Origin of the sequence: Georgenia sp. AZ-5 (assembly GCF_043952095.1) — a bacterium.
Lineage (GTDB): Bacteria > Actinomycetota > Actinomycetes > Actinomycetales > Actinomycetaceae > Georgenia.
Window position 1 is genome coordinate 2144146 of record NZ_JBINOU010000001.1, and the last position, 110552, is coordinate 2254697.

Here is a 110552-nt window from a genome sequence, read left to right on the forward strand (position 1 = left end):
TGGCGCGGTCGATGTGCTGGTGGGCCTGTGTCACGGTCCGCGGTGCCGGGCCGGAGTCGTTCCAGGTTGGTGCGCCGACGGCGGCCACCTCCGGATCGGTGAAGGTGACGCGGGGGATGGCCGCGGTGTCGATGGTGCGCCGCAGGCCTAGGACGGCGTTGGTGGCCGCCACAGAGGCGTGCACCCCGGCGAGGTGTGTGAGCTGGGGGTGCCCGGTGAGGTCACCGGCCGCCCACACACGGCGGTTGGTGGTGCGCAGCGCCGCATCGACCCGGACGGTCCCACGTTGGTCGAGTTCGATGCCAGCGACGTCAAGGCCGAGGTCTGCGGTGCGTGGAGTGCGTCCGATCGCTATCAGGAGAATGTCGTACTCGAGCCGGTAGCGCCCGTCACCACCCACCAGGACGGCCTCCCCGGCGCCTCGTGGGCAGCCTTTCACCTCGGCGAGTCGGTGACCGGTCAGGATCGTGACGCCGTCGCCCTCCAACGCTGTGCGGACGATCCTGGAGGCGTCGGGATCTTCCGCCGGCAGGAGTCGCGGCGCGCGCTCCACGATGGTGACCTCGGATCCCAGCCGGGCGAACCCCTGTCCCAGTTCACTGCCGGTCGTACCGCCGCCGATGATGACCAGCCGACGGGGCAGCCGCGTCAGTTCCCAGATCGTCTCGCTCGTCCACGGGTCAGCCTCGGGCAGGCCGGGCGTCGGCGGGAGGGTCGGCGTGGCCCCGGTTGCCAGCAGTGCGCGGTGAAACTGCAGCGTCCGGCCCTCGGCGGCGATGGTGCGGGGCGAAGTGAACCGGGCCTCCGCGTGGACGGTTTGCACCCCGGCGGTGCGTAGGGCCTCGGGGGAGTCGGTGGGAGCGATGGCTTCGACGGCGTCGTGGATGTGCGCCATGACCCTTCGGAAGTCCACCTCGACGGCTGTGGCGGTGACGCCGAGCTCGCGGGCTCTGCGGGTGTGGGCGGCGGCCGATGCTGAGGCGAGCAGGGCCTTGCTCGGGACGCATCCGGTCCACAGGCAGTCGCCCCCTGGTCGGTCGCGCTCGATCAGGGCCACCCGGGCGCCGAGCCCGGCGGCCGTCTTGGCGCCGATGATGCCCGCCGTCCCTCCGCCGACCACCACGAGGTCCCACGTTGGTTTCGTCGGCGTCATGGGTTGTCCCCTCCGTCAGGCATGGCACGGTCATGCGCATCCTCCTGGGAAGCGCTGGGTCGCGCGAGGCTTTCGCTCACCTGACGTCGAGCAACTTGACAAGGCGGCCGGTGGAATCGGCGCGGCGGGGCCCGGGTTTCCCGCTCGAGCGGATGTCGCACGGACGTCCCCCGCACGAGGAGGCTCTGATGAGTGCGTCAACCACGGCTACGCGCGTCGCCGTCGTGGTCTACGAGGACGCCGCTCGGGACTTCCGAATGCCACCTGACGCGCTGCTGGCCGGCCCCTGAAGAAGGCTGGCGCGCCGGGGTGGGTTGCCCTGGGCCGCGTGTCCACTGCGGCCGCGATGCGCTCGCAGGACGACGGCGCAGGCGTACGAGTGTCCAGGGGCCGACCGGCGACCCTTGATGTGCAGGAAGGATGGGCCGGTCGTGGGGCCCTCCTTTGGTTCCTTGCCCCGATCCCGTCGTCTAGTCGCTCACCTTCACCCCGCGCCAGAAGGCGACGTGACCGGCGATCTCGTGGGCCGCGGGGGAGGGGTGCGGGTAGGCCCAGGCGACGTCGGCCGCGGCCTCGTCCCCGCCCTTGATCGACCAGCAGTGGGCTTGGCCCTTCCAGTGGCAGCGGGTACGGGTGTGTGAGGGCGTGAGGAGGTTCCAGCGGACTGCCTGAGGCGGGACGTAGTGGTTCCCTTCCACGACGACGGTGTGGTCGCTCTCGGCGGTCACGATGCCCTTCCAGATGGCGCGCATGGCCTGGTCCCTTTCATGGGCACGCCTCGTGGTGAGGGAACCCGGCCAGGAGCGATGGTGCTTCCAGGTGCTGGCGTGCTCAGTGGTTCTTGCGGGCGGTGAGCCGGAGCAGGGGCACCGGCAGGTGGCGGTCCGGTCCCGCCAGGGCTGTCAGGGCCTGCTCCGCCGCCGCTAGCTGGGCGGGGGTTCTCCTGGGTGTGTACAGGCTCTGGACCGCCAGGTGGGCGTCGTGGCGATCGCGCAGCGGGAACTCGAACCGGTGGGTGTCGGCGTGGACGACGGTGAGGCCTGCCTCGCGCAGCAGGCGCGTGAGGTGGCGGCGGGTGACCAGCTGCGGCATGGACCCCGGACCATGCAGGTGAAAGGTCAGCGCGAGGAGGGGGCGCACGTCGGACGGGCGGACGGGCCAGGCAGCTGGGAGAAGGAAAGCGGCGGTCCCGTGTGGCCGCAGGACGCGTGCGATCTCGCCGACCGCGGCGCTCAGGGGGTGAAGCAGCATCAGGCCCATCGACGAGACCACGGTGTCGACCGCGGCGTCCGGGAGCGGTAGCGCGCGGGCGTCCGCCTGGATCACCGGCCCGCGGCCGCGGGCGCGGGCGGCGCGCAGCTCCGACTGGGAGATGTCGACACCGAGATAGGAGGCGGCCGCCGACAGTCTTGGCTGGAGCACGGCGTTGCCGCAGGCCACGTCCAGAACGTCCCCGGCCTCAGTGGGCACGGCATCGACGAGCCAGTCGTGCGGGGAGCCCAGGCGTGCATCACGGGCGTGCTCGAACGCCCGCTCGGTGATGCCCGGGTGCTCGCGGTGGTACGTCTCGAGATACCGGGACCAGGGCGTGGTCGGCACGGTCAGGCGGGCGGCTCGGACAGGTCGTCGGCGAAGGCCCGCAACCGGTCCAGGGCGGCGGGGTCCACACCGTTGTGCCCGCCGGCGGTTGCGCCGATCGCCACCTTGATGGCCTCGTACGTGCGGGCCTCAAGCCCGCAGCGCCGGCAGTACTCGAGGTGCTCGGCGACGAGGCCTGTCGAGGCGGGGTCCAGCTCGCCGTCGAGGTAGCCCTGCAGGAGCCGGGCCACGCGGTGGCACTCGGAGCGCGACAGCATGGACGAGAACATCACATCCCACCTATCCGGGGTGCAAGACCCGCGACGTCGAGCGTCGCCCGAATCCGGGCACGGGCACGGTGCAGCCGGCTCATCACCGTTCCTCTCGGCACCCCGAGGACGTCGGCGGCCTCCTGATAGGACAGGCCTTCGATGTCGACGAGCGTGACGACGGCGCGGTGCCTGTCCGAGAGGCCCTCCAGCGCTTCGGCCACAGCGGCCTCGAACTCCTCGCTGATGGCCACCTCCTCGGCCGAAGCGACCCAATCACCGGAACTTTCCAGGTTGCGTTCCACCGACTCCCCGTCCCTGAGGAGAAGAGGGCGGCGTCCCCTGACCCGGTTCAGGTGCGCATGGCGCAGGATCGTCAGCAACCACGCCCGGGGATGGGCGCCGTCGAACCGATCGACGGCCTTGAACGCCCGGACGAGGGTGTCTTGCACGAGGTCCTCGGCGTCGGCCGGCTGACCGGTCAGGGACAGCGCCACCCGGTAGAGCACGGGGATCTCGGGAACGACATAGCGGTTGAAGGCCACGTGCTGGCCATCGCGCGCCGTGCGGGTCACCCCATAGGAACCCGCCGGGGGGACCCGTGATTCCGCACCCGCCGAGGAATCGTTGCGGCGATCACCGGGGTTTCGAGTCCATGGACTTCTGGCAGCACCTGCGGCTTCGCACCTGGGTCGAGCCGTATGTGGACGGTGAGCTCGATGCGTCCCGGTCAAGGGAAGTCGCCGAGCACCTGAACGACTGCCGGGGGTGCAGCGGCCTCGCGGAGCTGCAGCGGTTGGTCCGTGCGGCCGCTGCGCCGCCGTGGCCACGACGCCCCGGTGTCATTGTCGGTGGCACGCCTGCGGCTCTTCGCCCAGCGGTACGCCCAGCGCTGAGAGCCGGTGTGTTTGCCGGGCTGACGACGGCGGGGCAGCTCGCTGCGTCCATGCCGGTGTCCGCCGGACGAGGCAACTACCTGCCGAAGCGCGGGACAAGACCCGAGCCGGGGGTGGAAGCGGTCCGGCGCCAAGGCGGGTTTCCAAAGTGTCGAGCCGCACAGGCTCGTGAGATGGAGGAGGAGTCATGACCCAGACCCAGCCCCCGCAGGCCGCGACGAGGAATCGTGCACTCGGGCTGGCCGTGCGCGGCGCGGTGGGCGGCATCGTGGCCGGAATCGTCTTCGGTGCCGTGAACATGTGGTACGCCGCCAGCACCGGGATGCCGGCGGAGATGCCGCTGCAGATGATCGCCACCATCGTCCAGGGGGAGGAATCGCTCGCCGCGGGTACGGCCAGCGCCCCGCTCGGGCTGGTGGTGCACATGGTGCTGTCCATGGCGTTCGGCGTGACGCTCGCCCTCCTGGTGCTCCGCCTGCCCTCGGACGCCATGCGGGCCATGGTCGGCCTTGTGTTCGGCGTCGCGCTGTACCTGGTGAACTTCCTGGTGATCTCGCCGCTCGCCTTCCCCGTGTTCCAGGAGGCCAACCAGCCGCTCGAGCTGGCCACGCACGTGATCTACGGAGCCGTCGCCGTGCTGTTCCTGCTCCACTGGCGGCCGACCCGATCCCACTGACGTCCCGTTTCCAGAGACGGCGGCGACGGGGCGTTCGAGTCACCGTGCACGCCGAGGTCAGTCCCCAGACCCTGCCTGACTTGAGCCAGAGGCCGTCATGAGCGTGCCCATCGCCGATCATGCCCTGATCGGGGACACCCACACCGGGGCCCTCGTCACGCTGAACGGGACCATCACCTGGCTGTGCCTGCCCCGGTTCGACAGCCCGGCATGCTTCGCCTCCCTGCTCGGCGATGAGGGAAACGGGGAGTGGGCGCTGGCTCCAGCCGAGTACGCCGGGGCCACCCACCGCTACCATCCCGGCACCCTGGTGCTAGAGACGGAGTTCGCTGCCGGGACCGGAACGGTCCGACTCACCGACTTCATGCCGCACCGCCATGACGCGCCGACGGTCGTGCGCATCGTCGAGGGCCTTCGTGGCAGCGTGCAGATGCGCACCCACCTCCGGCTCCGGTTTGACTACGGACGCACGGTGCCCTGGGTCAGGGCAGACGGTGAGGGGCTGAGCGCCGTGGCCGGATCGCAGAGCATCACCGTGGAATGCCCCGTCCCGCTGGTCCCCGACAACGGCGGGCACGCCGCGCAGTTCACCGTCAGAGCCGGAGACGTCGTGCCGTTCATGATGACCTGGCGGGAATGGGGGCGGCCGGCGCCGACCCGACGCCACGCCAAGGAGCTGTTGCTCGACACCATCGAGGAGTGGACGGCATGGAGCAGCCGGCTCCGCGTGCACGGGCCCTGGGCCGACATCGTTTCCCGCTCGCTGATCACCCTCAAGGCCCTGACCTACGAACCGTCCGGCGCGCTCGTCGCCGCGCCCACCACCTCCCTTCCGGAACAAGTCGGAGGGGTGCGCAACTGGGACTACCGCTACACCTGGCTGCGCGATGCGTCCTTCGTCCTGGATGCCCTCACCGGCAACGGATGCCTCGCCGAGGCCATCGCGTGGCGGAATTGGCTGCTGCGCGCCGTGGCCGGGGACCCGGCGCAGCTGCAGATCGTCTACGGCCTCAACGGTGAGCGCTGGCTGCCCGAGCTTGCCCTGCCCTGGCTTGCCGGACACCGGGGCAGCGTCCCGGTCCGCGTCGGCAACGGCGCCGCCGAGCAGTTCCAGCTGGATGTCTACGGCGAGGTCCTCGCTGCCATGCACGCGGCGCGGCAGGCCGGGATGCGCCCCGACCCCGACGCGTGGGCCCTGCAGCGCGCGCTGGTGGAGCACGTCGCCCTGCACTGGCGCGAGCCGGACGAAGGTATCTGGGAGGTGCGGGGCGGGCGACGCCACTTCGTCCACTCCAAGGTCATGGCCTGGGTCGCGTTCGACCGAGCCGCCAGAGCCGTCGTCGAGCACGGCCTGCCCGGAGACGCCGACCGCTACCGGCATCTCGCGGATCAGGTCCACACCGAGGTCTGCCACGAGGGCTACGACCCCAGGCGCGGCACCTTCGTGCAGTCGTACGGGTCTGCCAGCCTCGACGCGAGCCTGCTGCTGCTGCCCGCCGTCGGTTTCCTGCCGGCCACCGACGACCGTGTCGTGCGCACGGTCGATGCCATCGCCGCCGAGCTCACCCGGGATGGCTTCGTCCAGCGCTACCTCACCGACCCGCCGCAAGAGGCCTCGCCCGACGGGCTGGGCGGGCCGGAGGGCAGCTTCCTGCTGTGCACGTTCTGGCTCGTGGACGCCCTCGCCCTGCGCGGCGACTACGCACAGGCATCGCGTCTGTTCGAACGTGCGATCACCGCCGCGAACGACGTTGGTCTGCTCGCCGAGGAATACGACCCCGTCGCGGGCGAGCCGTTGGGCAACTTTCCCCAGGCCTTCTCCCACGTCGGACTGGTCAACTCGGCACGGCTGCTGGCAGGCGGCGGTCGCCGGGCGCTACCTCACCTCCGGCCAGTGCGCCCGCTGACCCGGCATGCCGCAGAAGGGCATCGATGACGACACCAGGCCAGAACTAGTGAAGGAGAGATTGATGGGATCGAAGGATGACAACTGCAGACCCCGACCCGGGACCGGGCCAAGGTGCTCGCGATCGTCAAAGGCCGCCGCGGAACGACTCAAGGCAGCCGGTGAAGCGGCCGCCGTGTACGGCACCGATCACGCGGTGCCCTGGAGGAGGCGCGCGCTGGTCGAGTCCTGGCCCGACGCGCCGAAGGCGACAGCCGTGCAGCTGTTGGACCACTACGGGCCACCCTGGCCGTAGAAATCGTCGAGGGTTCCCGGACGGTGGCAGAGGCGCGAGACCACTACGCCCACGCGGCGGCCGCGTACACCATGGGCCGAGACGCCCCCTATGCCGAGCGGCTCCGGTTCGCCCCGCCGGCCGGGAGCACGGCGGACCCGGACGAGGCCGTCATCGGCCCCGCCATGGCCGAGCAGATGCTCGAGAAGGTCAAGGACGTCTTCGGTGCCGGCCAAGCGCCGGGCGAGCTAGCACCATAACGGCGGCCGTGCGCTGGAGACGGGGTCACCGGGCGGCAGGTGCGGCGGTTCAGGCGGCCCAGGATGACGCGTGCCCCCTGTACGCAGGCGCGTAGTCGCCCGGTTGATGATCCGGGATACTCCGGAACCAAGGCGCCCATGCTGAGGAGGCTGCGTGAAACCTGTCGTGATCGTCTTCGACGTCAACGAGACCCTCTCCGACATGTCGCCGATGGCCGAGCGGTTCGCGCAGGTCGGCGCGCCCGGCGAGCTAGCCAGGCTGTGGTTCACCGCCCTGCTGCGCGACGGCTTCGCCCTGACCGCCACCGGGGACAACGTCCCCTTCGCCGACATCGCCACTGAGGTGCTCCGTCCCCTGCTGAGGGGGACCGGCGTCACCGACAACGGCGCCGTCGACCACGTCCTGGACGGCATGTCCTCCCTCAAGCTGCACCCCGACGTCCCGGAGGCCGTCCGGTCCCTGACCGCGGCTGGGTACAGGCTGGCCACCCTGACCAACGGGTCCACCCAGGTCGCCGAGAGGCTCTTCACTGCCGCTGGCATCAGAAAGGACTTTGAGGCCCTGCTCTCGGTGGAGGACGCCCGGGCCTGGAAGCCGGCAAGGGCCGCCTACCAGCACGCCGCCGCCATGTGCGGGACGGCGCTGGAGGAGATGGTGCTCGTCGCGGTGCACCCATGGGACATCCACGGCGCCGCCCGCGCCGGGATGCGCACGGCCTGGGTCAACCGCGCCAGCGAAACCTACCCGGGCCACTTCGCGGATCCACACCACATCGTCACGGCCCTGACCGACCTGCCCGCCGCGCTGAGGGAGCCCACTGGGCCGCCGTAACCCGCCCTTCCCAAGGGCGCTGCTGATGGCGATGGTTGGGTGGTTCAGGCAGCGCAGCAGGAGAGCTTGGCGACGTCACGGGTGTAGGTCAGAGCGGCGAGCTTGAGCCCTTCGGCCATGGTGAGGTACGGGGACCACATCTCGGCTATCTGCTGCACCGTCATGGTGTTGGCAAGGGCGTAGACGGCGCTGGCGATCACCTCGCCGGCGCCATCGGCGATGACGTGGGCGCCCAGCAGCCGCCCGGTGTCGCGCTCGGCGACGAGCTTGACCAGGCCGCGGGTGTCCCGGTTGACCACCGCCCGGGGCACGTGTTCCAGGGGCAGCACCCGGCAGTCACAGGCCAGGCCCTGGGCCGCGGCCTGGGCCTCGGTGAGCCCGGCCGCGGCGATGGCCGGACGGGTGAAGGTCGCGCGCGGGAGCTCCCGATAGTCCAGGGTGCGGGCCGCGCCGGCGAGGGCGTTGTCGGCAACCAGGGAGCCGTGGGCGGCGGCCACGTACACGAACTGCGGGTCTCCGGTGACGTCGCCCGCCGCCCAGATCCGGGGGTTGGTCGTGCGCAGGTGCTCATCGACGACGATCTCGCCTCGCTGCCCGGTGCTGACCCCGACCGACTCCAGGCCAAGTCCGCCGGTGACCGGGCGACGGCCGGTGGCCACCAGGAGCTGCTCGGCCTGGAGGCGGAACACGCTGCCCGTGCGGGCGGCGATGAGGGTGTAGCCGCCCTCGTCGCGACGCACCGCGGTGACCGTGGTGTCCACCCCCACGCCGATGCCCTCGTCGCGGAAGACGTCCCCGAGCACGGCGGACACTTCAGGCTCCTCGGACGAGGCGAGTCGATCCAGCGCCTCGACCACGGTGACGCTCGTGCCCAGGCGAGCGAAGAGCTGGGCCTGCTCCAGGCCCACGTACCCACCGCCGATGACCAGGAGGGACTCGGGGACCTGGTCGAGCTCCATGGCCGTGGTCGAGGTGAGGTAGCCGGCCGCCGCCAGCCCCTCCATCGGCGGAGCCGAGGGCGCCGAGCCGGTGGCGACCAGGTAGTGCTCGGCGCGCAGCGCCTCGGAGTTGCCGTCGGCAGACGTCACCTGCAGGACCGGGGCCTCGGGTGTGCCGGCGAAGGCGGCGTCACCTCGGCGTAGCTCCCACCCGTACTGGTTGATGAGGTCGACATACTTCTCGCTGCGCATGGAGTCGACCAGGGCGTCCTTGCCGCCGATCAGGGCCGGCATGTCGACGGGACCCCCGGTGGCGGCGATGCCGGGGAACCGGGCGGCGTCGACGGCGACGTGGCGGGCCTCGGCCGCGGCCAGAAGTGCCTTGGAGGGCACGCAGCCGGTGTTGACGCAGGTACCGCCGACCGTGCCGCGCTCGACCATCACCACGCGTCTGCCAAGGCTGGCCGCCCGGATCGCGGCGGCGAATGCGGCGCCGCCGGAACCGATGACGGCCAGGTCGTATTCGCTGATCTCGTGGGGGTCCGGGTGCATGAGGGTTCCTCCTGGCGCGCTCATTGTTGTGCGTGTTGCCGCGAGTCAGACTGGACCTTCCAGTGCCGGGGAAGGTCAAGGGGGCGAGTGATGCGGATCGGTGAGGTCGCCGAGGCGGCGGGCACGACGACGAAGACCCTCAGGTTCTACGAGGGCGCCGGCCTCCTGCCCGCGGCAGGCCGGACGCCCGCGGGCTACCGCGACTACGGGCCTGAGGTGCTCGGCCGGCTGGCCTTCATCCGGCGTGGCCAGGCCGCCGGCCTGACGCTGGCCCAGATCCGGCAAGTCTTGGACATCCGCGACGGCGGGGAGCCGCCGTGCGAGCACGTGACCGACCTGCTCACCGCCCGCCTCGAGGACATCGACCGCCAGATCACCCAGCTGCAAGAGCTTCGGGCGACCGTCGCAGGTCTGCGGGAGCAAGCCGCCACAGGCGATCCAGCCGCATGTCCCCCCGGTGCGGTGTGCCGCTACCTATAGACCCGGCGTCGCGAGCGGCTCTCATTCATCGTCGGACAAGTCGTCGTCGTGCCTAGCTGGCTACGACAGCCGGCCCATCGGTGGATCGATCGGAGGTCGACCACCGCGAGGGCGGTCGCCGCCCGCTGAGAATGCGAGCTTCCCGCCCGGCGTTTGTGCCGGGCGGGGGAGCTTGGTCGGTGGTCAGGCGGTCGCGGGGGCGACCGCGTCGTCGGTGCGCCGCGATTTCAGGTATCGGTGCCCGGCGACCGCGAGGGCCAGGATGACCAGTGCGACGCCGTACTGCCACCAGCCGTCGACCATCGACAGCTTCCCGGAGGCGTTGAAGGAGGCGTGCAGGAGGCCGATGGCCAGGACGCTGCCGCCGGTCCCGACCAGGGCGCCGCCGAGTGCGTACCGCATGAACGGGGCGATGGCGACCGTCACGCCGTAGCTCAGGGCGACCTCGCTCCACGAGATGGCCGAGAGGTCCTGCTCGGCGAACGCCAGCGGCAGGTGGACGAGGGCGAACGGGATGGCGGTGGGCATCGACCCGGCGAACATGCCGTGGCGGTCCATCAGGCGGGTCTGGACGAAGCCGCCCCACGCCATCTCCTCGGCCAGGTTCCCGGCGATGCCGAGGACGAGCAGGCCCATGACGACGTAGCTGATCGCCTCGGCTGTCCAGCCGCCGTCGGGGGCGTGGTAGGTCCCGGTGGCGAGGGCCACCAGCCGCGCGGGCCAGCGGCCGGACGGACCCGGGAGCGCCGCGCTGGCGGTCGCCATGACGCTGCCGTACGCGGTGCACCGGATCTTCCCGATGAGCGCCCTGGCCGTGGGGCTCTCCGCGGTGTTCGTCTATTCGCTGCTGCACTTTCCGGCGTACCCGGGAATCAACGCGTTCGTGCTGCTGCTCGGCGTCGCCCTGCACAGCGACCGCCGCCGCGCCCTCATCGCCTTCGCCGCGACCGTCGCGGTGATGATGGCCTCTCTGTCGGCGCAGCCGGCGTCGGTGGCGAACCCGTCGGACTGGGTCGCCACCACGCTGATGACCGTCGTCGCGTACCTGCTCGGCGAGAACTGGAGACTCCGGCGGGTGCGCTGGTCGGCGCTCAGGAGCGCACCGAGCTGCTCGAACGCGAACGCGCGCTGCTGGAGCGCCAGCGAGACGAGCGGGCCCGCCAGGCCGTGACCACGGAGCGGCTGCGCATCGCGAGCTGCACGACGCCGTCGCGCACGCGATGAGCGTCATCGCGGTGCAGGCGGGGATGGGGCATCACGTCATCGACACCCAGCCCGCGGAGGCGAAGCGCGCGCTGGCGGCCATCGAGACGACGACCCGGATCGCACTGGTGGAGATGCGCAGGATGCTCGGCGTCCTGCGGGACGAGGGCGAGCCCGACGCCTCCCTCGGTCCGGGCCACGGCGTCGACGACGTCCCCGACCTGATCGCGGCGGCCGGCGACGGCGGCGTGACCGCCACTCTCGCGATCCGCGGAACCCCGCGCGAGCTCCCGGCCGGCGTGGACGTGTCGGTGTACCGGATCGTCCAGGAGGCGCTGACAAACACCATCAAGCACGGCGGGCGGACCGCTCGGGTGGTCCTGGACTTCTCCGGTGACGAGCTGCGGGTCGAGGTGACCGACGACGGGGCTCGGCCGGCCGGTGACGGCGCTCGCTCAGCCGAGCAGGATGCTGCCCCGGCACGCGACGGCGCTGCCCCTGCCGGCGATGGCGCCCCCGTGCCGGCCGGCGCGCCGCCCGCCGCCGTCGCGAACGGCGCGCGAGCAGGTGCAGGTACGACACCCCGGCCCCCCGCCACGACGGCGCACGTCCCGGGCTCGGCCGATCCGCGGTTGGGAGCGGCCGTCAGGCACGTCGGCAGCGGCCAGGGCCTGATCGGGATGCGTGAGCGGGTCGCCGTCCTCGGCGGGGAGCTGTTCGCGGGTCCGGTGCCCGGCGGCGGGTTCCGCGTGCTTGCACGCGTGCCGCTCGGCGTGAGTGCCAGGTGATCCGGGTCGTCGTCGCCGATGACCAGGCCCTCGTGCGCGGGGGATTCCGTGTGCTGGTGGACTCCGCACCCGACCTGGAGGTGGTGGGCGAGGCGGCCCACGGGGCGGAGGCGGTCGACATGGTCTTGCGCCAGCGCCCGGACGTCGTCCTCATGGACATCCGGATGCCCGTGATGGACGGGATCGAGGCCACCGGGCGAATCCTCGGGGCCCGACCCGAGGTCAGCACGAAGGTGCTCGTGCTGACCACCTTCGAGCTCGACGAGTACGTCTTCGGTGCGCTGCGGCTCGGCGCCAGCGGCTTCCTGCTCAAGGACACCCCGCCGGCCGACCTGCTCGCCGGCATCCGCACCGTCGCGGCCGGCGAGGCGCTCCTGTCTCCCCGCGTGATGCGGCGCCTGATCGAGGAGTTCGTCGCCCGTCCCGACCCGCACGTCACTGCCCCACCTGTGCTGACCGGGCTGACCGAGCGGGCGGTAGAGGTCCTCACGCTCATCGCCCGCGGCTGGTCCAACACCGAGATCGCCGAGCGCATCTACGTCACCCCCGCGACCGTGAAGACCCACGTCAGCAGGCTCCTCATGAAGCTCGGCGCACGGGATCGGGCCCAGCTCATCGTCATCGCCTACGAGAGTGGCCTGGTGACACCCCGACGGCCCGAGCCCTGAACGCGAACGGCGACGGAGGGTCGAGCGGGCATACGCCGGGTCTTCGAGGCCTCAGTTCGGATGCCGCCGCAGGGGCCAGGGCCGGAGGGGCGCGTGAAGAAGCGGTGTCCGCAGCTTCAGCGTCTCGCGCGCCAGGTACTCCGGTAGCTAGCCAGCACCGCCATCAAGCACTTGCGGCGGGAGCCCGTTCTGCAGCAAGCCTGGCGGCCCGGACCCCGGGCTGCGGCCGTCGGGACGACCGGCGGCAGAAGTCCTCCCGGCCGGGTTCCCCGCCGCGGAGGAGCCGAGGGGGATGCCTACACGGCGCCCTAGTGACGACTTGCGCGGAGAGCCGCGCTTGGGCGCGTGGGCTGATCGCGTGAGGTCCGCTGAGCCGGCCATGCTCGTCTGCCTGCTGTGGCGCTGATGGATCTGCCCGCCTCGTGCTGGGCTGGCACGACTTCGCTGCGCCCGTCCCGGATGATGGGGACGACGTCCGCAATTTTCCACGGTGCGAGACAGTGGCGAATGATTGTCGGGAAGCGGGCGCCGTCGCCCTAGCATCACCCGCATGGAGACGACGACGTCCACTCCCCGCCGCCAGATCGTGGGCAGGCTCGCAAGAGAGCTCGCGGGGCGCGCCGGCGACGGCATGCTCAAGGTGGCGATCGACGGGCCGGATGGCGCCGGGAAGACGACGTTCTCGCGTGACCTCGACGATGCGCTCAGGCCGCTGCTGGGCGACAAGGCCGAGGTGCACCGGTTCAGTGCCGACCATTTGCTGATACCGGTCTCGATCCGTCGCTCTGAGCAGGCGGCCGACCCGCGCTGGCTTTACGGGCACATCTGTGACTGGGAGCGGATTCGGTCCATCGCCGCCGGGGCGCCGGGATTCGATGCACGCGGCTCCGTCTTGCTCGTTGACGGCATGACCCTTCAGCGGCCCGAGCTCGCCGACCTGTGGGACGTGACCGTCTACCTCACCGTGCCCGAGGAGGTGACGGTGCAGCGCATCTTGGCGCTCACGTCCACGCTCGAGGAACCCGACGCGGCGATCGAGGCCCGCTACACCGAGCGGTATCTGCCGGCCCTGCGGATCTACGCCGACGCGGTGGGTCCAATGTCCCGTTCCGACATCGTCATCGAGATGAGCGACTTCCAGCGGCCCACCGTGCTGCGCTGGGGGCAGGACCTAGGAAACCGCTGAGCAACAAATGACCTGCGGCCCGGGTGCCGGTATGTGGACTTAACTGGTCACCTCGCCGCGCCGGAACGCGAGCCGGTCAGGCAGAACCCCGACGGCCTCCTCGGGGCGGCCCACAGTTCTCGGCAGAGCCATGGCGTCACTCAGCCCCAGCGACCGGGCACGAAGCTGGGTTCGAGGCGCTACTTGCGGACACCGAAGTGCTACCTGCCCGAGGTGCGGCTGCCGCGCCCATCCCTGGCCGCCGGGCCGAGCGACTTCGAACTGTTTTGAGGGATCCGCCGGCGTCTGAGGACCAAGGACATGAGACCGCGCTCTTAGCCTTGCGCCTCATGATCTAGAGACCACTGGCTCGCCGTGCTTCGAGACTGTTGTGGGCAGGACCGCGGGCTGGCCGTGGCCGTCACCGGGACCGTTCGGCCGCCATGTGCGCGGCCTGCGCGCCATGCAGGTGCGCGTGGACGTGCCATCTGCCGATCGGGACGACGAGCGGGCGTCCGGGACGGAGTCGGGAACGATGGTGGCGCGCAGCCCGAAGACCTCGTGCAGGACATCCTCGGGGTCTTCGGTGCTCCGCATCCTCAGCGCCTACCGTCATGGCGGCGGCGCACCCCTGTCGCATCTCTTGCGCGTCGGACCCTGCACCGCGCGGCCGGCCCGCGCCCGACCGGCTGGTCGCACCGGACGGCGGGGTAAGGTAGCCGCCGACGCGGGGTGCCGTGCGGACGCACGGCTGAGAACACACCCGTTGAACCTGATCTAGTTCGTACTAGCGAAGGGAACGTCGCGGATGTCCGCACCTTCCAGCACCGACCTGTCCCACCAGTCCGGCGGCGCCATCGCGCCCGAGCACCTGGGCGCCGCCCTGGCACGCCTTCGCGAGAGGCAGCCTCTGGTGCAGTGCCTGACCAACATCGTCGTGGCGCAGTGGACGGCCAACGTCCTGCTCGCCGCGGGGGTGAGCCCCGCCATGGTCGACACCCGCCACGAGGCCGCCGCCTTCGCCGCCGTCGCCGACGGCGTGCTCGTCAACCTCGGCACCCCCCAGGACGACACGGCCGCCGCGATGGCCCAGGCGGTGGCGGGCGCGGCCGGCGCGGGCACCCCGTGGGTGCTCGACCCCGTCGGCGCGGGAGGCCTCGCCTGGCGCACGCGCATCGCGCTGGACCTGCTGTCCGAGTCGACCCCCGCCGTCGTCCGCGGCAACGCCTCGGAGATCCTCGGCCTCGCTGGCGGGCAGGGCGGCAAGGGGGCCGACAGCGCCCACACCCCGGAGGCGGCGCTGCCCGCCGCCCGGGAGCTGGCCCGTGCGCGCGGCACCGTGGTCGCGGTCAGCGGCGCGGTCGACCACCTCACCGACGGCGGGCGGGTGGTACGGGTGGGCAACGGCACCGTGCTGCTCACCCAGGTCACCGGCGCCGGCTGCGCCCTCGGCGCCCTCATGGCCGCGTTCGCCGGCGTCGTGGAGGACCCCCTGCTCGCCGCGACGGCGGCCACGGCAACCCTGACGGTGGCCGCCGAGGCCGCCGCCGGGCACAGCGGCGGCCCGGGCAGCTTCGCCGTCGCGCTGCTCGACGCGATCGCCATGCTCACCCCCGCGGACCTGACCGACCGCGCCCGCCTCTCCTGACCGAACATGATCGCCACCACCGCGGGCCGGCCAGCGCCCGCACGCGCCCCGCTGGACCTGTCCCTCTACCTCGTCACCGACACCGCCCTGTGTGCGGACGTCGGAGTCCCCGGCACGGTCGCCGCCGCGGTCGCCGCCGGGGTCACCGCCGTCCAGCTGCGAGACCCCGGCGCCACCGACGCCGAGCTCGTCGCCCTCGGCCGGGAGGTGCGCGCCGCGCTGGCCGGAACCTGCGTGCCCCTGCTCGTCAACGATCGGGTGCACCTCGTCGAGGAGATCGGCGCTGACGGCGCGCACGTCGGCCAGGGAGATCTCGGCATCAACGAGGCGCGTGCCCTCCTCGGCGAGACATGCCTGCTGGGCCTGTCGGTGCAGCAGCCCGACCACGTGGCGGTCGCCCTGGAGCACGGCCCCGAGGTCGTGGACTACCTCGGCGTGGGGCCGGTGTGGGCCACGGCGACCAAGCCCGACCACGCCTCGCCCGGCGGCGTGGAGCGGGTGCGCGACATCAGCGCGGCCAGCCCGTGGCCGTGCGTGGCCATCGGCGGCATCACCGCCGAGCGCGCCGCCCTGCTGCGCGGCACGGGCGCCGCCGGGATCGCCGTCGTCAGCGCCATCTGCGGGCAGGGCGACCCGGCCGCCGCCGCGGCCAGGCTCCGCCGGGCGTGGGAGGGGCGATGAGCAGACCCCCCGTCGCGCTGACCATCGCCGGCTCGGACCCCTCCGGCGGCGCGGGGATCCAGGCGGACCTGAAGACGTTCTCCGCGCTGGGCGCGTACGGCACCGCCGTGATCACCGCCCTGACCGCCCAGAGCACCCGCGGCGTCACCGGCGTCCACACCGTCCCACCAGACTTCGTCCGCGAACAGCTGGACACCCTCATGGCGGACGTGCCCGTCGACGCCATCAAGATCGGCATGCTCTCGACCGCCCCCACGGTGGAGGCCGTCACCGCATTCCTCGCCGAACGGACGAACCGGCCCGCGGTCGTCCTGGACCCGGTCATGGTCTCGACCAGCGGATCCCGGCTCCTGGACGACGGCGCGGTGGCCGCGATGCGCCGCCTCCTGCCCCATGCCTCGGTGATCACCCCCAACCTGCCGGAGGCCGCGGTCCTGCTCGGGCAGGACCAGGCGACGGACGAGGTCACCATGCGTGCGCAGGCCCACGCCCTGCGCGAGCTGGGCGCCCGCCGCGTGCTTCTCAAGGGCGGCCACCTCACGGGCGCGGACGCCACCGACCTGTGGCTCGACGACCACGGCGAGCGGCTGCTGCGCGTCACACGGGTGCCGACCCGCAACACCCACGGCACCGGCTGCTCCCTGTCCTCCGCCCTCGCCGCCCTGGCTCCGCAGTCGGGCTCGTGGGAGGAGGCCGCCTCGGAGGCGAAATCGTGGCTGACCGGCGCCCTGGCCGCCGCTGACACGCTGGACATCGGCACCGGTGCAGGGCCCGTCCACCACTTCTACGACCTCTGGAGAAGCCGATGACCGCACGCACCCCGCTCCCCACCGAGGCAGGAGCCGGCCCGGACCGGGGCGCGCCGTTCAGCGACACGGCCTGGGAGCGCACCGCGCCCATCCGGGAGGCGATCGACCGCCTGCCCTTCCTTCTCGGCCTCGAGGAGGGCACGCTCCCGCGGGAGACGTTCGCCTACTACATGGCGCAGGACGCGCACTACCTCGCCGACTACGGGCGCGTCCTGTCGGCGTGCGCCAGCCAGGCCGTCGACGTCGCCGAGCTCCTCTTCTGGTCGTCCAGCGCGAGCAACACCGTGCTGGTGGAACGGGAGCTGCACGCTGCCCACGTCGCAGACCTGACGGGAACGGAGAAGTCGCCGACGTGCACCGCGTACACCTCCTACCTGCTGTCCCTGACCGCGGGGGGCCGCTACCCCGAGGTGGCGGCGGCGGTCCTGCCGTGCTTCTGGATCTACGAGGACGTGGGCACCCGGCTGAAGGGCCGTGTCCAGGATCTGGCCACTCACCCCTACGGGGACTGGATCGGGACGTACGGGGACCCGGCCTTCGCCGAGTCGACGCGCACCGCGCGGCAGATCGTGGACAGGCTCGCCAACCACGCCGGGCCGACGGTGCGTGGCCGCATGTACACGGCGTTCCGGCGCGCTGCCCAGTACGAATGGATGTTCTGGGACGCCGCCTGGCGGCAGGAGGCGTGGCCCGTCTGACTTACGGCACGCCCTTGGTGCGCAGGGGTCACCGGTGTCGACGTTCATGTGTCTGATGGTCGCATCTCGTCCCGAAAGGGTGCCTTGATCTGGGGCGAGGGGGCGTGGGCTCAAATCTCGCCAGCCGACGTTGTGATGTCGCAAGACATCCCCGACACACAGCCCGGACCATCAGTTAGAGGGTCCGGGCTGGGCACCGCGACTACACGGCCACCGAGTGCCCGGGCGAGCGCCTCTACGACCCGCTTCCCGCCGTCCGGGAACGGGTGGCCGGCAACATGGCGGCGCCGCCGGACAGCTCTGGGACGACCGGCTCCGTCCACGTCGGTGACCTCGAGGGCACCGCCCAGGGCCGGCGGGGCGGGAGCGTCGGTCATCATCGCCGTCGTCGACGCCACCGGAGCCGGCACCGGCGGCGTGAACGTCCAGGGCACGTGGACCACCACCGGCACCGCCGTCTCCTGCACCACCGGAGCGGACGGCACGTGCTCGGTGTCGTGCGGCGCGTGCCCAGGAGCACGGAGCCGCTGACCTTCAGGGTCGACGGCCTGTCGCACGAGACGCTGGCCTCCGAGCCGGGCCAGAACAACGACTCCGACGGCGACTCCGACGGCACGACGACCAGGGTCGCGAAGGGCGGCTGACGGCAGGCGCACCCGCCCGTAGGGCGACCGCCGCCACGGCACGCGCCGCAGGCCGAAGGCATGCGTGCTGCGGGGCGCCGTCCGCCGCGTGCCCTCAGCCTGGTACCACCGCGGGCGGCGCGCGTACGCTTGGGCCACGAACCGGCACGATCGGTGGGTGGCCACGATGGACACGTCGGCTGTGACGACAGGAAAGCGCGAGCGTCACCGGAGGGCCGGCCTCGCCGCTCTGATAGCCGGGATCCTCATGATCGTCGGGTCCGTGGGCAGCGCCGTCGTCGACTGGCTCTGGGTAGCGGTGCTGCTCGGCTTCCTCGGCATGATCCTCGGAATCCGAGGCATCCACCGCTATCAGGCGCCGGCCGACGGCGCACCGGGAAGGGTGGGTGCATGGCTCGTCGTTCTGGGCGCCGCCGTCATCGTGCTGCTGGGCCTTGCGTTTCTCGTGTGGGAGGCGGTGGGCGGCCTACCCGAGGCGGGCCCCGCCGTGGTGGACGTGGCCTGGATGGTCGGCTTCGCCGCCTTCGTGCTGGGGGTGATCCTGTTCGCCATCGGCATCATCAAGGGCAAAGTGCTGCCGGCCGGGTCGGCCGTGCTCATGCTGGTGGGGCTGCTTGCCGCGATCGCGATCGACATGGCCACCGGGGCGTTCTTCGAGGACGAGCCGACCACCACGGAGTGGGGCTTCTTCCTCGGCGTGCCTCTCTTCGCCCTCGGCCTGTGCTGGGCCGGCTACGCGGTGTGGAAAGGGCGGGCCTCCGGGCGTAGCCCCGAAGCGGGGGTGCGCTGACGGGCGGATCGAAAACGTGATTGCGGGACCGGCAGGGAGGGCTCGAGCCGGCGGCGTGCCCGCAGCGGCAATCGAACCCGCGAACCTTTCCGTAGGCGGACGCAGGATCACGCGGTGACCGCACTCGTCGACGACGACACGCTCACCGGGCTACCGATACACCACTCTGTGGCGGCGCTTGACCTTGATCCCCTGGCGGCGGCCGCCTGATCCTGGCAGGGAGGACGGCGGAAGACGCCGGCCATCTGGCTGCAGGGGCGGGCGCCGGCTCGCGTTGAGCTCCTCGAGCGGCCGGCGGTGGGACCATCACTCACCATTCCGCGAGGGAGCCGTCGTCATGCCGCCATATGGGGTTGCGCCACCGGTGCCCGGCGGCGGCGCGCTCGCGTACGTAGTTCTCGTCGACCTCGATGCCCAGCCCCGACCCGGAGGGGATGGTCACCCAGCCGTGGTCGTAGGTGAACGCCGTGGGCTCCAGGACGTAGTCCAGCAGGTCGTTGCCGACGTTGTAGTGGATCCCGAGGCTCTGCTCCTGGATGAAGGCGTTGTAGCTGACGGCGTCGAGCTGCAGGCAGGCGGCCAGCGCGATGGGCCCGAGCGGGCAGTGCAGGGCCAGCGCGACGTCGTACGCCTCGGCCAGTGTGGCGATCTTGCGGGTCTCCGTGATGCCGCCGGCGTGCGAGGGGTCCGGCTGGGCTACGTCGACAGCACCGGAGGCGAGCAGATCCCGGAAGTCCCAGCGCGAGTAGAGCCGCTCGCCCAGGGCGATGGGCATCGGTGCCGAGCGCAGCACGTCGACGACCGCCGGCACGTGCTCGCTGAGCACCGGCTCCTCGACGAACATCAGGTGGAAGGGCTCCAGCTCCTTCAGCAGGACCTTGGCCATCGGCCGGTGCACCCGGCCGTGGAAGTCCACCCCGATCCCCACGTGCGGCCCCACGGCGTCCCGCACGGCCGCCACGCTCGCGACGCACTTCTCGACCTTCTCCCAGGTGTCGACGTACTGCAGCTCTGCGGTGCCGTTCATCTTGACCGCGTGGAAGCCGCGCCCGACGGCGGCCCGGGCGGCGCGCGCCGTCTCGCCGGGCCGGTCCCCGCCGATCCACGAGTAGACCTTGATGCGGTCGCGCACGCGGCCGCCGAGCAGCTCGTGGACCGGCACGCCGTGGTGCTTGCCGGCGATGTCCCACAGCGCCTGGTCGATCCCGGCCAGGGCGCTCATCAGGACCGGGCCGCCACGGTAGAACCCGCCGCGGTAGAGGACCGTCCAGTGGTCCTCGATGCGGAGCGGGTCCATGCCGACGAGGTAGTCGGCCAGCTCCTCGACCGCCGTGGCCACCGTGGCCGCCCGGCCCTCGAGCACCGGCTCGCCCCATCCGGTGATGCCCGTGTCCGTCTCCACCTTGAGGAACAGCCACCGCGGGGGCACCACGTAGGTCGTCAGGGACGTGATCCTCACGGGGTCACCGCGTACGCGACCGGCCGCCCGGCCAGGGCGTCGAGTGCGTTGCGCACGCAGCGGGCCTTCAGGGTGCCCATCGACTCCTCGGAGTACCAGCCGGCGTGCGGGGTCACCACCACCCGGGGGTGGCGCAGCACGGGGTCGGACCTGTCGGGCGGCTCTGACTCGAGCACGTCCAGCGCCACCCCGCGCAGGAGCCCCGAGTCCAGCACCCGCATCAGGGCCTGGATGTCGATGAGCCCGCCCCGGGCGGTGTTGACCAGCAGCGCCTCCGGCCGCATGAGCCGGAGCCGCCGCTCGTCGAGGAGGTGATGGGTGGCCGGCAGGTAGGGGACGTGCAGGCTCACCGCGTGGGACCGGGCGAGGAGGTCCGCCAGGGTGACGAACGGCGTGCCGTCGTCGGCGGTCGTGCCGGGGTCCGCCGTCACCTCGTGGGCGATGACCTCGTACCCGAGCCCGCGGGCCTTGCGGGCCACGACGCGGCCGATGGCCCCGAACCCGACGACCCCGAGCACGCTCCCTTGGATGCGGTGCAGCGGTCGCTGCAGCGCGGCGTCCCAGGAGCCGGCCTTGACCGAGGCGTCGTACCACGCCGTCGCCCGCGCCAGCGTGAGCAGCAGGGCGACGGCGTGGTCGCTCACCTCCTCGGTGCCGTAGTCCGGGACGTTCGCCACCACCACCCCGCGCCGGCTCGCCGCCGCGACGTCGACCGTGTCGACCCCGACGCCGTAGCGGCTCACCACCTTGAGCCCGGGCAGCGCATCGAGCACCCGCCCGGTGATCGGCGCGTACTGGACGAGCAGCCCGTCCGCGTCGGCGCACCGGGCGACGACGTCGTCCTCGGTCCGGCACTGCTCGAGCCGGAGTTCGACGCCGCCGTCGGCGGCGGCGCGGCGCTCGATGTCGACGTCGGGGTGGTCGCAGTCCGTGATGACGATCCGCATGGCTGCCTCAGGCCCCGCCGCCGAGAAGGTTCGAGATCTGCTGCTGGAAGGCGAGGAACGCGAGCACGCCGAAGAGCAGGAAGGACCAGATCATCGTGCCGGCCCGGAACCCGCTGATGCGGATCGGCTTGGGCAGCATCTTGCGGTTGGTGACGAGCAGCAGCATCGAGTAGACGAACATCATCGTGCCGCCGGTGACCGCCGCGATGACGATGAGGAGCAGCGGCTGGCCCAGCCCGACAGCGATGACGATGATGCCGATGAGGCACAGGCCCCAGACGAGGCCCGCGTAGAGCTTGGACTCGGAGACGTTGGGCAGGTACGCCGTCTTGAGCACGTCGGCCGCGAGCCGGCTGGTGTAGTCGACGATGCCGAGCGCCGCCATGAACAGGGCGATGGCGCCGATCACCCAGAAGAAGTAGCCGAACCAGGTGCCCACCCGGTCCATCAGCACGTTGCCCTCGACCTCGAGGAAGGAGATGTCCGACGCCAGCCCCTCGCGGCCGAAGACGGTGGCGTAGGCGAGCATCGACATGAACATGATGGACAGGAACGAGATGAGCACGAAGGTGAGCAGCTGCTCCTTGTTGGCGAAGCGCCACCATCCGCGCCAGTTCGCCAGGTTCTCCGGCGTGGGTCGGAAGATGAACCCGACGCGGCCGCGGGCCTCGGGCTGGCCCGTGATGGGGGAGACGATCTTCGGCACGTAGGCCCCCATGCCGAACCCCTTGTCCCGGATCCAGTTGCTCTGGCAGAGGTTCTGACCGCCACCGGCGCCGGCGAACGCCATCGCGCTCATGAGGAGGGCGAAGCCGAGGGTCGCGGCGGGGAACTGCGGCTCCGTCACGATGGTGGGCACGTCCCGCCACGCCGGACCGATGGCGAGCAGGGCGCCGACGACGATGAGGATGAGGAGCGCGGCGACCTTGATCATCTGCGCCCGTTCGAGGGCGTTGTAGACGATCGGTGCCAGGGTGAGGATCGCGCCGACCAGCAGGAGGATGACGATCGCGATGATCTCGACGCTGCCGCCGAAGATGTAGGTGATGAGGGTGGCCGAGCTCGTCGCCCACGCGGGCCAGATGTTGGCGAAGTAGGCGCCGATGGCGAAGACGAGCCCCCAGTGGCGCCACATGCGGCTGAACCCGGTGAGGATGGTCTCGCCGGTCGCGAGCGTGTAGCGCTCGATCTCCATGTTGAGGAAGTACTGGGTGATCAGCCCCACCAGCGCCGCCCACACGAAGGCCAGACCCACCTGCGACGCGATGTAGGGGAAGAGGATGAACTCGCCGCTGGCCATACCGACGCCGGCGGCCACGATGCCTGGTCCCACGAACTTCCACTGGTTCGCCGGGGGAGCCGGCAGATCGCGGAGCTGCGGGTAGGGAAGGTACTTGGTGGGGAACGAGCGGAGCGATTCGTCGATGGCCATCTCAGAGCTGCCTTCCTGGGATGTCGGAAGAACCGAGGGAGCCGCCGAGGAGGCGGCGGTCAGCGTTGGACGTCCTCCTGGGCGGTGAGCAGGGTGAGCTCGTGCGGCCGGGGGAACGCCTCCCAGTCGCCGGGCGCGGTGACGGCGAAGGCGCCGGTGATCGCGGTGATGCGCAGTCGTTCGGCGGGGTCGGCGCCGAGGACGCGGTAGGCGAGGTAGCCGGCCACGAACGCGTCCCCGGCTCCGACGCTGTCCACGGCCTGCACCGGCACGGGTGGGGCCTCCATGAGCTCACCGTCGAGCAGGGCGGTCGCTCCGCGCCGGCCGAGCTTGATGACGACCTCCCGGGGGCCCAGCTCCTTCAGCCCTGCGGCGAGCCGGTCCGGCCCGGCCTCGGCGAAGTCCTCGCCGAGGGCGATCCGGGCCTCGTCGTCGCCAGCGAAGACTATGTCGGCGGCCGCGACGTGCTCGCGGAACACCGGGGCCGCCGTGGCGGCGTCCCACAGCCGGGAGCGGTAGTTGAGATCCAGCGAGACTGGCACCCCGCCTTCCCTGGCACGGCGCAGCGCCTCCCTGACGGCGGCCGCAGGTCGCGGGCCGAGCGCCGGAGTGATCCCCGTGAGGTGGAGGACGGCGGCGCCCTCGATGACGCCGTCGGGAAGGTCCTCCGGGGCCAGGTGCGAGCCGGCGCTGCCGCGGCGGTAATAGATGACGTTGGCCGTGGTGGACGTGCGTCGCTCGCGCAGCATGAGCGCGGTGGGCGCCGGGTCCCGGGTCGCGAGGCAGTGCACGCCCTCGGCGAGCAGCTGCCGCTCCACGAGGTCCCCGACCGGGTCCCGGCCGAGGCGGCCGATCCACGTGGCGGGGATCCCGAGTCGTGCGACGCCGATGGCGACGTTGGACTCCGCCCCTCCCATGGACAGGGTCATGTGGCGGGCCAGGGAGAGCGGTCCGACGTCGTCCGCCACGAGGAGCCCGAGGGTCTCCCCGAGCGTGACGAGCCCGGCCGCCCTTTCCGTCATGCTGCCGCCTCGGTGAGCACGGCGCGGGCACGCTCGGCGAGGGCGCTGAGGTCGCCGTCGCCGTCGAGGGCTCTCCCGATGAGCGGGCTACCGAGGCCGACGGCGTAGGCGCCGGCGTCCAGCCACGCGCGGACGGAGGCGATGTCGATGCCGCCGGTCGGGATGATCGGGATGTCCGGTAGCGGGGCGCGGATCGCCTTGAGGTAGCCCGGGCCGAGGGCGCCGCCCGGGAAGAGCTTGACCGCGCTCGCGCCGGCCTCCCAGGCGAGCTGGATCTCGGTGGGGGAGAGGGCGCCGGGGTAGGCGGCGAGCCCGCGCGCGGAGGCGGCCGCGACGACCTCAGGGACCACGGTGGGCGAGACGACGAACCGGGCGCCGGCGTCGGCGCAGCGCTGGACGTCCTCGACGGTGAGTACCGTGCCGACGCCGAGGTCGATGCCGTTCGGCAGGTTCCGGGCGAGAGTCTGGACGACGTCGAGGGCGCCGCGGGTGGTCAGCGTCAGCTCGAGGCAGCGGATGCCGTTCTCGACGAGGACCCCGACGACGTCCCCGGCGCGCGCTGCGTCCACGGCGCGGAGGATGGCGATGACCCGAGTTTCCTTCAGCGCCTGGCTCGTCGGTGTCCGTTCGGTGATCAGCACTCCGCACTCCTTCGTGCGCGTCCGCTGGGCATGATGCCGTCTGGATCTCCGTCGCAGGAATGATCCGGCAGACGCCCAGACCGCACAAGCGGGGGTTCTCGCAGTGGTGCCCTCGATGGCGGCTGGAACCACGGCGATGCTGGTTCTCGTAATCCATGCAATCCTCGCAATCCTCGTGGTCCTCGTGGTCTCGCGGCCGCAGGGGTCGTGGAGATGGCCGTGCCCTGCACCTGAGACAGGCGGTAGCATGAGAACCTCACCGACTCCCATCACGGACCGCTCGCGACGACGAGCCGTGCGCTGAGATCGGTGATCGGCCCTCGTGCGAGGGGTCGGAGGTTCCACGGTGGGCGGGCCGTTCGAGTGCGACGCGTCGATCTCTACGTAGATCCGCGAGGCCGGCTCACGTCCCGGAGGGCCAAGTCAGGCCCGCTTCCATCGACGTCCAGCGGCCGGGCCGCGGGGCTGTGCGCGGGTTTGTCCCCGCCGTGGTGACCGGTCGGAAACGCTAGAGGAGGACTCTGTGGCTCGAGGAGCCCAGCGCCAGTCGGGCGCGCGCAGTACCGCTCCACGCAATCAGCGACGGGCCCGCAACCACGACGACGACGGCATCATGCCGGTGCTCGCCCGGGTCGCGCGGGAGGTCGAGGCGGCCGTGCAGCGCGGTCGAAAGGCGCCTTCGGTACGCACGAAGTTCCAGGTCGTCGCGCTGCTGGTGCGCGAGGAGCGTGCCCGGCTGAAGGCGGACACGACCATCGGTGAAGCCCGGCGCGGCGAGCAGCTCAAGCGCCTCGACGGCATCGCCACCATCCTCGCGAAGACTGCGGCCCGCGATACGTCCTTGCTGGCGCTGCTCGGCGCCGACGCGGTCCTCACGGACGGTGCCAGGTCGCTCAAGCGCGAGCTGCTGCATGAGATCGGCGTCGAGGTGGCCCCCGACGAGGTCGCGACGGAGCCTCCCGCGACTTCCGCGCCCCCTCCGCGCCGCGTCGTGCCACAGTCGGTCGTGTCGCGGCAGCTCGCCAACCCCTTCCTCGCACCAGACTTCTCGGCCGTCGACAGGCGGAGGGCTCAGCCGCGCCGCCTGGCCGGCTGGGAGCTGCTCGAGCCCCTGTTCAGGTCGTTCGAGATCGGCGGGTCCTCGTCCTGCATGGACCTGCCCGAGCCGTCGTCGGTCCGCGTACCGAGCGGCCTCCAGCTGATGCCGCACCAGGCGCGAATGGTTGCTGCCGCCGCGGCGGGGCACCGGACCTTCCTGCTCGCCGATGAGCCCGGTCTGGGCAAGACGGCACAGGCGCTGCTTGCCGCGCAGGCGGCGAACGCCTACCCGTTGCTCGTCGTCGTGCCGAACGTCGTCAAGACCAACTGGGCACGCGAAGCCGGTCTCTGGACACCCCACCGTCGCGCGACCGTGATCCACGGAGACGGTGACACGGTCGACGGCTTTGCGGACATCGTCATCATCAACTACGAGGTGCTCGACCGGCACGTGGGGTGGCTCGGCGACCTCGGGTTCCGCGGCATGGTGGTCGACGAGGCGCACTACATCAAGAACAAGAAGTCGCAGCGCTCCCAGCACGTGCTGCAGATCTCCGAGCGCATCCGCTCCCGCACGGGGAGTCCGCTGCTGATGGCCCTCACCGGCACCCCGCTGATCAACGACATCGAGGACTTCCGCGCCATCTGGCAGTTCCTGGGCTGGATCGACGACAAGAAGCCGCTCGGCGAGCTGATGGAGGCTCTTGAGGAGACCGGCCTGACTCCCGCCGACCACGCCTTCTACGCCGCGGCACGCACCAGCGTGATCGACCGCGGGATCGTTCGTCGCCGCAAGATCGACGTGGCCGCCGACATCCCGGCCCGTCGCGTCGCCGATCTGCCCGTCGAGCTCGACGACGAGGCCGGGCGGTCGATCCGCGCGGCCGAGCGCGCGCTCACGCGTCGCCTCGTGTCGCGCTACGAGAAGGCGCTCGAGGCGCGTCATACCAACGTCGTCGTCGAGGGCATCGACCATGACCTCGTGCGTCAGGTCGCCAGGTGGGAGAGGGCCGACAAGGCCACCACCAAGTCCGACGAGAACGTCTTCAGCATGATGCGACGCATCGGCCAGGCGAAGGCAGGCCTCGCGGCCGACTACGCCGCACAGCTCGCGCGCAGTGTCGGCAAGGTCGTCTTCTTCGCGAAGCACATCGACGTGATGGACACCGCCGAGGAGTCCTTCGCCCGGCGCGGGATTCGATTCGCGTCGATTCGTGGCGATCAGACGGCGTCGGCACGGCAGAAGAATGTCGACGCCTTCAGAGAAGATCCTGACGTCGCCGTCGCGGTCTGCTCGCTGACTGCCGCCGGGGTCGGGCTCAACCTGCAGGTCGCCTCCAACATGGTGCTCGCGGAGCTCTCGTGGACCGACGCGGAGCAGACACAGGCCATCGACCGCATCCACCGCATCGGGCAGGAGGAGCCGGTCACGGCGTGGCGGATCATCGCCGCACAGACCCTCGACGCGCGGATCGCGGAGCTGATCGACAGCAAGGCGGGGCTCGCCGCCAGGGCGCTCGACGGGTCGGACGAGGAGATGTCCTCCTCGACCGACGTGCAGCTGGACGCGCTCGTCGCGCTCCTCACGGACGCGCTGTCTCAAGTCACGGGTCAGCGCCTAGACCCGATCCGCAAGACCTCCGCCTGATCCTGGGTGGCCGTGGGCAAATCGGTCGCCCGCGTCGCGGTACGCGCTGACATGCCGTACTGTTACTGGGGTTGCAGTGTGTCGAAGTCTTGTGTGTCCCCGGTCTCGGTCGGGTTTGCGGTTCCTTCATGGAGCAGACATAGATTCACCGTGACAAACGGCCGCCGACTGGCGCGGTCGTTTGACAGCTTCAAGAAGGAGTAGCCATGGCCACCGGAACCGTCAAGTGGTTCAACGCCGAGAAGGGGTTCGGCTTCATCGCCCCCGACGACAACACCGCCGACGTCTTCGTCCACTACTCGGCCATCACGTCGAGCGGTTACCGCTCGCTCGACGAGAACCAGAAGGTCGAGTTCGACACGACGCAGGGCCCCAAGGGCCCGCAGGCGGAGAACGTCCGCCCGCTCTGAGCCCAGCTCAGCACCGAGGACCCCGGCACCATCGTGCCGGGGTTCTCGCGTCCCGGGCCGCGGCAGGGCGTGAGCCGGGCTGCCTGGGCGAGGACTTCGCGCGCCTGACGGTCTTGCCCTCACTGGCACGACCGGTCACCCCGCCCGGCGACTGCCTTCAGGTTTGACCGACCGGGTGGCGACGCCGCCGGGCACAGCGCAGGCCTCAGGCTTGCGCGGGCACGGCGGTCGGTGCCTCCGCCACCGAGCCGCGGCGCACGAGCGGACAGTCGACGAGCTGCAGGGGTGGGACGGCCGCGGCCGGGTCGCTCACCAGGCGCAGGAGACTGCGGGCGGCGACGGCGCCCATGGCGCGGTGCGGCAAAGCGACGGTGGTCAGCCCTGGCCGCATCTCCCGCGCGACCACGTAAAGATCGTCGAACCCCACGACGGAGAGGTCGCGGGGGATGCGCAGGCCCCGGTCCTCGGCGGCGTGGTAGGCGCCGACGGCCATCTCGTCGTTGAACGCGAAGACGGCCGTGGGCGGCTGGGGCAGGTCCAGGAGAGCCGCCACCGCCTCCCGGCCGCCGGCAGAGCTGGAGGTCGCGCGGACCACCAGCGTGTCGTCCCGGGGGAGCCCCCGGGCGTCCAGCTCAGCGCGGTAGCCGGCCAGCCGGCCCGTGACCGCGGGCCCGTCGTTGCGGTCGAGGACGAAGCCGATGCGGCGGTGGCCGTGGTCGGCCAGCGCGGCGACGGCGGTACGCGCGCCGGCCTCCTCGTCGGGGACGACGGCGGGCACGTATCCCCGGGCCGGGCGCGCGTCGAGGAGGACGACGGGAAGCCCGGTGAGCAGCTCCGGGACCTCGACGTGCCGGTGATACATCGTGGCGTAGAGGACACCGGCCACCTGCTGCTGGCGCAGGGCGCGGATGGCGCTGCGCTCGAGCTCGCTGTCCCCGCCGGTGTCGACCAGCATGAGGAGGTACCCGGCCTCCCAGGCTGCCTCCTGCGCCCCTTGGATGAGCTGGCCGGCGTACGGCGTGGTCGCGATGACATCGCTGATCAGCGCGAGAATGCCGGAGCGGCGGGTCCTAAGGCCGCGCGCCAGCCCGTTGGGGAGGTAGCCGAGCTCGCGCGCCGCTGCCTGAACGCGCTCGCGGGTGGCCGTCTTCACGCGCGCCCCGGGGACATCGTTGAGGACCACCGAGACGGTGGACGGCGAAACGCCCGCCAGCTCGGCGACCTCCTTGATCCTCGCTCTTGTCACGGTCCGTCCCCTGCCTGGTGCGGTGGTCGGCTCGTTCGCCTGACAGCAGTATCGCGTTCAACGCCCGCGCGCAGGTGTCCCGACCCTCAGCGTGCCGTCGGGCGAGACGAGGACAGGCATGGGGTCGCTGAGGGCACCGACGAACGCGCCGGCGTCGTCGAGGTTCTCCCACGCGAAGAAGTGCCACCGGCCGTCGTGCTCGAGCATGCGCCCGGCGTAGTGGCGCGCTCGCTCGTCGCCCACCAGGAACTCGTCGGTCTCGAGCCGGTACGGGCCCAGCCGGTCCTCGGCCACGAGGTAGTGAGTGCCGCCGTGGGCGATGACACCCGGCCGCGACAGGCGTGCTGCGCTGTGCTCGCCGGCGGTCACGCAGTACAGGACCCGCCAGAGCCCGCCGAGGTGGACCAGCTGGGGAACCTCGAGGTGGAAGAACTCGCCGGGGCTCGACACGGGCGGGCCCGCCTCCCAGTGCTCGAGGTCCGCGGAGGTCGCGTGCCCGATGACGCCGCGGCCGTCGAGAGGCCCGCGGTCCGCACGCGCGGTGAGCAGCATGTGGAACCGGTCGGTCGGCTCGTCCCACCACACCCACGGGTCACGCCACGCCTCCTCGCGCACGGCACCGTGGAGCTTCTCGTACCAGCGCGGGTCCGCCTCGAGCACGGGCCCGTGCCGGGTCCAGGTGAGGAGGTCCGGTGAGCTCGCGCGACCCACCCGCTGCACCGCGCCGTGCTCGGCACGGGAGACGCCCGTGTAGAACATATGCCAGCGCTCGCCGGCCCGGACGACGCTCCCCGTCCAGGTGGCGAGGTCGTCGAAGGCGCCGAGGGGTCCCGGGCCGAGGGCATCAGGGAGCACGTGCCACCGGTGCAGGTCCCGGGAGACCGCGTGCCCGATGGTGGCGTGCTGGTGGCGCAGGTCCGGGTCTCCGAGTGCGCGGGGCGCCTGGAGGTAGAACACGTGAACGTCCGCGCCGTCCACGGCGAACCAGAAGTCCCAGAGCCACCTGTCGGTCAGCGTCAGCGCCATGTCGTTCCCGCCTCTCCGCGGGCGTGCCGTCCGTGCGCGCGCTGCGCCGCCGTCATCCCTTCAGCCCCGAGGACGCCAGGCTCTGGACGAACCACCGCTGGAAGAGCAGGAAGACCACGAGCACCGGGAGGACCATCAGCACGCCGAAGGCGAAGATCTGGCCCCAGTCGTACGGCGGCTGGCCCTGGAAGACCGAGATGGCGAGCGGGAGCGGACGGCGCTGCGGCTGGTCGATCATCATCACGGGCCACAAGAACGACCCCCAGGTGGTGAGGAACGTCAGGATCGTGACCGTGGCGAAGACGGGCCGGGACACCGGCACCACGATTCTGAAGAAGGTGCGCCACGGGCCCGCGCCGTCGATCCGTGCCGCCTCCTCGAGCTCCTTGGGGAGGCCGACGAAAAAGGAATAGAAGAGGTAGATGGAGAACGCGCTCGCCACGAACGGCAGGAACTGGACGTAGTACGTGTTGCGGTGGTCGTTGAGCAGGTAGAAGAGCGGCACGGCGATCGCCTCGAAGGGCAGGATGGTCAGCGCCACCACCCCCACGACCATGAGGTCGCGCCCCCACCAGCGCAGCCTGGCCAGGGCGTAGGCAGCCGCGGAGTTGACCAGCAGGCCCACGAGCACGACGACCGACGTCACCAGCAGCGAGGTGAGGTAGAAGTCGCCGAAGTAGCCCGTCGCCGGGCTGTCGAAACGGTCCAGCATGCCGTTGTAGTTGTCGAGGGAGAGGTTCGCCGGCGCGAACCCGGCCAGACCGTCGATCACCTCGTTCGACGGCTTCAGGCTGCCGATGACGAGGTAGGCGACGGGGGCGACGAAGGCGAGGGCGAGCACGGTGAGCGCGACGTAGGTGAGGAGGGTCCGCACCGGGTTCCTGCGGCGTCCGGCGGTCACGACACCTCACGTTCCTCTCTCAGAAGGCGGCGCTGCAGGAGCGCGACTGACAGCACGATGAGGAAGAACAGAACCGTGATGGCCGACGCGCGCCCCACGTTGTTCGCATCGAACGCGCTGGTCACTGCCTGGTACATCACCGTGGTCGTCGACTGCTGGGGCCCGCCCTGGGTCATGATGTAGATCTGGTCGAAGAGCCGGAAGGACAAGATCGTCGTCACGAGCACCACGAAGACGAGGGTGTTGCGCAGGCCCGGGAGGGTGACGTGCCGGAACTGCCGCCACCGGCCGGCGCGGTCCAGGGACGCGGCCTCGTACAGCTGCTGGGGGATGCCCTGGAGGCCGGCGAGGATGATGACCATCTGCAGGCCGGCGCCCTGCCACACGGACATGACGATGATCGCTGCAAGCGCCGTGCGGGGATCACCGAGCCAGTCGTACGGTCCCAGTCGCCCCAGCGAGAGCGTGTCGACCACCGCGTTCAGCATGCCGAGCTCACCGCGGGAGTAGATCGCCTTCCACACGACCGCGACAAGGGCCATCGGGAAGACCACCGGCATGAAGAAGAACGTGCGGAAGAAGGCCATCGCGCGCAGCGGACGGTTGAGCAGCAGGGCGAGGCCGAGGGCGAGCGCGGTCTGGAGGGGGACCACCACTGCGGCGAAGACGGTGTTGTTGAGCAGGCCGCGGTAGAACTCCGCGCTGAAGTCCGGGTCGAGCAGGATCCGGCGGTACTGCTCCAACCCCATCCAGCTGGGCGGCGCCGGGGTGTCGAGGCGGACGTTGTGCAGCGAGAGCCAGCCTGCCAAGAGGAACGGCACGACGACGAACACGGCGAGCGCGACGCCGGCGGGTGCGAACATCGCCCAGCCGGTCCCCGCGTCCGGTCGGCCGCCGGCGCGCCGGCGGGTGCGGGGCGCTGGTGCCACTGTCATCAGTTCTCCTTCCCAGGCCGGGGTGGGCGGCGAGCGCCTCCCCACCCCGGTGCCGGCTCAGCGGAGGCCGTAGCCGTCGTTGTCCTGGTAATCCAGATCGATCGTGCGGGCGGCCTTGTCGAGCAGCTCCTGGGCGTCGCCGCCCTCGTAGGCCCCGAAGAAGGCCTCCGAGAACTGCTGGCTGATGACCGGGTAGGCGGGCGTGACCGGGCGCGGCACCGCCACGCAACCCGGGCTGAGGGCGCCGTCTCCGCATGTGCGCTCGAGGGAGTCGGCGAACAGCGCGAGCGGCCCCTCCGGGCCGTAGAGCTCGCTGGCCCCAACGGCGCTCGTGGTCGCCGGGGGCGCAGCGTTCGCCATTGTCATGGTGGTGACCGCATCGTCGGAGGCGAGGTGATCGAGGAACGCAGCGGCACCCTCGGCGTTCTCGGACTCCGGGTTCACGCCCCAGGCCCATGAGCCCTGACCGCTCTTGGGGCCCTGGCCGAAGTCCGGCAGGGGCAGGACGACGAGCTTGTCACCCAGCGCCTCGGCGTAGGTGTTGTACACCCAGTGCCCGACCCAGCTCAGCGCGACCCGCTCGTCGACGAAGGCCGCGTCGTCGGTGTTCGGGTCCACGAAGGGCCGCCAGGCCGCGAACCGCTCGACCGCTGCGACGGCGGAGGCGCTGTTGAGGTGACCGTCCGCCTGGCCGTCCTCGACGAGCCGCTCGCCCGCGGACCAGAGCACGGGGAGGAAGCCGTAGGTCGGCCACTCGGCGCCGTAGTTCTCCTTGATGTCGAGCACCTGCCCGTCCGGGTCCGACGCCTGGAGGGACTTCAGCGCGGCCTCGAACTCCTCGGCGGTCCAGGCGTCGTCGAGGCCCTCGGGGTAGTCCACGCCGGCGGCGTCGAGAAGCTCCCTGTTGCCGTAAATCCCCAGCGACGCGTCGAACTGGGAGATGCCGTAGACCTTCGAGTCGCCGGGGAAGGTGTTTTGGGCGAGCACGGACGCCGTCTGGTTCTTGAGTGTCTCGGGGGCCACCAGGTCGCCGACCGGGGCGAGCTTGCCGGCGTGGACCAGTGAGGCCATCATCGGCCCGTCGTACTCCAGGACGTCCGGCAGCTCGCCCGGGTCCGTGGTGGTCAGGGTGCTCGTGTAGTCAGCCTCAGGGACGAACTGCAGCGTCGCGGTGTACTCCTGCTGAGAGGTGTTGAAGTCCTCGATGATCTCCTCGAGGGCCTGGACCTCCGACTCCTGCCCCTGGTGAGCCCAGACGGTGACCTCTCCGGTGCTGGAGGCGTCGCCGCCGTCGGTGCCACCGCTCCCGCCGCATGCCGCCAGGATCGAGGCGGTGGCCGTGACCATGACGGTCGTGCCGACCTGCCGAACTCTCTTCATCGAGACCTCCGTGGGATCGCCCTCGTTGCCGAATCGTTTTGGCAGACTCGCAGAGGGGAGTAGGACTGTCAAGAGGTGGGCGTCCATATACGGGATGGTGGAGTGCGCCGCGACCGTTCCGACGGCAGGCGGATCGACGAGTCCCTGGCCGCCTGTCAGAACGCAGCAATCACCTCCGGACTGCGTTCTCACAGACGTCGGCGGCAGAGCGCCGTAGTCCTCACCGGGTGCGCGGCAGCGTGAGGGCGAGGGCAGCGGGGACCAGAGCCACGGTGCCAGGTTGCCGAGGGCGGCGCCGGCGCCGCGCCGGTGAAACCGCCGGGATCATCACCGGGGTTGCGGCCCGCGCGACGCCAGCGACGGCGCGACATCGGTTGCGGAGCCATCGCGAGCAGACGGCATGCACCGCGAGGCCGTGCGGGGGATGCTGGTCGCCGCCGTCACGCGCGCGATTGTCCGCCGTGGACGGACCCAGGAACTTGACGCTCATGGTGGGGAGGATCTGGATGAGTGCTGCGTCAGCCGTCGAGGCGGTCCTTCGTGGTCAGGCGGAGATCGGGGAGTGGCAGGAGGGGTTGTACCGGGACCTGCACGCGCATCCCGAGCTCGGCCATCAGGAGACGCGCACGGCGGGGGTGGTCGCGGCGGAGCTGCGGCAGCTGGGGTTCGTGGTGCACGAGAACGTTGGGGGCACCGGCGTCGTCGGGGTGCTCGTCAACGGCGACGGGCCGGTGGTGCTGATGCGGGCCGACATGGACGCGCTGCCGGTCGCGGAGGCGACCGGGCTGCCCTATGCCAGCGCCGTGCGCACGACGGAGGTGCCGGGAACGAAGTGCCCGTGATGCACGCCTGCGGTCACGACGTCCACGTCGCCTGCCTGCTCGGGGCGGCGCGTCTTCTCGCGGGATCGACGCCGTCCTGGCGCGGGACGTTCGTGGCGCTGTTCCAACCGGCGGAGGAGCTCGCCGAGGGCGCTGACCGCATGGTCGCTGACGGGCTGGCCGCGCTGGTCCCGAAGCCGGACGTCGTCTTCGGCCAGCATGTCCTGGCCCATCCTGCCGGCACCGTCGGGACCCGCTCGGGCCCGTTCCTCTCGCTCGCGGAGAGTGTGCGGGTGACGGTCTACGGTCGCGGCAGCCACGGGTCGATGCCGCACCTGGCCGTCGATCCCGCGGTGCTTGCCGCCATGATCGTCATCCGCCTGCAGACCGTGGTCTCCCGGGAGCTGCCCCCCGGGGAGTTCGCGGTCCTCACGGTGGGCCGGATCGCCGTGGGCGCGAAGAGCAACATCATCGACGACCATGCGTTGCTCGAGCTGAACCTGCGTGCCTACAGCGAGCAGACCCGGGCGCGGATGGTCGCCGCCGTGAGGCGGATCGTCCGCGCGGAGTGCGCGGCCTCGGGGTCACCGCGGGAGCCGAAGTTCGAGAGCTACGACCGCTACCCGTTGACCGACAACGACCCGGACGTCACCGCGAGGGTCACCGCCGCGTTTCGCGAGTACTTCGGTGAGGCGGCCGGAGACTTCGGGCGTCAGACCGCCAGTGAGGACTTCTCGGCGGTGCCTGACGCGCTGGGAGCCCCGTACACCTACTGGGCCATCGGCGGCATCGACCCGGACCTCTACCGGACCGCTGCGGCGCGGGGCACTCTGGCCGAGGATGTCCCGGGCAACCACTCGCCCACGTTCGCGCCCGTGATGCGGCCGACCCTGCGGACCGGCACCGCTGCCGCCGTCGTGGCCGCACTGGCGTGGTTGGCGGCGTAGCGCCGGCTGGTGGAATCATCAGGCCTGGCGGCGCCTGTGGCGACGCAGCCGCCAGCGTCATGGCGCGAAGGGGACCTCCGGTCGGGATCGGGCACCGCCGTCGCCGGCGGGACCCGAGCGGTGCAGCACCCCGCCGGAGCCGAGCGATGCAGCACCGGGGCCACGGTCCGCGAGGTCGCCCGGGAGCCCGCCGATTCAGGGTGTTGCCGTTCTCCCAGGAAGGGGAGTTGCCGTGTCCGCCGCTGACGCCGTCCGTGCTCTGGATCTGCTCGGTGTCTTCGCCTTCGCCGTCAACGGAGCCTTCACCGCAGCGGAGAAGACCCGGGTCGACATCGTCGGGATCCTGACGCTGGGCGTCATCACCGCCCTCGGTGGCGGCCTGGTTCGGGACCTGTGCATCGGGGCGGTGCCTCCGGCGGCGTTCACCGATCGGTACTACCTGGCCGTCGCCGCCGGCGGCGCCCTCATCGCCTTCTTCGTCAGCCAGCTTCCCCGGCTGATCCACCACTCGATGCTCGTTCTCGACGCCGTGGGACTGAGCGTGTTCGCCGTGGTGGGTGCGCAGAAGGCGATCGCGTTCGGTCTCGATCCCGCACCGGCCATCCTCCTCGGTGCCGTGACGGCGGTGGGCGGCGGGACGATCCGGGACGTGCTCATCCGCGAGATCCCGTCCGTGCTCGCCAGCGGTCTCTACGCGGTCCCGGCCGTGATCGGCGCTGCCATCGCCGTGGCCACCGCCCACCACCCGGTCCTCGGGGTCTCTGGCGCGGTGCTCGGCGCCGTCGTGTGCTTCACGATCCGCATGCTGGGCCTGCGGTTCAACATCGACGCCCCAGCCGCTCGCCGCCGTCACGACCGCGAGAAGTCGTGAGAGCGGAGGACGGCCGCCGTCCCGGCATGGCGGTCTCCCGTCCACGTCCGGCTGGCGTCGGTACCGGGCGTGGGAGCTCCGCCGCGCCCGGGCGGGAGGGCTTCCGTCGGCCGCGCGCCCGGGCGGGTGGGCTGGTGCTCAGCGGGGCCGACCGGAAAGCAGCGGCAGCACCGCCCCCACGACGATGAGCCCGGCGCCGAGGACGGCCAGGAGCGAGACCGACTCGCCGAACGCGGCCGCCCCGATCATCATCGCCACCACGACCTCCCAGTACGACAGGCCGGAGAGCTCGGCGGCGCGCAGGTGCTTGCCCGCGACGACCAGCAGCCCCAGCGCCAGAAGACCGCAGACCAGGAAGAACCCGCCGGCCCAGACCCAGTGGGTCGGGGTCATCCCGGACAGGTCGGGACGAGCCAGAGCCACCATGGCCCCGGTGGCCACGGTGCCGAAGGTGAAGTTCCAGAAGCTGCGAACGTCGGCCGGCATGTCGGACCTGTAGCGGTAGCACAGCAGCGCCGCCCCGTAGAAGACGCCGGAGACGACGCCGAGAACGACCCCGAGGGTCTGCTGGTCGGAGGCCGGGGACGGCGCCCCGCCGACCAGACCGGCGGCCAGCATCATCCCGAGGAAGCTGGCGGCCAGGGACAGGAGGTCGGGGTGGGTGATGCGCTCCTTGAGCATCACGCGGGCGAGCAGCGTCGCGAGCGCCGGGCCGATGTAGTGCAGCACCACGGCGAGCGAGAGATCGATGAGCACGGTCGCGGACAGGTATGTCGCGAGTGAGATGCCGAGAAAGACCCCGCCGAGCACGACCGACCAGGACAGGCGGGCTCGGCGCAGCTGGCCGAGGTGACGCGAGACCGTGAGCAGGACGAGCATGCCGAGCGCCCCGACGAGCATGCGGCCCAACGTGAGGGCTTCGCCGATCACCGCGTCGGCCGGAGTGGCCAGCCGGCCGAACAGCCCGGCGGCGCCCATCGCTGTGGCCGAGGCGACGATCGCCACGACACCGAGACGACGGTTCGTCCGCGGCGCGACCGGCCGGGCGGAGAGGCGATGAGAATCTTGCACGCGCGTGGGCGCGTCGATGGAGAGAGCCACAGAACTCCTCAGGACAGGGTGCGGCAGGCGCACCGGGGATGGTGTCTCCCCGCTCTGTCATCGGACCTGAGAGCTTTCGCGGGTCGGGACCCGCTTGCACCGTCGGTGAACCCCGCAGGGTTGCTTTCCAGAGGAGCCTCGCCGGCGGCGGTTTGGGGGCCTGAGAGATTCCCGGGGAGGTTGCTCCTTCGGCGCCCGCTGTTGCGGGACTCTCCCGCCGCGGTTCGGTGGCATGTTCAGTTGTTGACGGGACAAGTATGCCGCATCGGACGACTGCAGCTGCCAACGTGTCCAGTTAGCCGTCTCACCGTGAACCGTCCCGGGTGGGGTGGCGGAGCGTGGCTCGACCCGTGGCACCACGGCAGGGCGCCCGAGATCCGGATCCGTCGATGTCGGGCGTCGGGGCCCTCACCCGCGAGCCGGCCCGCGGGCTGCGCCGCAGGAGCGATACCCCATGGTGGAATGTCCGCGCCTTTCCATTGCGGTATGGGGGACCGGTTCCTAGTTTGCTGCTCACGGCACAGGTGGCACCCCCACATGCACGTCGGCAAGCAAGGAGGCTTGGGCCGCATGGACGTTGATCTCGAGGAGCTCGCAGCGATCATCGAGCAGCTCGACAAGACCGACTTCACGGACTTTCTGTACGAGAAGGGCTCCCTGCGGATCCACGTGCGCCGCGGTGGCTTCCTGAGTGAGGCGGAGGCCCGGAGCAACGGCGTCGCGGCCTCACGCGAACCGGCCCCGCCGGTGCCGCACACCCAGGAGCGTCGCCCGCCGGCGGGTGACGACGCCCCGGGCCCGGCCGGCGAGCATCCCATCGCCGGCGGCACCGTCGTAGACCGCTCCGCCGGGCCGGTGCCGCCACCGACAGCCCGAGCCCCGCCGTGCTCGCCACCCTGCCCGCTCGCGACGAGAAGGACGTCTCCCCGGAGGCGCTGCCGCCGGGGCACGTGCTCGTGCGGGCCCCGATGCTCGGCACCTTCTACCGCTCGCCCAAGCCGGGCGAGCCGCCGTTCGCGGAGCCGGGCGACACGGTGGAGGCGGACTCGGTGCTCTGCATCATCGAGGTGATGAAGCTGATGAACTCCGTCGTCGCGGGCGTCGCCGGCGAGGTCGTGGCGTCGTACGCCCGTGACGGGGAGCTGGTGGAGTTCGACCAGCCCCTCTTCGTGATCCGGGAGGCGTCATGACGCCCCGGGTCTTCGTGGCCAACCGCGGGGAGATCGCGGTGCGGATCATCGAGGCGTGCCAGCGCCTCGGCCTGGAGACCGTGCTCGGTGTCTCGACGGCGGACCGCGCGACCCTGGGCGCGCGGCGCGCCGACCGGACGGTCACCCTCGGCGGTCCGCGGCCGACCGAGAGCTACCTGAACGTCCCGGCCGTGGTGCAGGCCGCTGTCTCCACCGGCTGCACCCTGGTGCACCCGGGGTACGGCTTCCTCGCCGAGCGGGCCGAGTTCGCCGAGGCGTGCGCCGAGAACGACCTCGTGTTCGTCGGGCCCAGCCCGGAGGCGCTGCGCGCGCTGGGGGACAAGCTGGCGGCCCGGGACCTGGCCGAGTCGGTCGGTGTCCCCGTCTCGGCGGGCGGCCGGGCCCGCACGCCCGAGGAGGTCGAGCGCCTGGCGGAGCAGATCGGCTATCCCGTCCTGGTCAAGGCCGCGCACGGCGGCGGCGGGCGGGGGATGAAGCGGGTCCAGGACCCGCCAGGCCTCCACGAGGCCTGGCGGGTCGCCTCGGCGGAGGCGCAGTCCGCCTTCGGGGACGGCACGGTGTTCCTCGAGCGTTTCGTCGAGGATGCCAAGCACGTCGAGGTCCAGGTCCTCGGCGATCGCCACGGCAACGTGGTGCACCTGGGCGAGCGCGAGTGCTCGGTGCAGTTCCGCTACCAGAAGGTGGTCGAGGAGTCCCCCTGCGCCGCCCTGCCGGCGCCGACCCGCGAGCTGCTGCACGACAGCGCCGTTCGCATCGCCCGGGCCCTGCACTACGTGGGCCTGGGGACCGTGGAGTTCCTCTACGACGTCGACCGCGACGAGCTCGCCTTCCTGGAGGTCAACCCCCGGATCCAGGTCGAGCACCCCGTCACCGAGGCGGTCACCGGCGTCGACCTCGTCCGCGAGCAGCTGCTCGCGGCGCTGGGCGAGCCGCTGAGCCTCTCCCAGGACGACGTGACCTTCCACGGCCACGCGATCGAGGCGCGGATCACCGCGCAGGACCCCGAGAACGGGCTCGCCCCGTCGCCCGGCACCGTCACCCGGTGGCGTCCCTCGGTCGCCGGGGGCCTGCGCCTGGACTCGCACATCTACGAGGGTTACCGCTTCCCGCCCTTCTACGACGCGCTCATGGCCAAGCAGGTCGCGTGGGGGCCGGACCGCGCCGCCGCCGTCGACCGCCTGCGCGAGGGGCTCGAGCGCTTCGAGATCGGTGGGCTGACCACGTCGCTGCCGCTGCTGCGCCGCATCGTGGCGGAGCCGGCGTACCGGCAGAACACCGTCACCACCCGCTGGCTCGACCGCCTGCTGACCGACCCCGCGCCGGCGGCCGACGCGGCGGCCGCAGCGTCCCCCCTGCAGGAGGCCCGATGAGCGACATCTCGCTGGTGGACGTCTCCCTGCGGGACGGCAACCAGAGCCTGTGGGGCGCCACCGGCGTGACCACCCGCATGGTCGAGGGCGTCACGCCCGACCTCGACCGGGTCGGCTACCGCGCCGTCGAGCTCCTGACCTCCACGCTCATGGCCACGGCGGTGCGCTACCACCGGGAGGACCCCTGGCAGCGGCTCCGGGCGGCGCGCGACCGGATGCCCCGCACCCGCCTCGGCTTCCTCACCACGGGCAAGCGGTTCATCACCTTTCACCGCACGCCCGACGCCGTCTTCGAGCTCGCCTTCACGCTTCTCGCCCGCAACGGCATCAGCCGGCTGTGGGTCATCGACCCCATGCACGACATGGAGGGCGCCAGGCGCACCGCGGAGATGGCCAAGCGGGTCGGCTTCGACGAGGTCGTCGGCGGCATCTGCTACACCACCAGCCCGGTCCACACCGACGAGTACTTCGCGCGGAAGATCGCCGAGCTGGACGACTCGCCGGCCATCGACAGCATCTACCTCAAGGACCCGGCCGGCCTGCTCACGCCGGACCGGGTGAGGACGCTCGTGCCCGCGCTCCAGGGCAGCCTGCGCCGCAAGAAGCTCGACGAGATCCACTCCCACAGCACCACCGGGCTCTCGCCGATCACGGTGCTGGAGGCCGCGGACCTGGGCATGACGACCATCCACTGCGCCCTGCCGCCGCTGGCCAACGGCAGCTCGCACCCGGAGGCCCAGCGCCTGGTCGCCAACCTCCGCGCGCGGGGCCACGACGTGGACGTCGACCTGGACGCGATGGACCGCGCCTCGGCGTACCTCGTGCGCCAGGCGAGGATCAAGAACCTGCCGGCGGGCACCCCGAACCAGTACGACGAGGCCTACTACCGCCACACCATCCCCGGCGGCGTGCAGTCCACCACCCGCCGCCAGCTCGCCGAGATCCGCCGCCCCGAGCTCTTCGACGCCGTCATCGAGGAGTCCGTCCAGGTCCGCGAGGACCTCGGCTGGCCCATCGTCATGACGCCGTTCGCCCAGTACATCGTCGCCCAGGCCACCCTCAACGTCATCGCCGGCGAGCGGTACAAGCAGATCTCCGACGAGGTCATCGACCTCCTCCGCGGCGACTTCGGGCCCCTGCCGGGCCCGGTGAGCCCCGAGCTGCTGGACCGGGCCCTGAGCACCCGGCGCGGCCAGCAGGCCGTGAACGAGGGCGGCGACATCACCATCGCGGACCTGCGCCGCCGCTTCGGCAAGCACATCAGCGACGAGGAGCTGCTGCTGCGCGCGGTGATGCCGGCCGAGCAGGTGGACGCCATGTACGCCGCCCGCACGGAGCCCGCGCGCTCGCTCACGCGCCTGCTGGCGGCGCTCGACGAGCGCCCCTCGGTGACCTCGATCTCCGTCGACGACGGCACCACCCGGCTCAGCCTCGAGCGCAGCCCCGCGGGAGGAACGCGATGACCACGCCGCCGTCGACGGCCGTCGAGACGCTCCGCCGCGCCCGCGCCTGGGTGCTCGACGTCGACGGCTGCCTCATGCGCACCGCCCGCGCCGGCGGCGCCGGGGGAGAGGCGATGCCCGGGGCGGGCAGCCTCCTCACCGCGCTCAGGCGGGCCGGGCACAGCGTGGTCGTGTGCACCAACGCCTCCCAGCGGCCGCCCCGGGAGTACGCCGCACACCTGCGCGGCAAGGGGATCGACGTGGCGGACGAGGACTTCGTCACCGCCGGCAGCGCCGCGGCCGAGTACATCGCCGCCCACCACGCCGGCGCGCGGGTCCTGGTGGTCGGGGACGACGGCGTGCGGGAACCGCTGCTCCGGCTCGGGTTCGACCCCGTGAAACCCGGGGGCCCGGAGCTGGGCGACGTCGTGGTCGTCGGCGCCGCGGCCGGGTACACCGCCGAGCTCCTCAACGCCGCCTGCCTCGCCGTGGACGCCGGCGCACCGCTCTACACGACGGTCGAGACCCCGTGGTTCCACGGCGGCCTGGCGAAGTCGGTGGCCGTGTCCGCGACCATCGCCCACGCCATCGGCTGGGCGACCGGTACCCGGCCCCACGTCCTGGGCAAGCCCTCCGCCTCCCTCGCCGAGACGCTGCTGCGCCGCCTGCCCGCCGAGCCCGACGAGATCGCCGTCGTCGGGGACGCCACCGCGGAGATCGGGCTCGCCCGCGCCATGGGCGCCACGAGCGCCCTCGTCCTCTCCGGCGCGACGACGCCGGAGAAGCTCGCCACCCTCCATGGCGCACACCGGCCCGACGTCGTCCTCCGGGACGTCGCCGAGCTGTACGACCTGCTGTCCGAGTCCCTTCCGACGACGTAAGGAGCCCTCCCATGACCGAGACCGCCCCCCGCTTCCCCTTCTTCGACGAGGCCGCGCCCCCCGCCGGGGCCGAGGGCTGGGAGTCGATGTACCCCTACTACCTCGTGCCCTCCGAGGAGACCCGGGAGCACGAGAACGCCCAGTTCTGGTTCGCCGACACCATGCACTGGTCCCGCGGCTGCCACCCCTTCGACAGCATCGGCGCCGAGGCGGTGTACCTCGGGGTCGGGACGTTCAGCACCCGCATCTTCGCCCTCCCCGTCTCCCTCGGCCTGGACGTCCGGGTGGTCCACGGCTACGTCTACATCTCCCCGCTCAACGTCACCGACCCCGAGGAGATCCAGCGCCGCGCAGCGCTGTTCCAGGAACGAGCCGGGTACTACTACGCCAACTGGGACGAGCTGTACGGCAAGTGGAAGACCAAGATGGAGTGGGCGATCGAGTCGCTGCGGTCCGTCAGCTTCCCGCCGCTGCCGGAGTTCGACCCCGCCGAGGTGGTCACCGAGGCGCGCGGGCGGTCCACCGCCCTGGCGATCGTCGAGAACTACCACCGCCTCGTCGACGAGTTCTTCGCGATCTGGCAGTACCACTTCGAGTTCCTCAACCTCGGCTAGGGCGGCTACATCACCTTCTTCCAGTTCTGCAAGCAGGCCTTCCCGCTCATCACCGACCAGACGATCTCCCGCATGGTCGCCGGCGTGGAGGTCCTGGCCTTCCGGCCCGACGACGAGCTCCGCAGGCTGGCCGCGCTGGGCGTGGAGCTCGGGCTCACGGACCGCCTCACCTCGGAAGGCAACCCCGAGGAGATCCTCGCCTCCCTCGCCGGCAGCGAGGAGGGCCGCCGGTGGACGGAGGCCTTCGAGCGGGCGAAGACCCCGTGGTTCAGCTACTTCGCCGAGTACGGCTTCACCCACGACCAGCAGACCTGGGCCTCCGACCTGTCCATCCCGCTGCAGGGCATCGCCCGCTACGCGACCAAGATCGCCGCCGGCGAGGACATCTCCCGCCCGGTGGAGCGGCTCCGGGCCGAGCGCGACGAGATCGTCGCGGAATACCGCGCGCTGCTGACCGAGGACGAGGCCAAGCAGTTCGACGAGCTGGTGGGCCTCGCCGGAAAGGTGTTCCCGTACATCGAGGAGCACAACATCTACGTCGAGCACTGGGCCCACGACGTCTTCTGGCAGAAGGCCTGGGAGCTCGCGGACCTCCTGCTCGCGGCCGGCTTCACCGAGCAGCGCGACGACATGTTCTACCTCAACCGCTTCGAGCTCGACACCGTGCTCTTCGACGTCGTCGACTCCTGGGCCATCGGCGTGCCCGCCCGGGGCAAGCGGCGCTGGCAGGAGGCGATCGCCCGGCGGCGGGGCGTCGTCGCCGCGCTGCAGGCCGCGCCGGCGCCGCCGGCCTACGGCATCCCGCCGCAGCAGGTCACCGACCCCTTCGCCGTCATGAACTACGGCGTGACCACCGAGCGCGTGGCGGACTGGCTGGGCACGGGCGACGGCGGGACGACGACGCTCAGCGGCGGGCCGGGCTCGCTCGGCGTGGTCGAGGGCCGCGTGCGGGTGCTCAAGTCCGAGGTCGACCTGCCGAGCCTGCAGCCGGGCGAGATCCTCGTCGCCCCCATCACCGCCCCGTCCTGGGCGCCGGCCTTCGCCGTCGCCGCCGGGGTGATCACCGACATCGGCGGCATGATGTGCCACGTGGCCATCGTGTGCCGCGAGTACGGCATCCCCGCCGTGGTCGGCACCGGCTTCGCCACGACGCGGCTGACGACGGGCCAGCGGGTCCGCGTCGACGGCAAGGCCGGCACCGTCACCGTCCTCGACGCCCCCGGCACCGACGCCGGCCGGCGCGAGCCGGCCCGCACCAGCGAAGAGATCAGCGGCTAGGAGACGCCATGTACACCGTCCAGTTCACCGAGGAAGCGTGCCGGGACGTCCGGTCCGTCGGCGGCAAGGCCGCCGGCCTGGCCGACATGGTCGCCGCCGGGCTGCCCGTGGCGCCGGGCTTCGTCCTGACCGCCGAGGCCTACCGCGCCTACCTGGCGCAGCAGGGGCTGGCCGAGGTGGTCTCCCAGGTGCTCGACCGCCTCGGGGCCAGCCGCGACCAGGGCGACTTCGACCGGGCGGAGGCGGAGATCGCCGAGCACCTGCTCGGCGCCGCTCTGCCCGCCGACGTCGAGGAGCAGGCGCGGGCCGCGTACCGGCGGCTGTGCGCGGACATCGGCGTGCCGGAGGTGGCCGTGGCGGTGCGCTCGAGCGCCACCGCGGAGGACTCGGTCGGCGCCAGCTTCGCGGGGGAGTTCGAGACCTGGGTCGACGTCGTCGGCGAGGACGCGGTGCTCGAGCACGTGGCCAGGTGCTACCGCAGCGTCTTCTCCGGCCGGGTGATGTCCTACCTGGCGGAGAAGGGCATCGCGCCGCACGCCATCGAGATGGCGGTGGTGGTGCAGAAGACGGTGCGCGCCCGGGCCGCGGGCGTCATGTTCACCCTGAGCCCCACGAGCGGGGACCGGTCCAAGGTCGCCATCGAGGCCAGCTGGGGGCTGGGGCTCGCCGTGGTGGGCGGCGAGGTCACGCCGGACCGGTTCCTCGTGGACAAGGTCGGGCTCGGCATCGTCGAGCGCACCCTCGGGCGCAAGCACCTGGAGTACCGGCGCGGCGACGCGCCGGTGCCGGTGCCCGAGGAGCGCCGGGACGTCGCGTGCCTGAGCGACGCGGAGATCACCGCGCTGGCCGAGCTGGGCAAGCGGCTCGAGAAGCTGCACGGGGCCCCGCAGGACATCGAGTTCGCCGTGGACGAGGAGCTGCCGCCGGGTTCCGACGTCATCCTGCTGCAGTGCCGGCCGGAGACCGTGTGGTCGGCAGCGGAGCGCAAGCCCGCGTTCGACGCCTCCGCCGGGCTGATGTCCTGGATCACCGGCAGCATCTCCGGCGCGCCGGCCGGCGGGAGCGCCGCCGGGCACCAGCACGAGCGCGGGACCGGCTGATGGCGGTGCCACCGGGGACCGTCCTGCGGCCGGCGCCCGCCAAGGAGGAGTGGGGCGCGAGCGAGCTCGGCCGGTTCCTCCTCGGCGTGGAGCGGCGGACGGGAAGGCGCTTCGCCACCTACGAGGACGCCTGGCAGTGGTCCGTCGACGACCTGGAGTCCTTCTGGGCGCTGCTCTGGGAGCACTTCGGCATCGTCACGCACTCGCCGTACACGGCGGTGCTCGAGCGGGAGACCATGCCGGGGGCCCGCTGGTTCCCCGGGGCGACGCTCAACTATGCCGAGCACGTGCTCCGCGCCCTGGCGGCGCGCCCGGAGGCCGTCATCGTGGTGGCACGCAGCCAGACCACCGGCTCCCGGGAGTGGACGGCAGCCCGGCTCCTGGAGGAGATCCGCCGCGTCCAGCACGGCCTGACCAGGTTCGGCGTGCGCCCCGGCGACCGGATCGCCGCCTACCTGCCGAACGTGCCGGAGACCCTGGCCGTCTACCTCGCCGCCGCGGCCATGGGCGTGGTGTTCTGCGCGGTGCCGCCCGAGACGGGGCCGCGCGGGGTGCTGGACCGCATCGGCCAGCTAGAACCGGTCCTGCTGCTCACCGTGGACGGGTACCGGTGGGGCGCCAAGGATGTCGGGCGCGCCGCCGAGGTCGAGCGGGTCCGCGCCGGGCTGCCGGGCGTGCCCACCGTCCTCCTGCCCTACCTCGACGCGGGCGCGGCGCCGCCGCCCGGCGCGGTCTCCTACGCCGACTTCACCGCGCAGGACGGCGAGATCACCGTCCGTCCCGTGCCGTTCGACCACCCGCTGACCGTGCTGTTCTCCTCCGGGACCACCGGCCGGCCCAAGGCGATCGTCCACTCCCACGGCGGGCTGCTGCTCGAGCACTACAAGGCCATCGCGCTGCAGTTCGACCTCGGACCCGACGACCGGGCGTTCTGGTTCACCACCACCGGGTGGATGGTGTGGACGCTGTCGGTCTCCTCCCTGCTCACCGGCTGCGCGCTGGTCCTGATGGACGGCGACCCCTCCTGGCCGCGGCTGGACGGGGAGTGGTCCCAGTGGGCCGTGGCGGCGGAGACGGGCGCGACCTACCTGGCCTCAGGCTCCGCCTACCTCGCCGCGTGCGCCCACGCCGGGCTGCGACCCGGGACGACGTGGGACCTCAGCCGGCTCCGCCAGATCAACTGCTCCGGCTCGCCCCTCGCCGCCGACGTCGCGGGCTGGGTCTACGACGCGGTCGGCGACGCGCTGCTGCTCGGCCCGACCTCCGGGGGGACGGACGTGTGCACCGCGTTCGTCGGCGGCAACCCCCTTGTCGCCGTCTACGCCGGGGAGATGTCGTGCCGGCCGCTCGGGGCCGCGGTGGACTCCTGGGACGCGCAGGGGCGGCCGGTCCGGGGGGAGCCGGGGGAGCTGGTGGTGACTCGGCCGATGCCGTCGATGCCGGTGTTCTTCTGGGGCGACGAGAACTTCGAGCGTTACCGCGCCAGCTACTTCGACGTCTATCCGGGCGTGTGGTGCCACGGGGACTGGCTGGTGCGGACCGAGCGCGACACCTGGGTGATCACCGGCCGCTCGGACGCCACGCTCAACCGCGGCGGCGTGCGACTGGGGACGGCGGAGTTCTACGCCGTGCTCGACGGCATGCCGGAGGTGGCGGACAGCATGGTCCTGCACTTCGAGGACGGCACCGGCATGGGCAAGCTCGTCCTCCTCCTGCAGCCCACGGGCGGGGACAGGGCGGACGTGGAGCGCCGGGTGCGGACCACCCTGCGCCGCGAGCTCTCCCCGCGGCACGTCCCGGACGTCGTCGTCTTCGTCCCCAGCGTGCCGCGCAACCCCGCCGGGAAGCGGCTGGAGATCCCCCTCAAGCGCATGGTGCAGGGCGCCGCCGTCGACCAGGTCCTGGACCTCGGGGTGGTCGTCCACCCCGGGGACGTGCCCGCCGTCGTCGCCGCGGTGAGGGAGGGGCTGGACGCCGCCGCCGCCGTGGCCGGCTGAGGGTCACCGGGTCCCGGTCGCGCGCCGGGCCCGGAGGAGGTCCTCGGTATGCTGGGCCGCCTCGCGCAGCGCCGTCACGTAGTCGCCCATGTCCGACTCCTGGAACCGGGCGCGGGGGAGGGCGATGGTGACGGCACCCACCGGCCGCCCACCCTCGCCGTGCAGGCACACCCCCAGGCCGATGACGCCGCGTTCGGTCTCCTCGAAGTTCGTGCCGAAGCCGGCCCGCCGCGTCTCGGCGAGATGGCGCCTCAGCTGGGCGAGGGTGCTGATCGGGCTCGACGGCCACGGCGGGAGCCCGCCACGGTAGACCTGCTCCAGGTCCGTGGGGCTGAGCTCGGCGAGCATCGCCTTGCCGCCGGCGGAGCAGAAGGCCGGCATCTGGTCCCCGATGCGCACCCCGACGCGCAGGTTCGCGCTGCCCTCGATCCCGTCGACGAACTGGATGTTGCCGCCGCGCAGGATCATCAGCTGCACCGTCTCACCGACCCGCACGTTCAGCGCCGTCATCGGCTCGCGTGCGGCCTCGCGGAGCTGGCGCAGGGTGAGGGGCTCGGTCGAGGCCTCCCCGATGGCGGCGCCCGGACGGTAGCGCCGGTCGCTGCCCTGCGCGGCGAAGCCCCGGTAGGTCAGTGCGGTCAGCAGGCGGTGCGCGGTGGACGGCGCGACGTCCAGGCGTTCCGCGGTCTCCTTGACCGACAGCGGCTGTCCCGCGCGCAGCAGCAGGATGAGCTGGAGCGCCTTGTCGACCGAGCCGAGCGGCGAGGCGTCGCCATTCCTCATATCAGAATGATGTCACGATCTGTTCCTTCATGTGGCGGCGGGTGGCAGCGTAGCGGTCAACACCCCGACGGAGAGGCGAGAACATGTCGGTCCCAGGCGCCGTGCCGGCTCCCGCTGTCCTGCTGGAGACCCTTCCGCTCAGCCCCGTGCGTGCGGCGGCCGCCGTCGTCGGCGGCGCTGCGGTGATCGCTCTGGTGGGGCAGGCGGTGGTGCAGCTTCCCTTCACGCCCGTGCCGCTGACGCTCGGGACGCTGGGTGTGCTGGTCGTCGGCGCCGCCCTCGGCCCGGTCCGCGGGGCGCTGAGCGTGGCCCTGCTCGTGCTGGCCGGGCTGGCCGGTCTTCCGGTGTTCGCCGACGGCACGAGCGGGTGGGCCTTCGGCTCCTTCGGGTACGTGCTGGGCTACCTGCCCGCCGCCGTCCTGATGGGCCGGCTGGCCCGTCGCGGTGGGGACCGGTCGCCGTGGCGGACCGTCGGCGGCGCGGTCCTGGCCACGTCGACCGTCTACGCGCTCGGCGTCCCGTGGCTGATGGCGTTCCTCGGAGTGGGCCTCACCGACGCGCTCGCTCTGGGCGTCGCCCCGTTCCTGGTCGGCGACGCGGTGAAGGCGGCGGTAGCCGCGCTCTGCCTCCCCGGGACGTGGCGGCTGCTGCGCGCTTCCCGCGGGAACCGCACCGCCAGCCGCTGAGCCGGCGGACATCGCCGCCCTGGTGCTTTTTCTGGCCGGACCGCACGCGCGGACGATCGGGCAGATGTTCCCCATCGACGGAGACACCCAGTCCACCCAGTGACCCGGGAGTGCTGTGGAAGGACGAGGAGGCCCAGCCGGAGACCACCCTCATCGGTCGCCCGCACCTGTCCCCGAGCCAGGTCTACTCCGTGAGCGGGCGGATCCTCGACGCCCTCGCCGAGGCCGGCAAGGACACCGTGAGCATGCGGACGGTGCTCAGCGCCTCCCCGAAGGTCGTCGCCCGGTTCAAGGCGGAGGACCCGGCGGCCTACGCCCGGGTGATCAGCGCCGGCATGTCGCTGTCGCCCTGGGCGGCGCGGTCAGCGGCGAGAGCGTCGTGACCCGTCAGGGCTTCAACACCCTCGCCTGCTACTTCAGGGGCATCACCACCGGCAGCCCGGTCTGCAACGACCAGAACAACCCGGACCTGTACCAGAAGGTCGTGGGCGGCAAGGTGCTCTGCCTGCCGCAGACCATCGGCTCGACGACGGGCGGGATGATCCCGCAGAGCGCGGCCAAGGTCGGGATCGCCCGGTCGCCATGCTCTACGCCGACCACATCGACACCGTCTCCGCGGCCGGCATCGTCCTGGCCGACGTGTGGGACGACAACCGGATCGTCGCGATCGACCAGCTCGGTCAGGACTTCCTCGACCACGTGCAGGACGGCCAGGCGACCGAGATCGCCGACGGCACGGTCACGGTCGCTGACCGACCACGGCCCGTCACTCCCGCTCCCCGTCAGGAGCGGGGTGACGTGGGTGGCCGTCCGGGCTGTCGCGTTCGCGGCATCGTCCCTCGTTTCGCTGCGTCTCAGGGTTAAGAGACTGGGCGCCGGCGCCCGCCGGCGCCGCCCCCGGCGCCCGTCAGGGCGGCGTCGTCATCGGGTGTCGCTCCTGGACGGCGGCAAGGCTCATCCGCGCCGGTTCCCGAGGGCTGGGTGTCCGGTCAGATGTCGGCGGGGTCGACGACGGGGAAGTCGATGTCGACCTGTGCTGCCTTGTTGAAGAAGTTGGTCAGCGTGTTGAGGGCGACGTTGCCGACGACCTCGGTGGCTTCCTCGGGCGTGATGCCCGCGGCACGGGCGGCCTGGACCTGCTCGTCGGTCACGGCGCCGCGGGTGGCGACGATGGCGGCGGCGAGCTTGAGGATGGCGTCGGTCTTGGGGTCCCCGGAGGAGGCGCGGCGGGCGGCGAGGACCTCGTCCTCGCTGATGCCGACGCTGGGCGCCTTGGCGGTGTGGACCGACAGGCAGTAGCTGCACTCGTTGGCCTGGGCAACCGTCAGGGCAATCTTCTCGCGCGTGATGGCGTCCAGCTTGCCGCCGCCGAGGGCCGCAGACAGGCGCAGGTAACCCTTGAGGGTCGCGGGGCTGTTGACCATGGCCTTGGCCATGTTCGGCACGGCGCCCATGCCCCTCTGGACCTGGCCGAGGAGGTCTGCGGCCGTGCCGGTCGTGTTCTCGATCTCGTTGATGGGCATGCGAGCCATGGTTTCCTCCACTGTTTCTCACGGTTACGGGTGGGTGTGTCCGTAAGGAGAACACACGCTCACGGATGCAAGCCGCTGTTACCATGAGAACCATGGATCGGGCTCCCTACGTCGGCGGTGCGCCGCTCCTCGCCGACGCGGTGGCGCTCGACCTGGCCAACACCCACTACGCCGTGCGCGGCAGGCCGCGGGAGGGGCTTGGCTCCCCGGCCGACGTCGCTGCCTGGGCCCGGGAGATCGCGCCTCGTCTGCCCGGCGTCGACGTCGCCGGGCTGCCGCACCTGGCGGTCGAGGACCGCGACGTCGAGCGATTCCTCGAGCTACGAGCCTCGGTACGTGCCATCGCCGGTGACCTGGTCGGCGGCCACGTACCAGCCGTCAGCGACACCGCTGTCGTCAACGCGGCGGCCGACCGTGCGCCATCATCACCTGCGCTGGCCATTACTCCCGAGGGCGTCCTCACCAGGCGGTCGCGGGCCGCCGCACCGCTCCTCGACCAGATCCTCGCCGGGCTCGCCGGCGACGCCGTCGACCTCTTCGCAGGCGAGCGCGCCGCCCGGCTGCGCGCCTGCCAGGCACCCGGGTGCCCCCTCTTCTTCCTCAAGGACCACCCGCGCCGGGAGTGGTGCAGCCCCTCCTGCGGGAACCGGGTGCGCGCCGCCCGCGCCTACCGCAAGCGCACGCAGCGAACCACGCCCAGCCACGGCGGAGAGCTCCGGGCGACGTCGGACCAAGACGGGCGGCGGCAAGAAGGGCGGGACGGTGGCATGGGGTCGCTCCACGAAAACCCGGCGTGATGCCGTCCTGAGGGATGCCCCCGCCGAGGACCTGCCCGACGCCGGAGCCGGCGGCGGTCAGTTTCCGGCGGCTCGGTACTTCTCGACCACCTCTGCCTTGATCCGGCCGCGTGGGCTGACCTCGATGCCCTGGCTGGCTGCCCAAGCCCGTACCGCGGCCGGGTCGAAGGCGCGCTTCTTCGTGCTCGAGGCGGAGGTGCGTCGGCGTTGTCCTTCGATCTTGCGACCGGCCTCGAGGTAGGGCCTGAGGGCGTTCTCGAAGTCGGCCAGCTCGTCGTTGGTCAGGTCGACCCGGTACAGGACTCCCTCGTAGGAGAAGTCCACGGAGCGACCCTTGCCCTGCTCGATGGGCTTGCCGGAGATGTCCGAGACCAGCTCGGTGATCGTCTTGGTCGCCATGGTTGTCAACACTAGGCGGGCGGGCGCAGACGTGCCGCTGCTGTCGGCTCCTTCTGGCGGGTGGCTCTACGCGCCTCGGGGCGCCAGGCGGATGGTGGTGCCGGCCGCGTGGGGCCCGGTGACTGTGCGGACGAGGGCGGGCCCGTAGCGCTCGTACTTGGCGTGGTACGCGGCGTCGACCTCGGCGTGGACGTCGTCGTCGGGCAGCTCGAAGGTGACGTCGCGCTCGAGGCCGCCGGCGCGGACACGTCCGGCGCCGCTCGCCCGGGCGCGGACGAACCAGGGGTTGTCGGCTCCGTAGGCGGAGCGGACGTAGAGGTCCTGCCCGGCGCGCACGACCCAGATAGTCACGTACCGGCGCAGCGTGCCGTCGGCGCGCAGCGAGGCGATCTGCAGCTCCTCGGCGCCCCCGATCCGGGCCAGCTCCTCATCGGTCCATGCGGTCATGGTCAGGCTCCCCGTTGTGGCGGTTCGAGCTGACTTGGCGGGCCCTCGACGGGCCGCCGACACCGGCCTCACGCCGCTCGTCAACACCGCCGAACCCGGCACCGCCACGAGCGACGCCCTCGCGCTGCTTGCCAGCTGGGCGGCCCCCAGCACCACGCGGAGCTGTCGCCCAGCGAACAGGCCGGACACCTTCAGCCACGACGGGCAGACGCCTCTCCCGCCCGCACCAGGCCGCAGACGACGAGGTCGCCGATCCCAACACCGCCGCCGCACGCCTCGGCGTGCAGGGCAACCGGTACAACGACGTGGGCATGGGGATGGTCGGACTCCGATGGCTCACGACCCGGCCGGGTTGACGGGGAGGCCGGTGAGGCGGCGGACGGCGGCGAGTCCGTCGGGAGTGCCGGGCCAGTGCCGGTCCAGCGCCTCCTGCCCCGCGTGCCTGACGACGGAGCGCAGCACGGCGGCGACGACGATGGCGTCGTCTGCGTACCCGAGGACGGGGACGAAGTCGGGGACCAGGTCGAGCGGCATGGCCAGATATGCCAGCAGCAGCCACAGGCGGATCCGAGTGCCGCGCGGCAGCGAGCGGTCGCCGGCCAGGCGGGGGATGAGCCGGAGCAGGTCGGGCAGCAGCCGGACTGCCTCCGTGAGCAGGTTGCCGCGGGGGCGGGCGATCGCCAGGGCGGCCAGGGCCAGCAGCCACAGCATGGTCAGCCCGCCGGCCACGGCGAGCGCGGTGGCGAGCCAGCCGTTCACGGCTGGCGTCCACGAGCAGTAGGCGGGTACATCACCTACGAAGACTCGAATCGGGATTTCCGGCGGTCGCGGTGGGACCGTGGACGGCGGCGGTGCTCGCCGGTCGGCGCAAAGGCTGCGGCGACGTCAGTCGTCATCGTCGTCGTCCTCGACGAGCTCGCCCTCCCAGGCCTCCCGGCCTTCGTGGATCGCGAAGGCGGCGATGACGAACCCGGCGACGGGGTCGAGCCAGGCCGCTCCGGTGAGCTGGTACAGGCCGACACCGAGAAGGGTCGAGACGCTCAGCAGCACGCAGATCCTCGTCTCGGCCGCGTCGGCGAGGATCAGCCGGTCGCCACCGAGCTGAAGAGCCAGACGCTTCTTGGCGGCGGCCAGCAGGGGCATGACGATGATCGAGGCGATCAGCAGCACGATGGACACCGGGGAGCTGTACGGCGCCTCGCCCTCTATCAGGCTGCGGACACCCTCGAAGGCGACGTAGGCGGCCAGGACGAAGAAGGTGACGGCGACCAGCCTCAGAGCCCGCCGTTCCTTGGCCTCGTCGGTCTCGCCGTGGCGCAGCCGGGCGGCGAGGCGCAGGCCTACGAGCACGGCGGCGACGGACTCGATGGCGGAGTCGATGCCGAACCCGACGACCGAGACGAGGCCGGCGAGCAGGCCGGCGGTGATGGCGACCGCGCCCTCGATGACGTTGTAGGCGACGGTGAACTGGGCCAGGTGCAGTCCCTTGCGGGTGAGACGTTCCGTCTCACGGCCGGTCAGAGCGGTGGGCGTCGGAGTCATGAGGTCGCTTCTTCCTGTGGCGGGCGTGGCTCTGATCCGGCCGCGGTCAGCTGGCGGGCGCGCGGCCTGGGCCGTGGTTGGGGCACAGCTCGACGGCGTAGCCGGTGACCTCCAGGAGCCGCTCCGCACCGGCGAGCACGGCGAGCAGCTCGTCCTCGGTCGTGAGGGAGAACATCGAGGCTCGCCCCTGAGGCCTGGAGGTCACCAGCCCGCAGTCCCTCAGGCACGCCAGGTGCGCGCTGACGGTGGACTGGGCCAGCCCCAGGTGCTCGGTCAGGTCCCGCACGCGGTGCTCGCCCAGCGTCAGGTGCTTCAGGATCGCCAGCCGGGCGGGGTCGGAGAGGCTGTGGAACAGCGCCGCCGCCGGGGTCAGGTCGCCCGCTCGCCGAGGTAGCACACCTTCATCCCGCTCCGGCGTCGTCATCGTCATACGGCGATACTAGCCCGGGTGACGATCCGTGTGCGCGCCGACCCCGGGTCGGCAACGGCTGCCGCCACCGAAAGCGGCGGACGCTTCGTCACGGGCATCCGGTGACAGGTTCGGCCGCGCCGGACGAGCCGTCGAGCTGGGCGGCCCGGGCACGCCCGAGGTTCCACGAGAGCACGTCGTCGGGGGAGCGGTCCAGCTGCGCGCCGACGACGCAGCGGGCCAGGTCCTCCGGCAGGCCCTCGACGATCGTCGGGGTCGCGTCAGCGCCCAGGGTCGCGAGATAGGCCGTGTCGATCTTCCCCGTCCGGTGGTACCGCTCGATGTTCTGCCGCGCCACCCACGCCTCGGGGTTGCCCAGCCCGATCACGAGCAGGAACGCCGCCCCGGAGACGAGCGCCGCCCGGGGGAGCCACCGGGCGGACCAGCGGATCCCGGCGACCATGACCAGGACGACGATCAGGCCGAGCCAGAGCTCGAAGGCGTCGACGAGCACCCGGAGCACCGTGAAGCCGAACGCCTGCTGGTACACCGCCATGCGGAACAGGGCGGAGGCGACCACCACGAGGGTCAGGACGCAGAGCACGCCGAGGGCGACGCGCAGGAGGAGGCGGTCGCGGCCGGTTCGCCGGGGCGCCTTCCGCACCGCGAGGGCGACCGTGGCCAGGGTGAGCGTGGTCGCGACCGTCAGCTGGCCGAAGCCCTGGTGGACGTACTCGGCATAGCTCAGGCCCGTCACCCGGCGCACGTAGTCGTGACCGCCCCACATGGCCGACGCCTGCGCCCCGACGAACCCGGCGAACACCGTGATCACGAGGCCTACGGGCACGAGCCACTCCCACGCCCGTGCCACGGGGCGCGGCTCGGGCAGGCGGACGGCCTCCACCCGGGGTGGGTTGAGCGCCAGGTAGCAGCCGGCCAGCACGACGCCACCGACGACGACAAGGACGAAGGACCGGAGGATCAGACCGTCCCAGGCAAGATCCGGGATCAGGCGCGCGACCCAGGACCCGAAGACGGCGTCCCCGGAGGCGAAGAGCCCGCCGAAGACGACGAGCGCGACCAGCGAGATCGCGGCAGTGCGCAGCACGGGCCACAGCAACCGGTGGCGGGTCATGGCGGCGAGCGTCCGGCTGAGCAGCGGCAGGCCGCGCACGGCGGCCAGGACCCCGGGAGTAGTCCCCGGTGGCCATGCGGGCGGCGGCCGCGGTCATCTCGCGCAACGGCGCCGTCATCCCGCGCGCGAGCCACTGCGTGACCGCGAGGGCGGCCGCCATGGTGACCGGGAGAGTGAGCCACACCGGTACGCCGGCGCGGTTCCCGATCTCGGACACCAGCGCGGCCGTGACGACGCTGAGGCCGACGAGCAGCCCGATCTTGACCTTGATGGAGCCGACCCGGTCCAGGGGGCGTGCGGGCGTTGGCGGGCGGGCGGTCATCGCTCGGCCTCCACGGCGTAGCCGACGCCGTGCACGGTGCGCACCCGCGACGCCCCGATCTTGGCGCGCAGGGCTCTGACGTGGGTGTCCAGGGTGCGCGTGCCGCGGGCGTCCGCCCACCCCCACACCTGGAGCATGAGCTCCTCCTGGGTGCGCACCGCCCCGGGTTCGGCGGCCAGCATCACGAGCAGGTCGAACTCGAGCGGCGCCAGGTGGACCTCGTCGCCGTGGACCCAGACCCGGCGGGCGGCACGGTCGATCGCCAGGTCACCGAGCTCCACCCGGGCGGGAAGCCAGCCCGCGGCGAGCTCGCGGGCGCGCTCGACGCGCCGCAGCAGGGCCCGGACCCGCGCCACGACCTCGCGCATCCGGACCGGTTTCGTGACGTAGTCGTCTGCCCCGACGCCCAGCCCGACCAGCACGTCCGTCTCCTCGACCCGGGCGGTGAGCATGACGACCGGCACCGGACGGACGGCCTGGACGCGGCGGCACACCTCGATGCCGTCGAAGCCGGGGAGCATGACGTCGAGGACCACCAGGTCCGGTCGGTGGCGTTCGAACGCCGCCACCGTGCCCGGGCCGTCGTAGGCCCGGACGACCTCGAAGCCCTCCGCCAGCAGCCGGTCGGTGAGGGCCTGGTTGATGGTCGGGTCGTCCTCGACGACGAGCAGCGTGGGGCTCCCCGCGTCGGTCTGGTGGGTCATGGTGCCGAGCCTAGGAGCGAGCTCCTTCGTGGCCCGTCGTCGAGATGTGAGGGTCTTGCAAGGATCGTCCGGCCCCGCCGGTGCTTCGGGCACAGGTCCTCCGGGGCAACATGTGGCAACTGGTTGCCATCGCGAATTGTGGTCGCGAGAGTCCCCATACGCCGGTGCAGCGACGAGGCTCGTCCGGCAGGGGCCCACGGGGGAGGCCACCGCGGAAGGAGACAAGGCTCCGAGATTCCCCCGGTCCGCAGCTCGCTGATGTCAAAGGGGACAGATCATGCGTAAGCGCCACACCCGCTCCCACGGCCAAGCCGTGGCGGCAGCAGCACTAGCCGTTCCACTCTCGCTGGCCCTGGCCGGCGGAGCGCTCGCGGCCCCGCCCGGCCACTCCTCGGCCGGTGGGAACCCGCCCGGTCACTCGAACGCCGGTGGCAAGAACGCGCCTGACGTCGAGGCCCGGGTCAAGCCGATCATCAAGAAGGGCCAGCGCGAGTTCCGCGACCTCAACGCCAGCGGCGAGCTCGACCCCTACGAGGACTGGCGCAAGTCGCCCGCCGAGCGTGCCCAGGACCTGGTCGGACGGATGACGCTCGAGGAGAAGGCCGGCCTCATGCACATCACCTCGGAGCGGCGGGGCGCGCCGGCCGGGACGGTGGTGGACGACCCGTACGCCCCGACGGTCGGGTACGTCGAGGACCGCAACATCCGCTACCTCGTCATCCGGGACAACCCCACCGCCTACCAGCTCGCGGATCGCGCGAACGACTACCAGGAGATCGCCGAGGCCTCTCGCCTGGGCATGCCCGTGGTCTTCACCTCGAACCCGCGCAACCACGTCAACCCCGACCAGCAGTTCGGGATCAGCGAGGCCACGGGACACTTCTCGCTGTGGCCGGGCAGCCTCGGCCTGGCCGCCTCCCACGACCCCGAGGTGGTCCGGGAGTTCGCAGAGATCGCGCGGGAGGAATGGCGCGCGGCGGGCATCCACAAGATCTACGGCTACCAGATCGAGACGGCCACCGAGCCCCGGTGGAACCGTGTCTCGGGCACCTTCGGCGAGAGCCCGGACCTGAACGCGGACATCGCGCGCGAGCTGGTCCTGGGCTTCCAGGGCGAGGAGCTCGGCGAGACGTCGGTCGCCCAGACGATCAAGCACTTCCCCGGGGACGGTGCCGTGCTGCGGGGCCTGGACCCGCACAACGAGAACGGCCAGTGGGCGGTGTACCCGACCGAGGGCAGCCTGTACGACTACCAGCTGCCGCCGTTCCAGGCGGCCATCGACGCCGGCGCGAGCGCCGTCATGTCGTACTACAACGTGCCCAACAACGAGCTCAGCGCGAACCAGCTGCCCAAGCACCTGTGGTACTCCGAGGACCAGCAGTTCGAGGAGGTCGCGGGCGCCTACAACAAGGCCATCATCGACGGCCTGCTCAAGGGCGAGATGGGCTTCACCGGCTACGTCAACAGCGACAGCGGCATCCTCACGACGACGGCGTGGGGCGAGGCGATCCAGGCCATGACCCTCGAGGAGCGCTACGCCAAGGCTGTCGACGCCGGCATCGCGCTCTTCTCGGACTACAACGACCCCACCGGGCTGATCAACGCCGTGAAGCAGGGGCTGCTTGCCGAGTCCGAGCTCGACCCGCACGTCACCGCGCTGCTCGAGGAGATCTTCACGCTCGGCCTCTTCGAGGACCCCTACGTCGACCCGGGCCACGCCCAGCAGGTCGCGGACTCGGCCGAGTCGCAGGCCCGCGCCGACGAGGCGCACCTGAGGTCCGTGACGCTCCTGCGCAACGACTCCGCGCAGCTGCCCCTGACCGACGAGACGCTGACGGGGACCCGGCTCTACGTCGAGGTCTTCACGAGAACCGGGGCCGCGACCCAGACCGCTGCGCTCAAGGAGGTCATCCGCAAGGCCGACCCGTCCGTCGAGATCGTCGACACCCCCGAGGAGGCCACCGCCGCGCTCGTACTCGTCCGGCCGAACAGCTACGAGCTGCCCGACGGGTCGGCCAAGTCCGTCGAGCTGGACGCCAACACGGGCGTCGACGTCGTCCGCATCCAGGACATCGAGGCCGCGGTCCCGACGATCCTGGCGGTCAACGCCGTCCTCCCCTGGGTCATCGAGGACATCGAGCCCGGCGCGGCGTCGGTGATCGCCACGTTCGACGTCAAGACCGAGGCCATCTGGGACGTGGTCCGCGGACGCTTCAACCCCACCGGCAAGCTCCCGGTCAGCCTGCCCGCGGACCAGGCCGCGGTGGAGACCAACGCCTCCGACGTCCCCGGATACGCCGAGGCCTTCGACTACTCCTACGTGAACGAGGCCGGGGACACCTACGAGTTCGGCTTCGGCCTGAGCTACGAGGACTGAGCGCCCGCCAGCGGCGGCGGGACCGGCGTGCTCGCGAGAGCACGGCGGTCCCGCCGTGCCGGGCGCCGCATCGTCGCGGATACCGGCGCCGGGCGCTGCTGCGCGCGAGCCCTCCGGCGCCACGACGACGTAGGACGGTGGGTCGCCCACGACGACCTCACGAGTCGAGGCTCACGTCGCAACCGGGTTCCATGACTCAGCCCGGACGGTCCAGAATTGATATGGCGCCGTCCGGCGTCGTCATCCGTAGAGAGGTCGTCGCCGCCCTCCGTAGATTTCACTGGAGGGCCCGATGTACACGTTCAGGTTCCGGCGACTGCAAGGCTGGCTCGCCGGGGTACGCGACCGGATCGCCAACCAGACCCCGGAGGGCGCGCCGCTCCTGGTCACCGGGCTGACCGCGCCGTTGCACTATGTCGCCCGTCCGACCGCTCGGACCGGAATCCCGAGCCGGCCCGAGCGTGGGGCACGCGTCGATCAGGTCGCGGAGTGGGCGGCGTCCGGCCAGATCACGTGGGGCGAGGCCGAGCTGCTCATGGCGCTCGAGGAGACCACCGCCTGGGAGGCTCCGCCGCGTCGCTGCTGAGCGTCGTCCTGCCCGGTACGGCGGGCCGCGTCGACCGCCTCCGCAGCGGACTCCGCACCCTAGCCCTGCGGCAGCCCCACCAGATGCCCGGTGGTTCCGCCGTCGTCCCATGTGACGGTGCCGTCGGGGCGGAGGCGGAGGCCCGCCGAGACCGGATGGGGCTGCAGCCGCCCGTCGTGCATGAGATGGCGGACGTCGGCCTCGTGCACGGCCGCGGCGACGTCGGCCACCAGGCGCCGGTGGCAGCGCCACCACACCGCCTCGCTGCACATGACCACGGTGCGCCTCGACGCGGCCTCGGTCAGGACGCGCCCGAGCGCCTCGGAGAACTCCGGCGTGCGGGTGTGGGCTGCATAGGCCCGGAACTGCTCCACCTGCCACCAGCTGTCGACCGGCGGCTGCCCCGGCGGCAGACGGCGCCGCCCGCCGAGGTCGGGCTCCCACCGGTAGCCGATGCCGGCGTCCGGCAGCCAGGCCTCCAGGGCCTCGCGGCGCGAGTCGGGATTGGCGCGGCTGCCGGGATAGCGCCGGATGTCGACGACGAGCTGCACGCCCGTGGCCGCGAGCAGGGCGAGGAGGCCGGCTCGGTCCAGGCGGCCGTGGCCGACGGTGAGCAGCTCGGGCACGGGATCATCGTTGCCGTGCTGGCGGCGCCTGCGCCACCGGCGGTGGACGGAGCCGGACCTCGGCTCGAGCCGACCCGGGCAGGACCGCGACCGAACCTCCGGCGTCGGCGCTCGCTCACATCCGGTCCGGAGCCACCGTCCGAGGGGGACGATGGGCGAGACATCGACCGGCATCACGCAGTGTCTCTCGTTGCGACCGTCCCGCTCTTCTTCTGGGAGCTGTCGCTCGGCGTCTGGCTGGTCGTCAAGGGCCTCTCCCGTCACGGCTGGGATGGTGCCTGCCGGCAGCCCGCCCGCCTAGCTCGCCGCCGCGGCCTCGCCGGCGACCACGCCCCTCCGCCCCGGGTGGACGGCCACCTCCAGACCGTCCTGGCTCGAGGGACGGCGGGCGGCGGCACCCCGTCGGGCGGGTCAGCCGCCGAAGAGGTTCCCGAGGCCGCCGCCGCCCGAGCTGCCCGAGCCCTGGGACCCACCAGGTACGACGGACTCGCTCGGCTGGACGAGGACGTAGCCCTGCCCGCCGAACGCCATCTGGAAGGTCTCGCCGGTCCCGCCGCGGACCATCGACTTCAGGCCGCCGGTGCTGACGCGGATGTCCATGCTCACCCCGGCGGTCCACAGCACGACCGCCTGTGCGTCGCCGAAGGTGGGGGCGCTGGCGACGTCGAGGGCCACTGGCTCGCCCTCGGTGGTGATCGCCACGAAGCCCGTGCCGCGCAGGGAGACGTTGTACAGGCCGCCCGTCATCGCGGCGCCCCGGGCCTGGATGCGGTGGATGTCCCAGTCGATCGATGACGAGAAGGCCAGGACGTTCCTGCCGTTGACCGACACAGCGTCGTTCTCCAGGTACAGGATCTGTACGTCAGCCGCGTTGTCGGCGACGAAGAGCTCGCCGACGCCCGAGCAGTGCATCAGGTCGACGCCCTCACCGGTCACCGCCGACTTGAACATCTTCCCGAGGCCACCCGCGCCCTTGTTCTCGAACCGGACGTCACCCTGGTAGGCGACCATCGAGCCGCTCTTCGCCCACACCGGCCCCTGGCCCATCTGGATCTTGAGAAGCTTCTTGTTCTGCAGCGAGAACGGCTCGGGGGACGCGTTCTCCCGGAACTCGTGGAACAGCGATCCGTGGATGGCCATGGCTATTCCCGTCGTGGGTGGTGGCGCCCGTCACAGGGGCGGTGTCGTCCGAAGACTAGCGGGCGCAGGCCCGCCGTGGTCCGCCGGTCGCGAGGCCCGTGTCAAGCATCCCGCGCAGCTCCTCCGGCCGGAGCACCACCGAGAGCATCGGACAGGCGGTCAGGCGTGAAGCGCAGGACGATGGGGCAGCGAGATGCCGTGCCGGGCCGCCGGCCAGTACCGGCAGCCGCGGGTCGACAAGGCAGGGGAGGTCGCCGTTGAAGAAGAAGGTGAGCAGCGCGTCGGTCGCCGCCACCGGCCGCTGGACGGACCCTGACGGCGCGCGGATGCCCGCGGGCGAGGTGCATGCGTGGGGGCAGGGCACCAACCAGACCGTGTGCGGGCTCGCGCTCAGCCGCGAGGCGCTCCAGCGGTTCCCGCACGTCTCGTGGGCGGACGTGCAGCCTGCCACCGGACGTCACGCCGATGAGGTGACGCACGTCTGCCGGAGGTGCGCAGCCGGCATGGGCGCCCGCCGCGATGAGCAGCGGTGGAGCCGTATCGACCCACGCCCCTAGGGCGGGAGGCGGGACGTGCCCGACCGCCCGATGTGCGCACCGAAGGGGCAGCGTCCCGCCAGCGGGGGCTCGACATCCTCCTCACCGGGCTCCAGACGCTGCTCGCCCCTCTCGCTGACCGCCGGCCCTCCCACGGCGCCGCTGCCCCGAGCGCCGGGGGCACGGAAGGGGCTGCATCGTTGCAGGTGTTGCGCGCTATCGGACGAATGGCGGCATGAGTTGCGCATTTACGATCCAGCGCTTCCGTGAACTCGATCACCCCGGTTAGCGTCAGTTGTCGTCAAGCCGCTCGGCCGCGTGGCCGAGCGCAGGAGGGCCGCCATGAACGACGAACGCAACTGGACGTCCCGCGCAGCGTGCGCGAAGGCCGAGCCGGACGACCTCTTCGTCCGCGGCGCCGCGCAACGGTCGGCGCGGCGAATCTGCTTCAGCTGCCCGGTACGGCGCGCATGTCTCGCCGACGCGCTGGACTCGGCGACCGAGTTCGGTGTCTGGGGTGGGCTGACCGAGCGGGAGCGGCGCGCGCTGCTGCGTCGGCACCCCGACGTCACGGACTGGGCCGCCTGGCTGGAGGAGCACGGCGAGGAGATCATTACCGTGCCGTACGGCGGGCGGCGCAGGACCACCAGCGTCGACTACGCCCTCGCCTGAGAGCGTGGCGCCGCCGTACGGGGCGAGGAGGGCGCGGTGCGTGTCACGACCAGCGTGGAGGAGCTCGTCGCAGCCGTCGAGGTGCTCTACCCCGGGGTGGTCTCGTCCGCCTCCGGCGCCGGACGAAGCGTCACGGTCCGGCTCGACGCCCGGCGGCTGGCGGAGCTGCCCGAGGTCCCGGGCGTCGTGGCCCTGCTCGGGACGGTGACCGTCGACGCCACGCTGCTGCACTGCACCGACGGGGTCGCCGCGCTCCGGGTGACGTCCAGGGCCCGGGTGCTGCCCCTGGAACGGCTCCTCAGGCCGGCTCTGTTCGCCGCCCAGCGGCTCGGCGGGGTCGACCTCGCCAGGTTCGTGACGGTGGAGACGGGCGCGTCGGGCGTCACCGTGCTCGCCCAGGTGCGTCAGGCGGTCGCGGCCGCGACCGCCTGGGTCCGCGTCGACGACCTGGACCTCCAGGACGGGAAGATCACGGTGGACGTGGCCGCGACGCCGGTGAGGGCTCCCGCGCCGGCCGCCGCCGTGCCGGACGAGGCGCGCGCTCCGGGGCCGGCCCGCCCTCCCGAGGAGCCGGCTCCCGGCGAGGCTCGCGCGGGCGACGGCGCCTGACACGCGGTCCCACGGCTGACGACCCGCGCCGCCCCCCGCGACGATGCGAGCGGCTCGCCCTACGCTGGAGGAGCCGGACAGCCATTCTCGGTCTGTAACGACGACGCCAGGGAGCGCGAGATGCCGACGGACGAACGCCACGACCCCCGGTCAGCCCTGCTCCGGGCACTGATGGAGAAGATCCAGGAGGATCCCTACCCGTCGGCGACGATGCTCGACATCGTCGAGTCCCTGCTCACCCCTCGCGACGTGCCGGCCTACGTGGACGAGCTCGTCGAGCGCATCCGCGCTGACCAGTTCCCCAGCATCGACCTGATCCAGCGCGTCCAGAACCTGTTCTGAGAGCGTCCGCCGCCCGGGCACGCCGACGCGGAGAACGCGGCCCGAACGACCCCCCGAAGTGGGGCGTTGACCACCCCAGGACAGGGGCGAAGACTCTCGCCTGTCCCGCGGCGGGCGATGGCACGCGCCCCCCGGTCCGCGACCCGCACCTGGTGCGCTGGGTCGCGTCGCGGCCGGAGGTGTCCCATGCGCAGAAACCGCTCCGTCGCGGCCGGCGCCGTCGCGGCGTCCCGGCTCATTCCCTACCTCGGCATCGCCTCGAGCGCCGCCGACGGCGGTGGAGACGACGACGCGCCCACCCTCAGCGACCGTGAGGTGGTGGCCTCGGGGCTGGACAACCCGCGGGGACTGACCGACACCGAGGGGGCGACCTCTTCCTGGCGCAGGCGGGCAAGAGCCCGGGGGAGGGGAGGACCGCGCACCGTGCGTCGGCAGCGAGGTCGGCGAGATGCGCCTGGGCAGCACCGGCAAGATCTCGTGGATCGATGCCGACGACGGCGGTGACGTCCGCGACGTCGTCACCGGTCTGCCGTCCCTCGCGGGGCCGGACGGCTCCGCGGTGCCGGAGGGGCAGCTGCGCGCCGGTGGGCTCGTCCTCGTCGACGGCGACGACCCCGATCGGCAGCACCGGTCCACCGGGCACGACCTCACCGCCCCCGGCGGGCTGACCGTGCACGGCGACACCCTGTACGTCTCCAACCGGGCGGTCGTGGCGGACGGGGGCGAGGTGGTGAGCTTCGAGCTGGACGACTGAGCGCGGCTGCGCCCCGATGGCCGCTGCACGGACGGTGGTCCACACTCCTGCCATGCCTCCCGCGCCCGGCGGCCCGCCATGACGGCGCTGCTCTGGCTGCGCCGGGACCTGCGCCTGCACGACCTCCCGGCCCTCGTCGCCGCCCACGAGGCCGGCGGGGGCACCGTCCTTCCCGTGTTCGTCGCCGATCCCACGCTCCTGGCCTCCGCCGGCGCCGTGCGGCGCGCACACCTGCGCGCCGCCCTCGTGGCGGTTCGGGAGGCCTACGACGGCGCGCTCGTCGTGCGCGAGGGACGCCCGGAGGAGGTCGTTCCCGCGCTCGCCGCCGAGGCCGGCGCCTCCAGCGTCCACGCCAGCCGGGAGACCACCCCTACGGCCGCCGGCGCGACGCCCGGGTGGTGCGCGCGCTGGGAGCGCGGCTCGTGGTCACCGGCACGCCCTACGCCGTCGGCCCAGGACTGGTCCGCACGGAAAACGGCCTGCCCTTCCAGGTCTTCACGCCCTTCTCCCGCGCCTGGCACGCGCACGGCTGGCCCCTGCCGGCACCCGTCCCGGCGGGCCTGCGCTGGCAGCGGGGCGTCCACTCCGACCCGCTGCCCGGTGCGGACGACCCGCCCGCCCGCGTCCTTGGCGAGCGCGCCGCCCGCGAGGCGTGGGCGGCGTTCCTCCACGGGCGGCTGGAGAGCTACAGCGAGGACCGCGACCGCACGGACCTCACGGGCACCTCGGGCATGTCGGTGCACCTGAAGTACGGCGCGATCCATCCGCGCACGCTGCTGGCTGACGTGGCGACGCATCCGCCGGGCAGGTCCCCGGGTGCCCGCCGGTTCGTCACCGAGCTGTGCTGGCGCGAGTTCTACGCCGACGTGCTCTGGCACAGGCCGGACTCCGCCTGGGCGGACCTGCGGAGCGACCTCGGCGCGATGGTCTACGACGACCCCGCGGGCACCGCCGCCGCTCGGGTCGCGGCGTGGCGCGAGGGCCGCACCGGCACCCGTTCGTCGACGCGGGCATGCGCCAGCTCCTCGCCGAGGGGTGGATGCACAACCGCGCCCGGCTGGTCACGGCCAGCTTCCTCGTTAAGGACCTGCACGTGTGGTGGCCGCACGGCGCCCGCTGGTTCCTGGAGCACCTGCGCGACGGCGACATCGCCTCGAACAACCACGGCTGGCAGTGGGTGGCCGGCACCGGGACCGACGCCGCCCCGTACTTCCGGGTCTTCAACCCCGTCACGCAGGGGGAGCGTTTCGACCCGGAGGGGGAGTACGTGCGGCGGTTCGTCCCCGAGCTTGGGCACGTCCCCGGCCGGGCGGTGCACCGGCCGTGGGACGCGCCCGGCGGGCTCGCGCACGGGTACCCCGAGCGGATCGTCGACCACGCCGCGGAACGCGCGGAGGCGCTGCGGCGTTACGAGGCGGCCCGTGACGCCACGCGGGCGCGGGACTGAGGCGGTCAGCCCTGCGTCGTGGCCCAGAGGTTGAGGATGTTCCCGTCGGGGTCCTCGAACCAGACGGCCATCTCGTTCCCCATGGTCGCCACGCCGTCGGACCAGGTGGCGCCCTCCATGTCGAACGTCTGGAAGTTGACGCCCCTGTCCCGCAGCGCCGCGACCTCCTCCTCGAACGCCTCGGGCGGTACCGGGAAGGACACCGCGGTGGCCTTGTTCGTCCCGGCGTAGGCGGAGGTGTAGACCAGCACCTCGCCCGAGCCGGCGGCGTACCGGACGCCGCCGTCGGTGTCCGCGGCCGGGGTGAAGCCGAGGACCCCCTCGTAGAACTGCCGGGCCGCGTCGAGGTCCTTGACCGCCAGCGTCGGCATCGGCGTGTAGGTGGACAGCATGCCGGCCTCCCAGATCGAACGTCCGTCGGTCGATCGCTCCTCGAAAGTAGGCCGGGGCGGGCGGGGGGTCAAGGCCGTCAGACGGCGGAGCGCTCGGCGTCCTTCCCGTGCCCCTCCGCCGGTCGCGGACCACCGCGCCACGAAAGCAGCAGCACGCAGACGTCGTCGTGGCCCTGCTGGTCGCGGAGGAAGTGCTCGGTCAGGGTCGGGACCACCTCGGCCGGCGGCAGCCGCCGGAGGCCGGCCGCCACGTCGGCCAGCGCCTGCAGCCCGGTGACCAGGGGCCGGTCCCGCCGCTCGACCAGGCCGTCGGTGTACAGCAGCACCCGGTCCCCGGGCCCGAGCCGGAGCTCGGCCTCGGTCCGGTCCTTGCCGGGCAGCACCAGTCCCAGCGGCGTGGAGCGGCCGTCCCACACCAGCCGCGCCTCGCCGTCGGCGGGCAGGAGCAGCGGGGGCAGGTGGCCGGCGCAGGCGTACCGCACGGACCCCGTCCGCAGCTCGACCTCGGCGTAGGCCAGGGTCGCCGACGCCGCCGCGGGTACCTGCTGGACGAACCGGTCGAGCCGGGACAGCAGCCGCGCGGGCCCGACCCCCGGGCCCGCGACGGCGCGGACGGCGCTGCGCAGCTGGCCCATGGCGCTGGCGGCGGCCAGGCCCCGGCCGACCACGTCACCGACCACGACGGCGAGCACCTCGTCCTCCACGAGGAAGGCGTCGTACCAGTCCCCGCCCACCTCGAGCGTCTCCACGCCCGGCCGGTAGTCCGTCGTGACGACGAAGCGCTCGTCCTGGGGCACCTCCGCCGCGAGCAGCGACTGCTGCAGCTGGTGCGCGACGGTGGCGCTGTGCTCGTACCACCCGGCGCGGTCCAGGGCGGTCCCCGCCTGCTGCCCGACGGCGGTCAGGACGTCCAGGCCGACCGGCTCCGCGCCCGGGTCCGTGCGCGGCGCCAGGGACAGCACGCCCTGCAGGCCGGACTGGCCGTGCAGCGGGACGACGACGCGGTCACCGCTGACCCTGGCGACCGTCTCCTCGACGGCGTCCGCGGGCGGCGGCACCGTGCCGAGGTCCTCGCCGGAGGCGGTGTGGGGGACGAACCCCGCCCGCGGGTCGTAGGTCCACAGCGTCGCCGCCCGCGCGCCCAGCGCGCCGACCGCGGCGCTCACCAGCGCGTCGGCCACGGCGCGGATGCCCACGCCGGTGGACAGCGCGGCGGTGACCTGCTGCAGCGTGCGCGTCCGGGCCGCGGCCCGGTCCGCCGCCGTGCGGGCGGCGAGCAGCTCGCGCTCGTACCGCGAGCGCTCGCGGGCGCTGGAGAGCACGACGCGCACGGTGGTGCCCTCCGCCTCGGCGCGGACCACCGCCGTCATGAGCACGGGCAGCCGGCCCCCGGGGGAGCGCAGCTCGACGGCGACCTCGTCGACGCGGTGGTCGGCGTGGAGCATCGGCGCGAGATGGGTCTCCCAGAAGATCCGCCCGCCCGCGGAGAGCAGCTCGCTCAGCCGCACCCGGCCGACGACGTCCTCCCGGGCGCGGCCGACCCACTCGAGGAACGTGTCGTTGGCGTCGACGACGAGGCCGTGCACGTCGAGGTTCACCAGGCCGCAGGGGGCCTCCGCCCAGGCCCGGGCCCGCTCGGTGAGACTCACGCCGGCAGGTAGGCCTTCATCGCGTCGACCAGCGCGGCCGGTGCGCTGAGGTTGGGGCAGTGACCGATCGCGTCGAGCACGACCATCTCGCTGGAGGGCAGGTGCTCGTGCACGTACGTCCCGACCTCGATCGGTGCGATCACGTCGTCGCGGCACTGCACGACCAGCGACGGCGTCGCGACGGCGGGCAGGTCCGCCCGGTTGTCCGAGAGGAAGGTCGTGCGCGCGAAGGTGCGCGCGATCGCGGGGTCCATCCGGCAGAAGCTGTCCGTGAGCTCCTCGCCCAGCTCGGGGCGCCCGGGGTTGCCCATGATCACCGGCGCGACGTGGGCCGACCACCCCAGGTAGTTGTCCTCCATCGTCTCGAGCAGCTCGTCGATCTCGACCTGCGTGAACCCGCCCCGGTAGCCGTGGTCGTCGATGTAGCGCGGGCTGGGCCCCACGAGCACGAGGCGGTCGAAGAGCTCGGGCCGCTGCTTGGCCGCCAGGAGGCCGATCATCGAGCTGACCGAGTGACCCACGAACGTCACGGGCCCGAGGGCGAGGGCGTCGAGGATCTGGACGACGTCGGCGGCGTACCCGTCGAGGCTGGAGTAGCGGGCGGCGTCGAAGGCCGCGACGTCGGAGCCGCCGGCGCCGACGTGGTCGAACAGCGCGACGTGGTGGGTGTCCTCGAACTCCGGGGCGACGAAGCGCCACATGCCCTGGTCGCAGCCGAAGCCGTGGGCGAAGACCATCGGCGGGCCGTCGGCCCGCCCGGTGAGTCGCACGTTGTTGCGCGCCAGGACATCCATACGGGTGACATTACGGGACGTCGCGCGCGGCGCGCGCCGCACCCGGCACTTCCGGACGGACCGCTTCCCGCGCGCGGCCCTCATGCGGCCCGCTCCTGTGGCTCGAGGACCACGAGGTCGATCCGGCGCGCGGTGCGCGACTGGTACCGCGCGTACCCGGGGTATCGGGCGACCACGCGGGGCCAGAGCCGGTCGCGCTCGCCCGGGGTGGCGACGCGCGCGAGCATCGTGACGGCGGGCCGGCCCTGGACGACGACGCGCGTGACCGGGTCCGCCCGGACGTTCAGCAGCCACCCGGGAGGGCGGTCGTCGCCGCCGCGGGAGGCGACGACGACGAGCGCCGCTCCTAGCTGGACCGGCGAGGTCAGCATCACCCGGTGCGGCCGGCCGCTGCGCCGCCCCGTCGTGGTCAGCTCCAGCACCGGCATGCCGGCCACGTGCCAGCCGATCAGGCCCCGGCTGACCCGCAGCAGGGCGAGATGGGCCGCGTTGAGCGCCTTGAGGGTGGTGTCGCGGGGCACGGGGGGACGGTATGCCCGCGGCCCTCGGCGCGCCGCCCACGCGATCAGGCCCCCGCCGTCCGGAGGACGCGGGACGTCCCGTTGGCGCGGCCCTCCGGCGGTGCTTGACTTGCTCCACCGGCACCGCCGCCGGTACGTGGCACAGGGGTCACAGATGAAGCAGACACAGGGCACCCCGTCCCTGCAACCATCGGGGAACCCGTACCTCGACGTGCTCAGTCTCGGCTCGCACCACGGCCGCCGGCTCGTCCTCGCCCAGCAGGCGCTCGTCCTGGGGAACGGGGAGGGGTGCGACATCCGCTTCGACGACCCTCAGCTCAGCCCGACCCACGCCGCCGTCCGCCACGAGGACGGCGTCGTGGTCGTGGAGGACCTCGGCTCGGCCCTCGGGACGTTCGTCAACGGCGTCGCCGTGACCGGCACGAGCGAGCTGCACCCGGGCGACGTCGTCACGCTCGCCGACGTCCGGCTCCGGTTCGGGACGGGCGCGGCGGTGTCCGACGACGCCGAGGAGCTGCTCGTGCCGGAGCCCGCCGACGACGCCGACCCGCTGGCCGTGTTCGAGGACGAGCCGCCGCCCGTCACCGGTGCCGTCCGGCCGGCGCAGTACGCCGAGCAGGTCGTGCGGCACCGGGAGGGGCTCCTGGCCGCGGCCGCGGTCACCCGGCGGCACGGCAGGCGCCTGGTCTGGGTGGGCGCCCTGGTGTTCACGCTCGGCTGCGCCGTCTTCCTCGTCGGCGTGCTCGCGTACACGGGCGTCGCGGGTGTGGTGGTCGACCGTCTCGGGCGCCCGCCCGACATGCTCGGCTGGAACCTGGTCGGGGTGCCGTCGGGGCACGTGGGCTGGGCGTTCTGCGTGGTCGGTCTCGGCCTGGTCGCGGTCGGCGTCGTCCTGCACCTCGTGGCGCGCTCGCGCACCCGGCGGGTGGAGAGGGAGATCCCGGCGCCGCCGCCGGCCTGGCAGGTCTCCGGCTGAGCCGCGCCGGTCGGCACGTCCCGCGGTCGCCCCGGGTCGGGCGCGCTCCCGTCGGTGCGACGTAGGGTCGGACCGTGCCCGGGACCGAGCTGGCGAACACGCGCGTGGACAGCTGGCTGTGGGCGGTCCGCCTGTTCAAGAGCCGCTCGCAGGCCACTGCGGCGTGCCGTGCCGGTCATGTGCGCGTCAACGGCGAGCGCGCCAAGCCGGCCACGGGTGTCAAGGTCGGCGACGAGGTGGTGGTGCGCGGCGGCGAGCGCGAGCGCGTCGTCGTCGTGCGGCGGATCCTCGCCAAGCGGGTGGGCGCCGCGGTGGCGGCGGAGGCGCTCACCGACAACAGCCCGCCGCCCCCGCCGCCCGTCGTCCGCGCCGCGGTGCCCCAGCGCGACCGCGGCGCCGGGCGCCCGACCAAGCGCGAGCGCCGCGAGCTGCAGCGGCTGCGCGGGTACTGAGCCCGGCCGCGCCGGCCGGGGCCGGCCGGCGCGCGGCGTGGCGGCCGCGACGGTCAGGCCACCGGGTCGGTGACCGGCGGGCGCCGGCGGGCGCGTCAGGCGACGAGCTCGGCCAGCGTCGCGACGACGTCGACCAGCGCGCCGCGGCGGAACACGGTCACGGCGAGCGGTCGGCCCACCTCCGTGCCGAGCATGAGCCGCTGCAGGTCCTGCGGCGTGCGCACCGGGGCGCCGGCCGCGGCGACGACGACGTCACCGAGGAACAGGCCCGCGTGCGCCGCCGGGCCGCCGGGAACCACCTCGGACACGTGCAGGCCGGTGCGCTGCCCCAGCCGCTCGGCCAGCTGCGGCGGGAGGGGCCGGGTCGCGCCGGCGATACCCAGCCAGGCGCGGCGGACCCGCCCGGTCGAGGCCAGCTCGGACAGGATGCGGCGGGTCGTCGTGTTCACCGGCACGGCGAGGCCCAGGCCGAAGCCGGCCACCGCGGTGTTGACGCCGACCACGGTGGCGCCCGCCTCGGCGAGCGCGCCGCCGCTGTTGCCCGGGTTGAGCGCGGCATCGGTCTGGATCACGTCGTCGATGGAGTGCGCGCCGCGGGGGGTGCGAACCGGCAGGGAGCGGCCAAGCGCGCTGACGACCCCGGCGGTGACGGATCCGGCCAGGCCCATCGGGTTGCCGACCGCGACGACGAGCTGGCCGACGAGGAGGCGGTCGGCGTCGCCGAGCTCGACGGGCGGCACGAGCCGCGGGCGGGTGCGCAGCACTGCGAGCTCGGAGAGCCGGTCGGCGCCGAGGACCTCGAACGGCGCCTCCTCGCCGTCGGCGGAGACCACCCCGCCGCCGCTGACCCCGGCGACCACGTGGGCGCTGGTCAGCAGCAGCCCGTCGTCGGTGAAGGCGACAGCCGAGCCGGCGCCGCCGACGCGCCCGCTGCGCACCAGCACGGAGAGCACCGAGGGCTGCACCGCCGCCGCGACGGAGCTCACGACCCGGGAGTAGGCGTCCATTGCCTCGTCCATGCCACCTCAACCACCGGACGGCCTGCGCCATGCCCGCGCGGCGTTCGCCGCGGGCGGACCCGGCGGCGCCGAGGCCGGGCCGGAGACCCGCGCGAGGGGAACGTCCAGGGCGACCGGGACGGCGACCGCCCAGGCGGGGTGCGACGAGGTGGCCCCTGGGCAGGGCCGGTGTGCGGGCCTGCGAGGGGCCCGGCCCCCCCGGTTGGGGGCGGGGACGGGCAGGCGGCACACCGACGCGGACCCGGCGTGGGGCGGGACAGCAGGCCCCACCCCCGGAGGGGTGGGGGCCGTCTTGGGGTGCCCGGGGCCCGAACTCGCACCTCACAAGCTTGTCCACCTCCCGCGCCGCGCCGACGCCCCATCGCGGACGTGATCGTCCCCCCTCACCCCTGTTCTGCGAAGAGCCGGATTCACCTACCCACGTCACCACCGTGGGTCACCAAACCCGTCCTCCCTGTGGGAAGGACCGGACCGATTACCGATGTGACGCTCGTCGCGCTGTCCGTACGTTCGGCTTCAAATGTCGACTACCCGCGACAGCGACGGGGGAACCTTCGTGAAGCTTGCAGTGCCGTTCTCGACCCCATGGCTCCCCAGCGGGCCGGCCACCAGCGGGCGAGGGCGAGTCCCGCAGGACTCGGCCACCCGCCGCAGATCGGCGCCTCCCTGGACATGCGCCGACCGCCAGCATCAGCAGCCCGCGCGTACGGCATCCGCCCGGCACTGCGGGGGGCTGAGATGACGGAGCTTCGAGAAGCGCTGGGATCCATGGGCGGCAAGGCGGGGCGCGCGCCGGCCCCGGCCCTCGCGGGCGGCCGCACAAGTCAGTGCGCGCGCTTCCACCACTACTTCGAGCGGACAGCTGACCGTATGCCCTCCGCGACCGCTCTGGAGTGCGACGGCAGCACGCTCACCTACGCCGAGGTCGACGAGCTCGCCAACCGCCTGGCGAACGTCCTGCTCGAACGGGGGCTCGTCCCCGGGGCCCGCATCGGGGTGATGATCCCGAGATCCGTCGACATGTACGTCGCCGTGCTCGCGACGCTCAAGGCGGGCGCGACGCTCGTGCCGATCGACCCGGGCGCACCCGCGGACCGGGTGGCATACATCGCCACCGACTCGGCCCTCGATCTGGTGCTCCTCGACACCGAGCTCGCGCCGGTGAGCGAGCACCTGGCCTGCGACACGGTGGACCTCGACTCGCTGAGGGAGGAGGCGCGGCGGGCGTCCGCCGCCCGTCCGGGTGCCGAGGTGCCTGGCGATCCCGTGGCCTACGTCATCTACACGTCCGGCTCGAGCGGTCGCCCCAAGGGCGTGGAGGTGTGCCAGTCGAGCATCTGCAACTTCCTGGCCGTCGTGCCGGAGATCTACGACGTGCGGCCCACGGATCGGGTGTACCAGGGCATGACCATCTCCTTCGACTTCTCCATCGAGGAGATCTGGCCGACGTGGGCGGTCGGCGCCACCCTGGTGGCGGGCCCGACGGACGGCCGGCGCATCGGTGCCGGGCTCGCCGACTTCCTCGAGGCCTCCGAGATCACGATGATCTACTGCGTCCCGACAGTGCTGGCCACGCTGGACCGCACGATCGCCTCGATACGCACCGTCAACGTCGGTGGTGAGGCCTGCCCGCCCGAGCTCGTGGAGCGGTGGGGCCCGGGACGCCGGATCCTCAACACCTACGGCCCCACCGAGGCCACGGTGACGTGCACCTGGGCAGAGCTGGAGCCCGGCCGGCCCGTGACGATCGGCCGGGCGCTGCCCACGTATCGCATCACCCTGCTCGACGAGACGCGCCGTCCGGTGCCCGTCGGAGAGGTGGGCGAGATCTGCGTGGGCGGCCCCGGGGTGGCTCGCGGCTACGTCGGCCGGCCGGACCTGACAGCGGACCGTTTCATCCCCGACCCCGACCGTCCGGGCGGCGCGCGCGTCTACCGCACCGGGGACCTGGGCCGCATCCTGCCGGACGGGCAGATCGAGTACCTGGGCCGGGCCGACAGCGAGGTCAAGGTCCGTGGGCACCGCGTCGACCTGCAGGAGATCGAGAACCTGCTCATCGGGGACCCGGACGTCGCCGTGGCCGTGGTGAAGCTCCTGACCGCGCCGGGCGCCTCGGGAGAGCTCGCCGCCTACGTGGTGCTCACTGACACGGCCCCCGGCGCCGGCTCGCTGGTGCCCCGCCTGCACGCGGAGCTGCGGCGCAAGCTGCCCGGGTACATGGTGCCCGCGTACCTGGAGGTCGTCGAGAGCATCCCGATGATGCCCAGCGGCAAGGCCGACCGGAAGGCGCTGCCCGATCCGGTCGCCCCCCGACTGGTGACCGGGGACGTCGAGTACGTACCGCCGGAGACCGCCACGGAGGAACGTGTCGCAGCAGCCTGGGAAGCGGTGCTGCGCCTGGAGCCGGGGACGGCCTCCGTCCAGGCGGACTTCTTCGACGACCTGGGCGGGCACTCGCTGCTGGCCGCCACGGCCGTCTCCCGGCTGCGCGCGGAGATCGGCGACTCGGGACTTTCCATCATGGACCTGTACGCGCACCCGACCATCCGGGGGCTCGCGCAGCGTCAGGACGAGCTCCTCCGCGAGCACGCCTCCATGGAGCCGGCGGGCGAGGCCCTGCCGCGGCCCGCGCCGGCCGGCCGTTGGCGCGTGGCGCTCTTCGGCACGACCCAGCTCGGGTGGGTCTACACGATGCTCGTCGTCTTCATGCTGCCCATCGGTGTGATCTATGGCATCAACGACGGCGAGCCGTCACTGCTCATGATCGGGCAGCTTACGCTGACCTTCCCGGTCGCCTACCTCGTCGGGCGGTGGGTGCTGCCGCTGACGGCGGTCAGGCTGCTGTGCGCCGGGCTGCGCGAGGGCACCCACCCCCTGTGGGGGCAGGTCCACCTCCGCGTGTGGGCGGCGTCGAAGGCCATGACGCTCTCGCCCCTCAACATGCTCTCGGGCTCGCCGTGGGCGGAGACCTACCTGCGGCTTGCGGGCGCCCAGGTGGGGCTGGCCTGCCACATCGGCACGGCCCAGGTGCCGCTGCCCAGGTTCGTGCGCCTTGGTGACGGCGCCACCGTCGGCTACGGCGTGCACCTCAACGCCTACGACCTCTCGGAAGGCGTCCTCTCACTCGGGCGCATCGAGATCGGCCCCGACGCGGTGGTGAACGCCAACAGCGTCCTCCAGGCGCCGTGCGAGGTCGGCGCCGGCGCCAGCCTCCGCGAGCAGTCCCTGCTGCAGGCCGGCGAGCGCATCCCCGAGGGGCGCACCTGGGCCGGCTCGCCCGCCAAGGAGTCGGACACGCCCGGCGATCCGGTGCTGGAGCTGATGACCCGCTGCGAGCTCGCGCCGCGGACGTGGCCCACCAGGCTGCTGCCGCTCTTCGCCGTCGGCCTCGCCGTCCTGGAGCTGCTGCCGCTGGCGGCACTGGCCCCGCTGGTCGCCCTCGTGTGGTGGGTGCTGCTGACCTACGGCGAGATGGCCAGCCTGCTGGTGACCGCCGCGGGCGGACCGCTGTTCGTGCTGACGACGTGCGTCCTCATCCTGGGGGTGCGCCGCCTGGCCCTGCCCGCTACCCCTGTGGGCGTGCATCACCTGCGCTCGCAGCTGGGTCTGGAGAAATGGTTCGGGGACAAGCTGCTCGAGCTGAGCCTGGACCTGAACAACACGATGTACTCCACGCTTTACACCCCCATGTGGCTCCGCGCGCTCGGCGCGCGGGTGGGCCGCGGGGCGGAGGTCTCCACGATCGCGAACATCGACCCCGACCTGCTCACCCTCGGGGACGACAGCTTCGTGGCCGACATGGCGAGCGTCGGCAGCGCCACCTACTGCAACGGCCACGTCGCGCTGCGGGCGACGGACGTCGGCACGCGGGCGTTCGTAGGCAACGCCTCCTTCATCCCCTCCGGCATGCATCTGGACGACGGCTCCCTCATCGGCGTCCAGTCCGTGCCGCCGCCCACCGGGGTGCCAGCAGGGACGAGCTGGCTGGGCTCGCCCGCCTTCTTCCTCCCGCGGCGCGAGATGTACGAGGAGTTCACCGAGGCGCAGACCTTCCGGCCCTCGCGGCGGCAGGTCCGCAACCGGTACATCATCGAGTTCTTCCGCATCGTGATGCCGGCGTCGATCCTCTCCCTGTCGACCTTCGGCACCCTGTACTCGCTGAGCTTCGTGGCGGACGCCACCTCGACCCTGGTCACGGTGCTGCTCACGCCGGTTCTCGCGCTGGCCTTCAGCCTCGTCGTCGTCCTCCTGGTGGCCGCGCTGAAGTGGCTGCTGGTGGGCCGCTACGTGCCGCGGGTGGAACCGTTGTGGAGCGGGTTCGTCCGCCGGACCGAGTTCGTCACGGGCATCTACGAGGCCGCCGCGGTGCCGGCGCTGCTGGAGATCCTCACGGGCACGCCGATTCTTGGCCCGTTGCTGCGCCTGTTCGGCACGAAGGTCGGCCGACGCGCTCTGGTCGAGACCACGTACCTCACGGAGTTCGATCTCGTCCGCATCGGTGACGATGTCGCGGTGGGCCCGCACGCGTCCCTCCAGACCCACCTGTTCGAGGACCGCGTGATGAAGATGTCCACGGTCACCCTGCGCGACCGGGCCAGCGTGGGCGGCCGGGCGGTCGTCCTGTACGACTCCGAGGTGGGCGAGGGCGCCACGCTGGCGCCGTTGTCCCTGGTGATGAAGGGCGAGCGTCTGCTGCCTGACACCGTCTGGTGCGGCATCCCTGCCCAGCCCGGCCGTCACCGGCGCCGTCCCGGCACGGTCACGGCCGCGGCGGAGGTGAGCTCATGACCACGCCCGCTGCGGGACATGCGGTGGACATCCCGCACGCCTGCGAGCCGACGACGCTCGAACGACCCGCCGCGGCGCCCGCGCAGACTGGCGGTCAGCGGCCCGACCGCAAGGGCGGGCGCCTCATCGGTGTCGACGTGGCGCGGGGGATCGCCCTGCTCGGCATGATGGCGGTGCACCTGTTCTCCCCGGCGACCCCGGACGGCGACATGTCGCTGCCCTGGATCATCGCCGCCGGCAAGTCCGCCGCCCTCTTCGCCGTCCTGGCGGGCGTCGGGATCGCCTTCAGTGCCGGGCGCGACCGGCTGCAGGGACGACGCCACGCGGCGGTGGCCGTCTCCCTGGTGGTCCGTGCCGTGATCATCGGCGTGGTCGGCCTCCTGATCGGATCGCTCGTCCACCTCGATGCCGCCCGCGTGATCCTGCCGTACTACGCGGTGCTGTTCGTGCTGGCGATCCCCCTCCTGCGGCTCAGGGTGCGTTCCCTGGCGCTCCTGGGAGCCGCCGTCGCGGTGCTCATGCCGGTCGCCAGCCACGTGCTGCGTGCCGACCTGCCGACGCCGCCGCTGGGAAACCCGGGCCTCGGCCGGCTGCTCGAGGACGGCACCGGCCTGCTGACGCAGCTGTCCCTCACCGGTGTCTACCCGGCGCTGCCGTGGCTCGCCTACCTGTGCGTCGGGATGGCGGTGGGTCGCTCACGCCTGTCCTCCCGCGGGGTGGTCATCCGTCTCACCGTCGCCGGGATCGCCCTGGCGGTGGCCGCGAGCGCGGCCTCGTGGTTCGCGCTGGACTTCCTCGACGGCCGCGCCCCGCTGGAGGCGGCGGCGCTGGAGACGATGTCGCCCGAGGAGTACACCGACCTCGTGGTCTGGGGCGGCGCGGGCACCCTGCCCACGACGACGCCGTGGTGGCTGGCCGTCCTGGCGCCGCACACCTCGACGCCGGTGGACCTCGCGTACACCATCGGCACCTCGCTGGCGGCGCTGGGGGTCGCCATCCTGCTGGGGCGCGTCTGGGGACGGGTCCTGACCCCGCTCGCGAAGGCCGGCAGCATGACGTTCACCCTGTACGTGGCACACCTGCTCATGCTGGCCGCCCCTCTCAGCGCCGGCAGCGAGGCGCTCGACTTCGCCATCCAGGTCGCCGTCGTGGTCGGCTTCGCCGTCCTGTGGGGTCGCCGCTTCGGCAGGGGCCCGCTCGAGTCGGTGGTCTGGCGTGCCACCCGCCGGACCAAGGCGCTCGTCATGGGGAGGGCGGGCGGGCCCGGCGAGGGCCCGCGGGCCCAGCCGGTTCTCGCCCGGCGCGCCGGCGGGAGCCACGTACCGCTGCACGCCCGGCCGAACAGTGCCTGGCGGATGCACCTGGCGGAGAGGTGCCAGCCGCCTACGCACGCCAGGCAGCCATGAGCGGCGCCGCGCTGGTCTACCGCGGACCGGCATCGCTGCCCGGGTGCCCCGAGGCCGTCGCGAACCTGCTCGCGGTGTCCGGCTGGTTCGACGACGTGCGCTACGTGGGGCCGGCCGAGGAGCTGCCCCTCACCGCCGACGCACTCGGCCGGGCGAGCCTCTACGCCCAGCCGGGGGGCGGCGAGCTGCGCCGGGCCTACCGGCGGCTGCGCCACCAGGCACCGGCGGTGCGCGACTTCGTGCACGCCGGCGGCCGGTACCTGGGGTTCTGCCTGGGCGGCTACCTTGCCGGGGAGCCGGGATTCCGCCTGCTGCCGGGTGACTCGGACCAGTACATCGCCTCCCCGGGGGCCTCCGTGCGGGACGAGCGGGACGCCCTCATCACCATCCGCTGGCGGGGCCGGCCGCGGCAGGTGTACTTCCAGGACGGCCCCTACTTCGACCTCGATCAGGCACCCGGCTCCGTCGTGCTGGCCGAGTACGACAACGGCCTGCCCGCGGCTGTGGTCTGCCGGCGGGCGCGCGGCGTCGTCGGGGTGGTCGGTCCGCACCCCGAGGCCGGACCCGACTGGTTCACCGACGCGGGCCTGCCCGTCCCCGCACCCGCAGCCACCGACCTCGGGCTGGATCTCGTCGACGCGGTGATGCGTGCGTGAGCGTGCGCTGCTCCGTGTGGTGGGCACCCGTGTCGGACGACCCGGCCCTCGGCGCCCTCCTCTCGCCGCGCGAGCAGGCCCGCGCCGAGCGGATCCGCGGCCGCGCCGACCGGGCACGCTACGTCAGCGGGCACGCAGCCGCGCGCCTCGTGCTGGCGCACGTCACCGCCGCCGACCCCGCCGCCCTGCGCTTCGACACCACGTGCCCGCGGTGCGGCGGGGACCACGGCAAGCCGCGGCTGGTCGGGGAGGAGACCGTCCGTTTCAGCCTCTCACGCTCCGGCGACCGTGTCGCGGTCGCCGTTGCGGAGGGCGCGGACGTGGGGGTCGACGTCGAGCGGGTCGATCCTGTGCCGCCGAGTGCGGGTCCCGGCCTCGCCGCGGCGGCGCTGGCCCCCGGCGAGAGGGCCGAGTACGAGCGGCTGCCGCCGGGAACCCGGCCCTGGGCGCTGCTCGTCTGGTGGACCCGCAAAGAGGCCGTCCTCAAGGCCACCGGAGACGGCCTGGCGATCTCCCCGGCGCGGGTCGAGGTGAGCGCACCCGGCACCCCCGCCGCGTTGAGGCACTGGTCCGGCCCCGGGGACGTGCCGCGGGTGGCCCTCGCCGACCTCATTCGCCCCCGGTACGTCGCGGCTGTGGCCGCGGTCGGGGGTGAGCCGCTGAAGGTGAGCGAGCATGACGTCGACACGCTCCTGGGTACGGTCGGCCGTCCCGGCCCGCGACGCGCCGCCCGCGGCTAGCGTGGGTGCATGAGGCGAGCGTGGATCGCGGCCGCCGCGGCGCTCGCCCTGGCGGCATGCACCGCCGGTGACGAGCCCGGCCCGTCCGGTGTCTCCGCAACCGCCACCTGGCCCGCGCCGGCCGCCGACCGCCCCGTCGTGGAGCTCCGCTTCGACGTCGCCGAGGACCTGCGGTCGGTGGACGGCCGAGAACGGGTGAGCTTCACCCCGGATCTGCCGGTGTGCGAGCTGGTCTTCCGGAGCTGGCCCAACAAGCCGTACACGGCGCGGGCGGGCAGCTCGCTCGAGGTACGGGCCGTCACGGTCGGGGGCGAGCCGGCCCGCTTCCTGGTCCTGCCCGGGGGGGCCCCCGAGGGCGCGCCGGGCACGCTGGTCGAGGTGCCGCTGCCCCGGTGCGTCGACGCCGGCACGACGGTGGAGGCCGAGCTCGACTTCGACCTCACCCTCGGGGAGGGGGTCGACGAGCGCGTGGGCGTGGCTCCCGAGGCGCAGGTCGCGTGGTTCGGCTCCGCGTTCCCGCTGCTGGCGTGGGAGACGGGACGTGGCTGGGCGCGGGAGGACGCCGTCGACGTGGCCGGTGAGGTCGCCACCTCCGAGACGTTCGACCTGCGGTCGCTGGAGGTGCTCGCCCCCGCCGGGCACGAGGTGCTGGCGGCCGGGGAGTCGCTCGGCACCGCTCCGGCGGGTCAAGGGCGCGTGCACCGCTTCGGGGCCCCGGCCGTACGGGACGTGACCGTCACCGTCGGGCAGCTGGACGTGCTGACCCGGGAAGCCGGCGGCGTCCGGGTCCACCTCGGCGCCCCGGCGGCGGGGACCCGCGTCCCCCTGCCGACGTGGGCGGACCAGGTGGAGCGATCGCTGGGCGAGCTCACCGCCCTGCTCGGTCCCGTCCCGTACGACGACCTGTGGATCTCGGTCCTGCCGGGCGGCGCCGACGGGGTGGAGTTTCCCGGCGCGGTGCAGATGCGGGACACCGACCCTGGCCGTGACCGGTGGCTCGTCACCCATGAGCTCGCACACATGTGGTTCTACGGACTCGTGGGCAACAACCAGGGACGCGACCCATGGATCGACGAGTCGTTCACCTCCATGGTCCAGCGCGTCGCCGACGAGCCGGACCAGGACCCCGCTCCGAGCGGAGAGGCGCTCTCGCCGGTGGCCGACGAGGTCGGCCGCCCCATGCGGTACTGGACGCGCTTCGACCGTCCCTCGGCGGCATACGTCCAGGCGGTCTATGTCGCGGGCGCCGACGCGCTGCTCCGCGCGCGCGGCCGCGTCGGCGCGGAGGCTTTCGATGCCGCTCTGCGCGGCTACCTGCGCGACAACGCGCACCAGGTGGTGGAGCCGGCCGACGTCAGACGAGCGTTCGAGGACCTGCCCGCGGTGCTCGTGGAGCTGCGCGAAGCCGGCGCGCTCCGCGGGTGACGAAGGCCTACTCCTCCAGGTCGAGCTGCAGGTCGCCCTCGTACTCGGCGATGAGCCAGCCCGGGTCTCCGGTGCCGGGCGCGGGCTCGAGCTGGAACGTCATCGTCTTCCGCGCCGCGAGGCCGTAGGGCGTATCGGCCTCTTCATAGGTCAGGGTGGCGCTCTGCCGGAAGCTCACCGCCAGGCGCGCGGGCGTGTCCGACGTGGCAGCAACGAGGCCGATCTTGCCGTCCGTGATCGCCTGCGAGCTCACCACCTGCCCATTCCCGGGCACCCGCGAGCCCGGCGCGTCGACCTGGAAGAGCGTGAGGAGCTGCACGTCCTCCTGCGCCTGGGTGCTCCCGCCCAGCGCGGCGGCGACGAGCTGCGACCAGCCCTCGCCCGCGTCCGGTGTCATGCGGGGCACCACGCCCCTGGTGAGCTCCTCGGGCGTGTACGAGGACTCCCGAGGATCGACGAGCCTCTCCTGGAAGGACGTCTCGAGCGCGAAGGACGTGATCTCGTCCCAGGCGTCCTCCACGGGCCCGGCCCCGAAGGCGTCCCTCGCGTCGGGCGCGACCACGGGGTCCCCCACGTACACGTCCGGAGTCACGTCAGCAGGACTGGTCACGATGGCGCAGCTCGTCAGCAGACCGGCTGCCAGCAGCAGCGCCGCGGGACGGCGGTACGGCACGGTGACCCCCCGGACAGTGCAGTGTCGTCAGACCATCGACAGCCTAGGCGCGAGACACCCCCGGCACGACGCTTCTGGGTCTGCCGATGCGCGGGGCGGCCGGCGCCGGCGTCGTCGCCATCCCGCGCCGTTGCTCACCCTCGGCGTGCGAGGGGAGACAGCCGGGGAAGAAACCGCGGCGTCGCGGCGGCATACCGCTGATAGGTGGCGCCGAACCGCTCGGCCAGGGCCCGCTCCTCGAGGACCGACTTCGAGCCCAGCACCGCCGCCAGCGCGAGGGCCGAGGCGAGGGGCAGCGGGCGGCGCCGCAGGACGGCCGTGCCGGTCGCCGCGAGGGTGAGCCCGGCGTAGACCGGGTTGCGCAGGTGCCGGTAGACGCCGGTGGTGACCAGCGGCGCGCCCGGCCGGGGCCGCACGCGGGGCGTGAGGTGGCCGCGCAGCGGCGCCGCGCCCGCCAGCGCCAGGGTGCCGCCGCCGGCGGCCACGGCCCCGGCCGCCAGGCGTGCGGCGGCCGGCAGCGGCCAGCGCGGGCGGCCCGGCGCGAGGACGCCGGCCAGCGCCACGACCTGAGCCGCGACGAGCCCGTCGGTGCGGTCCACGCCATCAGCATCGCACGCGGGCCCCGGCTCAGTCCGCCGGTCGGCGGCGCAGCCGCTTGGTCTCGCTGCGCCGGCGCTTCGTCTCGGCGCGCCGCCGCACGGCTCCGCGGGAGGGCCGGGTCGCGCGCCGGGGCCGCGGCGGCGGGGCGAGGGCCTCATGGAGCGTCGCGACCAGCCGCTCCAGCGCGGCCCGGCGGTTGAGCAGCTGCGAGCGGTGCTCCTCGGCCGCCACCGTGAGGACCGTCCCGGCGAGACGGCCCGCGAGCGCGGCGAGCGCCCGTTCCCGCTGCACCTCGCTCAGCGCGGGCGTGGCGGCCAGGTCGAGGGAGACCTCCACCCGCGAGTCGGTGGTGTTCACCCCCTGGCCGCCCGGTCCCCGGGCCCGGGAGAACCGCCACCGCAGCTCGCCGGGGTCGAGCTGCACGGAGGCGGTGACCCGGATGTGCTCCCCGGTCATGCCTGCTCGTGCGACCGGCTCCGCAGCACAAGCGGCACCACCAGCCACGCGACGACGAGCAGGAACATCACCCCGCCGGCGGCCCACAGCGCGGCCTCCCGGGAGAGGACGACGTCGAAGATGAGCAGCACCGTGCCCGTCACCACCAGGCTCAGGCCGGTCAGGCCGGCCAGCACGATCCGGTGCGCGGCGCGCACGATCTCGGGCTTGAGGCGGCGCTGGAAGAGCAGCCGGTGCAGGCTGACCGGGCCGACGACCATCGCCGTGGTGGCGGCGGCCAGCAGCACCAGCACCAGGTACATCGTCACCTGGGTGTCGTCCAGCTCCTCGAAGCGGGACTGGAAGGGGAGCGTGAGCAGGAAGCCGGTGAGGATCTGCACCCCCGTCTGCGTCACGCGCATCTCCTGGAGGATCTCGATCCAGTTCCGGTCCGAGCGCTCCTCGGGAGTCTCGTAGCGTCCCCGCGACAGCGCCTGCTCCGTCGACTCCGCCGCGCCCCGCCTGCTCACGTCCGCCCCCTCTCGCCCGCCCCGGCAGGTGCCGGGCGCGGCCAGCATAGGCGCGCGGTAGGCCCGGGCGGTGCTCAGCCACGGGAACGCGTACACGACGTGCACGGATGGCCCGCCACCCGCCGCAGGTGGTTGGCTGCCCAGGTGAGAACCCCCACCGCGAACCTGACCCGCACCGAGGCCCGCGCGCGCTCCGCCGCGCTGGAGGTGCGCGACTACCGCGTGGAGCTGGACCTGCGCGGCGCGCCCGACCCGGCCCGGCCGTCCTTCGGCTCGGTGACCACGGTCCGCTTCGCGGCCGCGGCGCCGGAGACGTTCCTGGACTTCCTCGGCGAGGTGCGCTCCGTCGTCGTCAACGGCCGCGAGGTCGACGCCGCGGACTCCCACGACGGCGCCCGCATCCGCCTGACCGGCCTGCGCCAGGGGGAGAACGAGGTCACCGTCGTCGCCGAGGCCGCGTACTCGCGCACCGGGCAGGGGCTGCACCGCTTCACCGACCCCGTGGACGGCGCCACCTACCTGTACACGCACTTCGAGCCCGCCGACTCCCGGCGGGTCTTCGCCGTCTTCGAGCAGCCCGACCTCAAGGCCGCCTTCACCTTCGTGGTCACGGCCCCCGAGGGCTGGGAGGTCCGCTCCAACCAGGCCGCCGAGCGTGTGGAGACCGCCCCGCCCGGCGGCGCGGGGCGCCGGTGGTCGTTCCGGCCCACCGGGCGGATGTCGAGCTACCTGACCGCCGTGGTCGCCGGGCCCTACCACGAGGTGACGGGGGAGTGGGCCGCCCCCGGCGGCGGCCGGGCGGTGCCGCTGGGCGTGCTGTGCCGTGCCTCCCTGGCCCCGCACCTCGACGCCGCGGAGATCCTCGCCGTCACCCGCCAGGGGCTGGACTTCTACGACGCAGCGTTCGGCTACCCCTACCCGTGGGGCAAGTACGACCAGGTCTTCGTGCCGGAGTACAACATCGGCGCCATGGAGAACCCCGGGTGCGTGACGTTCACCGAGCACTACGTGTTCCGCTCGGCGGCCACCCGGGCCCAGCGCCAGGCGCGCGCGAACACGATCCTGCACGAGATGGCGCACATGTGGTTCGGGGACCTGGTGACCCCCCGCTGGTGGGACGACCTGTGGCTGAAGGAGTCCTTCGCCGACTACATGGGCGCCCACGCCTCCGTGGCCGCGACCGAGTTCACCGACGCCTGGGTGGCCTTCGCGAACCGGCGCAAGTCCTGGGCGTACGCGCAGGACCAGCTGCCGACCACCCACCCGGTGGCGGCGGACGTCGCGGACGTCGAGGCCGCCCGGCAGAACTTCGACGGCATCACCTACGCCAAGGGCGCCGCCGTCCTCAAGCAGCTCGTCGCCTGGGTGGGCACCGAGGCGTTCTTCGACGGCGCGCGCGCCTACTTCCGCGACCACGCCTTCGGCTCCACGACGCTGCCCGACCTGCTCGCCGCGCTCGAGGGCGCCTCCGGCCGCGACCTCGCGCCGTGGGCGCGGGCGTGGCTGCAGACCGCCGGGACGGCCACCCTTCGGGCCGAGGTCGCAAGCGACGGCGACGGCCGGATCGCGCGCCTGGTCGTCCACCAGGACGGCGTCGACCCGGTCACCGGCGCGCAGGTGCTGCGGCCGCACCGGCTCGCCGTCGGCCTGTACGCGCTGGGACGGGGCGAACGGCCGGCCCTCGTCCGCACGCACCGCCTGGAGCTGGACGTGACCGGGGCGCGCACCGAGGTCCCCGGCGCGGTGGGCCTGCCCGCGCCGGACCTGGTGGTGCTCAACGACGACGACCTGACCTACGCCAAGGTCCGCCTCGACCCGCGCAGCCTGGCCACCGCTCGCCGGCACCTCGGCGCCCTCACCGAGGCCCTGCCGCGCTCGCTGGTGTGGTCGGCGGTGTGGAACGCGGCCCGCGACGCCCTCCTGCCCGCCGAGGAGTACCTGGACCTGGTGCTGCGGCACGGGCCCGCGGAGAGCGACAGCGCCGTCCTGGCCGGCCTGACGCTCAACGCGCGCACCGCCGTCGAGCACTACGTCCCCGCCGGACGGCGGGCGGCGGCCCGGGCACGGCTCGCCGAGGGGGCGTGGCAGCGGCTGGAGGCCGCCGCGCCCGGCTCGGACGCCCAGCTCGTGTGGGCCCGGGCCGCGGCCGCGGCATCCGCGGCGGTGCCCGGGTCCGGGCCGCGGGTGCGCGCGCTGCTCGACGGCGCCGAGATCGTGCCCGGCCTGCCGCTCGACCCGGAGCTGCGCTGGTCGCTGTGGCAGGCGCTGGCCGCCACCGGCGCCGCCACGCGGGCCGATCTGGACGCGGAGCTCGAGCGCGACCCCACGGCCGACGGCGCCCGGCAGCACCTCGCGGCCGTCTACGGCACCCCGGACGACGCGGTCAAGGCCGAGGCGTGGGCGCGGCTGCTGCGCCCCGGCGAGCTGACGAACGAGCAGGTGGACGCCGCGCTCGCGGGCTTCGCGCAGCCGCTGCACGCCGGCCTGACCGCCCGGTACGCCGAGCCGTACCTCGGGGCGCTGCGGCGGCTCTGGGAGGAGCACAGCGCGGAGATCGCCACCCGGCTGGTGCGGGGCCTGTACCCCGCCCGCCAGGACGCCGAGCCCGGGCACCGGGCGGAGGAGCACCCCGTGGCGCGGGCGACCACCGCCTGGCTCGAGGCCAACGCCGACGCTCCGGCGGCGCTGCGGCGCCTGGTGATCGAGGAGCGCGACCACCTCCGGCGGGCGCTGTGCGCCCAGCTCGCCGCGATGTGAGCGTCAGCGGGCCGCGCGGCGGGCCAGCCGCCCGGAGACGGGCCCGATCACGAGCAGCGCGGCCCAGGTCAGCCTGCCGGCGTTGGCGCCCCACGCCAGGGCGACCGGGACGGAGGCGGCGAAGGTGACCGGCGTCGTGAGCGCGTCCAGCACGTAGGCGGTGTTCTGCCGGCGGGTCATCGGCTCCACCTCCAGCCAGCGGCGCCGGGCCACCTCGAACATGGCGAGCTGCGCCAGCGAGGCGAGCGCGAGGTTGACCGCGTACACCACCGTCGGCAGGGTGTAGGACGCGGTCCGCGGGTCGCTCATGGCCTGCGTCGTGAACGGGATGAGGACGACGAACGCCGCGGCGAGGAGGTTCGCGGCGGTCACCGCGGGGTCCATCGCCGAGATGCGCTTGACGAGGTGGACGTTCATCCGCCAGAAGGCGGCGATCACGACGAAGCTCAGGGCGAAGCCGCCGAGCTGGTGCAGCACCCCGGCCCGGACCAGCGTCCCCGGGTCCAGCCACTCCTCCGGCAGCGGCACGTCGACGTTGTGCACCAGCAGCGTGATGGCCACGGCGTAGATGGCGTCGAAGAAGAACAGCCCGCGGTCGAACTCGCTCGTCTCGCGCTCGAGCAGCTTCGCGCGAGTCCGCGCCGCCGCGCCCGCCGCGGGACCCATGCGCTCGGGCCGCGCCTCGCCGTGCTCCCTCGCCACCGTCCCAGGGTCCTCGCAGCCTCCGCCGTCGCGCAACGGTCCCCGGCCCGCCCGCGCGACCCGGTGACGTCCGGCGGCGCAGCCGTGATGATGGTGCGGTGGACCTGAGGAGGGCGGCGGACGCCCCGCGGCCGCGCGAGGGCGGCGCGCGCTGGTACCGCCGGTTCGCGGCCGACGTGGTGCTCGCGGGCCAGCGGGTCTTCTTCCTCGTGACCACGGTCCTGGTCGGGTGGGCCATCTACGACCTCGTGGTCGAGGAGATCGACGACCGCGCCCGGCAGCCGTGGCTGTTCCTGGTGATCTGGGTGCTGGCCGCGTACGTCCTGCTGCCGCACGTGCACCGGATGCTGACGCGGATCTACGTCCCGAGCTACTTCATCGGCAGGGCCCGGACGGCCGACGGGCTGCTGGCGGACCCGGTCAACCTGGCCGTCGTCGGCACGCCCGGGCAGCTGCGCGCGGCGATGCTCTCGCAGGGCTGGGCCGAGGCGGCCCCGGTGACGGCGGGCAGCGGCCTGCGGATCGCGCTGGCCTCCCTCGCCCGCCGCAGCTACGCGGCCGCGCCGGTGAGCGCGCTGTTCGTCTTCGGCGAGAAGCAGACCCTTGCCTTCGAGAAGGAGGTCGACGGCAGCCCCGCGCAGCGTCACCACGTGCGGTTCTGGGCCTGCCCGGCCGGGTGGAAGCTCCCGGGCGGCTTCGCGGTGGACCTGGTGGGCGCCGCCACCTACGACCGCCGGGTGGGGCTGTCGCTCTTCACGTTTCAGATCACCCACAAGATCGCCGAGAACACCGACCAGGAGCGGGACCTGGTCGTCAGCGCCCTGAAGGCCGCGGACGCGCGGGTGCAGGTCATTCGCGACTTCTCCACCGGCTACCACAGCCGCAACGGCGGCGGCGACGCGATCGAGACCGACGGCGACCTGCCGATCGTCCGCCTCAGCGCCGCCGCCTGAGCCTCGCCCGCTAGCCTGGCTGGCGACCCACCGCCGGCCCGGCGCGCCGGCGCCCGCTCTCCCGATCCCTCACGGAGGTTCCATGGCTCCGACCCGGACGTTGCTGACCGTGCTGGCCGGGGGCGCCTCCCGGCTGGAGACGCTCACCGACTCCCGGGCCGCAGGACACCTGCGCGTCGCCGGCACCCACCGGCTCATCGACTTCCCCCTCTCGCACGCCCGCAACAGCGGCATCTCCGCGGTGTGGGTGCTCGAGCCCGCCTTCCCGGCGGCCCTGGGCGAGTACCTCGCGGGCGGCCGCCCGTGGGACCTGGACCGCACCAGCGGCGGCCTCATGGTGCTCGGCGGCACCCTGAACGGCGCGCGGCGCCAGCCCGGCGGCGCCGACCTGCTCTGGTCGCAGGCCGCCGCCATCGACGCGCACGAGCCCGACGCGGTGCTCGTCGCCCCGGCGGACTGCGTCTACCGGCTCGACTACGCGGACGTCGTCGCCACCCACCTGCGCTCGGGGGCCGAGGTCACCGTGGTGACCACGCGGTACGACGGCGACCGGTCCCGCCACGGCGTGGTGGTCGCCCGTGACGGGCGGGTGCTCGGCTACGAGCACCGGCCGCGCCGGCCCCGCACGGACGTCGTCGCCACCGGGGTCTTCGCGTTCCACCCGCGGGCGCTGCTCGCCGGCCTCGACCAGGTGCACCGGGAGCGCGGCGCCGGCCGGCTGGGCGACCTCGGCGACCACCTGCTGCCCGCGATGGTGGAGGCCGGCGTGGCCGCGGAATTCCGGCACGGCGGCTTCTGGCGGGCCGTGGGCTCGGTGGACGAGTACTGGCAGGCGCACCTGGACGTGCTCGGCCGCCCGCCGTTCTCGCTCGACGACCCGGCCTGGCCGATCCTGACCCACCACGCCCGGCAGGCCGGCGCGCGCGTGCACGGCGGCGGCGTCGTCGAGGACTCCGTGCTCGCGCCGGGCGTGTCGGTCGAGGGCACCGTCCGCCGGAGCTTCCTCGGGCCCGGCGTGCACGTCGGGGCCGGGGCGGTCGTGGAGGAGTCCGTCGTGCTCGACGACGTGCGCGTCGGCCCCGGCGCGCGGGTGCGGCGCGCGGTGGTCGACGAGGGCGCCCGCGTGCGGGGGCGGGCCCTGGTCGGCGGGGACGAGGACGACGCGGCCGTCGCGCTCGTCGGCGCGCGGGCCGTGGTGCACCCGCGCAAGCGCGTGCCCGCGGGCGGCCGGTACCCCGAGGCCTGAGGCGGCCGCGCGAGCCCGGCCCGGCTCAGGCCCGGCCGGCGCCCGCCGCGGCGCGGGTGGCGTCGACGAGGTTCCCCGGGAGCGGTTCGTAGTGGTCGGGCACGGCCCGGTAGTGGCCGCGGCCGGCGGTCAGGGCCCGCAGGTCGACGGCGTAGCGGCGCAGCTCGGCGGTGGGGACCAGCGCCTGGATGACCTCCTCGCCGCCCGCGCCGCCGCCGGTGTCCACCACGCGGCCGCGCCGGGTGGCCAGGTCGGCCAGGACGTCGCCCTGGCTGGCGGTCGGAACGGTGACGGTGACGGCGGAGACGGGCTCGAGGACGACCGTGCCCGCCTGCTGCAGCGCCTGCTGGAGCCCGAGCGAGGCGGCGGTGCGGAAGGCCATGTCGGAGGAGTCGACCGAGTGGTACTTGCCGTCCACGCACTCCACCCGCAGGTCGGTGACCGGGTGGCCGACCGGCCCGCCCTGCCGCATGGCGTCCTCGACGCCCTTCTGCACGGCCGGCAGGTAGTGCCGCGGGATGGCGCCGCCGACGATGGAGTCGACGAACTCCAGCCCGGTGCCCCGCTCCGCCGGGCTCACCTGCAGCCGCACGACGGCGAACTGCCCGTGGCCGCCCGACTGCTTCTTGAGCTTGCCCTCGACCTCCACCGGGCGGGCGATCGTCTCCCGGTAGGGCACCCGCACCTCCCCGGTGGCCACCTTGACGCCGAACTTGCGCTCGAGGCGCTCCAGGGCGACCGCGAGGTGGGTGTCGCCGACGGCGGTGACGAGCGTCTGCCCGGCCTCCTCGTCCTGCACGACCACCAGGCCCGGGTCCTCCGCGCACAGCCGGCGCAGCGCCTCGGGCAGGCGGTCGTCGTCGGTCTGCGTCAGGGGCCGCACCGCCTGCGTGTAGCCGGCCGCCGGGGCGGGCAGAGGGGGGAGCGCCACCGGGCGGCCGGGGAGGGCCAGCAGGGAGCGGGTGGGGGAGCCGGAGAGCTTGGCGACGCCGGTGATGTCCCCTGCCACGACCCGCACCGCGGGGAGGTGCTCCTTGCCGCGGGGGAAGAACAGCCCGTGCAGCCGCTCGTCGGTCTGGGTGGTGGTGTTGACCAGGTGGTCGTCCCCGTGCAGCGTGCCGGAGAGCACCTTCAGCAGCGACACCTGCCCGACGAACTGGTCCGCCACCGTGCGGAACACCTGCACCAGCGGCTCGGCGGCCGGGTCGGCGGGCACGTCCGCCGGGTCGCCGCCCACGAGGATGCGGGCGGGCCGCTGGTCCGGGGAGGGGCCCAGCTCGCAGAGGAAGTCGGCGAGGCGGTCCACGCCGACGCCGGACGCGGCGGAGCCGAGGAGCACGGGGAAGACCTCGCAGGCGCGGACCTCGCGCGCGAGGGTGCGCTCGACGTCGGCGGGGGAGATCGGCTCGCCCGCCAGATAGCGCTCCAGCTGCTCGTCGTCGCCGCTGACGACCTCCTCGACGAGCTCGTCGTGGCGGCGGCGCTCGTCCTCGAGCTGATCGGCGGGCACCTCGACCCGCGAGCCGCGCCCCTCGCCGTCGTACTCCCGGGCCGTGTCCGTGAGCAGGTCGGTGACGCCGTGAAAGCTCTGCTGCGCGCCCACCGGCAGCTCGATGGGGACCACGGCGGTCCCGAAGGCGTCGCGCAGCTGGGCCAGGGTTCCCTCGAAGTCCGCGCCTGCCTTGTCCTCCTTGGTCACGAACACCAGCCGCGGCAGGCCCAGCTCGGCGCACCGGGCCCAGGCGCGGGCGGTGCCGGCCTGCACGCCGTCGACGGCGCTGACCACCACGACGGCGAGGTCGGCCACGGACAGGCCCGCCTCGACCACCTGGGAGAAGTCGTCGTGGCCTGGGGTGTCGAGCAGGTTGATCTTGCAGGCCTGGCCCGCCTCGGTGGTCCAGTCCAGCGCCGCGACGGCCAGCGTGAGGGTGGCGCGGCGCCGCACGGACTCCGGCTCGGCGTCCAGGACCGAGGTGCCGTCGTCGACGCGGCCGAGGCGGGTCGTCGCGCCGGCGCGGTACAGCAGCATCTCCGCGAGGGAGGTCTTCCCGCTGCCGGAGTGCCCGAGCAGCACGACGTTGCGGATGGCGGTGGTGGCGACCTCGCCCATGGCTCACTCCCCGTCGAGCGTGTGCCGGGGCCGGGACCCGGCTCTGACCAACGATCCTAGTTGCCGCGCCGCGCGACGGGCCCGGGTCCCGGGGGCCGATGTGCCCCGAGATCGAGGTCGCTACGCGCCCGCCGCTCGCCGTGGCGCACCCGCACCACCGCCGTGACGTGCGCGCCGGCGAGGACGCCGCGGCTGACCGAGCCGAGGAGCAGACCCACCAGGCCGGTGTGCCCGCTGCGGCCCACGACGACGACGCCCGCCTCGTGCGAGGCCTCCAGCAGCGCGTCCACGGGCGTCTCCGCGACCTGGCGCAGCTCGACCGGCACGTCCGGATGGCGCGCCTGCCACTCCTGCACGCGCTCGCGGGTGCGCTGCCCGGCGCGGCGGCGGTAGTCGGAGACGAACCGGCGGGTCTGGTCGTCCCGGACCTCGCCGCGCGTGCGGGCGTGCTGCCACGCCTGCAGCACCACCACCCGCACGCGCCGGCGGGCCGCCTCGTCGAAGGCGTAGGCCATGGCCTCCGGTGCGCCCTCGTTGGGATCCATGCCCACCACCACGGGGCCGTCGGGGTGGGGCGGCCGGTCCCGGAAGACGATCACCGGGCCGTGCGCGTGCGCCGCCACCTTCTGCGCGACCGAACCGAGCGAGCGGGCGAGCCCGCCGTGCCCGACGGCGCCGATCACGACGACGGCGGCACCGGCGGACGCCTCGACGAGCGCGAACGCCGGGTCCGCCACGGTCACCTGCGTGGTGACCGTCAGCCCGCCGTGGGCGCTGCGCACGCGCTCGGCCGCGTCGCGCACGAGCCCCCGGCCGGCGTCGAGCGCCTCTGCGGGGGGTGCGAGCTCCCACGCGCGGGCGCGCGCCAGCCAGGGATACGCGTAGAGGACGTGCAGCCCGGTGCCCCGCCGCGCCGCCTCCTCGGCCGCCCAGTCCACGGCGGCCTCCGCCTTCGGGGATCCGTCGGTGCCCGCGACGACGGCGCCGGTGGGGACGACATCGCTGGTCACGTCGAACCTCCTGGGAGCGGTCCGCGCGGGGACGCCTGCTCCCAGGTTGGCACGTCGGCCCCGGCCGCGCAGGAGAACCAGCGGTCCAGGACCGGCCGGCCGCTCGCCGCCGACGTCGCCGCGCGTGGCGGGCGGGGTCGGCCGCGTCCGGCCCCGGAACCAGGCGTCAACCGCGGGCAGGCGCGGCCGCGTCCGTCCGGGCTGGGTGCAGCTTCCGGTGGGTGTTAGGAAAGCTGAACCGGCGCACGCGGATGGTGCGTGGCGTCAGCTCCACGCGGAAGGCGGTACACGTCGCGGAGCGTCCTGCGGGGGAGGGGGCTCCGCAAACGGAACTGTGGGTTCAGTACGGCGGGGTCCCGCGAGGGGCGGGGCGAGCACCCGCCTGTGGGGTTCGGCCGCGGCGGGGTCCCCGAGGCTCGGCGAGCGTGGCCCTGTGGGGGCTGGCACGGCGGGTCCCGCTTGGGGGGCAGGCGAGCCTGGCCTGGGTTCGGCACGGCGCTCCCGCGGGGAGCACCGAGCACCCGCCTGTGGGGTTCGGCACGGGCTGGGGTGGGCGTGTCCGCGCGGCGGGCGGTGTTATGCCGTAGGAAGGTGTCCCGGGCGCGGCGGCCGCGCCCGGGAGGGGAGAGACGTTGGCGGGCAAGACCTGGTCCACCCAGACGGAGCTGGGCGCGATGTTCGCGCTCACCGCCCGGCAGGTGGGCACGCACCTCACGCAGCTCGGCCTCAAGGACGGCACGAGCGCCACCGAGCGCGCGGTGGGCGAGGGCCTCGCCCGGGACGCGAAGCTGCGCGACGGGACGGTGTTCTACGTCTGGCACACCGAGCGGGTCGCCGAGCTGCTCGCTGCGCAGGGGCTCGGCCGGGCCGAGGCGGCGCCGTCCCGCTCGAGGGGCTCGGCGCGGGGCGAGCGGGCCGCGGCGGCTCCGACACCGGCGCGGCCGGTGGACGGCTACGGGAAGGTGGTCGCCACGGACGGGTCCGCGCTCGGCAATCCCGGACCGACCGGCTGGGCCTGGGTGGACCAGACCACGGGGGAGACGGGCTCGGGCGGGCTGGCGCACGGCACGAACAACATCGGCGAGCTGCTCGCCCTGCTCGGCGCACTCCGGCACGCCGGCCCGGAGCCGGACCTGCTGGTGCGCGCCGACTCGCAGTACGTCATCAACATCGCCACCAAGTGGGCGCAGGGGTGGAAGCGGCGCGGCTGGCGCAAGGGCGACGGGAAGGTCCCCGAGAACCTGGAGCTGGTCCAGGAGATCGTCGCCCAGCTCGAGGCCCGTACCGGCCGCACGGACTTCGAGTGGGTGCGTGGCCACGCCGGCGACGTGCACAACGAGCGGGCCGACGCCCTCGCCGTCGCCGCCGCGAAGACCGCCCGCCGGCCCGGGCAGGCCTGAGACCGCCGAGAGGGCGCCGGCTGGTGGCTCCGGTCGCCCCGGGCGGTGGCTGGTGGCTCCGGTCGCCCCGGGCGGTGGCTGGTGGCTCCGGTCGCCGAGGGCGCCTCGACACCGCGAGGGCCACACTTGCAACTGTGGCCCTCGACGCGTCGAGGCGCCCTCGGTGGTCGGCGCGCCGACACGAGCACCACCGCCGGTCCTGATGCTCGTCCCCGCCGGGTCCTGACGCTCGTCCCCGCCGGGTCCTGACGCTCGTCACCGCCGCGTCCGACGCTCACATGAGCGCCGGGATCACCTCGCGCTCGAACAGCTCGATGCTCTCCGTCCCGTACGCGGCGTCCGGGAAGTAGAAGATTCCGTAGCTCATCCCGGCCTCGCGCAGAGCCGTCAGCTTCTCCACGATCTGCTCGGGGGTGCCGTACGCCGGCAGGTCCCGGAAGCCGCGCACCTGTCGCTCCACGTCGTCGGCGCCCATGTGCGGGCTCAGGCGCGCGACCAGCTCCTGCAGCTTCTCGGCCACCTCGGACTCGTCCCGCCCGATCGTGACGTTGTAGTTCGCGGAGCGGGTGATCTGCTCGAAGTCGGTGCCCACCTCCGCGCAGTGCTCGCGCAGGATCGCGCTCTTGCGCGTGAAGCCCTCGAGCGTGCCGTCGAAGTTGGTGTACCGCGCGTGCCTGGCGGCGATGCGCAGGGTGACCTTCTCCCCGCCGCCGGCGACCCAGAGCGGGATCCCGCCGGGCTGGAGCGGCAGCGGGCGGCAGATGGCGCCGTCGACGTCGTAGTGCTCGCCGTGGAAGGTGGCGACCCCGTCCCGCCAGGCCTGCTCGAAGATCTCGATACCCTCCCGCAGCCGGGCGAGCCGCTCGCCGGCCCGGGGGAAGCCGTACCCGTACGCGCGCCACTCGTGCTCGTACCACCCGCCGCCGATGCCCATCTCCAGGCGGCCGCCGCTGACATGGTCGACCGTGGCCGCGACCTTGGCGAGGTACATCGGGTTCCGGTAGCTCATGCAGGTGCACATCTGGCCGAGCCGCACCCGGTCGGTGCTCGCCGCCAGCGCCGCCATGAGCGTCCACGCCTCGTGCGTCGCCTCCTCGCTGGGCACCGGCGTGGTGTGGAAGTGGTCGTAGACCCACAGCGACTCCCACACCTCGCCCGCGTCGGCCCGGCGCGCCAGCGCGTTCATGGTGGGCCAGTGCTGCGAGTCGTCGATGCCGACGAGGTCGAAGCGCCAACCCTGGGGCAGGAAGAGACCGAAGCGCATGCGGGGAGCCATGCGCCACAGCCTAAGGACGCGGCCTCGCCCCGCCAGCCGCGCGCACGCCCGGCGGCGTGGACCCGTGCACGCCCGGCGGCGTGGACCCGCGCACGCCCGGCGGCACCGGGTGGACCCGCCGCGGGCGCGGCGGTGCGTACGCTGAGCCGGTGAGCACGCATTCCGAGGACGGCGGAGCGCCGTCCGCGGCGTCGTCGCGGATCTGGACCCTGCCCAACGTGATCTCCGGGCTCCGGCTGCTGCTCGTCCCCGTGTTCGGCGTGCTGATCTTCACGGGCCGCGACGCCGCCGCGCTCGTCGTCCTCGTGCTCGCGGGGGCGAGTGACTGGTTCGACGGCGTCATCGCCCGGCGCTTCAACCAGATGAGCCGGCTCGGCCAGCTCCTGGACCCCGCCGCCGACCGCCTGTACATCTTCGTGTCGCTGGTCGGGCTGGCCTGGCGCGAGCTGGTGCCGTGGTGGCTCGTGGCCGTCATCGCCGCGCGCGACGTCGTCCTGGCCGCGATGCTGCCGATCCTGGACCGGCACGGCTATGGGCCGCTGCCGGTGCACCTGGCGGGCAAGACCGGCACGTTCGCGCTCATGTACGCCTTCCCGCTGCTGCTGCTCGCGAACGTCCCCGGCGCCGTCGGGACGGTCGCCTGGACCTTCGGGTGGGCCAGCGCCCTGTGGGGCATGGGCCTGTACTGGTTCGCCGCCGTCCTCTACCTGGAGCAGGTGGTCCGCATCGTCCGGCAGGACCGACGCCCCGCCCAGCTGCGATGACGACGCGCGACCACGCGCCCAGCGCGCCCCCGACCCGGCCGGACCAGCACCCGCGCCGGCCCGACGAGTCCATGTCGCTGCTGCGCGAGATGCTCGAGAACCCGCTCGACGCCGGCTACGGCGCCACCGCCGCCCGGGAGGGCGTCGTGGCCACCTCCGCGCTGCCGTGGTGGCGCAAGGCGCTGCTGGTCGCCGCCTGCGCCGTGATCGCCGCCGGGGCGGTGTGGTCGGCGCGCGAGCTCCGGCCGGCGCAGCAGCCCACCGGCGCGCGCGCCCTGCTGGTGGAGCAGATCGACGAGCGGAGGGCCGAGGGGGACGCCCTGGCGGCGCAGAACGAGGCGGCCATGCGCGAGATCGAGTCCCTCCGGGACGACGCGCTCGCCGGTGTGGACGAGGACCTCGTCGAGCGGCTCCGTCATCTCGGCGTCGCGTCCGGGACGTCCCGCGTGCGGGGGGAGGGGCTGGCCATCGAGCTCACCGACTCGGCCGCCGCCCAGGCGGGGCAGCCCGGGAGCGAGGAGGAGCGGGTCCAGGACGTCGACCTGCAGGTGCTGGTGAACGGGCTGTGGGCCTCGGGCGCCGAGGCGATCGCTGTCGACGGGCAGCGGCTCAGCGCCACCAGCGCGATCCGCTCGGCCGGCCAGGCGATCCTCGTCAACCTTCAGCCGGTCGTCTCCCCGTACGTCGTCGAGGTGATCGGCGACCCGGTGGAGCTGCAGACCAACCTGTCCCGGACGGCGGCCGCCAGCCACCTCAACGTGCTGCGCGACACCTACGACATCACGATCGACGTGCGGCAGGAGGACGAGCTCGTGCTGCCCGGCGACGGCGAGCGGACCCTGCACTTCGCGCGGCCGGCGGGGCAGGACGATGTGGCGGAGGAGTCCGCCGGTGTGGAAGATTCGGAGGCCGACCGGGACACGGGTACCGGCGGGCCGGACGGAGAGGTGAGCTGATGCTGGCGGTTGTCGGCCTGGTGATCGGGGTCGTGGCCGGTGTCGCGCTCGACCCCACCGTGCCGCTGTGGCTGCAGCCGTACCTGCCGATCGCGCTGATCGCGGCGCTGGACGCGCTCTTCGGCGCCGTCCGCGCCCGCCTGGACGGGGTGTTCAGCGACCGGGTGTTCGTCACGTCGTTCGTGTTCAACGTGGTCGTCGCCGCCTTCATCGTCTTCCTCGGCGACCAGCTCGGCGTCGGCTCCCAGCTCACCACCGCCGTCGTCGTCGTCCTGGGCATCAGGATCTTCTCCAACGCCGCCGCCATCCGGCGGCACGTGTTCAAGGCGTGACGATGGACGAGAAGGCGACGGGCGAGCGGCCGACCGCCACGGCCACCGGCGGTGCCGGAGGCGCAGGCGGAGGCGAGCGGCGCGGCTGGTGGGTCCCTAGGCTGACCCGCACCCAGGTGGTGGCCGCCGTGCTGTGCGCGGTGCTGGGCTTCGGCATCGCGACGCAGGTGCGCCAGACCCAGACCGACGTGCTGGCCGGCATGCGCCAGGACGACCTGGTCCGGCTCCTCGACGAGCTCACCCGGCGCAACGCCGAGCTCGACGACGAGCAGGAGCAGCTGCGCGAGCAGCTGGCCGGGCTGCGGTCCAGCTCGAGCTCCCGCCGGGCGGCGCAGGAGGCCGCGGAGGCGCAGGCGCAGGTGCAGGGTGTGCTGGCCGGCACCCTGCCGGTGACCGGGCCCGGCGTCGTCCTCACGATCGAGGACCCCGAGGGGGGTGTTCGCGCGCAGATCCTGGTGAAGATCCTCGAGGAGCTCCGCAACGCGGGGGCCGAGGCGATCGAGCTCAACGGGCAGCGGCTCACGGCCAGCAGCTGGATCCTGGACGACGACGTCGACGGCGTCGTCGTCGACGGCACGCCGGTCTCCCCGCCGTACGAGTGGAAGGCCATCGGTGGGCCGGAGGACATGGCGGTCGCCCTCGGCATCCCGGGCGGGGCGCTGGCGTCGGTGCGCAACGCCGGCGGTGAGGACGAGCTCGAGCAGCGCGAGGATCTGGAGATCACCTCGGTGCGCCGGCTCGAGGAACCCCGGTACGCGGAGCCCGTGGCCCCCGGTGACGAGGGGTGAGGAGAAGCGGACGGTGCCCCTACCTGGGCACCGACCTCTAGAGTGGACCCAGCACACCGGGCGACGGCGACCGCCCGACACCCGCGCGAACCCCAGGAGGCAGGCAGATGACCAGCACCCCGGACCAGCCCGACCGCCCCGACATCACCAGCACCGCCCGGTTCGGTGCCATCGGGTACGACGTCGAGTCCGAGGCCGCCGTCCAGGGGATCAGCGTCGACGACGCAGCGGCCGTCGAGGCCCTCCCGCCGTCGTCCGCCCTGCTCATCGTGCAGCGCGGCCCGAATGCGGGCGCGCGCTTCCTGCTCGACTCCGAGCGGACCACCGCCGGCCGGCACCCCAGCTCGGACATCTTTCTCGACGACGTGACCGTCTCCCGCAAGCACGCCGAGTTCCTGGCGGTCGAGGGCGGCTTCGCCGTGCGGGACGTCGGCAGCCTCAACGGCACCTACGTCAACCGGGAGCGCATCGACTCGGTGCCGCTCAAGGCCGGGGACGAGGTACAGATCGGCAAGTACCGGCTCACCTACCACCCCAGCCCCCAGCGCGGTGCCGGCGCCGCGGCCGCGGACGCCCGGTGAGCCCGGCCGCCGAACGGGCGGAGGATGCGGACGCCGGGCGGCCGGCCAAGGGGCAGGGCGCCCCGGAGGGGCTCTCGTGGCCCCCGGGCGTCTCGCACGAGCCCTCGATGAGCATCGGGGCGGTGCTCGCCGTGCTCAAGCCCGAGTTCCCCGCCGTGACGATCTCCAAGCTGCGCTTCCTGGAGGAGCAGGGGCTGGTGACCCCGCGGCGCACGGGCTCGGGGTACCGCATGTACTCGCGCGCCGACGCCGAGCGCATCCGGTTCGCCCTCACCGCGCAGCGGGACAGCTACCTGCCGCTGCGGGTCATCCGTGAACAGCTTGCGGACCTCGACGCCGGCCGCGCCGTCGAGCAGCCGTCGCACGCGCGGGTGGTCACCCGGGACGGCGAGCTCGTCGCCCCGGCCGCCGGGGCGCGCGTCAGCGCCGCCGAGATCCGCGAGCTCACCGGGGCCACGGAGGCCGAGCTGGACGAGATGGCCCAGGCGGGGCTCATCCTGGCCGACTCCCGCGGGCGCTTCCCCGGCCGCGCCGTCCAGGTGGCCCATGCCGCGCTGGCGCTGGGCCGGCACGGCATCAGCCCGCGACACCTGCGCACGGTACGCACGAACGCCGAGCGGCAGGCCGACGTCATCGACCAGGTCGTCGCGCCCCTGCGGGCCCAGCGCACCGGGGCCGCGCGGGAGCGTGGCGCGGCCCAGGCGGCCGAGCTCGCGGAGCTGTACTCGAGGCTGCACGCGGAGCTGCTGCGCACCGCCGTCGAGCAGCTGGGCTGAGGCGTTCCGGCCGATGACGGCCGCGCCGGTTCCGGGCGCGGCGGACCCGCGAGCGACGTACCGTTGCCGCATGCGGGAGATGGTGGTGCTCGGTGTCCGGGTGAGCGTTCCCGGCAACGAGGTCGTGGTCGTGCTCGGCGAGCCCGGGGGCGACCTCGTGCTGCCCATCGTCATCGGCCCGCGCGAGGGCGCGGCGATCGCGTCCGCCCAGGCGGGTCTCGTCCCGCCGCGGCCGCTGACCCACGACCTGCTCGTCTCCATCCTGGACAAGCTCGGCGTGCGGGTGACCGAGGTGCGGGTCACCCACGTGCTGCACGGGATCTTCCACGCCGAGCTGGTGCTCGACGGCGGCCGCGTGGTCGACGCCCGCCCGTCCGACGCCATCGCCGTCGCGCTCCGTGCGCACTGCCCGGTGCTGTGCGACGAGAGCCTGCTCGCCCTGGCGGGGGTGCCCATCGAGGACGCCGGGCTGGACGCGAGCGAGGTCGGCGAGGCCGCGCGCGCCGCGCAGGCGGCCGCGGGCGAGGCGGCACCGGAGGTGCTGGAGGAGTTCCGCGTCTTCCTGGAGGGCGTCGAGCCGGAGGACTTCGAGGACCCGGGCAAGGGCGAGACCGGTGGCGGTGGCCCGGCCGGGGGCCGGGGCCCGAAGCACCGGGCCGGGGGAGCGGACGCCGAGAACGCCCCGCCCGAGGAGGGGCCCGAGGAGCCCGAGGGGCCCGCCGGCCGCTGAGCGCCGGCCGCCGTCTGGGCGAGCCGCGCGAGCACGGCGCGGCCAAGCCGAGCGACGCGGGGAGCTGCGCCGGCGCGTTGCGGGAGGCGCTGAGCCCCTTCGGGCGAGCCAGGTCGCGCACGACTCCCGCGGTCACCGACGGCCGACGGGCGCGACAAACCTCACGTTCAGGTCGAGGGTTAGACACGCCGACTCCGACACGCCGGTGCGGCGCGCGGCCAGCCTCGTTGACCTGCCCCCGGCGGGGTCCTAGCGTGTGCCTCAGGACAGCGACACAGCAGTATCCTCGACCGTAACGCGGCCTTCGAGGGACACGCAGACGAAACGGAGAACCCTGTGAGCGGCACTGATGCGACGGCCGGCGCCGTCCCCGGGGTCCCCCAGCGCGCCCAGGGCATGCTCTTCGGGGACACCCTGCCCGACCTCGACCAGGACACGGGTTACCGCGGGCCCACCGCGTGCCGCGCCGCCGGGATCACCTACCGCCAGCTGGACTACTGGGCCCGCACCGGCCTGGTGGAGCCCAGCATCCGGGGCGCCAAGGGTTCGGGGAGCCAGCGCCTGTACAGCTTCCGCGACATCCTGGTGCTCAAGGTGGTCAAGCGGTTGCTCGACACCGGTGTCTCCCTCCAGCAGATCCGCGCGGCGATCACCCACCTGCACGAGCGCGGCGTCGAGGACCTGGCGCAGATCACGCTCATGAGCGACGGCGCCTCCGTGTACGAGTGCACGTCGGCCGACGAGGTCATCGACCTGGTGCAGGGCGGCCAGGGCGTCTTCGGCATCGCCGTCGGCCGCGTGTGGCGCGAGGTCGAGGGAGAGCTCGCCCAGCTCCCCACCGAGCGCGCCCACGACGAGGAGACCCTCGCTGTGGAGGACGAGCTGGCGCGCCGGCGCGCGGCCCGCTCCGCCGGCTGATCTTCACCCGCCAGACCCCGGCCGGCGGCCGGGGTCTCGTGCTGCTCGACCCCTGCCGCAGGCGGGCGCGCCCCGGGACCGGCGTCGTGCCGCCCGGTTCCTGCCGCGGCCGCGCGACGGCCACGGCTGTCCGCAGCCTCCTACGGGTTCACCCTCGGGCGGCAGCCCAGCGGTGGACGGTTCGCCGAGCGCCCAGGGCTCGCGGGTACGCTCGCGGCGTGTACCCCCTCCTCTTCCGCACCGTTGCCGTGCGCCTGGACCCCGAGACGGCGCACCATCTGGCGATGGGCCTGATCCGCACGGTGAGCCGGGTCCCGGGGCTCTCGCACGCGGTCCGCGCGACGCTGGGACGGCGGCCCGCGCGCCCGGTGACGGCGGTCGCCGAGGCGGGCCCGTTCGCCCGCCCCGTCCCGGGCCTCCTCGGCCTCGCGGCGGGCATGGACAAGGACGCCGACACCGTGCTGGGCATGGACATGCTCGGCTTCGGCTTCGTGGAGGTCGGGACGGTGACCGCCCGCGCGCAGCCCGGCAACGAGACGCCGCGGCTCTGGCGCCACCCCGAGATGCGGGCGCTGCGCAACCGGATGGGCTTCAACAACCGCGGGGCGGCGGCCGCCGGCGAGCAGCTGCGCCGCCTGCGCGCCGGCAGGCGGGGCCGCTCCGTCGTCGTCGGCGCCAACATCGGCAAGAGCAAGGTCACCCCGCTCGCCGACGCCGTCGGAGACTACGAGACCTCCGCCCGCGAGGTCGCGCGCTGGGCGGACTACCTCGTCGTGAACGTGTCCTCGCCCAACACCCCCGGGCTGCGCGACCTGCAGGCCGTGGACGCGCTGCGGCCCATCCTCGCCGCGGTCCAGCGGGCGGCCGACGGCGCGGCCGGGCGGCGCGTGCCGCTGCTGGTGAAGATCGCCCCTGACCTCGCCGAAGCCGACGTCGACGCCGTCGCCGAGCTCGCGCTCGAGCTGGGCCTGGCCGGGGTGGTGGCCACCAACACCACCATCGGTCACGACCTCGGGCCCGGTGGCCTGTCCGGCGAGCCGTTGCGGGAGCGGTCGCTCGCCGTCGTTCGCCGGCTCCGGGAACGGCTGGGGGAGGAGCCGGTCATCATCGGCGTCGGCGGGATCTCCTCCGTGGCCGACGCCGAGGCCATGCTGGACGCCGGCGCCGACCTGCTGCAGGCCTACACCGCGTTCATCTACCAGGGCCCGGCGTGGCCGGGGCGGATCAACAGGGCGCTGGCCGCGGGGCGTGCCGGGGCGCCCACGCGCTGATCAGGACGCGACGCCGGCGCCCGGCGCCCGCCCGGGCTCGCCGAGCCCCCGGGGTCCGGCGAGCCCGGGGCGTCAGGACGGGAACTGGCCGCGCTTCACCTGGGGCTTGGGCTGGCGCAGCCGCCGCCAGTAGAAGCTGCGGCTGAAGGCGTAGAACCCCGTCCAGCCCGGGATGTCCTGCTCGTCGAACTTCTTCCGCAGCCGCCGCTTGAGGAGGAAGACCATGATGAGCGAGTCGATGATCGCCACGAACAGCACGGCGTACATGCCGAACACGACGACGGTGGCCAGCTCGGGCACGGACCCGGCGAAGAACATGACGACGATCATCAGCAGCGCGACGGGCATGAAGAACTCCGCCACGGACCAGCGGGCGTCGACGTAGTCCCGCACGTACCGCCGGACGGGGCCCTTGTCGCGCGCCGGCAGGTACCGCTCGTCGCCGGTCGCCATGGCGCGACGCTGGCGCGCGTAGGCCTCGTTGCGGGCCTCGCGGGCGCGCCGCTTGGCCTCCTTGCGGTCGTCGGGCACGAGCGGGCGGCGGTTCCGGGCCTCGGCGACCTTGCGCTTGGGGGTGGGGCGGCCCTTGCCGCCGCGCACCTCCTCGACGGGGGGCTCGGGCTCGGCGGGGGGCGTGCTGCGGCGTCCGATCACCCCAGCAGGGTAGTCGCCTCCGGCCCTGGCGGGTGCGCGGGTCTTGCCCCGCGCTCGTCAGCGGAAGAGCTCTGCCTGGTCCTTCAGCAGGATCGCGGCCGCCAGCAGCACGAACCACACCGCCACCGCCGCGTGGTCGACGCCCATCCTCAGCCACGAAGTCACCCGGTCTCAGCCTCGTCGCCTCGTCCGTGCTGTCGGTGGACGCCGTGCGCTGGCGGCCGACCCCGGGACGGTCCTCGCCTGGGAGGCCGGCATGACGGCGAAGGCCCGCCTGGCCGTGCGGACGTGGTCAGGCCCGGTGACGTCGTCGGGCCCGCGGGCCCAGGCCGCGGCACGGTCCCCGCGGCGCCGGGCAGTAACCTCGGCGCGTGATCACCGTCGACGATCTTGCCCGCCGCACCCGCGAGGCGTTCCCCCGGGTGCGGGCCGACCTCGAGGACCTCGTCCGCATCCCCAGCGTCTCCGCCCCCGCGTTCGACCAGGCGCACGTGCGCGCCAGCGCCGAGGCGGTCGCCGCCCTCCTGCGCGGGGCCGGCATGGACGCGGCGGACGTGCTCGAGGTCGAGCTGCCCGGCGGCGAGAGGGGCCGGCCCGCCGTCGTCGCGCACCGCGCGGGGCCCGACGGCGCCCCCACGGTGCTGCTGTACGCGCACCACGACGTGCAGCCGCCGGGCGAGGCGTCCGGGTGGACCTCGGACCCCTTCGAGCCCGTCCAGCGCGGGGAGCGGCTGTACGGCCGTGGCGCCGCCGACGACAAGGCCGGGATCATGGCCCACGTCGGCGCCCTGCGGGTGCTCGGCGAGGAGCTCGGCGTCTCGGTCACCGTCTTCGTCGAGGGCGAGGAGGAGATCGGCTCGCCGACCTTCCTGCCGTTCCTGCACGCCTACCGCGACCGCCTGGCCGCCGACGTCATCGTCGTGGCGGACTCCAACAACTGGAAGGTCGGCATCCCCGCGCTGACGACGTCGCTGCGCGGGCTCGTCGACTGCGTGGTCGAGGTCCGCGTCCTGGGGCACGCGGTGCACTCGGGCATGTACGGCGGCCCCGTCCTGGACGCGGTGACCGTGCTCGCACGCCTGATCGCCACGCTGCACGACGACGACGGCAACGTCGCGGTCGCCGGGCTCGTGTCCCGCGACGAGGCGGACGTGGACTACTCCGAGCAGGAGCTGCGCGCCGACGCCTCGGTGGTCGAGGGCTACCGGCTCGCCGGCACCGGCCCGCTCGCGGCGCGGCTGTGGACGAAGCCGGCGATCTCCGTCATCGGCCTGGACGCCACGACCGTGGAGAGGTCCTCCAACACCATCGCCCCCGCCGCCCGGGCGAAGCTGTCCATGCGCATCGCGCCCGGGCAGGACCCCGAGGAGGCCGAGCGCGGGCTCCACGAGCACCTGCTCACCCACGCCCCGTTCGGGGCGCAGGTCACCGTGGCGCCGGGGGAACGGGGAAAGCCCTTCGACGCGGCCGAGGACACCGAGGAGATGCGGTCGGCGCGGTGGGCGTTCACCCAGGCGTGGGGCCGTCAGCCGGTGGACATCGGTGTCGGCGGCTCCATCCCCTTCATCTCCGAGCTCCAGGAGGTCTTTCCCGGGGCGAGGATCCTCGTCACCGGCGTGGAGGACCCGGACTCCCGCGCGCACAGCGAGGACGAGTCGGTCCACCTCGGCGAGCTGGAGAGGGTGGTGCTGGCGGAGGCGCTGCTGCTGGCGCGCCTGGGCAGGCAGGTCTGAGAAGTGCGCGTGCTCGTCGCGCCCGACCGCTACTCCGGCACCCTGACGGCCGTGGAGGCGGCGCGCGCGCTCTCGCAGGGGTGGGGCGAGGGCGCGCCCGGGGACGAGGTGGTGGCCGTGCCGATGTCCGACGGCTCGGCCGGCCTCCTCGAGGTCGTGGCCGCCGTCCGCGGCGGCGAGCTCGTGCCCGCCACGGTCACCGGGCCGCTCGGCGCGTCGGTGCCCGCGGCGGTGCTGCACGTGCCCGGGCCCGGAGGTGGGACCGCGTACGTCGAGGCCGAGCAGGTGCTCGGCACGCAGCTCGTGCCGGCGGCCGACCGGCTCACGGCCGCGACGTCGGGCACGTCGGCGGGGCTCGGCGAGCTGCTCGGCGTCGCCGTGCGCTCCGGCGCCGGCCGCGTCGTCGTCGGGCTCGGCCCGGCCGTCGTGCACGACGGCGGGGCCGGCCTGCTCGCCGCGCTCGCCGCCGCGGGGGGTGCCGTGGGCGCCGGGCCCGACGCCGGGTCGCGCCGCGCCGCCGCGGGGGCCGACGCGGGGGGCGGGCCCCTGCTGACGGGCGGCCTGGGGCTGGGCGAGCTGACCGACGCCGACGCCGCGGTGGTCCGGCCCGCCGCCGCCGCGCTGGAGGGGGTGGACGTGGTCCTGGCCCTGGCCGAGGACGCCCCGCTCCTCGGGCTGCACGGCGCCGGCGCGGTGCTCGGCCAGGATCCCGCCGTCGGGGCGGAGGTGGCGCAGCGGCTCGAGCGTGCCCTCGGGAACGCGACCGCGCGGCTGGAGCGCGCCGCCCCTGAGCGCCGCCCGACGCTGGCCCTCGCAGCCGCCGCCCCCGGCGCACACCGGCACGGCGGTGCCGGCCGCCTGGCGAGGCAGGACGGCACCGGGGCCGGCGGGGGAGCGGCCTTCGCGCTGCGCCTGCTCGGGGCGCGCGCCCTGGCCGGCGCGGACGTCGTCGCCGACGCCGTCGGCCTGGCGGCGCACGTCGAGCGCGCCGACCTCGTGCTCACCGGAGGTCGGGTGCTCGACGCCGCCAGCCTGACCGGCTCCGTGATCGCGACCGTCGGCCGGCTCGGCATGGCCCGGGGGCTGCCGGTGGTGGTCGTCGCGGAGGAGGTGCACACCAGCCGCCGGGAGGTGGCCCAGATCGGCGTGAGCGGGACGTACGAGGTCCTCACCCGGCGGCGGGACGGCTCCGTCGTCCCGCCGGCCGCGCCTGGCGCCGGCGCCCAGCTCGCCGAGCGCGCCCGGCGGGTGGCGCGCACCTGGTCGCCGTGAGGCTCCGGCTCGGCCGCCGGAGCACCGTGCGCCGACCCCGGGTGAGGACGTACCCTGCTCGGCAAGGCGTACGCCCCGGGAACAAGCCCGCCCGCCGGGCGGTTCTACCTGGTTGAAGCGTCCGAAGACGAAGCGGAGAGACTTATGAGCGAGACCACCGAGGTTGCGACGCACGGCGTGGAGCTGACCGACGTCGCGGCGAACAAGGTCAAGACCCTGCTCGAGCAGGAGGGGCGCGACGACCTGCGCCTGCGCGTGGCCGTGCAGCCGGGTGGCTGCTCCGGGCTGATCTACCAGCTCTACTTCGACGAGCGCCTGCTCGACGGGGACGCCGTGCGTGACTTCTCCGGCGTGGAGGTCGTCGTCGACCGCATGAGCGTGCCGTACCTCGACGGCGCCACCATCGACTTCGCCGACACGATCGAGAAGCAGGGCTTCACGATCGACAACCCCAACGCCACCGGCTCCTGCGCCTGCGGCGACTCGTTCCACTGACGGACGGCCACGCCGTCACCCGCACGCGGCCCCACCCGGCATCCCCGGACGGGGCCGTCGTGCTGTCCGGGCCGGGCCCGGGCACGTCCCGCCCCTCATCGACTGGAGAATCGTGCGCCGTCGTCCCACCGTCCTGACCTCGCTGGCGGTCGCCGCCGCCCTGACCCTCGCCGCCTGCTCGGGCGGCGAGGAGGAGCCGGCGGCGCAGGAGTCCGCCCCGGCGGAGGAGTCCGCCTCGGCGGAGGCCACCCCCGCCGGCACGGAGCTGCCAGGAGTCGAGGGCGCGTTCGGGGAGGAGCCGACCATCGAGTTCCCCGGCACCGGGGCGCCCGCCGACCTGCAGGTCGAGGTGCTCCAGGAGGGCGACGGGCGCGAGGTCGGCGCCGACGACTTCGTGGTCGCAAACTACAAGGGCCAGGTCTGGGACGGTGACGTCTTCGACAGCTCCTTCGAGCGCGGCGCGCCGACGGGCTTCAGCCTGAACGGCGTCATCCAGGGCTGGAAGCAGGGTCTGACCGGCACGCAGGTCGGTGACCGGGTCCTGCTGTCCATCCCGCCGGACCTCGGTTACGGAGATCAGGAGACCGGCGGCATCCCGGCCGGCTCCCACCTGGTGTTCGTCGTCGACGTCATCGACGCCTACGCGCCCGACGCCTCCGGCGAGGCCGGGGCCACGCCGGCGAGCCCGGCGCCGGACCTGCCGGTCACCGTCGAGGGTGAGCTCGGTGCGCCCGCGACGATCTCCGTCGAGGAGGGTGCGCCGGAGCCAACGGAACGGAGCACCACCGTGATCGCGACGGGCTCCGGGGAGCCGGTGACCGCCGACGCGGGCGGCTCGGTCATCGTCCAGATCGCCGAGACGCTGTGGGACAACAGCCAGAAGTCCTCGACCTGGGAGACCGACGGCGTGCGGGCCGTCGGCATGGGCCAGGGCGGGCTCTTCGACCAGCTGGCGGGCGTGCCGGTCGGCTCCCGCGTGGTCTTCCAGCTGCCCGCCGCGGAGGCCTCCGCGGCGACGCAGGCGGTGCCGGCCTTCGCCGCCGTGGTCGACGTCGTCGGCTTCGTGCCGGCCCCCTGACCTCCCGCACCTCCTCCAACCGCCCCGGCCCCGGCCGGCGCCCGTACCCCGGCCGCCGGCCGGGGCCGCGGCGTCCCTGACCCAGCCCGGTGGCTCCCAGGTTACGGCTCGGCCGGCAACCGGACATTCCCCACCAAATCGGCCCGTCCTGATCTGACAAGCCGTCAAGTCCTCGGTTCCGGACCGCCGTGGCGGACGCGAGAGCAGCGAGAACACCGGTACTGTGAGGCGGGGACGTTGGTCCCGGTCCTGCTGTGCCCGCGCACCGTTGCGCGCGGGTGGCCGGCTCCGGAACCACCCCCGCCAGAGCAAGCACAGCGTCGGAAGGTCAGATCCCGTGCGATCACCGTCTCAGCACCAGGGCAGGCGCCCGGTGCGCTCCCTCGTCCTCGCAGCAGCGGTGGCGCTCGTCGCCGCCGCGTGCGCGCCCGCGGACCAGTTTCCGAGCGAGCCGGGCCTGGGTGTCGACGTCGGCTTCCTGCCCAGCGAGCGGGGCATCACCGACCGGACGGCCGGGATGATCGACCTGTGGAACGGGTCCTGGGTCGCGGCGCTCGCCGTCGGCGTCCTCGTGTGGGGTCTGACGATCTGGTGCGTCATCGCCTACCGCAAGCGGAAGAACGACGACCGGCTGCCGGTCCAGCTGCGCTACCACGTGCCGCTGGAGCTGATGTACACCGTCATCCCGGTCCTCATGGTCGGGACGCTGTTCTTCTTCTCCAGCCGCGTGCAGGGCGAGGTCCAGGACGTCACCGCCGACCCCGACGTCGAGATCGAGGTCTACGGCAAGCAGTGGAGCTGGGACTTCAACTACCTCACCGAGGACGTGCACCTGACCGGTCAGCGCGTCTCGCTCACCGGCGAGGAGGGCGTGGAGGACCAGCTGCCCGTCCTGTACCTCCCGGTCGACGAGACGGTCGAGTTCACGGTGAAGTCGCGCGACGTCGCGCACTCGTTCTGGATCCCCGCCTTCCTCTACAAGGTCGACGCGATCCCCGGGCGGACGAACACCTTCCAGGTGACGCCCCAGCGCGAGGGCGTCTACTCCGGCAAGTGCGCCGAGCTCTGCGGTGAGTTCCACGCCGAGATGCTCTTCAACGTCGAGGTCGTCGACCGCGCCACCTACGACCAGAAGATGGACGAGCTGCGCGACGCCGGCCAGACCGGCCGCCTGGGCGCCGAGCTCAACCGCAATTACAACGTCGGTGGCGAGACGCCCGCCGACGAAGGGAACCAGGAGTGATGGCAGCCACCCTCGAATCTTCCCCCGAGACGATCCCGGGTCTGCGCCCGCACAAGCAGAAGCTGGGCCGCACGATCGTCTCGTGGATCACCTCCACCGACCACAAGACGATCGGGTACATGTACCTGATCACCGCCTTCGTCTTCTTCTGCATCGGCGGTGTGCTGGCGCTGCTCATCCGCGCCGAGCTGTGGGAGCCCGGCATGCTGCTCCAGTCCAAGGAGCAGTACAACCAGCTCTTCACGATGCACGGCACGATCATGATGCTGCTGTTCGCGACGCCGCTGTTCACCGCGTTCGGCAACATCCTCGTGCCGCTGCAGATCGGCGCGCCCGACGTGGCGTTCCCGCGGCTGAACATGTTCGCCTACTGGCTGTACCTGTTCGGCGCCATCATCACCGTCGGCGGCTTCCTCACCCCGAAGGGCGCGGCGAGCTTCGGCTGGACGGCCTACACGCCGCTGTCCAACGCCACCTTCTCGCCCGGGCTGGGCGGTGACCTGTGGGTCCTGGGCCTGGCGATGACCGGCTTCGGCACGATCTTCGGGTCGGTCAACTTCATCGCCACGATCATCACCATGCGTGCGCCCGGCATGACGATGTTCCGGATGCCGATCTTCACCTGGAACGTCCTCATCACGTCGATCCTCGCGCTGATGGCGTTCCCGGTGCTCGCCGCGGCCCTCTTCGGCCTGGCGTACGACCGCGTCATGGGCGGGCAGATCTACAATCCCGAGGCCGGCGGCGCGCTGCTGTGGCAGCACCTGTTCTGGTTCTTCGGCCACCCCGAGGTGTACATCATCGCGCTGCCGTTCTTCGGCATCGTCTCCGAGGTCATCCCGGTGTTCTCCCGCAAGCCGATCTTCGGCTACAAGGGCCTGGTCTACGCCACGATCGCCATCGCCGCCCTGTCCGTGACCGTGTGGGCGCACCACATGTTCACCACCGGCGGCGTGATGCTGAGCTTCTTCTCGCTGATGACGATGCTCATCGCGGTCCCCACCGGCGTGAAGTTCTTCAACTGGATCGGGACGATGTGGCGGGGCAAGCTCACCTTCGAGACGCCGATGCTGTACTCGCTGGGCTTCCTGGTGACGTTCCTGTTCGGCGGCCTGACGGGCATCATCCTGTCCAGCCCGGCGATGGACTTCCAGGTCCACGACAGCTACTTCGTCGTCGCGCACTTCCACTACGTCGTCTTCGGCACCGTGGTGTTCGCGATGTACGCGGGTTTCTACTTCTGGTGGCCGAAGTGGACCGGGCGGATGCTCGACGAGAAGATCGGCAAGATCCAGTTCTGGCTGCTGTTCATCGGCTTCCACGCCACGTTCCTGGTGCAGCACTGGCTGGGCGCGCAGGGCATGCCCCGGCGCTACCCGGACTACCTGCCCGAGGACGGGTTCCAGCTCTACCACCAGTTCTCGACGGTGGGCTCGGTCGTCCTGGCCGCGTCGACGCTGCCGTTCATCTACAACGTCTACAAGACGATGCGCGGTCCGCGGACGGTGTTCGTGGACGACCCGTGGGGCTTCGGCAACTCGCTGGAGTGGGCGACGGCCTCGCCGGTGCCGCGGCACAACTTCACGTCCCTGCCCCGCATCCGCTCCGAGCGTCCCGCGTTCGACCTGCATCACCCCGAGGTCGCCGCGCTCGACCACGTCGAGCCCAACAGGGACGCCCTGGAGTCGGTCTACGCGGGCCCGGAGTCGACCGGCCGCGAGCAGGTCATCGAGCAGCGCGCCGAGCGCCGTGACGAGGGGAGTCAGCGATGAACGCCGACCGGCACACCGGCCAGCAGCACGCCGGCGGGCACACCGAGCAGAAGCAGTCCAGGCCCATGTGGGTGGAGGCGGTGCTGTTCACCGCGGGCATCCTCTTCTTCCTGCCCGTCGCGCTCATCTACGGATGGGTGAGCGACTGGGAGTCCGTGGGCACCATCAGCCTGTTCCTGCTCTGCCTCATGTTCGCCCTCTCGGGCGGCTACCTGATCCTCACCAGCCGGCGAATCGACCCGCGCCCCGAGGACAACCCCACGGCCGACATCGAGGACCGCACCGGGGAGGTGGGCGTCTTCTCCCCGCACAGCTGGTGGCCGCTCGTGCTGGGCATCGGCGCCGCGATCGCCTTCTTCGGCGTCGCCATCGGGTGGTGGCTCGTCGGGATCGGCGCCGTGGTGAGCATGATCGGCCTGACCGGTCAGCTCTTCGAGTTCTCCCGCGGGCAGCACGCGCACTGACCTGAGAGATCGCGAGCGAGGGCCCCGGGCCGCCGAGAGGCGCCCGGGGCCCCTGCCATGTGCGGCCCCGTGCGCGCTGCGCGGCGGCCACCTGGCGACCGCGGCGCGCGGGATCGACGGAGCCACCGCCCCGGCGCCTTCCCGGCGACCGCCGCACGCGCCCGGCGGTGAGGCGAGCACCGACACCCGCGCACCGCGCAGGCCCGCCGACCCGGGCGGCCAACCCCGCGCCCGCCTCCAGCCGTCGGACGCCGTCGCGACGGGGTAGGCGCGCAGCCCTGCCGAGGGCGCGAAAAAGGCCCCCAGGAGCGATCCTGGGGGCCTTTCGAGCCTGTGGTGGCCCCCGCCCCCCTCACGGGGCGGGGGGCGGCGCGTGTGGCGCCTGATCAGGCCGGGACGATGAGGCCCGACGCCTGCGTGGTCGCCTTGGAGAGGCGCGCGGCGACGTCCTGCCAGTTGACGATGTTCCAGAACGCCTTGACGTAGTCGGCCTTGACGTTGAGGTAGTCGAGGTAGAAGGCGTGCTCCCACATGTCCAGCTGCAGCAGCGGGATGGTGCCGACCGGGACGTTGTTCTGCTGGTCGAACATCTGGAAGATGACGAGCCTGCCCGAGACGGAGTCGTAGGCGAGCACCGACCAGCCGGAGCCCTGGATGGCCGTGGCGTTGGCGCTGAAGTGGTTCTTGAACTTCTCGAAGTCGCCGAAGGAGTCCTTGATGGCCTCGGCGACCTCGCCCTCGGGCTCGCCGCCGCCCTCGGGGGAGAGGTTGTTCCAGAAGATCGTGTGGTTGATGTGCCCGCCGAGGTTGAACGAGAGGTTCTTCTCGTACAGGTTGATGGCGGCGAGGTCGCCGTTCTCGCGGGCCCCGGCCAGCTTCTCCAGCGCGGTGTTCGCGCCGTCGACGTAGGTGGCGTGGTGCTTGTCGTGGTGCAGCTCCATGATCTTGCCGCTGATGTGCGGCTCGAGGGCGCTGTAGTCGTAGGGAAGGTCGGGGAGCGTGTACACGGCCATGAATGTCCTCCTGGCTTGTCAGCGGTGCCTGGCACCGGCATTGCTCTGTCGTCCCGGGAGCGAGCCCGGTCACATGGGACAACCTATGCGGTCCGGTTCTGTTCCCGCGCGTCCGCGCCGTGAGACGTGCACGGGCCGCACTACGGACGATAGCCGCCCTACGTCGTGACCTGCGCAGACGGGGAACTGGTCGCGACGGCGCAGCGGCGGGGCGCGGGACGACGGCGCAGCGGCAGGGCGCGGGACGACGGCGCGGCCGGGGCGAGCGGGCGGCGCGACAGCCCGGCGAGCCCCGGATGCAGCCCGCAGACGACGAAGCGGCCGGGCTCCCGAGGGAGCCCGGCCGCCAGGGTGGGGTGGTCAGCCCTGCCGGGACCTGGCGAGCGTGGCCACGGAGCTGCTGGCCGGCACGCCGGGGTCGTGGTGCCCGTGCGACGGCTCGAGCTCGACACCGACGCCGCCGCCCCGGACGGGGTGGACGGGGCCGTCGTCGCCCTCGATCTCGCCGTGGTGGTCCACCGAGACGAGCTCCGCCGGGGTCACCGGCTCGACGCGGTCCTCGTAGAAGAACCGGGAGAGCTTGTACCGCATCAGGTCCTTGCGGTAGCCGGGACGGTCGACGCCGTTGCGGTCGGTCGCGGGCTCCACCTCGAGCGGACGCTTGGGCTCGTGCTGGACCAGCACCCACCGCTCGTGCTCGTCCAGCGGCTTGTGGACCTCCATGAACGCGC

General features: G+C 73.1%; 113 protein-coding genes, 1 pseudogene and 2 riboswitches (2 of these 116 only partly in view). Of the genes and pseudogenes, 67 read left to right on the forward strand and 47 right to left on the reverse strand.

Going from position 1 to position 110552, the window contains the following annotated elements; all coding sequences use genetic code 11:
* The 5 genes from ACF0H8_RS10060 to ACF0H8_RS10080 form a co-directional block, all read right to left on the reverse strand.
* Positions 1-1153, reverse strand: partial view of a dihydrolipoyl dehydrogenase family protein gene (locus ACF0H8_RS10060; RefSeq protein ID WP_395288793.1) — the 5' portion only. It extends 293 nt beyond the left edge of the window; only the first 1153 of its 1446 coding nucleotides appear in the window; its start codon is at positions 1151-1153; its stop codon lies beyond the left edge, outside the window.
* A gap of 470 nt (positions 1154-1623) precedes the next feature.
* Complete coding sequence (locus ACF0H8_RS10065; protein WP_395288794.1) at positions 1624-1905, reverse strand: DUF427 domain-containing protein; 282 nt, start codon at positions 1903-1905, stop codon at positions 1624-1626.
* 79 nt (positions 1906-1984) lie between these two features.
* The gene (locus ACF0H8_RS10070; RefSeq protein ID WP_395288795.1) at positions 1985-2752 is read right to left on the reverse strand and encodes a class I SAM-dependent methyltransferase; all 768 of its coding nucleotides are present in this window, start codon (positions 2750-2752) and stop codon (positions 1985-1987) included.
* A gap of 2 nt (positions 2753-2754) precedes the next feature.
* Positions 2755-3009 (reverse strand): anti-sigma factor family protein, encoded by a 255-nt coding sequence (locus ACF0H8_RS10075; RefSeq protein WP_395288796.1) that lies wholly within the window; start codon positions 3007-3009, stop codon positions 2755-2757.
* 11 nt (positions 3010-3020) lie between these two features.
* Positions 3021-3575, reverse strand: coding sequence for an RNA polymerase sigma factor (locus ACF0H8_RS10080; RefSeq protein ID WP_395288797.1), 555 nt, complete (start codon positions 3573-3575; stop codon positions 3021-3023).
* A gap of 80 nt (positions 3576-3655) precedes the next feature.
* On the opposite strand from ACF0H8_RS10080, the gene ACF0H8_RS10085 reads away from it, so the two are divergent.
* From ACF0H8_RS10085 to ACF0H8_RS10105, 5 genes are all read left to right on the forward strand, one after another.
* Positions 3656-4087 carry an anti-sigma factor family protein gene (locus ACF0H8_RS10085; RefSeq protein ID WP_395288798.1) on the forward strand — a complete coding sequence of 144 codons (432 nt, stop codon included), beginning with the start codon at positions 3656-3658 and terminating at the stop codon, positions 4085-4087.
* The gene (locus ACF0H8_RS10090) at positions 4084-4572 is read left to right on the forward strand and encodes a hypothetical protein (RefSeq protein ID WP_395288799.1); all 489 of its coding nucleotides are present in this window, start codon (positions 4084-4086) and stop codon (positions 4570-4572) included. Before ACF0H8_RS10085 ends, ACF0H8_RS10090 begins: the two co-directional genes overlap by 4 nt.
* A 97-nt stretch (positions 4573-4669) precedes the next feature.
* Positions 4670-6508 (forward strand): glycoside hydrolase family 15 protein, encoded by a 1839-nt coding sequence (locus tag ACF0H8_RS10095; protein ID WP_395288800.1) that lies wholly within the window; start codon positions 4670-4672, stop codon positions 6506-6508.
* Between the two features lie 288 nt (positions 6509-6796).
* Positions 6797-7012, forward strand: a complete 216-nt coding sequence (locus ACF0H8_RS10100; protein WP_395288801.1) for a hypothetical protein — start codon at positions 6797-6799, stop codon at positions 7010-7012.
* A gap of 154 nt (positions 7013-7166) precedes the next feature.
* Positions 7167-7844, forward strand: coding sequence for a haloacid dehalogenase type II (locus tag ACF0H8_RS10105; protein WP_395288802.1), 678 nt, complete (start codon positions 7167-7169; stop codon positions 7842-7844).
* A gap of 44 nt (positions 7845-7888) precedes the next feature.
* Here ACF0H8_RS10105 and merA read toward each other — a convergent pair whose 3' ends face one another.
* Positions 7889-9334 (reverse strand): mercury(II) reductase, encoded by a 1446-nt coding sequence (gene merA, locus ACF0H8_RS10110; RefSeq protein ID WP_395288803.1) that lies wholly within the window; start codon positions 9332-9334, stop codon positions 7889-7891.
* A gap of 90 nt (positions 9335-9424) precedes the next feature.
* Here merA and ACF0H8_RS10115 point away from each other — a divergent pair, with 90 nt between their 5' ends.
* Positions 9425-9814, forward strand: coding sequence for a heavy metal-responsive transcriptional regulator (locus ACF0H8_RS10115; RefSeq protein ID WP_395288804.1), 390 nt, complete (start codon positions 9425-9427; stop codon positions 9812-9814).
* A gap of 183 nt (positions 9815-9997) precedes the next feature.
* Here ACF0H8_RS10115 and ACF0H8_RS10120 read toward each other — a convergent pair whose 3' ends face one another.
* Positions 9998-10579: a type II CAAX prenyl endopeptidase Rce1 family protein gene (locus tag ACF0H8_RS10120; RefSeq protein WP_395288805.1), complete on the reverse strand. Its 582-nt coding sequence runs from the start codon at positions 10577-10579 to the stop codon at positions 9998-10000.
* On the opposite strand from ACF0H8_RS10120, the gene ACF0H8_RS10125 reads away from it, so the two are divergent.
* The 10 genes from ACF0H8_RS10125 to ACF0H8_RS10170 all read left to right on the forward strand — a co-directional run bounded on the left by ACF0H8_RS10125 (position 10578) and on the right by ACF0H8_RS10170 (position 18908).
* Positions 10578-10985, forward strand: coding sequence for a hypothetical protein (locus tag ACF0H8_RS10125; protein ID WP_395288806.1), 408 nt, complete (start codon positions 10578-10580; stop codon positions 10983-10985). The genes ACF0H8_RS10120 and ACF0H8_RS10125 overlap by 2 nt on opposite strands.
* 25 nt (positions 10986-11010) lie before the next feature.
* On the forward strand, positions 11011-11805 hold the full coding sequence (locus ACF0H8_RS10130; protein ID WP_395290862.1) for a sensor histidine kinase: 795 nt from the start codon (positions 11011-11013) through the stop codon (positions 11803-11805).
* Positions 11802-12473: a response regulator gene (locus ACF0H8_RS10135; protein WP_395288807.1), complete on the forward strand. Its 672-nt coding sequence runs from the start codon at positions 11802-11804 to the stop codon at positions 12471-12473. Before ACF0H8_RS10130 ends, ACF0H8_RS10135 begins: the two co-directional genes overlap by 4 nt.
* A gap of 550 nt (positions 12474-13023) precedes the next feature.
* Positions 13024-13659, forward strand: coding sequence for a hypothetical protein (locus ACF0H8_RS10140; RefSeq protein WP_395288808.1), 636 nt, complete (start codon positions 13024-13026; stop codon positions 13657-13659).
* Positions 13660-14356: 697 nt separating this feature from the next.
* A riboswitch (TPP riboswitch) is annotated at positions 14357-14455 on the forward strand.
* On the forward strand, positions 14447-15286 hold the full coding sequence (thiM, locus tag ACF0H8_RS10145; RefSeq protein ID WP_395288809.1) for a hydroxyethylthiazole kinase: 840 nt from the start codon (positions 14447-14449) through the stop codon (positions 15284-15286). (Overlaps the previous riboswitch by 9 nt.)
* A gap of 6 nt (positions 15287-15292) precedes the next feature.
* Entirely contained in the window at positions 15293-15967 is a 675-nt protein-coding gene (gene thiE / locus ACF0H8_RS10150; protein WP_395288810.1) for a thiamine phosphate synthase, read from the forward strand.
* Positions 15964-16776, forward strand: a complete 813-nt coding sequence (gene thiD / locus ACF0H8_RS10155) for a bifunctional hydroxymethylpyrimidine kinase/phosphomethylpyrimidine kinase (RefSeq protein ID WP_395288811.1) — start codon at positions 15964-15966, stop codon at positions 16774-16776. Before thiE ends, thiD begins: the two co-directional genes overlap by 4 nt.
* Positions 16773-17474: a TenA family protein gene (locus tag ACF0H8_RS10160; RefSeq protein ID WP_395288812.1), complete on the forward strand. Its 702-nt coding sequence runs from the start codon at positions 16773-16775 to the stop codon at positions 17472-17474. Before thiD ends, ACF0H8_RS10160 begins: the two co-directional genes overlap by 4 nt.
* Positions 17475-17980: 506 nt before the next feature.
* Entirely contained in the window at positions 17981-18118 is a 138-nt protein-coding gene (locus tag ACF0H8_RS10165) for a hypothetical protein (protein WP_395288813.1), read from the forward strand.
* A 262-nt stretch (positions 18119-18380) separates the two neighbouring features.
* Entirely contained in the window at positions 18381-18908 is a 528-nt protein-coding gene (locus tag ACF0H8_RS10170) for a hypothetical protein (protein WP_395288814.1), read from the forward strand.
* A 310-nt stretch (positions 18909-19218) separates the two neighbouring features.
* Here ACF0H8_RS10170 and dgoD read toward each other — a convergent pair whose 3' ends face one another.
* Genes dgoD through ACF0H8_RS10195 form a run of 5 tightly spaced genes read right to left on the reverse strand, consistent with a single transcriptional unit; the run spans position 19219 to position 24409 of the window.
* Positions 19219-20367, reverse strand: a complete 1149-nt coding sequence (gene dgoD / locus ACF0H8_RS10175; protein WP_395288815.1) for a galactonate dehydratase — start codon at positions 20365-20367, stop codon at positions 19219-19221.
* Positions 20364-21314, reverse strand: coding sequence for a C-terminal binding protein (locus ACF0H8_RS10180; protein WP_395288816.1), 951 nt, complete (start codon positions 21312-21314; stop codon positions 20364-20366). The genes dgoD and ACF0H8_RS10180 overlap by 4 nt, the downstream gene beginning before the upstream one ends.
* Before the next feature lie 7 nt (positions 21315-21321).
* On the reverse strand, positions 21322-22746 hold the full coding sequence (locus ACF0H8_RS10185) for an Nramp family divalent metal transporter (protein ID WP_395288817.1): 1425 nt from the start codon (positions 22744-22746) through the stop codon (positions 21322-21324).
* A gap of 59 nt (positions 22747-22805) precedes the next feature.
* Positions 22806-23768 carry a sugar kinase gene (locus ACF0H8_RS10190; protein WP_395288818.1) on the reverse strand — a complete coding sequence of 321 codons (963 nt, stop codon included), beginning with the start codon at positions 23766-23768 and terminating at the stop codon, positions 22806-22808.
* Positions 23765-24409: a bifunctional 4-hydroxy-2-oxoglutarate aldolase/2-dehydro-3-deoxy-phosphogluconate aldolase gene (locus tag ACF0H8_RS10195; protein ID WP_395288819.1), complete on the reverse strand. Its 645-nt coding sequence runs from the start codon at positions 24407-24409 to the stop codon at positions 23765-23767. Before ACF0H8_RS10195 ends, ACF0H8_RS10190 begins: the two co-directional genes overlap by 4 nt.
* A 523-nt stretch (positions 24410-24932) precedes the next feature.
* Here ACF0H8_RS10195 and ACF0H8_RS10200 point away from each other — a divergent pair.
* Together ACF0H8_RS10200 and ACF0H8_RS10205 are read left to right on the forward strand one after the other, a co-directional pair.
* Complete coding sequence (locus ACF0H8_RS10200; RefSeq protein WP_395288820.1) at positions 24933-27095, forward strand: DEAD/DEAH box helicase; 2163 nt, start codon at positions 24933-24935, stop codon at positions 27093-27095.
* A gap of 206 nt (positions 27096-27301) precedes the next feature.
* Positions 27302-27505: a cold-shock protein gene (locus ACF0H8_RS10205; protein ID WP_395288821.1), complete on the forward strand. Its 204-nt coding sequence runs from the start codon at positions 27302-27304 to the stop codon at positions 27503-27505.
* 205 nt (positions 27506-27710) lie between these two features.
* On the opposite strand, the gene ACF0H8_RS10210 is transcribed toward ACF0H8_RS10205, so the two are convergent.
* From ACF0H8_RS10210 to ACF0H8_RS10230, 5 genes are read right to left on the reverse strand one after another with little or no spacing between them, the layout of a single operon-like run.
* The gene (locus ACF0H8_RS10210) at positions 27711-28751 is read right to left on the reverse strand and encodes a LacI family DNA-binding transcriptional regulator (protein ID WP_395288822.1); all 1041 of its coding nucleotides are present in this window, start codon (positions 28749-28751) and stop codon (positions 27711-27713) included.
* A gap of 57 nt (positions 28752-28808) precedes the next feature.
* Complete coding sequence (locus ACF0H8_RS10215) at positions 28809-29777, reverse strand: glycosyl hydrolase family 32 (protein ID WP_395288823.1); 969 nt, start codon at positions 29775-29777, stop codon at positions 28809-28811.
* 52 nt (positions 29778-29829) lie between these two features.
* Entirely contained in the window at positions 29830-30678 is an 849-nt protein-coding gene (locus tag ACF0H8_RS10220; RefSeq protein WP_395288824.1) for a carbohydrate ABC transporter permease, read from the reverse strand.
* Positions 30675-31613 carry a carbohydrate ABC transporter permease gene (locus tag ACF0H8_RS10225; RefSeq protein ID WP_395288825.1) on the reverse strand — a complete coding sequence of 313 codons (939 nt, stop codon included), beginning with the start codon at positions 31611-31613 and terminating at the stop codon, positions 30675-30677. Before ACF0H8_RS10225 ends, ACF0H8_RS10220 begins: the two co-directional genes overlap by 4 nt.
* A 57-nt stretch (positions 31614-31670) precedes the next feature.
* Positions 31671-32993, reverse strand: a complete 1323-nt coding sequence (locus ACF0H8_RS10230) for an extracellular solute-binding protein (protein ID WP_395288826.1) — start codon at positions 32991-32993, stop codon at positions 31671-31673.
* Positions 32994-33499: 506 nt separating this feature from the next.
* On the opposite strand from ACF0H8_RS10230, the gene ACF0H8_RS10235 reads away from it, so the two are divergent.
* The 3 genes from ACF0H8_RS10235 to ACF0H8_RS10245 all read left to right on the forward strand — a co-directional run bounded on the left by ACF0H8_RS10235 (position 33500) and on the right by ACF0H8_RS10245 (position 35632).
* Entirely contained in the window at positions 33500-33835 is a 336-nt protein-coding gene (locus ACF0H8_RS10235; protein ID WP_395288827.1) for a hypothetical protein, read from the forward strand.
* Entirely contained in the window at positions 33835-34761 is a 927-nt protein-coding gene (locus ACF0H8_RS10240; RefSeq protein ID WP_395290863.1) for an amidohydrolase, read from the forward strand. Before ACF0H8_RS10235 ends, ACF0H8_RS10240 begins: the two co-directional genes overlap by 1 nt.
* Before the next feature lie 232 nt (positions 34762-34993).
* A complete protein-coding gene (locus ACF0H8_RS10245; protein WP_395288828.1) occupies positions 34994-35632 on the forward strand; it encodes a trimeric intracellular cation channel family protein in 639 nt (212 codons plus the stop codon).
* A gap of 138 nt (positions 35633-35770) precedes the next feature.
* On the opposite strand, the gene ACF0H8_RS10250 is transcribed toward ACF0H8_RS10245, so the two are convergent.
* Both ACF0H8_RS10250 and ACF0H8_RS10255 read right to left on the reverse strand, forming a co-directional pair.
* Positions 35771-36733 carry a DMT family transporter gene (locus ACF0H8_RS10250; RefSeq protein ID WP_395288829.1) on the reverse strand — a complete coding sequence of 321 codons (963 nt, stop codon included), beginning with the start codon at positions 36731-36733 and terminating at the stop codon, positions 35771-35773.
* Between the two features lie 138 nt (positions 36734-36871).
* Positions 36872-36960, reverse strand: a riboswitch (glycine riboswitch).
* A gap of 286 nt (positions 36961-37246) precedes the next feature.
* Complete coding sequence (locus ACF0H8_RS10255; protein WP_395288830.1) at positions 37247-37402, reverse strand: hypothetical protein; 156 nt, start codon at positions 37400-37402, stop codon at positions 37247-37249.
* A 215-nt stretch (positions 37403-37617) separates the two neighbouring features.
* On the opposite strand from ACF0H8_RS10255, the gene ACF0H8_RS10260 reads away from it, so the two are divergent.
* The 8 genes from ACF0H8_RS10260 to ACF0H8_RS10295 are packed head-to-tail and all read left to right on the forward strand — an operon-like array spanning position 37618 to position 46626.
* On the forward strand, positions 37618-37923 hold the full coding sequence (locus ACF0H8_RS10260) for an acetyl-CoA carboxylase biotin carboxyl carrier protein (RefSeq protein ID WP_395288831.1): 306 nt from the start codon (positions 37618-37620) through the stop codon (positions 37921-37923).
* Entirely contained in the window at positions 37920-39314 is a 1395-nt protein-coding gene (locus ACF0H8_RS10265) for an acetyl/propionyl/methylcrotonyl-CoA carboxylase subunit alpha (RefSeq protein WP_395288832.1), read from the forward strand. The genes ACF0H8_RS10260 and ACF0H8_RS10265 overlap by 4 nt, the downstream gene beginning before the upstream one ends.
* Entirely contained in the window at positions 39311-40777 is a 1467-nt protein-coding gene (locus ACF0H8_RS10270; RefSeq protein WP_395288833.1) for a pyruvate/oxaloacetate carboxyltransferase, read from the forward strand. Before ACF0H8_RS10265 ends, ACF0H8_RS10270 begins: the two co-directional genes overlap by 4 nt.
* Positions 40774-41637 (forward strand): HAD-IIA family hydrolase, encoded by an 864-nt coding sequence (locus ACF0H8_RS10275; RefSeq protein WP_395288834.1) that lies wholly within the window; start codon positions 40774-40776, stop codon positions 41635-41637. The genes ACF0H8_RS10270 and ACF0H8_RS10275 overlap by 4 nt, the downstream gene beginning before the upstream one ends.
* A gap of 11 nt (positions 41638-41648) precedes the next feature.
* On the forward strand, positions 41649-42251 hold the full coding sequence (locus tag ACF0H8_RS10280; RefSeq protein WP_395288835.1) for a hypothetical protein: 603 nt from the start codon (positions 41649-41651) through the stop codon (positions 42249-42251).
* A gap of 9 nt (positions 42252-42260) precedes the next feature.
* Positions 42261-43529: a PEP-utilizing enzyme gene (locus ACF0H8_RS10285; protein WP_395290864.1), complete on the forward strand. Its 1269-nt coding sequence runs from the start codon at positions 42261-42263 to the stop codon at positions 43527-43529.
* A gap of 8 nt (positions 43530-43537) precedes the next feature.
* Positions 43538-44629 (forward strand): PEP/pyruvate-binding domain-containing protein, encoded by a 1092-nt coding sequence (locus ACF0H8_RS10290; RefSeq protein ID WP_395288836.1) that lies wholly within the window; start codon positions 43538-43540, stop codon positions 44627-44629.
* Entirely contained in the window at positions 44629-46626 is a 1998-nt protein-coding gene (locus tag ACF0H8_RS10295; RefSeq protein WP_395288837.1) for an acetoacetate--CoA ligase, read from the forward strand. The genes ACF0H8_RS10290 and ACF0H8_RS10295 overlap by 1 nt, the downstream gene beginning before the upstream one ends.
* Positions 46627-46629: 3 nt before the next feature.
* Here ACF0H8_RS10295 and ACF0H8_RS10300 read toward each other — a convergent pair whose 3' ends face one another.
* Entirely contained in the window at positions 46630-47409 is a 780-nt protein-coding gene (locus tag ACF0H8_RS10300) for an IclR family transcriptional regulator (protein ID WP_395288838.1), read from the reverse strand.
* A gap of 83 nt (positions 47410-47492) precedes the next feature.
* Between ACF0H8_RS10300 and ACF0H8_RS10305 the strand changes: the two genes are divergently transcribed.
* Together ACF0H8_RS10305 and ACF0H8_RS10310 are read left to right on the forward strand one after the other, a co-directional pair.
* Complete coding sequence (locus ACF0H8_RS10305) at positions 47493-48095, forward strand: biotin transporter BioY (protein WP_395288839.1); 603 nt, start codon at positions 47493-47495, stop codon at positions 48093-48095.
* Positions 48096-48205: 110 nt separating this feature from the next.
* A complete protein-coding gene (locus ACF0H8_RS10310) occupies positions 48206-48478 on the forward strand; it encodes a hypothetical protein (RefSeq protein WP_395288840.1) in 273 nt (90 codons plus the stop codon).
* A 28-nt stretch (positions 48479-48506) separates the two neighbouring features.
* On the opposite strand, the gene ACF0H8_RS10315 is transcribed toward ACF0H8_RS10310, so the two are convergent.
* Both ACF0H8_RS10315 and ACF0H8_RS10320 read right to left on the reverse strand, forming a co-directional pair.
* Positions 48507-48794, reverse strand: a complete 288-nt coding sequence (locus ACF0H8_RS10315) for a hypothetical protein (protein ID WP_395288841.1) — start codon at positions 48792-48794, stop codon at positions 48507-48509.
* 290 nt (positions 48795-49084) lie between these two features.
* Positions 49085-49618, reverse strand: coding sequence for a carboxymuconolactone decarboxylase family protein (locus ACF0H8_RS10320; RefSeq protein ID WP_395288842.1), 534 nt, complete (start codon positions 49616-49618; stop codon positions 49085-49087).
* 101 nt (positions 49619-49719) lie between these two features.
* Here ACF0H8_RS10320 and ACF0H8_RS10325 point away from each other — a divergent pair, with 101 nt between their 5' ends.
* Positions 49720-50424 (forward strand): CGNR zinc finger domain-containing protein, encoded by a 705-nt coding sequence (locus ACF0H8_RS10325; protein ID WP_395288843.1) that lies wholly within the window; start codon positions 49720-49722, stop codon positions 50422-50424.
* A 57-nt stretch (positions 50425-50481) separates the two neighbouring features.
* Here ACF0H8_RS10325 and ACF0H8_RS10330 read toward each other — a convergent pair whose 3' ends face one another.
* The 7 genes from ACF0H8_RS10330 to ACF0H8_RS10360 all read right to left on the reverse strand — a co-directional run bounded on the left by ACF0H8_RS10330 (position 50482) and on the right by ACF0H8_RS10360 (position 55382).
* Complete coding sequence (locus ACF0H8_RS10330) at positions 50482-50823, reverse strand: Lsr2 family protein (RefSeq protein ID WP_395288844.1); 342 nt, start codon at positions 50821-50823, stop codon at positions 50482-50484.
* 66 nt (positions 50824-50889) lie between these two features.
* On the reverse strand, positions 50890-51270 hold the full coding sequence (locus ACF0H8_RS10335) for a DUF2255 family protein (protein WP_395288845.1): 381 nt from the start codon (positions 51268-51270) through the stop codon (positions 50890-50892).
* Between the two features lie 336 nt (positions 51271-51606).
* Positions 51607-52029 carry a YkvA family protein gene (locus ACF0H8_RS10340; protein WP_395288846.1) on the reverse strand — a complete coding sequence of 141 codons (423 nt, stop codon included), beginning with the start codon at positions 52027-52029 and terminating at the stop codon, positions 51607-51609.
* 126 nt (positions 52030-52155) lie between these two features.
* The gene (locus ACF0H8_RS10345) at positions 52156-52812 is read right to left on the reverse strand and encodes a cation diffusion facilitator family transporter (RefSeq protein WP_395288847.1); all 657 of its coding nucleotides are present in this window, start codon (positions 52810-52812) and stop codon (positions 52156-52158) included.
* A 46-nt stretch (positions 52813-52858) separates the two neighbouring features.
* Entirely contained in the window at positions 52859-53242 is a 384-nt protein-coding gene (locus ACF0H8_RS10350; protein WP_395288848.1) for an ArsR/SmtB family transcription factor, read from the reverse strand.
* An 88-nt stretch (positions 53243-53330) separates the two neighbouring features.
* A complete protein-coding gene (locus tag ACF0H8_RS10355; RefSeq protein ID WP_395288849.1) occupies positions 53331-54356 on the reverse strand; it encodes a DUF4153 domain-containing protein in 1026 nt (341 codons plus the stop codon).
* A gap of 318 nt (positions 54357-54674) precedes the next feature.
* On the reverse strand, positions 54675-55382 hold the full coding sequence (locus tag ACF0H8_RS10360; RefSeq protein WP_395288850.1) for a response regulator: 708 nt from the start codon (positions 55380-55382) through the stop codon (positions 54675-54677).
* Positions 55383-55659: 277 nt separating this feature from the next.
* Here ACF0H8_RS10360 and ACF0H8_RS10365 point away from each other — a divergent pair, with 277 nt between their 5' ends.
* Complete coding sequence (locus ACF0H8_RS10365; protein ID WP_395288851.1) at positions 55660-57759, forward strand: glycoside hydrolase family 3 protein; 2100 nt, start codon at positions 55660-55662, stop codon at positions 57757-57759.
* Between the two features lie 292 nt (positions 57760-58051).
* Positions 58052-58345: a hypothetical protein gene (locus tag ACF0H8_RS10370; RefSeq protein ID WP_395288852.1), complete on the forward strand. Its 294-nt coding sequence runs from the start codon at positions 58052-58054 to the stop codon at positions 58343-58345.
* Positions 58346-58404: 59 nt separating this feature from the next.
* Here the strand turns inward: ACF0H8_RS10370 and ACF0H8_RS10375 are convergent, their stop codons facing one another.
* The gene (locus ACF0H8_RS10375) at positions 58405-58971 is read right to left on the reverse strand and encodes a DUF488 family protein (RefSeq protein WP_395288853.1); all 567 of its coding nucleotides are present in this window, start codon (positions 58969-58971) and stop codon (positions 58405-58407) included.
* Positions 58972-59382: 411 nt separating this feature from the next.
* Complete coding sequence (locus ACF0H8_RS10380) at positions 59383-60111, reverse strand: AIM24 family protein (protein ID WP_395288854.1); 729 nt, start codon at positions 60109-60111, stop codon at positions 59383-59385.
* Positions 60112-60368: 257 nt separating this feature from the next.
* Here ACF0H8_RS10380 and ACF0H8_RS10385 point away from each other — a divergent pair, with 257 nt between their 5' ends.
* From ACF0H8_RS10385 to ACF0H8_RS10410, 6 genes and pseudogenes are all read left to right on the forward strand, one after another.
* The gene (locus tag ACF0H8_RS10385) at positions 60369-60668 is read left to right on the forward strand and encodes a hypothetical protein (protein WP_395288855.1); all 300 of its coding nucleotides are present in this window, start codon (positions 60369-60371) and stop codon (positions 60666-60668) included.
* A gap of 321 nt (positions 60669-60989) precedes the next feature.
* On the forward strand, positions 60990-61319 hold the full coding sequence (locus ACF0H8_RS10390; RefSeq protein WP_395288856.1) for a WhiB family transcriptional regulator: 330 nt from the start codon (positions 60990-60992) through the stop codon (positions 61317-61319).
* A gap of 36 nt (positions 61320-61355) precedes the next feature.
* Positions 61356-61928: a hypothetical protein gene (locus ACF0H8_RS10395; RefSeq protein ID WP_395288857.1), complete on the forward strand. Its 573-nt coding sequence runs from the start codon at positions 61356-61358 to the stop codon at positions 61926-61928.
* A 120-nt stretch (positions 61929-62048) separates the two neighbouring features.
* Entirely contained in the window at positions 62049-62270 is a 222-nt protein-coding gene (locus ACF0H8_RS10400; RefSeq protein WP_395288858.1) for a hypothetical protein, read from the forward strand.
* 448 nt (positions 62271-62718) lie between these two features.
* Positions 62719-63024, forward strand: coding sequence for a hypothetical protein (locus ACF0H8_RS10405; protein WP_395288859.1), 306 nt, complete (start codon positions 62719-62721; stop codon positions 63022-63024).
* Between the two features lie 78 nt (positions 63025-63102).
* Positions 63103-64471: pseudogene (locus ACF0H8_RS10410) on the forward strand (cryptochrome/photolyase family protein).
* Positions 64472-64476: 5 nt separating this feature from the next.
* Here the strand turns inward: ACF0H8_RS10410 and ACF0H8_RS10415 are convergent.
* The 4 genes from ACF0H8_RS10415 to ACF0H8_RS10430 form a co-directional block, all read right to left on the reverse strand.
* Positions 64477-64863, reverse strand: coding sequence for a VOC family protein (locus ACF0H8_RS10415; RefSeq protein WP_395288860.1), 387 nt, complete (start codon positions 64861-64863; stop codon positions 64477-64479).
* Positions 64864-64940: 77 nt separating this feature from the next.
* The gene (locus ACF0H8_RS10420; protein ID WP_395288861.1) at positions 64941-66512 is read right to left on the reverse strand and encodes a SpoIIE family protein phosphatase; all 1572 of its coding nucleotides are present in this window, start codon (positions 66510-66512) and stop codon (positions 64941-64943) included.
* A complete protein-coding gene (locus ACF0H8_RS10425) occupies positions 66509-67306 on the reverse strand; it encodes an alpha/beta fold hydrolase (protein WP_395288862.1) in 798 nt (265 codons plus the stop codon). The genes ACF0H8_RS10420 and ACF0H8_RS10425 overlap by 4 nt, the downstream gene beginning before the upstream one ends.
* An 80-nt stretch (positions 67307-67386) precedes the next feature.
* Complete coding sequence (locus ACF0H8_RS10430) at positions 67387-67827, reverse strand: nitroreductase/quinone reductase family protein (protein ID WP_395288863.1); 441 nt, start codon at positions 67825-67827, stop codon at positions 67387-67389.
* 154 nt (positions 67828-67981) lie between these two features.
* On the opposite strand from ACF0H8_RS10430, the gene ACF0H8_RS10435 reads away from it, so the two are divergent.
* Together ACF0H8_RS10435 and ACF0H8_RS10440 are read left to right on the forward strand one after the other, a co-directional pair.
* Positions 67982-68803 (forward strand): FHA domain-containing protein, encoded by an 822-nt coding sequence (locus tag ACF0H8_RS10435; RefSeq protein ID WP_395288864.1) that lies wholly within the window; start codon positions 67982-67984, stop codon positions 68801-68803.
* A gap of 74 nt (positions 68804-68877) precedes the next feature.
* Complete coding sequence (locus ACF0H8_RS10440; protein WP_395288865.1) at positions 68878-69255, forward strand: RNA-binding S4 domain-containing protein; 378 nt, start codon at positions 68878-68880, stop codon at positions 69253-69255.
* A gap of 95 nt (positions 69256-69350) precedes the next feature.
* On the opposite strand, the gene ACF0H8_RS10445 is transcribed toward ACF0H8_RS10440, so the two are convergent.
* Positions 69351-70274, reverse strand: coding sequence for a S1C family serine protease (locus ACF0H8_RS10445; RefSeq protein ID WP_395288866.1), 924 nt, complete (start codon positions 70272-70274; stop codon positions 69351-69353).
* A 768-nt stretch (positions 70275-71042) separates the two neighbouring features.
* Here ACF0H8_RS10445 and ACF0H8_RS10450 point away from each other — a divergent pair.
* Genes ACF0H8_RS10450 through ACF0H8_RS10470 form a run of 5 tightly spaced genes read left to right on the forward strand, consistent with a single transcriptional unit; the run spans position 71043 to position 79289 of the window.
* Positions 71043-75062 (forward strand): Pls/PosA family non-ribosomal peptide synthetase, encoded by a 4020-nt coding sequence (locus ACF0H8_RS10450; protein ID WP_395290865.1) that lies wholly within the window; start codon positions 71043-71045, stop codon positions 75060-75062.
* Entirely contained in the window at positions 75059-76468 is a 1410-nt protein-coding gene (locus tag ACF0H8_RS10455) for a heparan-alpha-glucosaminide N-acetyltransferase domain-containing protein (protein WP_395288867.1), read from the forward strand. The genes ACF0H8_RS10450 and ACF0H8_RS10455 overlap by 4 nt, the downstream gene beginning before the upstream one ends.
* Positions 76465-77124: a BPL-N domain-containing protein gene (locus ACF0H8_RS10460; RefSeq protein WP_395288868.1), complete on the forward strand. Its 660-nt coding sequence runs from the start codon at positions 76465-76467 to the stop codon at positions 77122-77124. The genes ACF0H8_RS10455 and ACF0H8_RS10460 overlap by 4 nt, the downstream gene beginning before the upstream one ends.
* 29 nt (positions 77125-77153) lie before the next feature.
* Positions 77154-77864, forward strand: coding sequence for a 4'-phosphopantetheinyl transferase family protein (locus ACF0H8_RS10465; RefSeq protein WP_395288869.1), 711 nt, complete (start codon positions 77154-77156; stop codon positions 77862-77864).
* Between the two features lie 9 nt (positions 77865-77873).
* Positions 77874-79289: a M1 family aminopeptidase gene (locus ACF0H8_RS10470; RefSeq protein ID WP_395288870.1), complete on the forward strand. Its 1416-nt coding sequence runs from the start codon at positions 77874-77876 to the stop codon at positions 79287-79289.
* Between the two features lie 7 nt (positions 79290-79296).
* On the opposite strand, the gene ACF0H8_RS10475 is transcribed toward ACF0H8_RS10470, so the two are convergent.
* From ACF0H8_RS10475 to ACF0H8_RS10490, 4 genes are all read right to left on the reverse strand, one after another.
* Positions 79297-79962, reverse strand: coding sequence for a hypothetical protein (locus tag ACF0H8_RS10475; protein ID WP_395288871.1), 666 nt, complete (start codon positions 79960-79962; stop codon positions 79297-79299).
* Between the two features lie 134 nt (positions 79963-80096).
* Entirely contained in the window at positions 80097-80561 is a 465-nt protein-coding gene (locus ACF0H8_RS10480; RefSeq protein WP_395288872.1) for a methyltransferase family protein, read from the reverse strand.
* Between the two features lie 28 nt (positions 80562-80589).
* On the reverse strand, positions 80590-81018 hold the full coding sequence (arfB, locus tag ACF0H8_RS10485; protein ID WP_395288873.1) for an alternative ribosome rescue aminoacyl-tRNA hydrolase ArfB: 429 nt from the start codon (positions 81016-81018) through the stop codon (positions 80590-80592).
* Positions 81015-81527, reverse strand: a complete 513-nt coding sequence (locus tag ACF0H8_RS10490) for a DUF6328 family protein (protein ID WP_395288874.1) — start codon at positions 81525-81527, stop codon at positions 81015-81017. The genes arfB and ACF0H8_RS10490 overlap by 4 nt, the downstream gene beginning before the upstream one ends.
* A 144-nt stretch (positions 81528-81671) precedes the next feature.
* Here ACF0H8_RS10490 and pepN point away from each other — a divergent pair, with 144 nt between their 5' ends.
* A complete protein-coding gene (pepN, locus tag ACF0H8_RS10495) occupies positions 81672-84284 on the forward strand; it encodes an aminopeptidase N (protein ID WP_395288875.1) in 2613 nt (870 codons plus the stop codon).
* Positions 84285-84287: 3 nt separating this feature from the next.
* Here pepN and ACF0H8_RS10500 read toward each other — a convergent pair whose 3' ends face one another.
* Positions 84288-84986, reverse strand: a complete 699-nt coding sequence (locus tag ACF0H8_RS10500) for a TMEM175 family protein (RefSeq protein ID WP_395288876.1) — start codon at positions 84984-84986, stop codon at positions 84288-84290.
* 98 nt (positions 84987-85084) lie between these two features.
* Here ACF0H8_RS10500 and ACF0H8_RS10505 point away from each other — a divergent pair, with 98 nt between their 5' ends.
* Together ACF0H8_RS10505 and ACF0H8_RS10510 are read left to right on the forward strand one after the other, a co-directional pair.
* Positions 85085-85939 (forward strand): LssY C-terminal domain-containing protein, encoded by an 855-nt coding sequence (locus ACF0H8_RS10505; RefSeq protein ID WP_395288877.1) that lies wholly within the window; start codon positions 85085-85087, stop codon positions 85937-85939.
* Positions 85940-86021: 82 nt separating this feature from the next.
* On the forward strand, positions 86022-87185 hold the full coding sequence (locus ACF0H8_RS10510) for a glucose-1-phosphate adenylyltransferase family protein (protein ID WP_395288878.1): 1164 nt from the start codon (positions 86022-86024) through the stop codon (positions 87183-87185).
* A 25-nt stretch (positions 87186-87210) separates the two neighbouring features.
* Here the strand turns inward: ACF0H8_RS10510 and ACF0H8_RS10515 are convergent, their stop codons facing one another.
* Together ACF0H8_RS10515 and ACF0H8_RS10520 are read right to left on the reverse strand one after the other, a co-directional pair.
* Complete coding sequence (locus ACF0H8_RS10515) at positions 87211-89295, reverse strand: elongation factor G (RefSeq protein WP_395288879.1); 2085 nt, start codon at positions 89293-89295, stop codon at positions 87211-87213.
* Positions 89296-89351: 56 nt separating this feature from the next.
* A complete protein-coding gene (locus tag ACF0H8_RS10520) occupies positions 89352-90305 on the reverse strand; it encodes a universal stress protein (RefSeq protein WP_395288880.1) in 954 nt (317 codons plus the stop codon).
* A gap of 632 nt (positions 90306-90937) precedes the next feature.
* Between ACF0H8_RS10520 and ACF0H8_RS10525 the strand changes: the two genes are divergently transcribed.
* Positions 90938-91705, forward strand: coding sequence for a ribonuclease H (locus tag ACF0H8_RS10525; protein ID WP_395288881.1), 768 nt, complete (start codon positions 90938-90940; stop codon positions 91703-91705).
* A 274-nt stretch (positions 91706-91979) separates the two neighbouring features.
* On the opposite strand, the gene ACF0H8_RS10530 is transcribed toward ACF0H8_RS10525, so the two are convergent.
* Positions 91980-92969 (reverse strand): LLM class F420-dependent oxidoreductase, encoded by a 990-nt coding sequence (locus ACF0H8_RS10530; RefSeq protein WP_395290866.1) that lies wholly within the window; start codon positions 92967-92969, stop codon positions 91980-91982.
* Positions 92970-93130: 161 nt separating this feature from the next.
* On the opposite strand from ACF0H8_RS10530, the gene ACF0H8_RS10535 reads away from it, so the two are divergent.
* The 9 genes from ACF0H8_RS10535 (at position 93131) to ACF0H8_RS10575 (ending at position 100097) form a co-directional block, all read left to right on the forward strand.
* Positions 93131-93745, forward strand: coding sequence for a CDP-alcohol phosphatidyltransferase family protein (locus tag ACF0H8_RS10535; RefSeq protein WP_395288882.1), 615 nt, complete (start codon positions 93131-93133; stop codon positions 93743-93745).
* Positions 93742-94701 carry a DUF881 domain-containing protein gene (locus tag ACF0H8_RS10540; RefSeq protein ID WP_395288883.1) on the forward strand — a complete coding sequence of 320 codons (960 nt, stop codon included), beginning with the start codon at positions 93742-93744 and terminating at the stop codon, positions 94699-94701. The genes ACF0H8_RS10535 and ACF0H8_RS10540 overlap by 4 nt, the downstream gene beginning before the upstream one ends.
* Positions 94701-95033: a small basic family protein gene (locus ACF0H8_RS10545; RefSeq protein ID WP_395288884.1), complete on the forward strand. Its 333-nt coding sequence runs from the start codon at positions 94701-94703 to the stop codon at positions 95031-95033. Before ACF0H8_RS10540 ends, ACF0H8_RS10545 begins: the two co-directional genes overlap by 1 nt.
* A gap of 2 nt (positions 95034-95035) precedes the next feature.
* The gene (locus tag ACF0H8_RS10550) at positions 95036-95821 is read left to right on the forward strand and encodes a DUF881 domain-containing protein (protein ID WP_395288885.1); all 786 of its coding nucleotides are present in this window, start codon (positions 95036-95038) and stop codon (positions 95819-95821) included.
* Positions 95822-95928: 107 nt separating this feature from the next.
* Complete coding sequence (locus ACF0H8_RS10555) at positions 95929-96402, forward strand: FHA domain-containing protein (RefSeq protein WP_395288886.1); 474 nt, start codon at positions 95929-95931, stop codon at positions 96400-96402.
* On the forward strand, positions 96399-97178 hold the full coding sequence (locus ACF0H8_RS10560; RefSeq protein ID WP_395288887.1) for a MerR family transcriptional regulator: 780 nt from the start codon (positions 96399-96401) through the stop codon (positions 97176-97178). The genes ACF0H8_RS10555 and ACF0H8_RS10560 overlap by 4 nt, the downstream gene beginning before the upstream one ends.
* A 70-nt stretch (positions 97179-97248) precedes the next feature.
* Entirely contained in the window at positions 97249-97908 is a 660-nt protein-coding gene (locus ACF0H8_RS10565; protein WP_395288888.1) for a bifunctional nuclease family protein, read from the forward strand.
* Between the two features lie 396 nt (positions 97909-98304).
* Positions 98305-98826 carry a MerR family transcriptional regulator gene (locus ACF0H8_RS10570; RefSeq protein WP_395290867.1) on the forward strand — a complete coding sequence of 174 codons (522 nt, stop codon included), beginning with the start codon at positions 98305-98307 and terminating at the stop codon, positions 98824-98826.
* A 218-nt stretch (positions 98827-99044) separates the two neighbouring features.
* Positions 99045-100097, forward strand: coding sequence for a quinone-dependent dihydroorotate dehydrogenase (locus ACF0H8_RS10575; RefSeq protein ID WP_395288889.1), 1053 nt, complete (start codon positions 99045-99047; stop codon positions 100095-100097).
* A 72-nt stretch (positions 100098-100169) separates the two neighbouring features.
* Here ACF0H8_RS10575 and ACF0H8_RS10580 read toward each other — a convergent pair whose 3' ends face one another.
* Entirely contained in the window at positions 100170-100751 is a 582-nt protein-coding gene (locus ACF0H8_RS10580; RefSeq protein WP_395288890.1) for a DUF3043 domain-containing protein, read from the reverse strand.
* A 371-nt stretch (positions 100752-101122) separates the two neighbouring features.
* On the opposite strand from ACF0H8_RS10580, the gene ACF0H8_RS10585 reads away from it, so the two are divergent.
* The 7 genes from ACF0H8_RS10585 (at position 101123) to ACF0H8_RS10615 (ending at position 108808) form a co-directional block, all read left to right on the forward strand.
* Positions 101123-102484, forward strand: a complete 1362-nt coding sequence (locus tag ACF0H8_RS10585; RefSeq protein WP_395288891.1) for a dipeptidase — start codon at positions 101123-101125, stop codon at positions 102482-102484.
* A gap of 9 nt (positions 102485-102493) precedes the next feature.
* A complete protein-coding gene (locus ACF0H8_RS10590; RefSeq protein WP_395288892.1) occupies positions 102494-103756 on the forward strand; it encodes a glycerate kinase in 1263 nt (420 codons plus the stop codon).
* A 144-nt stretch (positions 103757-103900) separates the two neighbouring features.
* A complete protein-coding gene (gene erpA, locus ACF0H8_RS10595; protein ID WP_395288893.1) occupies positions 103901-104251 on the forward strand; it encodes an iron-sulfur cluster insertion protein ErpA in 351 nt (116 codons plus the stop codon).
* A 112-nt stretch (positions 104252-104363) separates the two neighbouring features.
* Complete coding sequence (locus ACF0H8_RS10600; RefSeq protein ID WP_395288894.1) at positions 104364-105329, forward strand: FKBP-type peptidyl-prolyl cis-trans isomerase; 966 nt, start codon at positions 104364-104366, stop codon at positions 105327-105329.
* A 337-nt stretch (positions 105330-105666) separates the two neighbouring features.
* On the forward strand, positions 105667-106572 hold the full coding sequence (gene coxB, locus ACF0H8_RS10605; RefSeq protein WP_395288895.1) for a cytochrome c oxidase subunit II: 906 nt from the start codon (positions 105667-105669) through the stop codon (positions 106570-106572).
* Complete coding sequence (ctaD, locus tag ACF0H8_RS10610) at positions 106572-108344, forward strand: cytochrome c oxidase subunit I (protein ID WP_395288896.1); 1773 nt, start codon at positions 106572-106574, stop codon at positions 108342-108344. Before coxB ends, ctaD begins: the two co-directional genes overlap by 1 nt.
* On the forward strand, positions 108341-108808 hold the full coding sequence (locus ACF0H8_RS10615; protein ID WP_395288897.1) for a cytochrome c oxidase subunit 4: 468 nt from the start codon (positions 108341-108343) through the stop codon (positions 108806-108808). The genes ctaD and ACF0H8_RS10615 overlap by 4 nt, the downstream gene beginning before the upstream one ends.
* 386 nt (positions 108809-109194) lie before the next feature.
* Here ACF0H8_RS10615 and ACF0H8_RS10620 read toward each other — a convergent pair whose 3' ends face one another.
* Entirely contained in the window at positions 109195-109821 is a 627-nt protein-coding gene (locus ACF0H8_RS10620; RefSeq protein ID WP_395288898.1) for a superoxide dismutase, read from the reverse strand.
* Between the two features lie 360 nt (positions 109822-110181).
* On the reverse strand, positions 110182-110552 hold the final stretch of the coding sequence (locus ACF0H8_RS10625) for a cytochrome bc complex cytochrome b subunit (RefSeq protein ID WP_395290868.1). The gene runs 1351 nt beyond the window's last position; only the last 371 of its 1722 coding nucleotides appear in the window; the start codon falls outside the window, past its right edge; the stop codon is at positions 110182-110184.

Excerpts from the sequence above, each read along its gene's own strand:
- ACF0H8_RS10065 (WP_395288794.1), bottom strand. The coding sequence starts at position 1,905 with ATGCGCGCCATCTGGAAGGGCATCGTGACCGCCGAGAGCGACCACACC.
- ACF0H8_RS10075 (WP_395288796.1), bottom strand. The coding sequence starts at position 3,009 with ATGCTGTCGCGCTCCGAGTGCCACCGCGTGGCCCGGCTCCTGCAGGGC.
- ACF0H8_RS10085 (WP_395288798.1), top strand. The coding sequence starts at position 3,656 with ATGGACTTCTGGCAGCACCTGCGGCTTCGCACCTGGGTCGAGCCGTAT.
- ACF0H8_RS10090 (WP_395288799.1), top strand. The coding sequence starts at position 4,084 with ATGACCCAGACCCAGCCCCCGCAGGCCGCGACGAGGAATCGTGCACTC.
- ACF0H8_RS10095 (WP_395288800.1), top strand. The coding sequence starts at position 4,670 with ATGAGCGTGCCCATCGCCGATCATGCCCTGATCGGGGACACCCACACC.
- merA (WP_395288803.1), bottom strand. The coding sequence starts at position 9,334 with ATGCACCCGGACCCCCACGAGATCAGCGAATACGACCTGGCCGTCATC.
- ACF0H8_RS10115 (WP_395288804.1), top strand. The coding sequence starts at position 9,425 with ATGCGGATCGGTGAGGTCGCCGAGGCGGCGGGCACGACGACGAAGACC.
- ACF0H8_RS10125 (WP_395288806.1), top strand. The coding sequence starts at position 10,578 with ATGACGCTGCCGTACGCGGTGCACCGGATCTTCCCGATGAGCGCCCTG.
- ACF0H8_RS10120 (WP_395288805.1), bottom strand. The coding sequence starts at position 10,579 with ATGGCGACCGCCAGCGCGGCGCTCCCGGGTCCGTCCGGCCGCTGGCCC.
- ACF0H8_RS10140 (WP_395288808.1), top strand. The coding sequence starts at position 13,024 with ATGGAGACGACGACGTCCACTCCCCGCCGCCAGATCGTGGGCAGGCTC.
- thiM (WP_395288809.1), top strand. The coding sequence starts at position 14,447 with ATGTCCGCACCTTCCAGCACCGACCTGTCCCACCAGTCCGGCGGCGCC.
- thiE (WP_395288810.1), top strand. The coding sequence starts at position 15,293 with ATGATCGCCACCACCGCGGGCCGGCCAGCGCCCGCACGCGCCCCGCTG.
- thiD (WP_395288811.1), top strand. The coding sequence starts at position 15,964 with ATGAGCAGACCCCCCGTCGCGCTGACCATCGCCGGCTCGGACCCCTCC.
- ACF0H8_RS10160 (WP_395288812.1), top strand. The coding sequence starts at position 16,773 with ATGACCGCACGCACCCCGCTCCCCACCGAGGCAGGAGCCGGCCCGGAC.
- ACF0H8_RS10180 (WP_395288816.1), bottom strand. The coding sequence starts at position 21,314 with ATGCGGATCGTCATCACGGACTGCGACCACCCCGACGTCGACATCGAG.
- ACF0H8_RS10185 (WP_395288817.1), bottom strand. The coding sequence starts at position 22,746 with ATGGCCATCGACGAATCGCTCCGCTCGTTCCCCACCAAGTACCTTCCC.
- ACF0H8_RS10190 (WP_395288818.1), bottom strand. The coding sequence starts at position 23,768 with ATGACGGAAAGGGCGGCCGGGCTCGTCACGCTCGGGGAGACCCTCGGG.
- ACF0H8_RS10205 (WP_395288821.1), top strand. The coding sequence starts at position 27,302 with ATGGCCACCGGAACCGTCAAGTGGTTCAACGCCGAGAAGGGGTTCGGC.
- ACF0H8_RS10215 (WP_395288823.1), bottom strand. The coding sequence starts at position 29,777 with ATGGCGCTGACGCTGACCGACAGGTGGCTCTGGGACTTCTGGTTCGCC.
- ACF0H8_RS10225 (WP_395288825.1), bottom strand. The coding sequence starts at position 31,613 with ATGACAGTGGCACCAGCGCCCCGCACCCGCCGGCGCGCCGGCGGCCGA.
- ACF0H8_RS10230 (WP_395288826.1), bottom strand. The coding sequence starts at position 32,993 with ATGAAGAGAGTTCGGCAGGTCGGCACGACCGTCATGGTCACGGCCACC.
- ACF0H8_RS10235 (WP_395288827.1), top strand. The coding sequence starts at position 33,500 with ATGAGTGCTGCGTCAGCCGTCGAGGCGGTCCTTCGTGGTCAGGCGGAG.
- ACF0H8_RS10240 (WP_395290863.1), top strand. The coding sequence starts at position 33,835 with ATGCACGCCTGCGGTCACGACGTCCACGTCGCCTGCCTGCTCGGGGCG.
- ACF0H8_RS10265 (WP_395288832.1), top strand. The coding sequence starts at position 37,920 with ATGACGCCCCGGGTCTTCGTGGCCAACCGCGGGGAGATCGCGGTGCGG.
- ACF0H8_RS10270 (WP_395288833.1), top strand. The coding sequence starts at position 39,311 with ATGAGCGACATCTCGCTGGTGGACGTCTCCCTGCGGGACGGCAACCAG.
- ACF0H8_RS10275 (WP_395288834.1), top strand. The coding sequence starts at position 40,774 with ATGACCACGCCGCCGTCGACGGCCGTCGAGACGCTCCGCCGCGCCCGC.
- ACF0H8_RS10280 (WP_395288835.1), top strand. The coding sequence starts at position 41,649 with ATGACCGAGACCGCCCCCCGCTTCCCCTTCTTCGACGAGGCCGCGCCC.
- ACF0H8_RS10290 (WP_395288836.1), top strand. The coding sequence starts at position 43,538 with ATGTACACCGTCCAGTTCACCGAGGAAGCGTGCCGGGACGTCCGGTCC.
- ACF0H8_RS10295 (WP_395288837.1), top strand. The coding sequence starts at position 44,629 with ATGGCGGTGCCACCGGGGACCGTCCTGCGGCCGGCGCCCGCCAAGGAG.
- ACF0H8_RS10300 (WP_395288838.1), bottom strand. The coding sequence starts at position 47,409 with ATGAGGAATGGCGACGCCTCGCCGCTCGGCTCGGTCGACAAGGCGCTC.
- ACF0H8_RS10305 (WP_395288839.1), top strand. The coding sequence starts at position 47,493 with ATGTCGGTCCCAGGCGCCGTGCCGGCTCCCGCTGTCCTGCTGGAGACC.
- ACF0H8_RS10320 (WP_395288842.1), bottom strand. The coding sequence starts at position 49,618 with ATGCCCATCAACGAGATCGAGAACACGACCGGCACGGCCGCAGACCTC.
- ACF0H8_RS10325 (WP_395288843.1), top strand. The coding sequence starts at position 49,720 with ATGGATCGGGCTCCCTACGTCGGCGGTGCGCCGCTCCTCGCCGACGCG.
- ACF0H8_RS10330 (WP_395288844.1), bottom strand. The coding sequence starts at position 50,823 with ATGGCGACCAAGACGATCACCGAGCTGGTCTCGGACATCTCCGGCAAG.
- ACF0H8_RS10335 (WP_395288845.1), bottom strand. The coding sequence starts at position 51,270 with ATGACCGCATGGACCGATGAGGAGCTGGCCCGGATCGGGGGCGCCGAG.
- ACF0H8_RS10345 (WP_395288847.1), bottom strand. The coding sequence starts at position 52,812 with ATGACTCCGACGCCCACCGCTCTGACCGGCCGTGAGACGGAACGTCTC.
- ACF0H8_RS10350 (WP_395288848.1), bottom strand. The coding sequence starts at position 53,242 with ATGACGATGACGACGCCGGAGCGGGATGAAGGTGTGCTACCTCGGCGA.
- ACF0H8_RS10355 (WP_395288849.1), bottom strand. The coding sequence starts at position 54,356 with ATGACCCGCCACCGGTTGCTGTGGCCCGTGCTGCGCACTGCCGCGATC.
- ACF0H8_RS10360 (WP_395288850.1), bottom strand. The coding sequence starts at position 55,382 with ATGACCCACCAGACCGACGCGGGGAGCCCCACGCTGCTCGTCGTCGAG.
- ACF0H8_RS10365 (WP_395288851.1), top strand. The coding sequence starts at position 55,660 with ATGCGTAAGCGCCACACCCGCTCCCACGGCCAAGCCGTGGCGGCAGCA.
- ACF0H8_RS10370 (WP_395288852.1), top strand. The coding sequence starts at position 58,052 with ATGTACACGTTCAGGTTCCGGCGACTGCAAGGCTGGCTCGCCGGGGTA.
- ACF0H8_RS10380 (WP_395288854.1), bottom strand. The coding sequence starts at position 60,111 with ATGGCCATCCACGGATCGCTGTTCCACGAGTTCCGGGAGAACGCGTCC.
- ACF0H8_RS10390 (WP_395288856.1), top strand. The coding sequence starts at position 60,990 with ATGAACGACGAACGCAACTGGACGTCCCGCGCAGCGTGCGCGAAGGCC.
- ACF0H8_RS10400 (WP_395288858.1), top strand. The coding sequence starts at position 62,049 with ATGCCGACGGACGAACGCCACGACCCCCGGTCAGCCCTGCTCCGGGCA.
- ACF0H8_RS10405 (WP_395288859.1), top strand. The coding sequence starts at position 62,719 with ATGCGCCTGGGCAGCACCGGCAAGATCTCGTGGATCGATGCCGACGAC.
- ACF0H8_RS10415 (WP_395288860.1), bottom strand. The coding sequence starts at position 64,863 with ATGCTGTCCACCTACACGCCGATGCCGACGCTGGCGGTCAAGGACCTC.
- ACF0H8_RS10425 (WP_395288862.1), bottom strand. The coding sequence starts at position 67,306 with ATGGATGTCCTGGCGCGCAACAACGTGCGACTCACCGGGCGGGCCGAC.
- ACF0H8_RS10435 (WP_395288864.1), top strand. The coding sequence starts at position 67,982 with ATGAAGCAGACACAGGGCACCCCGTCCCTGCAACCATCGGGGAACCCG.
- ACF0H8_RS10445 (WP_395288866.1), bottom strand. The coding sequence starts at position 70,274 with ATGGACGAGGCAATGGACGCCTACTCCCGGGTCGTGAGCTCCGTCGCG.
- ACF0H8_RS10450 (WP_395290865.1), top strand. The coding sequence starts at position 71,043 with ATGGGCGGCAAGGCGGGGCGCGCGCCGGCCCCGGCCCTCGCGGGCGGC.
- ACF0H8_RS10455 (WP_395288867.1), top strand. The coding sequence starts at position 75,059 with ATGACCACGCCCGCTGCGGGACATGCGGTGGACATCCCGCACGCCTGC.
- ACF0H8_RS10460 (WP_395288868.1), top strand. The coding sequence starts at position 76,465 with ATGAGCGGCGCCGCGCTGGTCTACCGCGGACCGGCATCGCTGCCCGGG.
- ACF0H8_RS10470 (WP_395288870.1), top strand. The coding sequence starts at position 77,874 with ATGAGGCGAGCGTGGATCGCGGCCGCCGCGGCGCTCGCCCTGGCGGCA.
- arfB (WP_395288873.1), bottom strand. The coding sequence starts at position 81,018 with ATGACCGGGGAGCACATCCGGGTCACCGCCTCCGTGCAGCTCGACCCC.
- ACF0H8_RS10510 (WP_395288878.1), top strand. The coding sequence starts at position 86,022 with ATGGCTCCGACCCGGACGTTGCTGACCGTGCTGGCCGGGGGCGCCTCC.
- ACF0H8_RS10515 (WP_395288879.1), bottom strand. The coding sequence starts at position 89,295 with ATGGGCGAGGTCGCCACCACCGCCATCCGCAACGTCGTGCTGCTCGGG.
- ACF0H8_RS10530 (WP_395290866.1), bottom strand. The coding sequence starts at position 92,969 with ATGCGCTTCGGTCTCTTCCTGCCCCAGGGTTGGCGCTTCGACCTCGTC.
- ACF0H8_RS10540 (WP_395288883.1), top strand. The coding sequence starts at position 93,742 with ATGACGACGCGCGACCACGCGCCCAGCGCGCCCCCGACCCGGCCGGAC.
- ACF0H8_RS10545 (WP_395288884.1), top strand. The coding sequence starts at position 94,701 with ATGCTGGCGGTTGTCGGCCTGGTGATCGGGGTCGTGGCCGGTGTCGCG.
- ACF0H8_RS10550 (WP_395288885.1), top strand. The coding sequence starts at position 95,036 with ATGGACGAGAAGGCGACGGGCGAGCGGCCGACCGCCACGGCCACCGGC.
- ACF0H8_RS10555 (WP_395288886.1), top strand. The coding sequence starts at position 95,929 with ATGACCAGCACCCCGGACCAGCCCGACCGCCCCGACATCACCAGCACC.
- ACF0H8_RS10565 (WP_395288888.1), top strand. The coding sequence starts at position 97,249 with ATGCGGGAGATGGTGGTGCTCGGTGTCCGGGTGAGCGTTCCCGGCAAC.
- ACF0H8_RS10570 (WP_395290867.1), top strand. The coding sequence starts at position 98,305 with ATGCTCTTCGGGGACACCCTGCCCGACCTCGACCAGGACACGGGTTAC.
- erpA (WP_395288893.1), top strand. The coding sequence starts at position 103,901 with ATGAGCGAGACCACCGAGGTTGCGACGCACGGCGTGGAGCTGACCGAC.
- ctaD (WP_395288896.1), top strand. The coding sequence starts at position 106,572 with ATGGCAGCCACCCTCGAATCTTCCCCCGAGACGATCCCGGGTCTGCGC.
- ACF0H8_RS10615 (WP_395288897.1), top strand. The coding sequence starts at position 108,341 with ATGAACGCCGACCGGCACACCGGCCAGCAGCACGCCGGCGGGCACACC.
- ACF0H8_RS10620 (WP_395288898.1), bottom strand. The coding sequence starts at position 109,821 with ATGGCCGTGTACACGCTCCCCGACCTTCCCTACGACTACAGCGCCCTC.